Origin of the sequence: Bifidobacterium favimelis (assembly GCF_037963085.1) — a bacterium.
Lineage (GTDB): Bacteria > Actinomycetota > Actinomycetes > Actinomycetales > Bifidobacteriaceae > Bombiscardovia > Bombiscardovia favimelis.
The window spans coordinates 68,286-183,628 of record NZ_JBANDZ010000002.1 but is presented as its reverse complement, the minus strand read 5'-3'; the positions used below and the strand labels follow the sequence as shown (position 1 = coordinate 183,628).

Annotated in this window: 79 protein-coding genes and 1 tRNA gene (1 of these 80 only partly in view); 27 read left to right on the top strand and 53 right to left on the bottom strand. The window is 63.9% G+C overall.

Translation table 11 applies throughout. From position 1 onward, the window contains the following. The 3 genes from V6584_RS07075 to V6584_RS07065 all read left to right on the top strand — a co-directional run. Positions 1–1,312, top strand: the end of a protein-coding gene (locus V6584_RS07075) for a Spy0128 family protein (protein ID WP_340469850.1). The gene continues 3,971 nt to the left of window position 1, outside the view; 1,312 of the gene's 5,283 nt are visible here — the last part of the coding sequence; its start codon lies beyond the left edge, outside the window; its stop codon occupies positions 1,310–1,312. A gap of 137 nt (positions 1,313–1,449) precedes the next feature. Next, on the top strand, positions 1,450–2,190 hold the full coding sequence (locus tag V6584_RS07070) for a glucose 1-dehydrogenase (protein WP_340469851.1): 741 nt from the start codon (positions 1,450–1,452) through the stop codon (positions 2,188–2,190). A gap of 333 nt (positions 2,191–2,523) precedes the next feature. Further along, the gene (locus tag V6584_RS07065; protein WP_340469852.1) at positions 2,524–2,940 is read left to right on the top strand and encodes a glycerophosphodiester phosphodiesterase; all 417 of its coding nucleotides are present in this window, start codon (positions 2,524–2,526) and stop codon (positions 2,938–2,940) included. Positions 2,941–3,043: 103 nt separating this feature from the next. Here the strand turns inward: V6584_RS07065 and V6584_RS07060 are convergent, their stop codons facing one another. After that, positions 3,044–6,619, bottom strand: coding sequence for an SNF2-related protein (locus V6584_RS07060; protein ID WP_340469854.1), 3,576 nt, complete (start codon positions 6,617–6,619; stop codon positions 3,044–3,046). 504 nt (positions 6,620–7,123) lie between these two features. Between V6584_RS07060 and V6584_RS07055 the strand changes: the two genes are divergently transcribed. The 3 genes from V6584_RS07055 (at position 7,124) to V6584_RS07045 (ending at position 10,948) form a co-directional block, all read left to right on the top strand. After that, positions 7,124–8,560 carry a DHA2 family efflux MFS transporter permease subunit gene (locus V6584_RS07055; protein WP_340469855.1) on the top strand — a complete coding sequence of 479 codons (1,437 nt, stop codon included), beginning with the start codon at positions 7,124–7,126 and terminating at the stop codon, positions 8,558–8,560. 280 nt (positions 8,561–8,840) lie between these two features. Then, positions 8,841–10,097 (top strand): FtsX-like permease family protein, encoded by a 1,257-nt coding sequence (locus V6584_RS07050; RefSeq protein WP_340469856.1) that lies wholly within the window; start codon positions 8,841–8,843, stop codon positions 10,095–10,097. Continuing rightward, on the top strand, positions 10,094–10,948 hold the full coding sequence (locus V6584_RS07045) for an ATP-binding cassette domain-containing protein (protein WP_340469857.1): 855 nt from the start codon (positions 10,094–10,096) through the stop codon (positions 10,946–10,948). The genes V6584_RS07050 and V6584_RS07045 overlap by 4 nt, the downstream gene beginning before the upstream one ends. Here the strand turns inward: V6584_RS07045 and V6584_RS07040 are convergent. Further along, complete coding sequence (locus tag V6584_RS07040) at positions 10,941–11,474, bottom strand: NADPH-dependent FMN reductase (RefSeq protein WP_340469858.1); 534 nt, start codon at positions 11,472–11,474, stop codon at positions 10,941–10,943. The two genes, V6584_RS07045 and V6584_RS07040, sit on opposite strands and share 8 nt — an antisense overlap. Before the next feature lie 178 nt (positions 11,475–11,652). Here V6584_RS07040 and V6584_RS07035 point away from each other — a divergent pair, with 178 nt between their 5' ends. Next, positions 11,653–12,597, top strand: coding sequence for a hypothetical protein (locus tag V6584_RS07035; RefSeq protein ID WP_340486335.1), 945 nt, complete (start codon positions 11,653–11,655; stop codon positions 12,595–12,597). Between the two features lie 10 nt (positions 12,598–12,607). Here V6584_RS07035 and V6584_RS07030 read toward each other — a convergent pair whose 3' ends face one another. Further along, positions 12,608–13,315 (bottom strand): HD domain-containing protein, encoded by a 708-nt coding sequence (locus V6584_RS07030; protein ID WP_340469861.1) that lies wholly within the window; start codon positions 13,313–13,315, stop codon positions 12,608–12,610. Positions 13,316–13,421: 106 nt separating this feature from the next. Here V6584_RS07030 and zwf point away from each other — a divergent pair, with 106 nt between their 5' ends. The 6 genes from zwf to gnd all read left to right on the top strand — a co-directional run bounded on the left by zwf (position 13,422) and on the right by gnd (position 20,343). Further along, a complete protein-coding gene (gene zwf, locus V6584_RS07025) occupies positions 13,422–14,996 on the top strand; it encodes a glucose-6-phosphate dehydrogenase (protein ID WP_340469862.1) in 1,575 nt (524 codons plus the stop codon). After that, a complete protein-coding gene (locus V6584_RS07020; RefSeq protein ID WP_340469863.1) occupies positions 14,993–16,060 on the top strand; it encodes a glucose-6-phosphate dehydrogenase assembly protein OpcA in 1,068 nt (355 codons plus the stop codon). Before zwf ends, V6584_RS07020 begins: the two co-directional genes overlap by 4 nt. Before the next feature lie 133 nt (positions 16,061–16,193). After that, on the top strand, positions 16,194–17,009 hold the full coding sequence (pgl, locus tag V6584_RS07015) for a 6-phosphogluconolactonase (RefSeq protein WP_340469864.1): 816 nt from the start codon (positions 16,194–16,196) through the stop codon (positions 17,007–17,009). A 224-nt stretch (positions 17,010–17,233) separates the two neighbouring features. Further along, the gene (locus V6584_RS07010) at positions 17,234–18,697 is read left to right on the top strand and encodes a GntP family permease (RefSeq protein ID WP_340469866.1); all 1,464 of its coding nucleotides are present in this window, start codon (positions 17,234–17,236) and stop codon (positions 18,695–18,697) included. A 28-nt stretch (positions 18,698–18,725) separates the two neighbouring features. Further along, positions 18,726–19,385: a gluconokinase gene (locus V6584_RS07005; RefSeq protein WP_340469867.1), complete on the top strand. Its 660-nt coding sequence runs from the start codon at positions 18,726–18,728 to the stop codon at positions 19,383–19,385. A 46-nt stretch (positions 19,386–19,431) separates the two neighbouring features. After that, positions 19,432–20,343 (top strand): phosphogluconate dehydrogenase (NAD(+)-dependent, decarboxylating), encoded by a 912-nt coding sequence (gnd, locus tag V6584_RS07000; protein ID WP_340469868.1) that lies wholly within the window; start codon positions 19,432–19,434, stop codon positions 20,341–20,343. A gap of 130 nt (positions 20,344–20,473) precedes the next feature. Here the strand turns inward: gnd and gndA are convergent, their stop codons facing one another. From gndA to V6584_RS06985, 3 genes are all read right to left on the bottom strand, one after another. Beyond that, the gene (gene gndA, locus V6584_RS06995; protein WP_340469869.1) at positions 20,474–21,943 is read right to left on the bottom strand and encodes an NADP-dependent phosphogluconate dehydrogenase; all 1,470 of its coding nucleotides are present in this window, start codon (positions 21,941–21,943) and stop codon (positions 20,474–20,476) included. 182 nt (positions 21,944–22,125) lie between these two features. After that, entirely contained in the window at positions 22,126–24,312 is a 2,187-nt protein-coding gene (locus V6584_RS06990; RefSeq protein ID WP_340470001.1) for a KUP/HAK/KT family potassium transporter, read from the bottom strand. Positions 24,313–24,831: 519 nt separating this feature from the next. Beyond that, positions 24,832–25,788, bottom strand: a complete 957-nt coding sequence (locus V6584_RS06985; RefSeq protein ID WP_340469870.1) for a TatD family hydrolase — start codon at positions 25,786–25,788, stop codon at positions 24,832–24,834. A 174-nt stretch (positions 25,789–25,962) separates the two neighbouring features. Here V6584_RS06985 and V6584_RS06980 point away from each other — a divergent pair, with 174 nt between their 5' ends. After that, positions 25,963–27,057 carry an alpha-arabinofuranosidase gene (locus V6584_RS06980; RefSeq protein ID WP_340469871.1) on the top strand — a complete coding sequence of 365 codons (1,095 nt, stop codon included), beginning with the start codon at positions 25,963–25,965 and terminating at the stop codon, positions 27,055–27,057. A 56-nt stretch (positions 27,058–27,113) separates the two neighbouring features. Here V6584_RS06980 and V6584_RS06975 read toward each other — a convergent pair whose 3' ends face one another. From V6584_RS06975 to V6584_RS06950, 6 genes are all read right to left on the bottom strand, one after another. Then, positions 27,114–27,830 (bottom strand): YesL family protein, encoded by a 717-nt coding sequence (locus tag V6584_RS06975; RefSeq protein WP_340469872.1) that lies wholly within the window; start codon positions 27,828–27,830, stop codon positions 27,114–27,116. Further along, positions 27,827–28,747 (bottom strand): family 43 glycosylhydrolase, encoded by a 921-nt coding sequence (locus tag V6584_RS06970; protein WP_340469873.1) that lies wholly within the window; start codon positions 28,745–28,747, stop codon positions 27,827–27,829. The genes V6584_RS06975 and V6584_RS06970 overlap by 4 nt, the downstream gene beginning before the upstream one ends. 278 nt (positions 28,748–29,025) lie before the next feature. Then, a complete protein-coding gene (locus V6584_RS06965; RefSeq protein WP_340469874.1) occupies positions 29,026–29,178 on the bottom strand; it encodes a hypothetical protein in 153 nt (50 codons plus the stop codon). Between the two features lie 207 nt (positions 29,179–29,385). After that, the gene (locus tag V6584_RS06960; protein ID WP_340469875.1) at positions 29,386–30,348 is read right to left on the bottom strand and encodes a carbohydrate ABC transporter permease; all 963 of its coding nucleotides are present in this window, start codon (positions 30,346–30,348) and stop codon (positions 29,386–29,388) included. 24 nt (positions 30,349–30,372) lie between these two features. Next, on the bottom strand, positions 30,373–31,305 hold the full coding sequence (locus V6584_RS06955; RefSeq protein WP_340470002.1) for an ABC transporter permease: 933 nt from the start codon (positions 31,303–31,305) through the stop codon (positions 30,373–30,375). A gap of 179 nt (positions 31,306–31,484) precedes the next feature. Beyond that, positions 31,485–32,966 carry a type 2 periplasmic-binding domain-containing protein gene (locus V6584_RS06950; protein WP_340469876.1) on the bottom strand — a complete coding sequence of 494 codons (1,482 nt, stop codon included), beginning with the start codon at positions 32,964–32,966 and terminating at the stop codon, positions 31,485–31,487. Between the two features lie 515 nt (positions 32,967–33,481). Here V6584_RS06950 and V6584_RS06945 point away from each other — a divergent pair. Then, positions 33,482–34,543, top strand: a complete 1,062-nt coding sequence (locus V6584_RS06945) for a LacI family DNA-binding transcriptional regulator (protein ID WP_340469879.1) — start codon at positions 33,482–33,484, stop codon at positions 34,541–34,543. Here the strand turns inward: V6584_RS06945 and V6584_RS06940 are convergent. The 9 genes from V6584_RS06940 to V6584_RS06900 all read right to left on the bottom strand — a co-directional run bounded on the left by V6584_RS06940 (position 34,536) and on the right by V6584_RS06900 (position 49,257). Next, positions 34,536–35,261, bottom strand: a complete 726-nt coding sequence (locus V6584_RS06940; RefSeq protein WP_340469880.1) for a hypothetical protein — start codon at positions 35,259–35,261, stop codon at positions 34,536–34,538. The two genes, V6584_RS06945 and V6584_RS06940, sit on opposite strands and share 8 nt — an antisense overlap. Before the next feature lie 101 nt (positions 35,262–35,362). Continuing rightward, the gene (locus V6584_RS06935; protein WP_340469881.1) at positions 35,363–37,435 is read right to left on the bottom strand and encodes a glycoside hydrolase family 31 protein; all 2,073 of its coding nucleotides are present in this window, start codon (positions 37,433–37,435) and stop codon (positions 35,363–35,365) included. 285 nt (positions 37,436–37,720) lie between these two features. After that, positions 37,721–38,629: a carbohydrate ABC transporter permease gene (locus V6584_RS06930; protein ID WP_340469882.1), complete on the bottom strand. Its 909-nt coding sequence runs from the start codon at positions 38,627–38,629 to the stop codon at positions 37,721–37,723. Further along, on the bottom strand, positions 38,626–39,576 hold the full coding sequence (locus V6584_RS06925; protein WP_340469883.1) for a carbohydrate ABC transporter permease: 951 nt from the start codon (positions 39,574–39,576) through the stop codon (positions 38,626–38,628). The genes V6584_RS06930 and V6584_RS06925 overlap by 4 nt, the downstream gene beginning before the upstream one ends. 115 nt (positions 39,577–39,691) lie before the next feature. Next, entirely contained in the window at positions 39,692–41,011 is a 1,320-nt protein-coding gene (locus tag V6584_RS06920; RefSeq protein WP_340469884.1) for an ABC transporter substrate-binding protein, read from the bottom strand. A 348-nt stretch (positions 41,012–41,359) separates the two neighbouring features. Beyond that, positions 41,360–42,352 carry a glycoside hydrolase family 43 protein gene (locus tag V6584_RS06915; protein WP_340469885.1) on the bottom strand — a complete coding sequence of 331 codons (993 nt, stop codon included), beginning with the start codon at positions 42,350–42,352 and terminating at the stop codon, positions 41,360–41,362. 117 nt (positions 42,353–42,469) lie between these two features. After that, on the bottom strand, positions 42,470–45,712 hold the full coding sequence (locus V6584_RS06910; protein WP_340469886.1) for a family 43 glycosylhydrolase: 3,243 nt from the start codon (positions 45,710–45,712) through the stop codon (positions 42,470–42,472). Between the two features lie 228 nt (positions 45,713–45,940). Then, on the bottom strand, positions 45,941–47,023 hold the full coding sequence (locus V6584_RS06905; protein WP_340469887.1) for a LacI family DNA-binding transcriptional regulator: 1,083 nt from the start codon (positions 47,021–47,023) through the stop codon (positions 45,941–45,943). Continuing rightward, a complete protein-coding gene (locus V6584_RS06900; RefSeq protein WP_340469889.1) occupies positions 47,020–49,257 on the bottom strand; it encodes a family 43 glycosylhydrolase in 2,238 nt (745 codons plus the stop codon). Before V6584_RS06900 ends, V6584_RS06905 begins: the two co-directional genes overlap by 4 nt. A 293-nt stretch (positions 49,258–49,550) precedes the next feature. Between V6584_RS06900 and V6584_RS06895 the strand changes: the two genes are divergently transcribed. Together V6584_RS06895 and V6584_RS06890 are read left to right on the top strand one after the other, a co-directional pair. Continuing rightward, positions 49,551–51,122 (top strand): glycoside hydrolase family 43 protein, encoded by a 1,572-nt coding sequence (locus V6584_RS06895; protein WP_404802637.1) that lies wholly within the window; start codon positions 49,551–49,553, stop codon positions 51,120–51,122. Positions 51,123–51,170: 48 nt separating this feature from the next. Next, positions 51,171–52,781, top strand: a complete 1,611-nt coding sequence (locus tag V6584_RS06890; RefSeq protein ID WP_340469890.1) for a glycoside hydrolase family 43 protein — start codon at positions 51,171–51,173, stop codon at positions 52,779–52,781. 29 nt (positions 52,782–52,810) lie between these two features. Here V6584_RS06890 and V6584_RS06885 read toward each other — a convergent pair whose 3' ends face one another. The 4 genes from V6584_RS06885 to V6584_RS06870 form a co-directional block, all read right to left on the bottom strand. Continuing rightward, the gene (locus tag V6584_RS06885; RefSeq protein ID WP_340470004.1) at positions 52,811–54,169 is read right to left on the bottom strand and encodes a glycoside hydrolase family 27 protein; all 1,359 of its coding nucleotides are present in this window, start codon (positions 54,167–54,169) and stop codon (positions 52,811–52,813) included. A gap of 95 nt (positions 54,170–54,264) precedes the next feature. Continuing rightward, positions 54,265–55,353 (bottom strand): glycoside hydrolase family 43 protein, encoded by a 1,089-nt coding sequence (locus V6584_RS06880; RefSeq protein ID WP_340469891.1) that lies wholly within the window; start codon positions 55,351–55,353, stop codon positions 54,265–54,267. 171 nt (positions 55,354–55,524) lie between these two features. Further along, positions 55,525–57,411: an ABC transporter ATP-binding protein gene (locus V6584_RS06875; RefSeq protein WP_340486331.1), complete on the bottom strand. Its 1,887-nt coding sequence runs from the start codon at positions 57,409–57,411 to the stop codon at positions 55,525–55,527. 91 nt (positions 57,412–57,502) lie between these two features. Then, positions 57,503–59,341, bottom strand: a complete 1,839-nt coding sequence (locus V6584_RS06870) for an ABC transporter ATP-binding protein (RefSeq protein ID WP_340469893.1) — start codon at positions 59,339–59,341, stop codon at positions 57,503–57,505. Positions 59,342–59,678: 337 nt separating this feature from the next. Between V6584_RS06870 and V6584_RS06865 the strand changes: the two genes are divergently transcribed. Next, positions 59,679–60,692 carry a LacI family DNA-binding transcriptional regulator gene (locus V6584_RS06865; protein WP_340469894.1) on the top strand — a complete coding sequence of 338 codons (1,014 nt, stop codon included), beginning with the start codon at positions 59,679–59,681 and terminating at the stop codon, positions 60,690–60,692. Positions 60,693–60,711: 19 nt separating this feature from the next. On the opposite strand, the gene V6584_RS06860 is transcribed toward V6584_RS06865, so the two are convergent. The 5 genes from V6584_RS06860 to metG form a co-directional block, all read right to left on the bottom strand. Further along, positions 60,712–63,756 carry an HAD-IA family hydrolase gene (locus V6584_RS06860; RefSeq protein WP_340469896.1) on the bottom strand — a complete coding sequence of 1,015 codons (3,045 nt, stop codon included), beginning with the start codon at positions 63,754–63,756 and terminating at the stop codon, positions 60,712–60,714. Between the two features lie 65 nt (positions 63,757–63,821). Further along, positions 63,822–64,715, bottom strand: a complete 894-nt coding sequence (locus V6584_RS06855) for a carbohydrate ABC transporter permease (RefSeq protein ID WP_340469897.1) — start codon at positions 64,713–64,715, stop codon at positions 63,822–63,824. Next, positions 64,712–65,698 (bottom strand): carbohydrate ABC transporter permease, encoded by a 987-nt coding sequence (locus V6584_RS06850; protein WP_340469898.1) that lies wholly within the window; start codon positions 65,696–65,698, stop codon positions 64,712–64,714. The genes V6584_RS06855 and V6584_RS06850 overlap by 4 nt, the downstream gene beginning before the upstream one ends. A 146-nt stretch (positions 65,699–65,844) precedes the next feature. Next, positions 65,845–67,227, bottom strand: a complete 1,383-nt coding sequence (locus tag V6584_RS06845) for an ABC transporter substrate-binding protein (protein WP_340486328.1) — start codon at positions 67,225–67,227, stop codon at positions 65,845–65,847. Between the two features lie 683 nt (positions 67,228–67,910). After that, entirely contained in the window at positions 67,911–69,839 is a 1,929-nt protein-coding gene (gene metG / locus V6584_RS06840; protein ID WP_340469900.1) for a methionine--tRNA ligase, read from the bottom strand. Positions 69,840–70,119: 280 nt separating this feature from the next. Between metG and V6584_RS06835 the strand changes: the two genes are divergently transcribed. Continuing rightward, positions 70,120–70,773 (top strand): hypothetical protein, encoded by a 654-nt coding sequence (locus V6584_RS06835; RefSeq protein ID WP_340486325.1) that lies wholly within the window; start codon positions 70,120–70,122, stop codon positions 70,771–70,773. Positions 70,774–70,928: 155 nt separating this feature from the next. Next, entirely contained in the window at positions 70,929–71,330 is a 402-nt protein-coding gene (locus V6584_RS06830) for a variant leucine-rich repeat-containing protein (protein ID WP_340486322.1), read from the top strand. A gap of 81 nt (positions 71,331–71,411) precedes the next feature. Here V6584_RS06830 and V6584_RS06825 read toward each other — a convergent pair whose 3' ends face one another. The 5 genes from V6584_RS06825 to rsmI all read right to left on the bottom strand — a co-directional run bounded on the left by V6584_RS06825 (position 71,412) and on the right by rsmI (position 77,177). Continuing rightward, on the bottom strand, positions 71,412–73,034 hold the full coding sequence (locus tag V6584_RS06825) for a type 2 periplasmic-binding domain-containing protein (protein ID WP_340469904.1): 1,623 nt from the start codon (positions 73,032–73,034) through the stop codon (positions 71,412–71,414). A gap of 96 nt (positions 73,035–73,130) precedes the next feature. Continuing rightward, entirely contained in the window at positions 73,131–73,802 is a 672-nt protein-coding gene (locus V6584_RS06820; protein WP_340469906.1) for a YesL family protein, read from the bottom strand. Positions 73,803–73,893: 91 nt separating this feature from the next. Continuing rightward, positions 73,894–74,814, bottom strand: coding sequence for a carbohydrate ABC transporter permease (locus V6584_RS06815; protein ID WP_340470006.1), 921 nt, complete (start codon positions 74,812–74,814; stop codon positions 73,894–73,896). A 36-nt stretch (positions 74,815–74,850) separates the two neighbouring features. Further along, positions 74,851–75,708, bottom strand: coding sequence for an ABC transporter permease (locus V6584_RS06810; protein WP_404802638.1), 858 nt, complete (start codon positions 75,706–75,708; stop codon positions 74,851–74,853). A gap of 407 nt (positions 75,709–76,115) precedes the next feature. After that, the gene (gene rsmI / locus V6584_RS06805; RefSeq protein ID WP_340469908.1) at positions 76,116–77,177 is read right to left on the bottom strand and encodes a 16S rRNA (cytidine(1402)-2'-O)-methyltransferase; all 1,062 of its coding nucleotides are present in this window, start codon (positions 77,175–77,177) and stop codon (positions 76,116–76,118) included. A 191-nt stretch (positions 77,178–77,368) separates the two neighbouring features. On the opposite strand from rsmI, the gene V6584_RS06800 reads away from it, so the two are divergent. Continuing rightward, a complete protein-coding gene (locus tag V6584_RS06800) occupies positions 77,369–78,985 on the top strand; it encodes a dolichyl-phosphate-mannose--protein mannosyltransferase (RefSeq protein ID WP_340469909.1) in 1,617 nt (538 codons plus the stop codon). A gap of 78 nt (positions 78,986–79,063) precedes the next feature. Here the strand turns inward: V6584_RS06800 and V6584_RS06795 are convergent, their stop codons facing one another. Further along, entirely contained in the window at positions 79,064–80,503 is a 1,440-nt protein-coding gene (locus tag V6584_RS06795) for a glycoside hydrolase family 1 protein (RefSeq protein WP_340469911.1), read from the bottom strand. 115 nt (positions 80,504–80,618) lie between these two features. Beyond that, a complete protein-coding gene (locus V6584_RS06790; RefSeq protein ID WP_340469912.1) occupies positions 80,619–81,521 on the bottom strand; it encodes a TetR/AcrR family transcriptional regulator in 903 nt (300 codons plus the stop codon). A gap of 416 nt (positions 81,522–81,937) precedes the next feature. On the opposite strand from V6584_RS06790, the gene V6584_RS06785 reads away from it, so the two are divergent. Both V6584_RS06785 and V6584_RS06780 read left to right on the top strand, forming a co-directional pair. Continuing rightward, complete coding sequence (locus tag V6584_RS06785) at positions 81,938–84,439, top strand: glycoside hydrolase family 94 protein (RefSeq protein WP_340469914.1); 2,502 nt, start codon at positions 81,938–81,940, stop codon at positions 84,437–84,439. Positions 84,440–84,615: 176 nt separating this feature from the next. Continuing rightward, positions 84,616–85,455: an alpha/beta hydrolase gene (locus V6584_RS06780; RefSeq protein ID WP_340469915.1), complete on the top strand. Its 840-nt coding sequence runs from the start codon at positions 84,616–84,618 to the stop codon at positions 85,453–85,455. 143 nt (positions 85,456–85,598) lie between these two features. Here V6584_RS06780 and V6584_RS06775 read toward each other — a convergent pair whose 3' ends face one another. The 12 genes from V6584_RS06775 to V6584_RS06720 form a co-directional block, all read right to left on the bottom strand. After that, positions 85,599–87,308, bottom strand: coding sequence for an extracellular solute-binding protein (locus tag V6584_RS06775; protein WP_404802641.1), 1,710 nt, complete (start codon positions 87,306–87,308; stop codon positions 85,599–85,601). 271 nt (positions 87,309–87,579) lie between these two features. Beyond that, complete coding sequence (locus tag V6584_RS06770; RefSeq protein WP_340469917.1) at positions 87,580–88,623, bottom strand: LacI family DNA-binding transcriptional regulator; 1,044 nt, start codon at positions 88,621–88,623, stop codon at positions 87,580–87,582. 39 nt (positions 88,624–88,662) lie between these two features. Then, positions 88,663–90,732, bottom strand: coding sequence for a beta-galactosidase (locus tag V6584_RS06765; RefSeq protein ID WP_340469919.1), 2,070 nt, complete (start codon positions 90,730–90,732; stop codon positions 88,663–88,665). 90 nt (positions 90,733–90,822) lie between these two features. After that, the gene (locus V6584_RS06760) at positions 90,823–92,325 is read right to left on the bottom strand and encodes a glycoside hydrolase family 43 protein (protein WP_340469920.1); all 1,503 of its coding nucleotides are present in this window, start codon (positions 92,323–92,325) and stop codon (positions 90,823–90,825) included. Next, on the bottom strand, positions 92,322–93,419 hold the full coding sequence (locus V6584_RS06755) for a glycoside hydrolase family 5 protein (RefSeq protein ID WP_340469921.1): 1,098 nt from the start codon (positions 93,417–93,419) through the stop codon (positions 92,322–92,324). The genes V6584_RS06760 and V6584_RS06755 overlap by 4 nt, the downstream gene beginning before the upstream one ends. A 173-nt stretch (positions 93,420–93,592) precedes the next feature. Then, positions 93,593–95,620 carry an alpha-xylosidase gene (gene yicI, locus V6584_RS06750; RefSeq protein WP_340469923.1) on the bottom strand — a complete coding sequence of 676 codons (2,028 nt, stop codon included), beginning with the start codon at positions 95,618–95,620 and terminating at the stop codon, positions 93,593–93,595. A gap of 122 nt (positions 95,621–95,742) precedes the next feature. After that, a complete protein-coding gene (locus V6584_RS06745; RefSeq protein ID WP_340469924.1) occupies positions 95,743–97,266 on the bottom strand; it encodes an alpha-L-fucosidase in 1,524 nt (507 codons plus the stop codon). Continuing rightward, positions 97,256–97,930, bottom strand: coding sequence for an SGNH/GDSL hydrolase family protein (locus tag V6584_RS06740; RefSeq protein ID WP_340469925.1), 675 nt, complete (start codon positions 97,928–97,930; stop codon positions 97,256–97,258). The genes V6584_RS06745 and V6584_RS06740 overlap by 11 nt, the downstream gene beginning before the upstream one ends. Positions 97,931–98,150: 220 nt before the next feature. After that, on the bottom strand, positions 98,151–99,902 hold the full coding sequence (locus tag V6584_RS06735; protein WP_340469927.1) for a type 2 periplasmic-binding domain-containing protein: 1,752 nt from the start codon (positions 99,900–99,902) through the stop codon (positions 98,151–98,153). A gap of 142 nt (positions 99,903–100,044) precedes the next feature. Continuing rightward, positions 100,045–101,799: a type 2 periplasmic-binding domain-containing protein gene (locus tag V6584_RS06730; protein ID WP_340469929.1), complete on the bottom strand. Its 1,755-nt coding sequence runs from the start codon at positions 101,797–101,799 to the stop codon at positions 100,045–100,047. 392 nt (positions 101,800–102,191) lie between these two features. Beyond that, complete coding sequence (locus V6584_RS06725; RefSeq protein WP_340469930.1) at positions 102,192–103,133, bottom strand: carbohydrate ABC transporter permease; 942 nt, start codon at positions 103,131–103,133, stop codon at positions 102,192–102,194. 22 nt (positions 103,134–103,155) lie between these two features. Then, positions 103,156–104,178: an ABC transporter permease gene (locus V6584_RS06720; protein WP_340469932.1), complete on the bottom strand. Its 1,023-nt coding sequence runs from the start codon at positions 104,176–104,178 to the stop codon at positions 103,156–103,158. A 257-nt stretch (positions 104,179–104,435) separates the two neighbouring features. Here V6584_RS06720 and V6584_RS06715 point away from each other — a divergent pair, with 257 nt between their 5' ends. Then, on the top strand, positions 104,436–105,086 hold the full coding sequence (locus V6584_RS06715) for a YesL family protein (protein WP_340469933.1): 651 nt from the start codon (positions 104,436–104,438) through the stop codon (positions 105,084–105,086). Positions 105,087–105,234: 148 nt separating this feature from the next. On the opposite strand, the gene V6584_RS06710 is transcribed toward V6584_RS06715, so the two are convergent. The 4 genes from V6584_RS06710 to V6584_RS06695 form a co-directional block, all read right to left on the bottom strand. Next, positions 105,235–106,986 carry an ABC transporter substrate-binding protein gene (locus tag V6584_RS06710; RefSeq protein ID WP_340469934.1) on the bottom strand — a complete coding sequence of 584 codons (1,752 nt, stop codon included), beginning with the start codon at positions 106,984–106,986 and terminating at the stop codon, positions 105,235–105,237. 419 nt (positions 106,987–107,405) lie between these two features. Continuing rightward, entirely contained in the window at positions 107,406–109,178 is a 1,773-nt protein-coding gene (locus V6584_RS06705; RefSeq protein ID WP_340469935.1) for an ABC transporter substrate-binding protein, read from the bottom strand. Positions 109,179–109,391: 213 nt separating this feature from the next. Continuing rightward, entirely contained in the window at positions 109,392–110,342 is a 951-nt protein-coding gene (locus tag V6584_RS06700; RefSeq protein WP_340469936.1) for a carbohydrate ABC transporter permease, read from the bottom strand. Positions 110,343–110,370: 28 nt separating this feature from the next. Next, positions 110,371–111,105 carry an ABC transporter permease subunit gene (locus V6584_RS06695; RefSeq protein WP_340486319.1) on the bottom strand — a complete coding sequence of 245 codons (735 nt, stop codon included), beginning with the start codon at positions 111,103–111,105 and terminating at the stop codon, positions 110,371–110,373. A gap of 738 nt (positions 111,106–111,843) precedes the next feature. Between V6584_RS06695 and V6584_RS06690 the strand changes: the two genes are divergently transcribed. The 3 genes from V6584_RS06690 (at position 111,844) to V6584_RS06680 (ending at position 115,265) form a co-directional block, all read left to right on the top strand. Beyond that, entirely contained in the window at positions 111,844–112,569 is a 726-nt protein-coding gene (locus tag V6584_RS06690; RefSeq protein ID WP_340469938.1) for a VTT domain-containing protein, read from the top strand. Positions 112,570–112,804: 235 nt separating this feature from the next. After that, positions 112,805–112,877: transfer RNA gene (locus V6584_RS06685), tRNA-Ala, on the top strand. Positions 112,878–113,210: 333 nt separating this feature from the next. Beyond that, positions 113,211–115,265, top strand: a complete 2,055-nt coding sequence (locus tag V6584_RS06680; protein ID WP_340486316.1) for a cellulase family glycosylhydrolase — start codon at positions 113,211–113,213, stop codon at positions 115,263–115,265. The last annotated feature ends 78 nt before the right edge of the window (positions 115,266–115,343 follow it).

The window sequence follows — 115,343 nt, the reverse complement described above, 5'->3', positions numbered from 1 at the left end:
TTCGGACAGCCATGCAATCACAGGGGACGGGGCGCTCAAGGCGGCCTACATCGACCTCTCCTTCCCGCCGGCCGACGAGTTGTCGACACCCAAGTACATTGACGCGGGCGAAGACAACGGGTTGAAGGGCGAACTGCCCGTCACGGCCCCCGAGCCCCTCCACGCGACCACGCGGCTGGCCGGCCGCCCATGGGCCGACTGGGACTCATTCGACCTGGTGACCGAACCGATGGGGAGGGCGCCGGCCTCCGCATTCCCCGGCAGGGTGGCCTTCACGCAGCCGGCAGGCGGAAGCGATCGGGACATGGACATCCCGATTGATACCGCGGATCTCGGCAAGCCGGGCACATACGAATACACCGTGAGCCAGGAGAGGGGTTCCGCACCCGGAGTGACTTATGATGACAGCCGATACCTGGTGACCCTGACGGTAAAGGACGATTTCAGCCGCCTGGCCAGGATCGTCACGACAAGGGTCGCCCCCGTGACCCGGCGGGATGCAGGCCGCATCCTCTTCACGGATGTCTACACGGCCGAACCGGCCTCTGCCACCATCAAGGCCCATGTGACCCTCACAGGAGGGAATCTGGAAGAGGGCGAATTCCACTTCGAGCTCGTGGACGACGCCCCTGGCGGGAGGGTCCTTGCAACAGCCGCCAACGATGCGCAGGGAGGCATCTCCTTCCCCCTGACCTTCAGCCAGGTAGGGACCCATTCCTACATGGTCAGGCAGGTTGTCGGCTCTGATGGCGACATCACCTACGACAGGAGCGTCCACAGGACCCGGATCGCCGTGGTTGACCAGCCTGCCAAAGGTGCCTTGCAATCCGCGGTCTACACGGGCGGGAAGGGGATGGAATTCGTCAACGTCCACAAGTCTGCTGGTTCCGCCGGCGACGGCACCGACCAGCCAGGCCAACCCGACAACCCCAATAACCCAGAGAACCCAGAGAACCCCGATAAACCCGTCCAGCCCGACCAACCCGACCAACCCGACCAACCCGACCAACCCAACCAACCCAACCAACCCGGCGACTCGGCTGCCCAGGAGCATTCCGGTGGGAATGGCACGCCTGTGATTCCGACGGACCCTGTCAGCCCGCGACCCACTGACCGGAACGACCGCCAAGGGGGCAGGGCCGGCAGGCGGGCAAGGGGAGAGGAATCACAGGCCACAGGAAGGCCTGTTTGGGTTCACGACCTGGCCGCGACCGGCGCATCCTGTGCTCTCATCCTCTTCGCCTCCGCCATGTTGCTTCTGACCTCCTGTGTCCTCCTGTCTGGCAGGCGGACCTTGGCCGGCCGGAAGTGACCGGGAAGGCGGCCGACCCCCCGGTCGTCTGACCTGCGACCTCGGAAGTCCTGTCTGATGAAATTTGGCTTTCCGAAGAGGCCCCGGTTATGATGGCATTGTTCAATTGGTGAACATTAAGACGAAGGAGTTGCGAAATGAGCGGTCGTCTCGACGGCAAGGTCGCCATCATCACCGGAGGAACCGGAGGCATAGGTCTGGGCATAGCCAGGTGCTATGTGCGCGAGGGCGCCACGGTGGTCCTGACCGACATCAAAGAGAGTCAGGAATCCAAGGATTTCCTGGCGGAGCATGAGGGCAGGTCCTGCTTCATGAAGCACGATGTGACCGATGAAGAGCAGTGGATCCAGGTCATCGACCACGTCACCGAAAAGTACGGCCACCTGGACATCGTGGTGAACAACGCGGGCATCGGCGACAAGGGCGTGCCCATGGACGAGGAGAAGTACGAGGACTGGAAGCGGATCATCGACATCAACCTCAACGGGACCTTCCTGGGCACCAAGCACGGTCTGCGCGCCATGAAGGGCAAGGGGGGTTCGATCATCAACATCTCCTCCATCGAGGGTTTCGTCGGCCTGAGCAAGGCGGGTGCTTACAACGCCAGCAAGGGCGGGACCAGGCTCCTGACCAAGTCCGCGGCCCTTGACAGCGCCAAGAACGGGTACAAGGTCAGGGTCAACTCCGTCCATCCCGGATTCATCAAGACCCCGATGATCAGCCAGTCGCTCGAGGACATGATGAGCAAGCTGACCCCCCTGGGCCACATCGGGGAGCCTGAAGACATAGGCCAGATCTGCGTCTACCTGGGTTCGGACGAGTCCAAGTTCGCCATGGGATCCGAGTTCGTCGTGGATGGAGGTTTCATAGCCCAGTGAGGCAGGACCGGCGGCCATGGTCCCACGGCCTGCCCGCCGACCCACCTGTGTGAGAGGGGCCGCCGGAGCTTCAAGCCCGACGGCCCCTCGTCCGTATTGCCGCCCGCCGGCGAAGGGGCGGGACATGGATTTTTCCGGAAAGTCCCGGGTGCATATGTGGGCATGGGCCACTCTTTCTTGCTAACGTTGGAATCGAGTTCCAGACAGGTCGGCCGCGGACCGTCAACGCCCGGAGGACCTGCCACCGCCCGCCGCGGTGCTTCCCGGCCACGGCCGCCCTGCAACCGTCAGAGGTCGCATAACGAAGATGTCAGATATCAAAGAAGGTCTGCCATGACAGAAGAGAACACAATCACAGTCGATCCGTCCATGTTTTCCAAGGACGCCGCCGCCAAGACCGCCAGGGCCAACGAGGAGGCCAAGCGCTTCGGGATCAGCGACGACGACCTCAAACAGGTCGAGGACTACAAGAGCCAGCTGAGCTACCACCAGGCCTGGGATCTTCCATTCCTGGGTTATGTGGATGAGGACGGCTACGGCTACGCCTATGTGCCCGATCATGCCGTGGCCCCGGACGGGTGGGACGCCCACCAGGCCTTCCTGGACCTGCCGGACAAGGTTCAGACCGCCTTCGCCATCCGCATGCTTTTCACCCACCGCGATGTGGACCGCCATGGGGCGGAGATGTTCCTCCACCACGGCAGGGGGATCAACGTCCGCTTCGAAACCCCCACCTCCACCAGCTACTGAGGGTTGCGGTCGGCGCAGGGAGGCCGTCCGGGTCGACCGGCGGCCTCCCTGCCGTTCGGGGGCCTGCCCGGGCACGTGAAGCCGCCGCCCCCTCACTCCCCCTTCACCCCAGGAGGTTGAGAAGGTCCTGTCTGCTCAGCCGGCTGATCGGGTTGCTCCCGGTGACGGCCGCAGAGTCCACGAAACGGGAGGCCAGGTCCGTCTTGGCCTTCTGCAGGTTGAGTATGCGTTCCTCGATGGTGTCCTTGGCCACGATCTGATAGACATTGACGTCCTGAGTCTGCCCTATCCGGTGGGCCCTGTCGTTGGCCTGCTCCTGGGCGGCGGCGTTCCACCAGGGGTCAGCATGGACCACCACGCAGGCCCCCGTCAGGTTCAGGCCCGTGTTGCCGGCCTTGAGGGAGATCAGGAAGACGGGCGTGTCGTCGGAGTTGAACCTGTCGACCAGCTCCAGGCGGCGCTTCTTGGAGGTCGCCCCCGTGATCATGTCATAGGCCACCCCCTGCCCCCTGAGCTGGTCTGCGATGAGGTCGAGGAAGCTGGTGAACTGGGAGAAGATGAGCATCTTGCGGCCGGCATCCCGACAGGATTCAACCAGGTCGCCGATGGCCTCCAACTTGGCCGAGACCTGCGGACCATGGCCCTTGGCACCGGCCAGGGCCTCCTGGCCCTCATAGACCAGACGGGGGTCGCAGCAGACCTGGCGGAGCCTGGTCAGTTGGGCCAACACCTGGATCCTGTCGGTTTCAAAGTCCACGTCCCTCTGCCTGTTCAGGCTTCCGCGAAGCCTCTGCTCCAGGGCGGCATAAAGTCTGCGCTGCTCCCCCTCCAAGGGAACGGTGAGGACGTTCTCTATCTTCTCCGGAAGGTCTTTGAGAACCTGTGACTTGAGCCTGCGCAGGATGAAGGGGCCGACCAGGGCCTGCAGACGGGCCTGGGCGGATTCATCCCCGCTGAGTATGGGCATTTCGAACCGGTCGCGGAAGTGGGCGTAGGAGCCCAGCAGGCCGGGCATGAGGAAGTCGAAGATGCTCCACAACTCGGCCAGGCGGTTCTCGATGGGGGTCCCCGTCAGGGCGAAGCGGTGCCGGGCCTGGACCTTGCGAACGGCCTGAGCGGCCTTGGTCGCGTGGTTCTTGATGTACTGGGCCTCGTCAAGGACCATGCAGAAGGTGGTCAGCCCCGCATAGTCGTCCACGTCGCGTCGCAGGAGGTCGTATGAGGTGATGAGGAGGTCGTAATCACCGGCATGCTCCAGGAGGGACCGACGGTCGGCCTTGCGCCCCGCCACCAGGCCCACCCGGAGATCCGGGGCGAACCTCCCGCTCTCCGCGGCCCAGTTGTAGACAAGGGACGCCGGGCAGACGATGAGGTCGGGGCCGACCCGCCTGGCCTCCTCCTGCCTGGACAGGAGGAAGGAGAGCATCTGGACGGTCTTCCCCAGGCCCATCTCATCGGCCAGGATTCCTCCGAAACCTTGGTCGCAGGCCGAACTGAGCCAGCGGAAGCCCTCCACCTGGTAGGGGCGGAGGGTGGCTGTCAGGCCGGACGGCACCTGATAGGCGGCCGGGTCCACGGACTTCAGACCGTCCAGGTAAGTGAGGAAACCCTCGTCCTTGTCGGCATCGTCCACCTGGGCATCCAGGTAGTAGGCGGCGTAGGGGGGCACGGCGGTCCCCCCGCCGACCAGGTCGGCGGGCTTGATCGACAGGTCGGCGGCCAGGTCGTCCATCCGGCCCGTATCCAGCGAGGCCAGGTCCACAAAGGCCCCGGAAGAGAGCCTGTGGAAACGCTTGCGCTTCCGGTATTCAGCCAGAAGGGCGGGCACCTCGGCCGGGTCTATCTCATCGGCGATCGGCGATATCTCCACCAGACCGGACTTGACCGACAGCCCCAACCTGACCTTGGTGTGGGAGACCACAGTCAGCCCGTCGAAGGCCGGGGTGGAAAAGACCTCCCCCAGCCCCCTCAGGACAGGCAGGCCCTCCGTCAGCAGGGTGTATATGGCCTTGTCATCGGACTCGGGGATTCTGGCCGGTCCCCCCTGAGGACCGGGGAAGTAGTGGCGGACGGCCTGGAGGGCCAGACGCTCGGTGTCACCGTCACGCAGGGGAACCGTGTCCGGATCGGCAGGGTCGAACAGGTGGTAACGGACCTGGCCGTACCTGGCCTGGAGGTCGCAGACGACTCCGTCCGCATCCCGGTCCAGGTAGATCTCCACCTGGCAGGGCAGGCGTCTCAACTCGCGCAGGCCCTCGGGGAGGTCGGCGGGGATTCCCCGGGTTGGGGCGGAACCGCCCTCCTGCCCATAGGCGGGGGCCAGGACGGGAAGCACGGTGCGGGCGAAGAGGTCCTCATCCCTGGCATCGAGAAAGAGGTCACCCTCCTGCCCATCCCTGCACAGGGTCTCGATGAGTTCCCGGTTGGCGGTGAAAGCCTTCGAGCAGCGATGAATCACCGGCTGTGACTGTCCGGCCGGCCCCGGGACGATGGGGCGGACGACCGCATAGGACGAGGCCTGACCCTGTATGAAGCATTCGACATCGGACCCATGGGTGATCAGATAGCCGTGCGACCCGCCGGGCTGGTCCTCCGCCTCTACCTTCAGCCCCAGATCGGGGTCCTCCCCCACCACCCTGGCCGCCATGGTCTGAATGAAGTACCTCTCCGGCGGCGTATAGTCCAGGGTCAGGTCCGAGTCGACGAAGAGGTCCAGGATCTGCGTGACCTCGTCGTCCGACAGGACCATGCCGCCGTTGGTCGGCCGGCCCCGGTAGGCCCTGGTCAGCTGGCCGTCCTGGGTGAGGCTGTCGCGGATGGCCTGGGCCCGTTCCAAGACGGACAGGAGGCCCTGGCCCCTGGCGTCGAAAGTGTCGAGGGAGTGGACGAAGGCCAGGCGGCGGCCGTAGGAGACGAATTCCGTGCTCTGGACAGCCCTCAACAGGGCCCTGACATCCTTTACCGCATAGGATATTCCCTTTGCGGGGACGGTGACGTGGAGGCGGACCAGCCAGTCCTTCCCCCTGCTTTCGATCGCAGGCCTCAGGGTGACGCTCCCTATCGGCAGGTGACGGTCCGAGGCCAGGGGGGACCCGGCCTGTGGGGATCCTGACCGGCTGTCGACCTCCTTGAGGAGGTTCAGTTGGCGGTCGCGGAACCGCCTCTGCCTGGCCGTGTCCTCATGGAGCATATAGGCCTGGAGGAGGCGGGAGGTCCTGCGGGGATGCCCGGCCCTGAGGGACCTCTCCCCCGCCTGGGAGAAATCTTCAAAGTGCTCGTTGTAATCCATGATCAGGGCGATCACGTGTTTGCAGATCGCCCCCCGCCTGCCAAAGGCGGTGCAGGTGCAGGAGGAGGCCACCAGGTCGGACAGGTCCTGGTCCACCCTGGCGCTCACCTGGTAGTCGTCCGTCAGGTCGTATGTGGAACTGACCCGGGCCGAAAGGGTGAGGACGGGACCCTCCTCCCTGGCCTTCAGGGCATACAGGCGGTGGGAATCTATCAGCTCGTGGGCGCGGAAGTAGGCCCGCCCTCCCAGACTGCGCAGGCGGCCATCAGGCACCACCGAGAGGCTGCCATAGGCGGAGACCCCATCCAGATCATCGTCTTCATCGTCATGGAAGCTATAGTCTTCCGACCTGCCTGACCTGGCTCCGTAGACCGATGAATGCCAATCCAAACCTGATACCTTCCTCCTCAGACCCGGCAGGCGGCAATCGGGCGGGACCGGCGCCCGCCCCTGGGACGCCGGGCCTCCTGGACGGACCGCCAGTTCGGAAATCATCCGGTGGGTCCATGGTCTTGGGGGTCCCTGCCATGCCGGGCAACGCATTAGAGCTTACCAAGTTCAGGGCTCGGCATGTTGCCCTGTTCGCTGAAGACGGCGCGATCCCAGGCCATCCGCACGGGGCCGGCCCGGAAGCCCGGAGAGGCGGAGACGACCCCCGGCCTGACCGCCTCCGCCGCCGCAGGCCGGGGGCCCGGCGTGTCGCACTCCCGGCCCGGACCTGGACGAGGGCGGAAGATGCCCGTTTTTCCAAGGAAGGGCAAGGATTCGCCCCCCTGCCCAGGTGGCAGGGAGGAAGTGCTGCATGCAAGACCCCTGCCGGCCTGTCCGACTTACGAGGATGACGACAAACACCTACTATGTCACTCTGTTTGCCTTCGAGAGGAGAATCGGATTTTGGAACAGACAGCCTCAAACGCTGCCCAGGGAAGAGCGAGAATCAAGATAGAACATCCGTGGCCCGCCATAGCGGCCCTGATGATCGGGGCCTTCGTGGGGATGCTGAGTGAGACCTCGCTCAACATAGCCCTGCCCAACCTGATGGAGAGCTTCGGCATCACCAATGCCACGGTCCAGTGGCTGGTCACCGGGTACATGCTGGTCATCGGCATAGTGCTGCCCTTTTCCAGCCTCATATCCAAGTGGTTCACAACCAGGCAGACCGTCATCTTCGGCCTTCTTGCCTTCCTGGTCGGATCGGTCATGTCGGCCCTGGCCCCCGGTTTCGGGGTCCTCCTGGCCGGCCGCCTGGTGCAGGGCATCGGGACCGGCCTGGTCCTCCCCCTCATGTTCACCGTGGCCATGCTCATCTTCCCTCCTGCCAAGCTGGGCACGGTGATGGGGATGTGCGCCCTGGTCATCATGTTCGCGCCTGCCATAGGGCCCACCCTGACCGGCCTCATCCTGGGCAGCCTCACCTGGCACTGGATCTTCTGGCTCTTCGTCCCCTTCCTGGTCGTCGCCCTGGTCTTCGCCCTCCTCTTCCTCAAGAACGTGGGCACCATCACCCGTCAGAAGCCCGACCTGCCCTCCATCCTTGAATCCATCATCGGTTTCGGCGGCCTGGTGGCCGGCGTCAGCCTGGCCGGCAAGTATGGCTGGGTCTCACCCGTCACCCTGGTCATCCTGGCGGTCGCCCTGGTGGCCCTGGTCCTCTATGTCCGCCGTCAGCTGGGTCTGGAGCACCCGGTGCTCAACCTGCGCATCTTCTCCATCCCGGCCTTCCGTTCGGGGGCCAGCCTGGTCATGCTGGACTTCGCTGTCATCCTCTCCTCCATGTACCTCCTGCCCCAATTCCTCCAGAGGGGGCTCCTCATTCCGGTCGCGATGACGGGCGTTCTCATGCTGCCCGGAGGGGCCATCAACGCCCTGGTCTCGGCCTTCGCAGGCCGCCTCTATGACGGGTTCGGAGCCCGGATCCCCGTGCGCACAGGATTCGTCATCGCCCTGATCGGCGCCGTCATGCTCCTGTTTGCAGGCCCCGCCAGCCCTGCCGCCTATGTGGTGGCCGCCCATATCATCCTGATGATCGGCTGCCCCCTGGCCATGTCACCGGCACAGACCTACGCCCTAAACTCCCTGAGCGGGGCCCAGTCCGGCGACGGCAGCACCATCATCAACACCATGCAGCAGATCGTCGGCGCCGTGGCCACCGCCGTGGCCACCAGTCTCCTGGCCATCGGCGAGACCAGGGCCGGAAAGGTCGACAAGGCGGCCGCCTTCACCAACGGCACCCACTACGGCATATGGTTCACCATCGTCCTGATCGTCATCGCCCTCCTGATTTCGCTCAGGGTGCGCAGGTTCTCCCACGCGGACGACCAGAAGGCCTGACGGTCCCGACCCTGCCGCCAAGGGTCTTGCGGCCCGCTCCGGCAGCCACCGATGCCCCTTGACCCGCCCGCTGTGGGTGGGCCAAGGGGCATCGTCCCATTTCCAGACGGCTCACAGACACCTTCCATATATGGTTGAGCGAACTTGGTATCATCGTCACTAGACCGGCAAATGGTTGTCGGCCCGGTACCGGGCAGGGCCTGCTGTGCCGGTGCCGCCACCCGGCGGGCACCCGCCGGATTCGGCCGTCGCCGGCGATGGAACATCAGGAAAGGGTGACATGTTCGTTCTCAAGAACGCGTGGGCAGCCATCGGGCGGCATCCATGGCGCAACGTCCTGCTCGTCGTTACCTGCATCGCGGCTTCGGCCCTGTCGGTGTCGGGGGCGACGGTGATCAAGGCCGACCAGGATTCGAAGACGACCGGGTACGAGGTCCAGCCGGCGGATGCCATCATCACCCCCAAGAAGGGGAGCGGGGCCAAACCTCAGACCTGGAAGCAGTACAACATCTACGCCCAGGTGGCACAGAGCTCCGGCATGCAGTACAGCGCCTACTTCTACGAGACCTCGAATGTGAAGACCAAAGGCCTGCATCCCGCCTCGGACGAGTCAGGCTCCGGGAACGGGGTCTTCTCCCTGGTCGGCGTGGCCAACCGGGAGGCCGAGAACAAAGGCCCCCATGGGTCCGTGAAGGTGGTCAAGGGCAAGGATCTGGACTTCACCTCCTCGAACCCGAACATGATCAGCATGGCACTCATCTCCGAAAGCACCGCCCAGGCCAACAAGACCAAGGTGGGCGACTCCTTCAAGATCGTGGACCCCAAAGACCCCAAGAAGACGACCGAGCTCAAGGTGGCCGGCATATACAAGGACCAGGCCTCGGACGCCAAGGCCGCGGATGCCGTCTACGTGAACTACCAGATCTTCTCATCCGGCGGATTCGACACGGCCAGCGAACCGGGGGCCGCCGGACACGAACTCCATGTGGCCTTCAAGCTGCAGTCGCCCGCCATCTACCGCGAGTTCGTCAAGATGCTCCACAACTCCGGCCTGGAGGCCGACAAGTATGATGTGACCTCACCCTCCCTGGAGGCCTATGCCAGGAAGATGGAACCCCTCCACCAGGCCGCAGGCCGGGTCAAGACCGGGCTGACTGTCATCTGGGTGGTCGCAGGCCTGACCCTGGCCCTCCTTCTGGCCTTGACCCTGTCCAACCGGGCCAATGAAATCGGCATGGGGGTCACAGTGGGTGTCCACAAGGCCCGGATGGGCTGGCAGTTCTCCATGGAGACCCTGATGGTGACCCTTCCCGGCCTGCTTGTCGGACTGGGTCTGGGCGCAGGCCTGACCAAGCCCGTCATGCGGGCCATTGGCGCCCTGAAGGCTTCGGCCCAGGTGCCGGGCTGGGACCTGATCGGCCGGGTGGGCCTGTATGGCCTGGCGGTCTGCGCCGTCATCGCCCTCCTCGCCGCCATCCGGGTGTTCGCCTTCAGAACCTCGCAGCTTTACGCAAACGACCTTGAGGAGACCGCATGAGCGATGATGAAGAAGAGCGGGATATGACAGTCGACGCCGCCGGGGAGGCCGATGCCGGCCAGCCGGAGGCAGGGGATGCCGAAGCTGACGAGCCTGGCTTCAACGTGGTCATCGACCAGGAGATCACCGAAGAGGACGACATGGAGGTGGCAGACCTGGCCGTCTCCGGTGACGACGAGGAGGTGCTGGTCCCCGGCGGCTACCCCGTCCTCTCCCTCAAGCACGTGAGCGCGTCCAGGAAGGCCCACGGGCATGAGGAGGAGGTCCTGAGCGATCTGGATCTCGACTTCCAGCTGCGCAGGCTCTACTCGGTCGTGACCGCCACCGCCGCCCAGCGCGCCGCCCTTATGGCCATCATGACGGGTCTGAAAGCCCCTTCCGCCGGCACCGTCTTCTTCCGGGGGACAGACATCAGGCAGATAGAGGCCTCCGACTACCGGGGCCACCAGATCGGCGCCGTCTTCGGCCGGGACGCCCTGCGCGAAGACCTGAGCCCCCTGGATAACCTGGTGTACACGATGGATGCCTGTGGGAGGACCTTCCTGGGTCCCAAGCCCAACCTGGCCAGAAACCTCCTGGAAGAGGTCGGCTTCCCGGACAGGCTGGTGGAGACCAGGGTGGCCGACCTTGATGCCTTCGACCGTGAACTGGCCAGCGTGGCCAGGGCGGTGTGCTGCGAGTGCGATGTCCTGATCACCGACGAACCCACCGGCAGGGTGGAGCCCGGCGAATGGGACACCCTCCTTGAGACCCTGAGAAAGGTCTCAAGGAAAAGGGACTGCGCCGTCATCGTGCTCACCTCAGAAAACGGGGATGACGGGTCCTACGACGAGCGGTTCATCGTCAACTGATCATGTGGTCGACCATGGCCTTGGTGAAACCGCGGACGAAGTCCCGGGAGCCTGGCGCCAGATTCCCGTCGGGATCGAAGCCCGTGCGGGTGTCGAAGTACATCTCGGGCTGTCCCATCACCTTGATGTCAAGGAAGAGGAGGACGTTGCGCAGCGCCTGCTGGGCCTGGGTCGTCCCCAGGGCGCCCGGGGTGGCGCCGGCTATGGCGGCCGGCTTGCCCGCGAAGGAGTTCTTCCCCCATGGGCGGGAGCACCAGTCGATGGCGTTCTTGATGACCGCCGTGTAGCTGCGGTTGTTCTCGGGGGTGACGAAGAGCACCCCGTCGGCCCTCTCCACGAGCTCCTTGTCCCTGGTGACCTCGTCCGGGAAGTCCTCCTCCAGGTCCTGGTTGTACAGGGGGAGGTCCATGTTCGCGTACACGAACTCAGTCCCCTCCGGGGCCAGGGCCTCCATGCTCCGCGCAAGACGCCTGTTGATGGAGTCCTTCCTGAGCGAACCTACGAATACCGCGATTGTCGTCGTCATGTCTTTTCCTCCAAAGGTCGATGGGATGAAAGCCCCGTACGGACGGCACTGCAAGTCGCAACTTTCGGCGTTGGCCTCGCTGCACCTTCCCGTACCATAACCCCTCACGGGGGTGAAACCTGTTTTCAGCAGTCAGGGAAGAGGGGTTGACCCGGGGAATCCGGCTACAATGAAGGCCATGAAAATCGGCGGCGGGAGGGAGCGGGTCTGCCATGTCATCTCCCACCAGGGCTGGATCGCCGACACCATGTCCAGCGCCCTGGATGGGAGTCGGGACTGGAGGATCGTCAGGCATGACGGCCTGTCCCCTGTGGAAGGCATCGGCCCTGACGAGGCGGTCTGGACCAGCCCTGGGCAGCTCATAGCCCAGAATGCCTGGTTGGAATCCCTGGGGCGCCCGCCCATACGCCTGGCGGCCCCCTCCCCCTCCTGGCCCCTGTGCCTGGACCGGAACCTGCTGGGTCGCAGGGTCATCCTGGCCGAAGCCGGCCGAATACGCTCCTGGAAGGCCCTTCCGCCTGGCCTGGGCACCCTCCCCTGGTCCCAGGTGAGCCAGGGGAGGGTGACTGGATTCCGTGCGGCACGGCGGTCACTTGAGACCCTCAAGGCCGACCTGCGCGCCGCGCCGGATGATGCCCTCATCCAGGTGGAGGGGCATCTCACCGCCATCCGGGAGGAATGGCGGGTGACCGTGGTCGGGGGCCGGGCCGTGAACTCCAGCGGCTATTGCCTGCACGCCGGGGAAACCGATCGGACGATCGTCACCGTCTTCGACGGGGCGCGGTTCGACCCGGCCCTCCGCCCCCTGGCCCAAGCGGCGGCCGTCGAAGCGGCGGCCAAGGCCGACCTGGATGCCGTCTGCATCGACCTGGTCTTCTGTGGAGGACCCGGGATGGCGGGCCACGAGAAGGCCGGACCCTTCGTGCTGGAGGTCGATCCCGTCTGGTGCTCGGCCCCCTACGACTTCGGCAGGGCCGGCATGGAGGCCTTCCTACAGGCCGTCCTGGCATGCAGGAAACCCGACCTCCTCGCAAGGGGGACCTACCACCCGGAATCCTGGATGCTCGAAAGCTTCGGCAGACGGTACCGGTCCTGGTGGGGGCCGCGTCCCGTCCGCCCATGAAGGGGAGGGGTCAGACCACCTGCATGGAGTACCGGCCGGCCAGGCCGCCCAACTCAGGCACCCCGTAACGTTCGACCAGGACCTTCCACCGATCCAGGTTGGCCTGTCCGTAACGGGCGTTGCGCTTGGCGGCCGTGGCCTCGGACACGAAGATGGGGGGGGTGTGCTTGCTGTGGAACTTGTCCGCATACATGACGACCTCCTGCTCCTGGTTGACGGGGATGTAGTCGTCCGGAGGAAGTGGGAGACCCTCCTTCTCCACCTGGGCCCGGGTGAGTCCCACACCTGTGTGGTTACGGGCGAACTGGGCCACGGACTCGTCCACCCCCTCGTCAAGGAGGAGGCGGTAGCCCAGGATTCCGTGCTCGATGTAGCGCTCCCCCTGGAAGGTCACTGTGGATCCGTCGGATCCGTCGTCCTTGAGAATCAGGTAGGTCCCCATGTCGTGCAGGAGGGCTCCCACCACCGTCAGGTCCTCATCCAGAAGATGGTCCGGGACCGTTCCCGTCGGCTGCCCCTTGTCCTCCGCCCCGGCCAGAAGCTCCTCCTGGGCCACCGTCTGCCCCTGGGCCTGACGGTAGCGGGCGTTGGCCCTGCGGACCGTGTCGCGGGCGATGATGGAGATGATGACGCAGTGCGTGTGAATCAGGTCATAAGCGGCCTTGGAGGGGGCATACTTGCGGTGGAGGGCCTCGGCCTGTTCTATGTTCGGAATCATAGCGCCATTGTAGGCCGCGTGTGACCTGTATGACGGTTGCGGGGAAATGGGTGACGGGCAGGGGCCGGGCAATTAGAATTCTAGAGAAGGTATTGTGAGGAGCAGCATGCAGACATCAGCACTTTCGCGGCCCGCCGGCGACCCCGAACCCCGGACGGCCCCGTGGAGCAACCCCCTGGTCGATTCCAGGGACCTGAGAATGCCACGGATCGCGGGTCCGAGCTCCCTGGTCATCTTCGGGGTGACCGGGGACCTAGCCAGGAAGAAACTCCTGCCGGCCGTCTATGACCTGGCCAACAGGGGCCTCCTGTCGGCCGGGTTCGGCCTGATCGGTTTCGGCAGACGCGACTGGGACGACAGGACCTTCGCCTCCTTTGCCGAGGAGAACGTCCGCGCCTACAGCAGGACCCCGTTCAACGAATCCACATGGCGCCAACTCAGCCAGGGGATGCGGTTCGTCAAAGGGAGCTTCGACGAGGCCGGGGCCTTCCGCAACCTCTCGGCAACCGTTTCGGAACTGGACAGGGTCAGGGGCACCAGGGGGAACCACGCCTTCTATATGTCGGTGCCGCCCAAATCCTTCCCCGTGGTGGCCCGGCAACTGGCCGAGTCCGGCCTGGCCCGGTCCACCCGGGGGGCCTGGCGGAGGGTGATCATCGAAAAGCCCTTCGGCCATGACCTGAAGAGCGCCATCGCCCTGGACAGGGTGGTCTCCGAGGTCTTCGAGCCTGACTCCGTCTTCCGGATAGACCACTATCTAGGCAAGGAGACCGTGCAGAACATACTGGCCCTGCGATTCGCCAACATGATGTTCGAACCGGTCTGGAACTCCAATTACGTGTCCCATGTGCAGATCACCATGGCCGAGGACATCGGCATCGGCGGCAGGGCCGGCTACTACGACGGGATCGGGGCCGCCCGTGACGTGATCCAGAACCACCTCCTCCAGCTGATGGCCCTGACCGCCATGGAGGAACCGGTCTCGTTCTCGGCCTCCGACCTGACCGCCGAGAAGGCCAAGATCCTCTCAGCCGTCAGGCTTCCCCGTGACCTGGCCGCCCACACCGCCAGGGGGCAGTACACTGCCGGCTGGCAGGGCTCCCAGAAGGTGGTCGGCTACCTGGAGGAGGACGGGATAGACCCCTCCTCCCGCACCGAGACCTACGCGGCCGTCAGGCTGGATGTGGACACGCGGCGCTGGGCCGGCGTCCCCTTCTACCTGCGCACTGGCAAGCGGCTGGGCAAGAGGGTCAGTGAGATAGCCATCGTCTTCAAACGGGCGCCTCATCTGCCATTCGAGGAAACCGCCACCCGGGAGCTGGGAGCCAACGCCGTGGTCATCCGGGTCCAGCCGGATGAGGGGGTCACCCTCCGTTTCGGCGCCAAGACGCCGGGCTCGGCCATGGAGGTGAGGGACGTGAACATGGACTTCTCATACGGACGCTCCTTCACCGAAGCCTCCCCCGAAGCATATGAACGCCTGATCCTGGATGTCCTTCTGGGCGACCCACCCCTCTTCCCGACCACGGAAGAGGTCAACCTCTCCTGGAAGATCCTGGATCCGATCGAAGAGTTCTGGAGCACACAGGGCCAGCCCCAGCCTTACAGGGCGGGCACCTGGGGGCCGCAGGAGGCCGACCTCATGCTGGCCCGAGACGGACACCACTGGAGGATGCCATGATTGTGACCATGCCGGACACGACCACGTCGGCCCTGGCCGACGAGATCGACGAATTGCACGTGGAACGCGGAGAAGCCGCCACGGGCCGGGTGCTCACCCTGGTCATCATCACCAGGTCGGCCCACCTGGAAGGGGCCCTTGAAACGGTCAACACCGCTTGCAGGGAACACCCCTGCCGGGTCATAGCCATCGTCACCGACCAGGGGGACTACCCCGGGCCGGGTGAGGACGAGGACGGAAACAGGGCAGGCGGGCAGGACGGCGGGCCCGGAAGGCCCGGGCAGCCTGATGGCGGACACGGCCGGGAGGATGCACCCGGGGACGGATGCTCCTGCTCCAAGCGTACGGAACATGCCGGCAGCCACACCCTGGATGCGGAGATCCGGTCGGGTTCGGATGCCGGGGCCGGCGAAATCGTGGTCCTCAGACCCGTGCCCGACCTCCTGCGCCATTCGGATGCCCTGGTCATCCCCCTCCTGGTGCCCGACGCCCCCCTGGTGGCCTGGTGGCCGGCCGATATCCCCGAAGATGTTTCGGCAGACCGGGTGGGGACCATGGCGGTCAGCAGGATCACGGACGTCATGCACGCCGAGGACCCGCAGGCCGCCTTCGACAGGGTTCTGGCCCACCCCTCCCCCCAGGACGTGGACCTCTCCTGGACCAGGACCACGGTCTGGCGTTCCATGCTCGCCTCCATGCTGGACCAGCCCCCCCACCTGCCCATCAGGTCGGTGAGGGTGACCGGGCAGGCCCACTACCTCCCCCTGGAGCTCCTGGCCTCCTGGCTGGCCATGAAACTGGGTGTCCCCGTTCAGGTGGAACGCAAAGAGGGGGCCCAGGCCATCACCGGCGTCTTCTTCGAGCGGGAGGACGGGACTCTGGGCATGGAACGGGAGCGTGGGGACCAGGCCGTCATCAGCCAACCGGGCCAGGCCGACCAGGGGGTCTCCCTCCCCCTGCGCACCGATGTGGACTGCATGAATGAAGAGCTGGGCCGATTGGATCCGGACGAGGTCTACGGGGAGGTCATCACCAGAGGGTGGCCCCTGGTGGACCATGATTGAACCCGGACCAGCCTGGCCGGCCGGGACGGTCCCCGTCGACCATGGCCGATGCCGGGCATAATAGTGTGAAAGGGCGCAGGACCGGCCACAGCCGGCACCGTGCCTGCAGGAATCTACATCGGAGGATCCACATATGACAGAACAAGGGTTGGCGGGTCGTCTCGTCACCACATACGCGACCACGGAACTGCTCAACCAGGCCACGGCGGCCCGGATCCTCATCGAGCTGGGGGATGTGCTTGCCAGCAGGCCCCGTGCGGACCTGGCCCTCACCGGCGGACGTGACGCCTGCGACCTCTACGCCGATGTGGCCGCCCACCCCCTCGCCGGGAGCGTGGACTGGAGCCGGGTCCACCTCTGGTGGAGTGATGAACGGTTCGTGGAGCCCTCGGACCCCGAACGCAACGCCAAGCAGGCCCGCGACATCTGGTTCGGCCAGCTGATCTCGGATGGCCTCATGCCCGAATCCAACATACATGAGATGCCGGTGGACTCCAGGACCAACGAAGAGGCCGAGGCGGCCGACGACGATGAGAATGACGCCAGGCTGGCCGAGGCGGCCCGGGCTTATGACCGCGAGCTGGTGGGCGAGCTGGGCCAAGACCCCCGTTTCGACCTGGCCATCTTCGGGGTGGGGCCGGACGGCCACTTCGCCTCCCTCTTCCCGGACCGTCAAGAGGTCCTCATCGACGACCCGGCCAACCGGGTGGTCGGGGTCAGCCACTCCCCCAAGATGCCCCCCCTGCGCGTCAGCCTGACCGTTCCGGTGATCAGGCGGTCGCGGAAGGTCTGGATGTTCACCTCTACCCCATCCAAGGCCCATGCGGTGGCCCAGGCCCTCAGCCGGACCGATGACCCCCATGTGCCCAGCTCCTTCGCCCGGGGAACCCAGGAGACCCGTTGGCTCCTCGATGCCCAGGCAGCTGCGGAACTGGAAGGACGGGCCTGACCCACCGGTCCTGGTGGCCGCAGGGGCCGCAGGAGTCACAGGGGCCGCAAGGGACCGATTCGATACCGTTCCCGCCTGTCGGCACGTCGTTGCACACTCCGTCCAGCCGCATCGGGTAGGGTTGGCCTGAGTCACCGAGGGCCGGCAGGTCGGGGCCGCAGGCTCGGGGCCGACGATGCGGAAGGGCATCAAGGACCTTCGAAATCCTCAGAGAAGAGGCAGTCATGGCACCGTTCACCTCACCTGCAGGCGGAGGCGTCCTTCAGACACTGGCCGCCCGGGGCCAGACACCTGCACCCGCCCCGGAACTCGATGCCGTCCGTCTCGGCGTCAGCCTGCTGCTCAGCCTGGTGGTCCTGATCCTCCTGGTCACCGTGGCCAAACTCCACCCCTTCATCGCCCTCCTGACCGCCTCCCTGGTGGTGGGCATCGGCTCCGGTTACGGCCCCATGCACACCCTGACCGCTTTCACCGGCGAGTTCGGCAAGACGATGGGCAGCGTGGGCATCCTCATAGGACTGGGGGCCATGGTCGGGCAGGTCCTGGTGGACACAGGGGCCACCGACCGTGTGGTAGACACCCTGGTAGCCAGGTCTTCGGCCGCCTCCATACCCTGGATCATGGCCCTGGTCGGGGCCCTTATCGGGCTGCCCATGTTCTTCGAGGTCGGTCTGGTCATCCTGGTCCCCGTCATGATCCTGATAGCCCGCAGGACCGGTCTCCCCCTCATGCGGGTGGCCATCCCCGCCCTGGCCGGCCTGTCCGTCATGCACGCCTGCGTCCCTCCCCACCCAGGCCCTCTGGCGGCCCTCAGCCAGTTCAAATCCGGGGGCAGCGTAGGCCTGACCATGCTCTTCGGCATCCCCGTGGCCCTGGTCGCCCTGGTCCTGGTCGGCCCCGCCTTCTCACGCATCGCCTCCCGCTGGGTGCCGGTCCAGGCCCCGGTTGATTTCATGGCCAAGAATGAGAAAGCCCGGGTCGAGGAGACCAGGCTACCCTCCTTCGCCCTCTCGCTGTGTTGCATCCTCCTGCCGGCCGCCCTCATGCTGCTCACGTCGGTCTTCGAGATCGCCCTTCCCGGTTTCAAGGACTCCAAGGAGGGGTTCGCCCAGGTGATCGACTTCATAGGCAGCCCCGTCATGGCCCTGGCCTTGGCCCTGGTCTTCTCCATGCTCTCCCTGAAGGCCGCCTCGGGCATCTCCTGGAAGACCGTCAACGCCTCCCTGGCATCCTCCCTGCCACCAGTGGCGGGCGTCCTCCTCATAGTCGGTGCCGGCGGCGGTTTCAAGGGGGTTCTGGTCGGGACCGGCATCGGCAGGATCATCGGCACCTTCGTCGAATCCTCCCACATCTCGATTTTCCTCCTGGGCTGGCTCATAGCCGTCTTCGTCCGCGTGGCCACAGGGTCGGCCACCGTCTCCATCCTGACGACGGCGGGCATCCTCAGCAAGGCCATGGCCATGATGCAGGCCTCCCCTGCCGCCGTGACCCTCCTGGTCCTGGCCATAGGGGCGGGCTCCATCTTCCTCTCCCATGTCAATGACGCCGGCTTCTGGCTGATCAAGGAGTACTTCGGCCTGTCCGTGGGGGAGACCTTCAAGACCTGGTCGGTCCTGGAGTGCCTTCTCTCGGTCGTCGTCCTGGCCCTGGTCCTGGGCCTGGGCCTCTTCATCCCCCTGACCGCATGAGGGCAGGCACACTCGAGAAAGGTTGAACATGGCAGACATGACAGCGACAGACAGGAGCCCTCTGGACCCCGACGCCCGCAGCATCGAACCCCACCCGGAACCCCCGATACCCTCGGCGGTGGAAAATGACGTGCCCAGGGGCTACCTGAGGGGCAAGACCCCGATCCTGGTCATCATGGGGGTCTCCGGATGCGGGAAGTCCACGATGAACGCCAACCTCAGCCAGAAGCTGGGGTGGGATGCGGCGGAGGCCGACGACTTCCACCCCAAGGCCAACATCGAGAAGATGGCACACGGAATCCCCCTGACCGACGAGGACCGCTGGCCCTGGCTGGACAGGATCCACGCCTGGATAGAAGACCACATACGGCGGGGTGTCCCCGGAACGATCACCTGCTCGGCCCTCAAGCGCTCCTACCGGGAGCGAATCTGGATGCCGGGGGTGGTGTTCATCCACCTGAGCGGGGACTATGACTCCATCATGGAACGCCTTTCAAAGCGCAAGGGGCACTTCATGAAGCCCCAGATGCTCAAGTCCCAGTTCGACACCCTTGAACCCCTGGGCGAGGATGAGATCCACGTGACCATTGACGTGGGGCTGCGCATGGCCCCTGACGTCGAAACGCAGGAGGTCATCGACGCCCTGGGACTCCAGGATCAGGTCGCGGCCCACGCCGCACATGCATGAACCGACAGGGCCGGGCCCCTCCGGGCACGGCCGCCCGCCGCAGGCCATGCGGCAAACGTCAAGAAAAGGATGTGGAACCATGAAGATCGGAATGATCGGCCTGGGCCGAATGGGCAAGAACATGGCTGACCGCCTGCGCGCCGGGGGCCATCAGGTGGTGGGATATGACATATCCCCGAATTCGGGCAGGGATGTGGACAGTCTCCAGGCCCTGGTCGGGGCCCTCGAGGCACCCAGGGCCATCTGGGTCATGGTCCCGGCCGGTGGCCCGACCGATTCCACCCTGGACCAGCTGGGAGACCTGCTTGACCGGGGGGACCTGGTTGTGGACGGGGGCAACACCCGCTACACACAGGACCAGGGCCATGCCAAGGCCCTGGCAGCCAGGGGAATCGGCCTGGTCGACGTGGGCACCTCCAACGGCATCTGGGGCAGGCAGGACGGCTACGCCCTGATGGTGGGCGGTTCGGACGAGGACGTCGAGCGCATCCGCCCCATCCTGGAGACACTCAAACCGGCCGGGGACTCCGGTCTGGTCCACGCCGGGGGTACCGGGGCCGGCCACTACGCAAAGATGGTCCACAACGGCATCGAATACGGGATGATGCAGGCCTTGGCCGAGGGTTACGCCGTGCTGGAGGCCAGTGACCTGATCGAAAACCCGGACGAGGTGATCGACTCCTGGAGGAAGGGGTCAGTCATCCAGTCCTGGCTCCTTGACCTCCTGGCCCAGTCCCTCCGGCAGGACCCCCACCTGGCCCACGTGGCCGGGCGGGCCGAGGAGACAGGCGAGACCAAGTGGATGATCGCCGACGCATTGGAGCTGGGCGTACCCACGCCGGCCATCACGACCGCCCTCTACGCCCGTCAGTCCTCACAGATACAGGACCCGATGACCATGAAGGTGGTGGCCGCCCTCCGTGAGGCCTTCGGCGGCCACCCGGTCCAGTCCGAGTAGGACCCCGCCGAAGGGCCTGTCCGCTTTGCCGACCAGGCTACGGGAATGCAGGGAGGGGGCCTGCGGGAATGATGTCCCGCAGGTCCCCTCCGTCAGTCACCTGCCCTGATCGTCATCCGTCCGGCAGGCCTCAATCGCCCTGCCTGATTTCGCTGCCGTCACCTGCCCAGAGGGTATGGAAGGCACCGGATTCATCGACCCGCCCGTAAGTGTGGGCGCCGAAGAGGTCGCGCTGCCCCTGAATCAGGGCGGCCGGCAGACGCCTGGAGCGCAGGCCGTCATAGTAGGAGAGGGAACTGGCGAAGACGGGGATGGGGATGCCGGCGCCGGTCGCCGCTGTGACAACCCTCCGCCAGGAGTCCTGGGCCTCCTCGATGGCCTGTTTGAAGAAGGGGTCGAAGAGGAGGGAACCGAACTCCCCGCCGGATGCATAGGCATCCGAAATCCTGTTGAGGAACTTGGCCCTGATGATGCATCCGCCCCTCCAGATACGGGCGATGGCACCCAGATCCAGGTTCCAGCCGTACTCCCTGGCCCCCTCTTCCATCTCGTTGAACCCCTGGGCGTAGGCGACGATCTTGGAGGCGTAGAGAGCCTTGCGGATGTCTTCGATGAAGGCCTTGCAGCGGTCCGGATCGGAGGCCAGATCCCCCAGGCCCCCCTCCTGGACGGGACCGGCAAGGCCCTCGCGGGCGGCCTCCTCACGCAGGTCCGCCGAGGCAGACAGGCCACGGGAGAAGACGGCCTCGCCGATGCCGGTGACGGGGACGGCCAGGTCCAGGGCGGTCTGGACCGTCCATGTGCCCGTGCCCTTCATCCCTGCCTGGTCCTTGACGATGTCGATGAAGGGCCTGCCGGTCCTCGCATCCACGTGGTGGAGCACCTGGGCGGTGATCTGCACCAGGTAGGAGTTGAGGTCCCCCTCGTTCCATTCCTCGAAGACGTCGGCGATCCTGCCGGGCTCCAGACCCAACCCCCGCCGCATCAGGTCATAGGACTCGGCGATGACCTGCATGTCCGCGTATTCGATGCCGTTGTGGACCATCTTGACGAAGTGGCCGGCCCCATCTGTGCCGATGTGGGTGACGCAGGGCTCCCCCTCGGCCCGGGCGGCGATGGATTCGAGGATCGGGCCCAGGGTCTCCCAGGACTCATCGGTCCCTCCGGGCATCATGGAGGGACCCAGGAGGGCCCCCTCCTCGCCGCCTGAGACCCCGCAGCCCACGAAGTGCAGGCCCCTGGCCCGGATGGCCTTCTCGCGGCGGATCGTATCCTTGAAGTAGGAGTTGCCGGCGTCGACGATGATGTCGCCCGCCTCCATCAGGTCGGCCAGGTCGTTGATCATCTGGTCGGTGGGGTCGCCCGCCTTGACCATGATGATGGCCGTGCGGGGCCTGGTAAGGGAGGCCACGAATTCCTGGAGGGTGTGGGCGGGGACGAAACGCCCCTCCGACCCGTGCTCGTTCATCAGGGTCTCGGTGCGGGAGTAATGGCGGTTGAAGACCGCCACCGTGTTGCCATGCCGTGCCAGGTTCCTGGACAGGCTGGCCCCCATGGCGGCCAGACCCACGACGCCTATATTGGCTTCTGCTTGTGTCATCACATACCTTTCGACCGGCCGCGTGGACGGGCTTGTCATACGGCCCAACACCTCCATTTTATGGCCGTATCCTGATATACCCGGCTTCGACGGGGCCGCAAGCGGCCAGGGCAGAGGCGACGGGGGTGCAAACGCCCGGGCGGGGAGGCGGGGGCCGGACCAGACCGGCCCCTCCACCGTCCTCAGGCCGTCGGATGCTTGGCCTTGGCCCACTTGGACTTCGGCAGGGCAACCCGGGTCAACCTGGGCACGGACCTGGTCGAGACGAAGAGGGGCTGGACCTCGACAATCGGATTGTACGGGGCCAGGCCGAACCACTTGATCGGGGACCCGGCCAGGTGGCGTATGGCGTACTTGACCTTGAGGGACATGGCGCCACGGGAGTCGATCTTGGACTCGGGCATCAGGGCCTTGTGGATCAGGACGTAGGTGATGGTCCCGATCTGGGGGTCTTCGTCCACCTTGGGATAGGTGGACGACTGCTTGGGCAGCTCCCCGCTGTCTATCAGCTCGTGCATGACCTGGTGGAGGTAGGTGGCCACGTTCTGGTCGACCTTGAAGCCCAACTTCATCCGCACGCGGAAGAGGTAGTTGGTCCCGAAGTTCTCCACCGAGTACTCACGGGTGTAAGGGGCGTCGGTGGTCTGGACGGAGACCGCCCACCAGGCCCTGGCCCGCTTTGGATGGTCGGCGAAGATGGAGAAGAAGATGTCCGTGTCCAGACGCCTCATCTCCGCGTCGGAGGTCAGGTAGACCAGGTTGTCGGCGAAGTAGGGGATGCGGAAGTCGTTGTGGAGCATGTCCAGGGCGGGCAGGCACTCCTTGGCCGTCATGTGCCGGCGCTGCGAGCGCTCCACCTTGGTGCCCACATCCCAGGTGTACATGATGTAGAGTATGGCCGCCGTCAGGAGCATGGTGAACCAGCCGCCGTGCATGAACTTGGTCATGGAGGCCAGGAAGAAGAGGGTCTGTATGGCCAGGAAGACCACGGCGAAGATGATGGCCCTCACCCGCTTGTGGTCGTGCCAGATGTATGCGGCCAGGAGGATGGTGGTCGTGATCATGGTGATGGTCAGCGCCAGACCGTATGCGGCCGATATATGCTCGGAATCCTTGAAGATGGCCAGGACGGTCAGGGTGGCCACGCACAGGACCCAGTTGACGGTGGGTATGTAGAGCTGCCCACGGGTCCTGGCCGGGTAGCGCACCTGGAGGTGGGGCATCCAGTTCAAGCCCGTGGCCTCGGAGACCATGGTGAAGGCCCCGGTGATCAGTGCCTGGGAGGCGATCACGCCGGCGGTCACCGAAAGGATGACGGCCACGTAACGCACCGTGGTGGGCATCATCTGGAAGAAGGGGTTCATGTCGGTGGCCGACTTCAGGGAGGGGTTGCCGCTGTTCCGCAGGAGCCAGGCCCCCTGGCCGAAGTAGTTGAAGACCAGGGCCACGTTGATGAAGGGCCAGGTGGCGTAGATGTTCCCCCTGCCCACATGGCCCATGTCGGAGTAAAGGGCCTCGGCGCCCGTCGTCGACAGGAAGACGGTCCCCATGATGGCCAGGCCCACTGGGTTGTGCGGGCTGAAGAGGAATTCCAGACCGTAGAGCGGGTTCAGGGCGGCGAAGACGGACCAGTCGTTGCCGAGGCAGTAGATCCCGATCAGGGCCAGGAAGGCGAACCAGACCATGACCACGCTGCCGAAGACCCTGCCGATCCTCTCCGTCCCCCTGGACTGGACGGCGAAGAGGACGAGGATGATGACGAAGGTGATGACCATGGTCAGATTCCCGTTGGCCTTGAAGACGGGCTCCAGGACGGGTATGGTCTTCAGGCCTTCCACGGCCGAGGAGATGGAGACGGCAGGGGTCAGGACCGAGTCGGCCAGGAAGGCCGCCCCGCCCAGCATGGCCGGGATGGCCAGCCACTTGCCGTACCGTCGCACCAGGGTGTAGAGGGCGAAGATGCCTCCCTCACCCTTGTTGTCGATCCTCATGGCCACCAGGACGTACTTGACGGTCGTGATCAGGGTGATGGACCAGAAGACCAGGGAGAGCATCCCCAGCACAGCCGGGCGGTCCACGTTCTGGATGCCCCCCTGCCCGGCCACGAAGGCCTGCATGGTGTAGAGGGGCGAGGTGCCGATGTCGCCATAGACCACGCCCATGGCCACCACGCACATGGCCAGGCTGACCCGGTCCGGCGAGGCCTGGATCCGCCTCCACCACCGTCCCAGCGGCCCCCGGGCGGGGACCGTCTTGCGTTCGGCCCGCTTTTCGGCCTCCTTGCGGACCCGTTTGAGTTCGGCCTGTTCCTCGGGGGTCCGCGCCTTGAACGAGGTCCTGGGCGCCTTGGTTATGCTCTCCCCCGGCATTATGGAAGCCTTCCGCCTCCCGGCATCCTTGGAGGTCTTGCCCCTTGCGTGTCCATCAGGGGTCGTGGTCCTGGGGTTGGCGGCCGCCCGGCGGGGCTGCCCGGCCTGCCGCGCCGCCGCCTCGGAGCGGGTCCCCTCCGGCCCGGCACCGGCGTTCACATCACGGGCAGGCCCGCCCTGCGCACTGCCGCGGTCGGTCGTACGGGATAAGTGGGCGGCCTGGTCGCCACCATTACCCTCGATGTCATCCTCAGCTGACAACCCATTGTGTTCACCAGCCATACAGCCCTCCAACGGCCAAAGCCACGAATTCTCTCCGCGCCCCCTGAAAGGGACACACGCGACGACTACCGTAGCACCTTTTGGGTCCCCTCGTCCTCACTGCCACGACGGGATTCCGGGCGCGGCCGGCCGCGGACATCGGTCCCGGCCCCATACGGCTCCACGATATCATTCACTTCAGGCCCCCTCGCGGACCGGTAAGCCCTGGGGAAACGAGGGTCTCTGCCCCCCCCCCGGTCAGATTCCGTAAACCCGCTCGGTGGTCCTCCTGGTGGCCCGCGCCACCTCCTGGATGGGGATGTCAAGGGCGTCGGCCATGGCTCTCAGGGTGTAGGGAATCATATAGGGGGCGTTGGTCCTGCCCCGGTAGGGCATGGGGGTGAGGTAGGGCGCGTCGGTCTCGACCATGATGTGGTCCAGCCCCACGATGGCCAGGGAGCGGCGAATCTGTTCGTTCCCCTTGTAGGAGACGGTCCCCGAAAGGCTCAGATACCAACCCTGTTCGGCCACGACCCGTGCCATGGCCTCGTCGCCCGAATAGGAATGGAAGACGGTGAACTCAGGTGCCCCATCGGCCAGGAGGGTCTCGACGACCTCTGCATGGGCGTCCCGGTCATGGATCTGCATGGGCAGGCCCAGCTCCTTGGCCAGGCGGATGTGGTCACGGAAGGCCTGGCGCTGCAGGCCGGCGGAGGCGGCCCCCGTCCTGAACAGGTCCATCCCCGTCTCCCCTATGGCCACCACCTGGTCCGGGAAGGACCTGGCCAGCCTGTCCACCTCGGCCAGGGCGTCTTCGAAGGGGATGTCGTGCCAGGGCCGGTAGTCGAGCGGGAGGCCGTCAGGTCCGGGCGAACCCCTGTGACCGTGCAGGACGGCTTCGTTGGGATGGATGGCCAAGGCCGCATGGACCACGCCGGGATGTTCCAGGGCCAGGTCCACGGCCCTGCGCAGATTGGGCAGTTCACAGCCCACATCGATGGCCCCGGTCACACCGACCGCCCGGGCATCCTCCAACTGCCTGTCCACGTCACGGACCGGGACCGGATCCTGCCCACGGTCCCTGGCCTGTCTGTCCATCTCGGCGGCGAAGGGGACCACCGAGGCCATGTGGGTGTGGTCGTCGACCACCTCCGTCCCTTCGGGCAGGGGCTCCGGAGACGGGGCCCAGCTGCGGTTGCGATGATGCCTGCTCATGCCCACCAGTGTAAAAAGACACCGGTAAAAACGGGATGGCTGCGAGGCCCGGCCCTGAGTCTAGACTTTCCTCAGGGGGTATCAGGCGTGACGGGCGGCCACCAGGCGATAGGGCCCGGCCCGTGCGCGGCCTCGGCTCCCGCATGCGGCACACCCCATCCAGAAAGGCTGACCATGGCCAAGAACATTGCCCTGAATAACCCCTGCGGCCGGACACAGGCCTATCTTTTCGTCCACTTCACCGGTGACGAGGAGTCGGAGACCGACGAGCAGATCTACTTCGCCGTCAGCCGGGACGGCCTGCACTGGCAGGACATCAGGAGACGGGGTGATCCGGTCCTCACCTGGTCGCAGGGGGAGGGGGGCGTCCGCGACCCCTACATCGTCCGCGGGCCGGACGACGCCTTCCACATCCTGGCCACGGACCTGTCGATCTACCACCGGGGAGGATGGCAGGAGGGGATGGCCACCGTGAACGGGTCAACCGGCCTGGTCATATGGGACTCGGACGACCTGATCCATTGGGGGCGGCCCCGCCTGGTCGACGTGGCCCGGGACATACCCGGAGCCGGGATGGCCTGGGCCCCCGAGGCCTGTTGGGATGACGAAGCCCGCCAGTGGATCGTGTTCTGGGCCACGCGGGCACAGAATGCCGACGGCGGCGAAGCAGGGGAAGCCCCGGTCGCCAGGGTGAGGGGATTGGCCAACGAGCTGGGCGACAGGACCAACATGTACTACGCAACCAGCCCTGACCTGGTGACCTTCTCCGCCCCGGTCAAGTGGATCGACCAGTCCTCCGGGGTGATTGACGCGACCATGGTCAAGGCTCCGGACGGCTGGTGGTATCGGGCCTGCAAGGAGGACCAGATCACTTTGGAACGCACCCGCAACCCTTACGCCCCGTCCTGGGAGGTCAGAAGGACCGACGACGACCAGGCCTGGTCATACCTGTCCAGCCTGACCGACCTGTTCGGGAACGGCCGCTACTCTTCGAGATACCTTGAAGGGCCCGAACTCTTCATATACAACGAGGACGACCGTCTGAGCCCCGACGGACGGGACATGCCCTTCGGCCTCATGTGCGATCAATTCGGCGAAGCCCGTGGGTATCTTTCCTTCCGCTCGTCCGACCTCTCCTCCCGTTGCGAGGGGGACTGGGCCCTGGCCGACTACATCGACTTCGGAGGGATGAAGAAGCGCCACGGGGCCATACTGGCCATCACCGACGAAGAATACAAACGGGTCCGGCAACTCCTGACCCGGCAGTGAGCAATCCGGGCAGGCCGGGGACGGACCTCCCGAAAGACGCAGGTCGTGACGGCAGGTCACCGGCCGTCACGGCCAGGTCCCTGTTCGGATTTCCGCCCCCTGCGGGCCCGTCCCCCGCCCAGGGCCCTGTCTGGCTCCAGGTCGTGCACATCCATGCCCGGCAGCCTGCCCCATGAGTAAACGGCCGCCATATCCGCGAACAGGGGGACCGCCAGGCCGAAGGCCACCATGAGACCGGGCCAGGTGTAGTAGGCCCAGACCGTGATCATGAAGAGGGCCAGGATCATCAGGGAACACCAGGGACGGACGATGACCATGACCAGGGAGTTCTTGACCACCCAGAAAGGCCCCTCATCGAAGTTGGATCTCACCGCCCAGCTCAGGAAGACGAAGAGGCCGTATACCAGGTTGATCACAAGCAGAAGGCCGCTGACGGCCACGCCTAGATGCCCCATGTCGTTGGTCATGGTCAGCCAGTATTCCCAGACCAGGAGGCCCCAGAGCAGGAACTGCGGCCATCCGAAGAGGTTGGCTCCCGCGAGCTCATCCTTCCAAGCCCGATGAAAGGTGGTCCAGGTTCTTTTGACGGTCCATGACCGGTCGCCGATGTCGAGCAGCCAGGTGCGGAAGGTGGAGCAGGCGGCCGCCACCGAGGGGAAGAAACCGGCCAGGACGAGCCCCAGGAGGGTGTGGGCGAGAAAGGCCACATGGACGACGAAGACCATGAGGATGATTCTGCACACGAACTCGTAACCGACCGCAAACCGCTTCATCGCTGCCTTTCCCCGGCATCCCACCGTCGACGCCAGAGGAGACGGGCCCTGTCCCCCTCCAGCACCAGGGGGAGGGCGACCAGGGGGGAGTCACCCAAGGCGTCCGGTCTCCAACGATCTCCAATATACAGGTAGACGGAGGCATCGTTCCACCCGCCGCCCAGGGGGACGATGGCGTCGCACTGGGATCCATAGGTCCCGGAACCGAGTGGCGCCAAGGGCTTCCACGGGCTCCAGGGTCCGTGTAGGTCCCTTGCCGTGGAATACATGTTGTCGTTGCACTCCCACCCGGTAAGGTGGGAACCGAACCAGTAGTAGGTGTCTCCCCTCCTGACCAGGATCGGGGATTCATAACCGTACCGGTAGTCCCGGCCCTTGAGGCAGACCACATCCTCCACCAGGCTCAGGTAATCCTCGGAGAGGCGGTAGATGTGCGTCCCCCTCTCACGGTCCTCTGAAAGGATGTAGCCGGTCCCGTCCCTGTCCTGGAATGCATAGATGTCCCTGCTGGGATTGGTGCCGAACCGCATGGTCTGCAAGGGGACGAAGGGGCCCGTGGGTACGGGTGAGACGGCTGTGCCCAGATGAGCGTATGAATAATCCCCGGACCCCTCCACATGGATGTACATGACGTAAAGCCCGGTGGCCGGACACCTGAGGACCCTTGGCCGTTCAATCACCCTGTCCGGTCCCGTCATCTCCCCGGGCCGGCCTACAGGAAGGGCCATTCCCAGATCCTCCCAGTCAACGAAGTCTGAAGTGGCGTAGAGAGCCACCCCCTGGAAGGTGGGACCCTGACGCTTGACCTCTCCGTAGGCCAGCCACCTGTCTCCATCGTGCAGGAGACCGACGGCGTGGAGCTGTGCGGCGGAACCATCCCGCCCTCTGACCAAGCGGACACTATCGATCATCGGCATGGGGCCACCTTCCTGCGGCTGGACCGCACTCATATTCCCCTATCCGGCGATGTCCCGCCGGAAGGAAGTCGGACCCGGCCGAGGGGTCGACCAGGCCGTCCAAATCGGCACGGTGCCGCCCCAGACGAATTCCTGATGCATCAATACGGACCTCGTGGATCAGGCCCCGCGGCCACATCCTGCGGCCCAGGGCATCCCTCCTGGTCATATTGGCGCACATGAGCAGGAGGGTCCTGCCTTCCAAGTCTTCAAATACCATGGCATGACCAGCATCCCGATCATCCAGGACCCCCCTTCTGCTCCCATGGTCCTTCCACCTCTCCGGTGGGACTGACCGCCTGGGTCAGGGCATAGGAACCCATCCGGTATGAGGTCCACAGGCAGATCAGGGACCCGTCCGGGGCGTGAACCAGGAAGGGACCGTCAGCCACATACCCTTTTCCGGATGCCCCCTGAGACCAGGCGCTACACGCGCGTATGCAGAGAAGTCCCCCATCCATCCGCCGGCAGGCGCATCACCGTCTTTTCGGTGCCAGGATGCCTGGCTGGCATACCACAGACGGACCGGGCGGCCTGCAGGACGCGAGATGTCCCCCGGTCCAGTCTCACGGCTTCCATGCGGTCGACGGACCGGCCCTTCATCCCTTGACGGCCCCGATCATGACCCCCTTGTTGAAGTACTTCTGCAGGAAGGGGTAGATGACCAGGAGGGGAAGGGTGGAGACGATGATGACCCCGTACTTGATCTGGTCGGCAAGCTGCTGCTGCTGCAGGACGTTCTGTCCACCGTTCCCGGTGCCCATCTGGTTGGTCTGATTGGCCAGGAGTATGGACTGAAGCACATTCTGCAAGGGTTCCTTGGCTTCATCTCGAATGTAAATCAGGCCGGTGAAGTAGTCGTTCCAATGTCCCACGAAATAGTAGAGGCCGATCACTGCGATGATGGCCGAGCTCAGTGGAATGACGATTCTCATGAAGTAGCCGAAATAGTCCAGACCGTCGATCCTGGCCGCGTCATGGAGGTCCTCGGGTATGGAGGTCTCGAAGAAAGAGCGGGCGATGATCAGGTTCCACACGCTTAGGGCACCGGGAAGGATGAAGACCCACCTGTCGTTCAGGAGCCCCAGTTGTTTGTACAGGAGGTAGTTGGGAATCAGACCGCCGGCGAAGTACATGGTGAAGGTGAACAGGAAGAGGAGGACCCTTCGGGGTTTGAACTCCACACGGGAGAGTGCAAAGGCGGCGGGCATGGTGACCACCAGGTTGAGGATCGTGCCCACCACCGCGTACAGGACCGTGTTCTCATAACCGGTCCAGACCCTGGCGTCCTGGAAGACCCTCTGGTAACCCGCCAGGGTGAAGCCCACGGGCCACAGGTTCACCTTCCCGGAGGAGACGGCAGCCTGGTTGGACAGCGAAGCCACGACGATGAACCAGAGGGGATAGATGACCACCAGGAGGAGGACCACCAGAAGGAGGGCGATGACCAGGTCCACGGCCAGGTCGCCGGCGCTCCTGTGCTGGCGGGTGTGCCTGTTCCATGGGATGCGGGAGCCCCTGGTCTTGGATGCCGGGGCGGCGGGGACGGCTGTCTTGTTCATGATCGTGATCCTTGTCCTTCCCATTCAGAAGATGCTGGTGTCGGTGACCCGTTTGGATATCCAGTTGGCGGCCACCAGGAAGGCGAAGTTGATGACCGTGTTGAACAGGCCGATAGCCGTCCCGTAACTGAACTGGAAGGATTGGATGCCGATTTTGAAGGTGTAGGTCGATATGACCTCGGACCCGGGAAGGTTCATGGCGTTCTGCATGAGCCATACCTTTTCGAAGCCGACCGAAAGCACCGAACCCATGTTCATGATCAGGAGGACCACACAGGTGGGCATGATGGTGGGCAGGTCCACATAGCGGATCAGCTGGAGGCGGCCCGCACCGTCCATCTTGGCCGCCTCATAGAGGCTCAGATCGACCGAGCTCAATGCGGCAAGGTAGATGATGGCGTTCCACCCGCAGTGCTGCCAGACCTCGCTGATCCAGTAGATCGGGGCAACCGCATCCGGGTTGTCCAGGACGTTGGTCTTCCCGAGGAAGCGGCCGATGAGCCCCGTTCCCGGCGTCAGGAAGATGTTCAACATGGCCACGATCACCACGGTGGAGATGAAGTGGGGCATGTAAGTGATCGTCTGGGCGAACCCCTTGACCTTCTGCGATCCGATCTGGTTGATCAAGAGGGCCAGGATGATGGGGGCGATGAAGCCCAGCACCAGGGTCCCCAGGCTGATCTTGAAGGTGTTGAGCATGGTCGACCCAAAGAGGGGGGATTCGAAGAACTGCCTGAAGTACTGGAAGCCCACCCACTTGCCCCCGGTCAGCCCCTTGGCCGGGACGAAGTCCCGGAAGGCCAGCTGGATGCCGTACATGGGCACGTATGCGAACACGAAGGTGAAGGCCAGGGCGGGCAGGGCCATGAGCCACAGCTGCCAGTAGCGTCTGAAATGCCAAGCCAACCTGACATGCAGGGGCCAGGCCTTCCTGACCGCGTCATTGTCGGGCACCACCCGGTTCCGCTCCGTCGGAACGGCTCCGAGGGGGGCCGCCGACCGGAGGGGGCTCACAGGTGGGTCCTGCACTCCCCCGACACCCACAGGGGTTCTGTCCTCACGCACATCCGTCTCCTTGCAAGTAGGGACCGGCCGACCGGGGCGACCGCCCCAGCCGGCCCATGACCGATGTCTTGTTACTTGACGGCCTTGGAATAGGCCTTCTGCCAGATCTCCGTGTTCTGGTCGATCTTGTACTTCTTGAGATTGGACTGGAAGTCCTGCCAGGCTCCGTCGTCCTGGACTCCCCCCTTGGCCAACCAGTTGGAGACCACCGGGACGGCGTAGTTGAACAGGGCCGTGTTGTTGTTGGCAACGGTGTTCTGGTCGGCCTCGCTGATGCGCACGTAGATGGGCATCATGTCCTTCTCGTGGTCATAGTTCTTGTACTGCTTTTCATAGGCCTTGTCCACGGCGGCCACGTGGTCCATGCCACGGTCCCCCTGGACGGTCACATCGTCGGGGATCCAGCCGGCAAGTCTGTCCTCGAATGCCGGCACCTTGGCGGAATCCTGGGCCTGGTGGAACTTGTCGGTCACCCTGTAGGAGTGCTCCCCCGTCTTCTCCACGTACTTGTCGGTGAAGGACCCATAGAGCTGCTGGATGGAGTATTTCTCCGAGTAGAGGAGGTTGATGACCTTGAGGGCGGCATCCTTGTTTGTTGCGTTGGCTGACATGGCCATGTGGTAGTCCTCGAACCTGTTGGCCTCCCTGGACCCGTCCCAGACGGTCTTGTCGGCAGGCACGCCGTCGGCCGACGGCACCGGAATGCTTTCATACTGCTCGGCCAGGGGGGATCCGTAGGAGCCGAAGGCCGACTCGTCCCAGCCGAATACCATGCCCACCTGCGCGATTTTCCCGTCGGACTGGTTGCGGGCGTTGTACTTGTCGTCCTTGGCGGTGACCCAGTCCGAAGGGGCCCACCCCTTCTCCACCATCTCCCGGTAGAAGGCTATGACCTTGCGGAACTCATCGGTCTGCATCCAGTTGCCGACCTTGCCGTCTTTGAGGTAAATCCCCTGTTGGGAGGGACCCGAATTGAAATGCGTGACAATGCCGGTGGCGTTCATCATCAGGAAGGGGCTCCACCAGTCGCCGATTTTGCCGGTACCCAGTTCGCGCGGGTTGAAGGCGATTTCATCGGCCTTCCCGTTGCCATTGGGATCGCGGGTCTTGAAGGCCTCCATGACCTTGCGCATCTCATCCCAGGTGGTGGGTGCCTTGAGCCCCAGCTTTTCAAGCCAGGTCTTGTTGATCATCAGATGCTGGCCGGAAGCCAGGAAACCCTTGGTCCGGCTGGAGGGCAGGACTCTGACCTTGCCATCGACCGAAACGAATTTTTTGGCTGTGGGCTGCTCCTGGAAGAACTTGCTGACGTTAGGCAGCTTGTCCATGTCCTGGCCCAACTCCTCGAAGGCCGATGAATTGCGGACAGCGTCGTCCGGATTGAAGGCCCTGATGTTGAGGTCGTCTATCTCGCCGGCGGCCAGGGAGGCGTTCTTCTGCTGACCCCAGGCATCGTCGCTGACCTCGTGCCACTGGATGGCACAGCCGCAGTCCTTGGCCAACTCCTTGGCCCAGGTCATATCGGCTATCTTGGTTTGGTTGGAATTCTTCACCACCAGTATCTTGACGATCGGACGGCCCTGATCATCGGTGGAGGATCCCCCCCCCCGCAACCCGCGAGCGCACCCATAGTGGCCAAGGCGGCCACCAGAGCCGCCACCTTCACGCGTGTGACTTTGGTTGTCATCATCCGTTCCCTCCTGGGTCCTGGCCCCCTCGGGCCACCCCGGCAGACGGAGCGGGTCGATCACGGCCCAGGCTGCTCTGCCTTGTTCGCATACTTCCTTGCATACTTCACGGTGTGATACCTGCTGCCATTCCCCATGAATCGCAACGATTCGATTATCTGACTCAAAGTCTCGTCTTGTCAAATCAGCATGTCATGATTCTTGTGGGAATATCAGCACAGAGTTGTTGAATATATCCGCTGCAACGATTCGATATTCCGTCCACGTATCCAGGCAGTCTGTACGCTGAGGAGGGGGTCGTCGGCGCCCCCTGCCCGGTGTGGGAAACCGCAGGATCGGACGCTCGAGCCGGACACTGACCTTTGAAGGAGTCTGATTTCATGGTGACGCTGAGAGAGGTGGCCCAGGCCGCCGGCGTATCCCCCTCTACCGCCTCCGCCGCCCTGCGGGGGATGGACATCGTCAAACCGCAGACACGGAAGAAGGTGACCCAGGCGGCTGAACGCCTGCACTACCGGGCCAACCTGCCGGCCAGGGCCTTGAGGTCAGGGCGCTCGGGGATTTTCACCCTCATCGTGCCGGATTTGGAGAACGCCTTCTATGCCCGCCTGGCCAACTCCCTGGCCACCGAGCTGGACAACCGTGACCTGAGGCTGATCATTCAGGTCAGTCAGTTCAATAAGGACAAGGAACTCAGCCAAGTCAGCGAGCTGACCTCCTCCATGTGCGACGGTCTTTTCATCTGTTCCACACACAACAGCGGCAGGGAGATAGGCCGGGTCAGCCATGGCCTGCCCGTCCTCCTCTTCGACGATATGAGCACCCAGGAGAACACCTGCTTCGATTCCATCGAGACCCCAAGCAGGGAAGGAATCGGAGCGGCCATACGCCACCTCTACGACTGCGGCAGGCGCAGGATCGGCATCGTCGGGGGATTTCCGCCCTCCAACCGGACCCCGCCCACCCTGGGGGTCACCCTCAGAGAGAACCGATACAAGCAGGCACTGGCTACCTTGGACCAGCTGGGGCTGGACTCGGGACAGGCCCTTGTCCCCTCGGACTGGACCACTCGGGAGGGCAGATTAACGGCCCACCATCTGGTGGAAGACGGCTTGGGCTTCGATGCCCTGTGCTGCATGAACGATTCTCTGGCCCTGGGGATATTGAGGGGGCTGGCCGAATGCGGCATACAGGTGCCTGGCCAGGTGGCGGTAACCGGTTTCGACGGCATCGCCCCGGGGGGCTACATCACACCGACCCTGACCACAGTCGCCGTCGACTTCACCAGCATGGCCGTAATGGCGGTCTCTATGATGGAGGATCAATTGGGCGGGCGGGGGAGGCAGAGCAGACCCATGCCCCGCCGGATCATCGTGGGTTACCGCTTGCTCAAGAGGGAGTCGACGGTGGGAAGGTCCGCCGCCGGCCCCGACATCATCTGAAGTCCAGATAATCGATGAATTGCCCGACATAGGCTTTGGAATCTGCCACGTTGCTCAATCCGAGTATGGCATCGGAAGGCAGGCCGGGCCTGCCGGACCAGACGGCTGACCTGGACAGGTCCAAGCCCACGGCCCGGTGCAGGTCTTTGGTGGGCCGCCCCTGGTCGTCCGTCAGGATTCCCTTGTCGGCCAACGCCTTCAGTCTGTCTGCCTTGACCCCCTGATCGGCCTTGGCCACATACCCCCGCTTGCACAGGGTCGGGTAGAGGGAGCGCCGGGCCACGACCATGTTGATCTCCCCGGCCGTCACCTGGGCCAGGGCCTTGACCGAGTCGTCATAGCCGTTGTCGTTGAGAGTCAGGGTGGCCCCGATGTCGACCAGTCGGGCGTCGTCCAGTTTCCTGTCCTTGACGAAGCCCTCTTTGATTTCGTCCAGCTGACCGGCACTGGCGCTCATGTTGAAGGCCTGGACGGACAGGACCGGGTCCGGGGGCTTGTTCAGACGGGTGACCACCAGGCTGATCACGACCGCCAGGAGGATGACGATGGCCGCCACCCCGGGCAGGAAGTGCTGGGCGAAATAGGGCCATCTCTTCCCCTCCGGGAGTTGACGGAAGGTGGTCCATTTGGATTGCTTGGCGTATGTATTGGTCTGCGCCAGGGAATCAAGGGCCTCTTCCTGATCTTGGTTGAGGCCATACCGTTCGCCCTGTTCCACACCCCGTCCTTTCATCGACCACGGGCGGTCCCGGAGGATGCCCGGGGGAGGGCGCGGAATCCCATGCCCTCCCCTCTGACTCCAGTCAGTCTAGACCCTGCTCAGATCATCCCGGCCAGCCCGTGGTCCCTGCCGTTCCTGGCGAAGAGGGGGATCACGTCCACCGGGCAGTCGGCCTCGACCCGGCTGCCTCCCGGATGGACCCTGCCCGTGTGAAGGTCCGTCCAGTTGACATCGGCGTCGCCAGGCAGGTAGACCGACCTGGTCTCAAGCCCGGCCGCGGTGACGGGGGCGACCAGGAGGTCGGGGCCGAACATGTACTCATCGCTGATGTCGGTGGCCTCCCGGTCCTGGGGGAACTCGTAGAAGAGACCCCGGACCAGTGGGTCCCCGGACTCATGAGCCTCCTGGAAGAGCTGGCGCAGGTAGGGACGCATGGCCTCACGCACCGCTATGTACTTGCGGAAGACCCCCTCCACCTGTTCGCCATAGGTCCATGGCTCGTTGGGCGCGCCAGAGGGCAGACGCCAACTGCCATCCTTGGCCTGGATGGACTCCCTGGTCGACCCGTCCGCCTGCTTGCGGGCCCGGTCCCCATGGTTGCGCATGACCGGTGAGAAGCAGGAGAAGGCGCACCAACGCATGAGGAGTTCCTTGAAGGCCGGGGAATCGACATCCCCGTCATGGAACCCGCCCATGTCGGTCGTGAACCAGGGGATTCCGGCCATGCCCATATGGATTGCACAGGTGATCTGGTGGCGGAAGTCATCGAAGGTGGACCCCACGTCCCCCGACCAGACAAGGGAGGCGTAACGTTGGGACCCGACCCAGGCGCAACGGGTGAGGTTGACGATGTCGCCCTCGCGCCCCTCGGCCACCTGGCCCTCGTAGAAGCCCTTGTTGTAGGCCACGGGATAGATGTTCCCGATGACCTCGTTGGGCCCCTCGTAGTAACGGTAGTCGGCGAAATCGTAGGTGCCGTATTCCGGTTCGGCCTCGTCCAGCCAGAAGGCGTCCACCCCCAGGTCCGTGTAGTGCTTCTTGCATTGCTCCCAGACGAAACGACGGGCCTCGGGGTTGGTGGCGTCATAGAACTGGTTGGGTTCCACGAACATCATGCCCAGGTCGATCCCGTGCTCCGCGTTCACCAGTAGGTTGTTGGCATGCATGGCCGGGTAGTTCTCGGACTTGAGGGACACCTGCGGCCACACTGAGACCATGACCTTGATGCCCATGGAATGCAGTTCGTCGCACATGGCCTTGGGGTCCGGCCAGAACTCGTCTTCGAAGCGGTAGTCCCCCATGTGGGGCCAGTGGAAGAAGTCGATGACGATCACGTCCAGCGGGATGCCCCGACGGCGGAACTCATGGGCCACATCCAACACCTGCTGCTGGTTCCAGTACCGCAGCTTGCACTGCCAGAAGCCCAACCCCCACTCCGGCATGACCGGGGCGTGACCGGTTGCATCGGCATACCGGTGCATGATCGCCGCCGGACTCTTGCCGGCGGTGACCCAGTAATCGATCTGGGGGGTGGACTGTGCCTGCCACTGGGTGCGGTTCCTGGCGAAGGAGACGGATCCGATGGCGGGGTTGTTCCACAGGAAGCCGTAACCTACGCTGGAGACGACGAAGGGGATGGAGGCCTGTGAGTTGCGGTGGGCCAGTTCGAAGGTGCACCCCTTGAGGTTCATATAGTCCTGCTGATACTCCCCCATCCCGTAGAGGCGCTCGTCCTCCGGGGAGACGAAGGAGGCGGTGGCCGACATGGCCCCGCCGCCCACGGGGTGGTATTCGCGGGCCTTCAAGGCCAGGGATCCCCCTGTGGGAAGCTCCTCCAGGAGGACCCTGCCCCCGGCATCGGAGAAGCTCAGGGAGCAGTGGCTCTCCATCCCGCCGGCCCCCGCGTTGTACCACTCCTGCAGGGTGAGGGTGACGGTGATTCCACCGTTGGTCAGAACGGCCCGGGAGCCGTCCTCGTTCACCTTGGTCTCCGCCCTCCCCTTGGAGGGGATCCGGTCCAGGGGCAGCAGCCCCCACCCGTTGTCCGTCAGCCTGTGGTTCCGGCTGGCCCGGACACGGACGCTGTCGTCCCCCCAGGCTTCGACCCTGAGGTCCTCGCCGCACCCCTTCCAACTGATGGCATTGTCTTCGATCACGAATTGAGATAGCACGGATCGCCCACCTTCCCGGGGAGTCCTTCCTCCCCCGCTGTGCAGGGACTTGGACCGCCCCTGAGGGAACAACCGGGTCCATCCCCGTCGCCGTAGCCCTGCCCCGCCTGATATTGTACGATCATTTGAAATACTAGCAGGAGACTCCCCGCGCAACCCGCCGGCACCTGCCCATGCCGCATGATGAAAAGGGGCCGGCGGGACGAATCCCGCCGGCCCCTTCCTGAGGGCAACCAGTGAATGGAGCCTGCCAGGCCCCACACCCCTGTCGCCCCTTGGACTGACTTACTTGATGCCCGTCATGGCTATTCCCTGGACGAAGCTCTTCTGGATGAAGAAGAAGATGATCAGCAGGGGGAGGGCAGAGATCAGGGCGCCCGCCATGACCACCCCGTATGGGGTCACCGAGGAGCCATGGCCGGTCAGCATGGCCAGCCCGGCCGTGATGGTCCTGGTCTCCGGGCGGCTGGTCATGATCAGGGGCCACAGGAGGTCGTTCCAGTTGCCCATGAAGTTGAACATGGTCACCACCAGGACCGAGGACTTGGCGTTGGGCAGGATGATCTGCAGGAAGATGCGGAACTCGCCCGCCCCGTCGATCCGGGCGGCGTTATCCAGGTCCTTCGGCAGGGAGATGAAGAACTGCCTCAGGAGGAAGATGCCTCCCACATCGGCCATACGGGGGATGATGATGCCCCAGTAGGTGTTCACCAGGCCCATGCTGGCCAGGAGCTTGTAGACCGGGATCAGAAGGGCCATGCCGGGGATCATCATCGTGGCGATGAGGATGCCCAGGAGCAGCCCCCTGCCCTTGAAGTCGATCCTGGACAGGCCGTAGGCGGCCAGGGAATCGAAGAAGACCGAGAAGACCGTCACGGCCCCGGCGAAGATCACCGTGTTGAGCAACTGCTTGCCGATGGGCATCCTCTGGAAGAGGGAGGTGTAGTTGTCGAAGGTGAACGACTCGGGGATGACCTTGGGCGGCCAGGTCTGGGTCAGCTTGTTGGGGGTGAAGGAGGTGATCAGGACGATCAGGAGGGGGAAGATGATGATGATGGTCATCGCGATCAGCAGGATGTAGGTGAGGATCCTGGCGATCATATGCCTGGTGCGGGCCCTCCTCAGCATCTTCTGGTGCTCCTGGTCCTCCCTGGACGGTCTGCCTGTCATTGCGGCGGAAGTCGCGCTGCTCATCCGATTTCCTCCTTCTCATGCTTGTTGTTCCATACCAGCTGGATGACGCCGATGATCAGCGTCATGATCAGCAGGACGTAGGACAGTGCCGAGGCATATCCCATCTTGCCGTTGCCGAAGGCCTCCGTGTAGATGCGGTAGACGATGGTCTCGGTCGCCCGGTCCGGGCCGCCGGAAGTCAGGATGAAGACCTGGTCGAAGACCTGGAAGGAACCTATCAGGCCGAATATGACCACGTAGTTGAAGGTGGGCAGGAGGCCCGGCAGGGTGATGTGGACGAAGCGCTGCCAGGCGTTGGCCCCGTCAAGGGAGGCCGCCTCGTAGAGGTCGGGGTTGATGCCCTGCAGGCCGGCCAGGAAGATGACCATGAAGTAGCCGAAGTTCTTCCAGACCGTGATCAGGATGATCGTGGCCAGTGCCGTCGACTTGCTGCCCAGGAGGTCCATGTGCTGCACACCGAAGAACTTCTTGGCCCAGTAGGGAATGAGACCCAGGGAGGGCGACAGGAGGAAGCTCCAGGCGATCGAAGCCACGGTCAGCGAGATGATGTAGGGCATGAAGAGGCAGGTGCGGAAGAATCCGACCCCCTTGATGTCCTTGCGGTTCAGCAGCATGGCGAATGCCAGGGCCACTATGACGACAAGCGGGGCATAGACCACCGCATAGACGACGGTGTTGCGGAAATCAGTCCAGAAGTCTGCGTTGGTGAAGAGCTCGACGTAGTTGTGCAGGCCGACGAAATGCCCCTTGCGGTTGATCCGGTCGGTCGTCAGCGATGTGAATAGGGTCTTCACCGTCGGGTAGAAGACGAAGATCGACAGGACGATCAGGGCGGGGGCCACGAAGCCCAGGCCTATTCGTATGTTGCGCCGTGACAGGGTCTTCTTGTTTTCCTTGATCTCCTGACCGGGGCCCTGCGCGGCGGGAATCTCAGTGGTAGCGGACATAAGTACTCCAAAGTGCCCCCGGAATGTCACCCGGGTGGCGGTTCAGCCGCGGACGGGCCGTGTCAGGGGAACAGTACGCCCGACACGGCCCTCCACGACGGATGTGGACGTCGGATCAGTCCTCGGCCTTGTACTCGTCCAGGTACTTCTGGATCTTGTCGGAAGCCTTGGAGAGGGAGGCGGCGATGTCATCGTCCGTGCGGGCGGTGTTCTGCGTCACCGAGTCGAGCGTGGCGGAGATATCCGCGAAACCGCCCTTGAGGCCGGCGATGCCGATGTAGGACTTGTCGGTGTTCTCCGCCACCTTGGCGATCAGGGGGCGCTTGGCAAGCTCTTCGGCGGTCACGGTCTTGTTGTTCGGCGGGTAGGCGGAACCCAAGGACCACATGACCTGGTTGTCATGGTTGTTGTAGTACTTGAAGAAGGCGTAGATGCCCTTCTTCTTGGCCTCGTCCTTGACCTGGGAGGTGACCCACCAGTACAGGCCGGTGGAACCGGTGTTGGAACCCTTCTTGCCGTCTGGGTAGGTGTAGGAACCGCTGCCCGAGGGGACGGGGAAGAGGTCGTGCTTGATGCCCTTGTCGGTCGCGGCCTGATCCTCCCAGGGGCCGACGATGACCATGGCGGACTGGCCGGACTCGAAGGACTCACGTGCGGCGGTGTCATCCATGCCGCTCTTGGAGTACCCGCCCTTGTAGAAGGCGCGCATCTTCTCCAGGAAGGCCTTGTTCTCCGGGGAGTTGATGGAGACCTTGCCGTCCGTGGTGTACAGGCCGGTGCCGTTGCCCTTCATGAAGGCTGCCCAACCCATGTCGGACAGGGCCATGCCATACTGGGAGCCGTCCTTCTTGGTCAGCTTCTTGGCCACCTCGAGCATCTCATCCCAGGTCTTGGGGTAGTCCTTCTCGGTCAGGCCGGCGGCCTTCCACATGTCGGTGTTGTACCAGACGGTGGTGGGGGCGTAGCCCATGGGGACCGCGCACTTCTCGTCCTTGCCGTCGATCTTGAACTGAATCTGCTTGACCACGTTGGGCAGGTAGTTGTCGGTCTCGTTGCTCTTGTCTTCATAGAAGTCCGAAACGCACTGGAAGGTGCCGTCGATGGACCAACCCTGGCCGTTGTCGGCGCCGGTGGTGACGAAATCGGGGCCATCGCCGGAGGTGACCTTGGTGACCATGGTCTCGCCGATGGTGCTCCAGGGCTGCAGCTGTGCATCGATGTGATACTGCTTCTGGGACTTGTTGAAGTTATCGACGATTTTCTTCAGTGTCTTGCCGTCGGCCTCGGAGAACCCGTGCCACATGACGATGTTGGTCACACCGTCCTTGCCCTTGGCTTCTCCGCCCTTGCTGCCTGAGCCGCAGCCGGACAGACCTACAGTGCCCAGTGTGGCCAGAGCCACAGCAGCTACTGCCGCTTTCCTGATTGCCTTCATCTTCATTCCTTTCAACATGAAAAGCCGTTACAAGGTCCTTTCGGAAGCCGGGGACCACAATGGCCCTTTCTTCGCGATCAAACCCAACAGCTGCCTAATCATGCTTCCTCACACGTGAACGGTGCCCACGTCCTTGTAAACTAACGTGTTTCCAACGTTGCAAACGATATAATAGCAATTTCTCTAACGATGTACAAGTTGAGCTCGTGTCCAGCTGCCTGACAGGCGGGAAGGGTCCCCTCCCGCCTTACCGCAGGGGTCGGATCCCCGATTCCCGGGGCCCGGCACCGGCCGGCATGGTCCCGGGAACAGGATGCCGGCCCGCCCCGCAGCCAGACGGTCCCGGCCTCAGTGGCTCCCGTCAGGGGGCAGGATGTCCCTGGTCTGGGGGGTCCACCGGTCATCCGGCAGGGGAACGCCGAAGTCCGGCCCGTCGTCGGTCCACCTGACCAGGCCCACGCGGGCATGGCGGTTGGGGTCGAAGAGGGGGTCGCCCTCTATGTGGGTGTAGTTTCGGGCGTGGTAGATCATCAGGTCCTGACTGCCGTCCTCACTGACCGTGAACGAATTATGGCCGGGACCGTACTGATGGTTGGCCTCATCCGTTTTGAAGACCGGGTGGTCGCTCTTGGTCCAAGAGGCGGGATCCAGGAGGTCCCCGTCCTCCCGGGCGGTCAGCATCCCCACTGCATAGGGCACTCCGGTGCCGGAGGCCGAGTAGGTCAGGTAGACCATGCCCTCGTGCCGCAGGACGGCCGGCCCCTCGTTCACCTTGAAATCGACGCACTCCCAGTCATACTCGGGCTTGGAGAGCATGACCGGCTCGGTCGACAGGGTCCAGGGGTTGCTCATGGCCGCTATGTAGAGGTTGGAGTTCCCCTCGATCGCAGGGTCCTTCTGCGCCCAGATCAGGTATTGGACCCCCTTGATCACCTCGGTGGTGGCATCCAGCGAGAAGGAGTCGACCGGGGTTTCGACCCTCCCCTTCTCCACCCAGTTGTCGCTCATCGGGTCTTCGTCCTTGTTCTCCAGGACGAACATCCGGTGGGTGGGCAGGTCGGCGGACCCGAAGTCCTCCTCCGCGGCGGCGAAGTAGATGTACCAGGCATCGCCTATGCGATGGAGCTCGGGGGCCCAGATGTATCTGCTCATGGGGCCGGACTCGTGCTTGTGCCAGATTTCTTTCTCCGGGGCGGCCTGAAGGTCGTCTATCCGGTCCGCCCGGCGCAGGACGATGCGGTCGTAGGCCGGATAGGACCCGGTGAAATAGTATGCGCCCTGGTGCTTGATGACCCAGGGGTCGGCCCGCTGCAGGACGACCGGATTATGGTATTCACTCATTATGCATTCCTCACGGGAAAGAAACGAACTCGCTGTTTTACATCGTTAATATATAACGTTGCATATTGCAGCTCACCCGGTTTCCCACTATCTGTCGTTTTTCTTTGCAGAACCGGCTTAATCGAACCTTGACCTGCCTCGGACCAGGGCCCAGGACCCCAGACAGAGGGCGACCAGGCAGGCCGCCAGGGCCGGGATGACGGTTGAACCCGTCCTCGCCAACCCCTGCGGATCCTCAGCCCTTGCCGGACCCCCAAGGTGGGCGGGCCGGTGGGCCGGACGGCGGGCCGGGGAGGGACCACGGTCGGTGGCATGGTGCTCCCCTCCCGGGACATCCCCAGGCACCGTCCCGGTCGGCAGGGTCGGCGGATTGCCGGCGCCCTCGCCCTGCGGGTCTTGGCAGGAGACGATCGAGGCCTTGAAGGGGACCGGGCGCGAACCCCAAATGGCCACGGCTCCGGCCCCCTTGGAGACGTCTTCACCAGCCTGCGGGAAAACGTCTCCGCCGACCCCGCTGAAGAAGACGACCGGACGGCCGGCCTCGTCGGTCTGGCTGCCCACCGTGGCCCGGTAGAGGCCATGCAGGCGGACACCCGGGTCCGAGGAGGTCACATTGATGGTCAGGGCCGACCCCTGCAACACCCATGTCCCCTTGGCCTGGCCGGCCAGACGGCCGCCGGGTCGCAGGCTGACGGTCCGGGAGACGTAGATGGCGTCGCTGGCCAGACCGGAACCCGCATATGAGCGGGTGGGGTCGTGTACCACCACGCTGTAGTCGCCCGGGATCCTGTCGGCCGTCACGGCGCCGACCCCGTCCGAGTACTCGAAGGGGGCCATGACCAACCAGCCGTCAGGGGAGGTCACCATCTCATTGACCCTGACCTGGTGCTCTTCCAAGTTGCCACTGGTACGCACGAAGCGGGTGTGGTAGACGTTGAAGACCCTCCCCCCATCGACCAGGAGGGCGTTGCCCCCCTGGGAGGTCTGGACGCTCTCCTGACCAGGCTGGATGTATGACCCGGTGATCCTCAGACCGCGGTTGACCACCTTGTCGTCGATTATCTTCCTCCCGTAGACGGCAGGCTTGCCGTTCTGATCCAGGTAGGGGCCGGTGATGGAGCGGGAGCGGAACTCCCTCATCTGGTAGCCGCCGGTCTGGGACAGGCCTCCGTAGGAAAGCATCAGGTACCACCAGTCGCCCCGGTGCACCAGGGCCGACCCCTCACCGGAGTTGCCGAAACCTCCGGCCAGTTTGTGCCCGTAGTAGGCATCAGAGACGTTGGGCTTGGTCTCGTAGGTGGTCCGGTAATCACGCAGGCCGGTGGCGGGGTCCAACTTGACCAGCCAGATGCCGCCGAACCATGAGCCGAAGCTCATCCACAGGCCGCCCTGGCCGTCATAGCGCACACAGGCGTCTATCATGTTGACCCCCGTGTCCTCCAGGCTCTCGTAGCGGGTGAGGTCGGCACCCCGCCCCAGCACCCTGGGCACATCGGTCAGGTCCACGTTTGAGGGCTGGAATCCCGAATAGATGACCGGGCCGACCAGGGTCCAGTCCCCCTCTATGTCATCGGCCGTCAGGAGGACCATGACGGACTTCTGGTAGGGGAAGCCTCCCCCGTTCAGGCTCAGGTACATGCACCACTTGCGCATGGTGGGGTTCCAGATCACATCAGGCGCCCACATGTTCCCGGTCACATCGGGGTTGGACTCCTGCTTGGGCCATGCATTCCAGACCGGGGCCAGGATCCGCTTGTAGTCGGTGCTCAGGTTGTTGGTGAAGGGTTCCCAGTGTTTCAGATCCGTGCTGCGGGCCCAGGCCCGGTGGGATCCGAACAGGTAGTACTTCCCGTTGGCCTTGACCACGCCCGGATCATGGACGGAGACCCTGCTGTGGGTGGTGTCGGCCCCGGCCGACTCGGGCTTGACTGTGACCTTGACGACCTTTTCAATCCTGTCCGTGGAACCGGCCGGACTGATGACGGCGGTCAGGGAGACAGTCCTGCCGCCCCCGCAGGTGGGCCTCGTCACCCGGGCGGGCACCTGCTGCGAACCTGAGATGCGGGCACCCACCTTCACCAGGGCCGGGTCAGAGGATGTCCAGGTCATGGAGCCCTCCAGCCTGTACTGCGGCAGGGAGACCGTGGCTGGCAGGAGGAAATCGCCGCGGATGTCCCCCGCGTCCTCTATCGCGACGGCATCGGCAAGGAGCCTGTTCTTCGCATCCCGGTCCAGATGACGGGGGACAAGGATCTCGAAGTCGCGGGTCACATCCTTCGAAGGTTCCTGCACTCCTTCGACCGGCGTCAGCTTGGCCGTCAGTGTGACCGCCACGTCACTCCCCCTCCGGTTCACATGGACCCGGCCAGTGGCCTGGTCCACCTTCAGCGCAGCAGGGTACGAGGAGGTCCACGTGACGACGGCGGCCCCGGTGGAAGTGGGCAGGGTGAAGTCGTCGACGGCGCTGGCCGGGACGGTCAGAGAGCCCGCCTGGTTGTCCAACAGGTCGCTCACCCCTTCGGAGGGGAGGGTGGCCGCTATCTGCCCGGGGGTGAGCGCCCCCTCATAGACGGTGAAGGATTTCACGGCCCCGTGGAAAATGGCATCGCCCAGGCCGGGGTACCTCGAGAACCCTATGACGTCATGGGTGTGGTCCCCGAAGGCGGCAGGGTTGGTGGAGGCCTTGGAGGAACCGACCGGAATGCCGTTGATATAGAGGCGGACCATGTCGTCGCGCCCGTCCACGGTCGCCGTCAGGGTTTCGAATCGCTCCGTCGACAGATTCCTGGATGCGGAGAAGAAGGTCTCGCCATCCCCGTTGCCCTTGGAGGTTATCGAGGTGTACAGGGAGGTGTGGGTGGAGGTGGCCCAGGAACCCTTGCCCGTCTGCCCCGTGCCCCCCAGGGACCACAGGTAGGTCCAGGGGCCCGACCCGTTGAAGGGGTCGTTGCGCACCAATATGGAGACCGTCGCGCTGGCGCGCCCCTTGAGTATGTCGTCAGGAAGCTTCACGTAGTAGGAGCCGTCAAAGGCCAGGGACCCATCGGTCTTGACCGCCCGTGCGGGGCTTCCGCCCTCGGTCAGAAGGCGGGCCTGTCCGAAGGGGGATCCGGCGGCCGAATCAGCCACCGCCGAAGCGCCGGCGGGCATGGCGGCGAAGTCGTAATCGACCAGGGGACGGGGCAGGCTCTGGGCCGAGTGTGCGGGATTGCCATCACCCTCGAGTGACGAACGGTCATCGGCCCGGGCCCCCGAGACCGACAGACCCCCTGCCAGAGTCATCCCCGCGACTGCGGAGAGAACGGCACAGAAGCGGATGAACCGCCTCCTGCCTGAAGAAGAAGCATCGACCATGACCATGCACAACCTTTCTCCCAGGGACGGCGCCTCCGTGCACCATCCTCCGACGGGCGCCCATCGCCCGCCCCTTCCGCCCCGGTCGGGGACGTCTGGCATGACAACATGTTACAACGTTATAAAAAATAGGGCCAGATTCCCTCCATCCGCGTGTGGAGGTCCGGCGGCGGCCGGGGGGAGAAGCCTCCCCCGGCCCGGAAAGGGGCCGAAGCGGCTATTCGGAAGTATGGGTCAGATGGACTGCTCGTCGCCCTGCACGGAACGGGTGGACTTACGCACGACCAGGGAGGAGGAGACCTTCCGGAAGACATGCTCTCCAGGTGCCGTGTTCAGGGGGCGGTCCCCGTTGATCCTGTCCTTGAGGACCCTGACGGAGAGGCGGGCCACGGCCTTCAGGCCCGGCGAGATGGATGTCAGGGAGGGGGAAAGGTACTGGGAATCCTCGGAGTTGTCGAAACCGATGACCGATATGTCATCGGGCACCGACATGCCGTGCATCTGGATGGAATGGAGGACCCCGGCGGCCAGCATGTCGTTCAGGGCCACCACCCCATCGGGGACGACGCCGGCATCGAGCAGGGAATTCATCGCGTTGACCCCGTCGATCCTGTGCCACATGCGGGAGGGGGCCACCAGCTTGGGGTCGAAATCCAGCCCGGCCTCCTCCAGGCCCTGCCGGTACCCGTCCAGACGGAGGGCGGCGGAACCCAGTTTCTCACCGGGATGGGTGCCTATGACCGCTATGCGACGGCAGCCGGTGCTGATCAGGTAGGCCGTGGCGTGCTTGGCCCCCTCCACGTTCTCGGTGGCCACATGGTCGAACCTGTCGCTGAAGATCCTCTCCCCCAGGACCACCAGAGGGTAGTCGACCTCAAGCTGCTCGACATCGTCCATGCCCAACTCCAACGGGCTGTAAATCAGACCGTCGATCATGGAGTGCTGGGACCCATGGAGGGCCTCCAGCTCCCCTTCGCGCGAGTAGAGGGTGGGTTCGACCAGGACCCTCATGCCCAGTTTCTTGCTCTCCTCGATCACCAGGGAGGAGAGCTGGGCGAAGTAGGGCATGGCCAGATCCGGTATGGCCAGGGAGATGATCCCCGTGTAGCCCAGTCTCAGGTTCCTGGCCGGCACGTTGACCTGATAACCCAGCTCATTGATGGCCTTGTTGACCTTCTCCCTGGTGGAGCTGGAGACGAATTCGTAGTCGTTGACCACGTTCGATACCGTCTTGACCGACACCCCCGCCGCCTTGGCGACGTCTTTCATCGTGGGCATGACGCCCCGGGCCGACCCGGCCGAAGTGGCTGAACTCATAAGACGTTGACCTCCAAGGTGACGAAAGCACGGGTGGGGTCGAGCTCCTCATCCGCCTGCATATCCAATACGGGCATCCCCTCAGCTGACCAGTGGACGCGCCGCACCTGGCTGTCCCGGCCCAGATAGCGTTCACTGTCATGCTCTGCATTGTGGAACACATACAACATGTTTCCGTCCTCGTCTTCAGACCACATGCCGTGACCCGTTCCCAGCTGCCACTCGCCATTGTATAGCCCCGACTTCTGCAAGGGGTAATCCAATTTGGACCAGACCGCGGGATTCGTCAGATCCTCGCCCTGGCCCGCCGGAGCGGTCACCAGGCCCGTCGTGTAGTCGATGCCCACCAGGGAACCCGAATAGATCAGATAGATCCGCCCCCCGTGGACCACGGCGTTTGGCCCCTCGGCGATCATGTTGTCCCAGGCGAACTCCGGCACCACGATCTGGCGGGGGCTCCCGGTCAGCCTGTCCGGCCTGTCAGGGTCGAAGGTGGCGATCCAGATGGAACCCACCTGCTGCCAGGCGTAGTACCAGGTGCCTGAATCCTGGAAGACGGTCATGTCCAGGCTGATTCTTTGGACCGGGTTCAAGGGCCCGCCGTCGGCCCTCAGAATCGGGGACGGGGCCGTCCAGTTGCCGGGTTGACGGGGGTCCAGGTCCTCCCCCCCTGCATCCTGGCGCAGTTGCATGATGTGGCAGCTGCCGGTCCACATATCCGGCAGGCCCGCCCGGTCGTTGGGCGTCCCGTCGGGGTTGGTGGCCTCCCCGTCGAAACAGGGCATGAAGAGTATCGAGAGACGGCCGCCGATCACATGGATTTCCGGGGCCCAGAAGCAGCCGGTCATGGCCCTCCCCTCGCTGTTGAGGTCTCCCCGGCGCAGGAGGTCTATCTCGCGCTCCCTCCCTCCGGCCTCATCGCTCAGTTGGCTTATGGTGTCGGCCACCCGCAGGGGCATGTGGGTGCGGCCTGCGCGGGGGTCCACACAGTTGCCGTCCGCGTCCTCGGTGGCGATGAACATGAAGAGGGGCGACCCCTTCCAGGTCCAGCGGAAGATGGAGGGGTCGGCCCTTTGACGGGCGAAGGGGACCGGATAGACGGTCTGGCGCACCCGCCCCCTGACCAATCTGCGGCCCGGGTGGTACGTCCCGTCGGCCAGGCAGGCCGTCAAAGCCTCCACCTGGGCCTGGTCCCAGTCCACCGCCCTCGAGGCCCGCGACCCGTCGTTGTATGACAGGACGGCCCGGGTGGAACGGATGGCCTCACCGGCATGGACGGCCGCCGCCCGCCGGTCGTCAGGGGAGCTGCCTCCTGCGGGCAGGGTGAGCGGTCCCACCTCTACGCCGGTGTTGTAGATCCGGCCGAACCGCTCCATCAGGGCCCTTGCCTGGGCCCCGTCGATCCCGACGACGTTTCCGGCCTGGGCCCCCTCAATCCCGCAGCCGGCCCAGGCAGTCTCCCGGTCGATCCCCGCCAGGGGGTCGCCCTGTGAGAGGGGGTCGGACAGGTCGTCGAGGCGGGTCATCCCGGTGACCCTCCCTGCCCTTGAAAGGTCGTCCATACGGGCGGTGCAGAGGTGACCCCCGTCGTCCTCCCAGTAAAGCCGGCAGGCCATCCCCTCCCCTTCCGCTACCGCCCTGGGGCGGTGGACCCCGCCTGCCCCCTGGATGTGGACCTGGGGCAGGCGGTGGTAGTCGATCAGGTCAGGCGAGAGGGCCAGGAGGAAGGAGTCGGCCTCGGACCCGTCCGGACGGCCCCCCCTGGCCGTGCGGGTGGCCAGGATGGCGAAGGTGCCGTCATGCAGACGCAGGAGGAAGGGGTCGATCAGGCTTTTGAGCACCAGGTCCTCACCCGGCATGACGGCCTGATGACCCACGGCCGGGCTGACCGGTGAAGCTTCCTGGCCGTCGGGGTTGTCATGGGCGGCCAGGCCCTGGTTGCGGTCCCGGCCCTGGAGCGCCCTGGGCTCAGGTTGGAGGTCGGCCCCGGCCCTGCAGGCCCCGCGAGCCTCTGCCGGCACCCCCTCGACGGGGACGGCGGCGGCGAAGAAGATTCCGTATCCTGCATTGAGGGGTTCCCAGTCTCCTGAGGCGGCGGAACGGATGGCCAGGTGCATGCTGAGGGCCACGTCCTCGTTGTTGGCCTCCTCGCGGCTGGTGGGCTTGCGGGTGTAACAGAAGAGGGAGGCCGATTCGGACCCTTCACCTTCGCCTGATCTTGAATCGACGCTCATGGCAGACCTCCATCCGCTCGGCACTGGTGACGGCGGCCGGTCGGCCCTCCCGAGGAGCCTGATGCATCCTTGTCAGCTTGTCAACGCCCTCACCGACGTATAGTATTTCTAACGATATAAACTATACATGGAGACCGGCCGAACAGCACACATTTCACATGGAGAAACGGCTGTGAGGGGCCGGCCCTACCAGGCCGGCCCCAGATGGACGGAGGAGTGCCGTCGGCCGAGATTCACAACGTTGTAACCTTCACAGCTGACCATGGCCCAGGGGGCCGGAAAGAGAGGACGTCTTGTCACAGGCAATCAGGCGAAGAGAGGCGCTCAAAGGGCTGACGGCCTTGGCCGCCGGACTGGTGATGCTGCTTACGGGGTCCCTGGCCGCCTGCGGGCAGGGCGGGGGCGGGTCCGCGCAGACCCATCAGGAACCCAAACGGGTCTCCGTCCACGACCCGTCCGTGGTCAGATCCGGCAAGGACTATTATGTGTTCGGCTCCCACAGGGCCTATGCCAAGAGCACCGATCTGGTCAACTGGACCCCCTTCACCAACAACCTCAGCCGGGACTATGAGAAGATCTTCGCCGACATCTGGAAGGACTGGCCCAAGCAGTCGTCCAACCCCGATGTCAAAGGGAACATGTGGGCCCCTGACGTCTACTACAACAAGACAATGAAGAAGTGGTGCATGTACCTGAGCCTGAACGGGGCCGAGCACCGGTCGGTCATCGTCCTGCTCACCGCCGACAGGGTGGACGGGGACTGGACCTATGTGGGCCCGGTCATCTATTCGGGCTTCACCAGGGCCAACTACATGAGCACCGACATCCCCAAGGTCCTGGGCGACGACCCCGGGCTGGACCGCTACCAGTCATACACGGACACCGGCATCAACGCCATCGACGCCTGTGTCAAGGACGACGGCCAGGGAGGCCTCTGGATGAGCTTCGGCTCCTGGTTCGGCGGGGTCTGGATGATCCGCCTGGACCCCGCCACCGGCCTGCGTGATTACCGGACCACCTATGAGACCAAGCCCAACGTCTCCGACGCTTACTACGGCCACAAGATCGCCGGCGGCTTCGGCAACTCGGGCGAGGGGTCGGCCCTCCTGCACACCAACGGACACTGGTACCTCTTCCTCTCCTACGGCAAGCTGGTGCAGACCGGGGGCTACCAGATGCGCATGTTCCGTGCCGACAAGATAACAGGCCCCTACCTGGACCAGGCCGGCAACCCGGCCATCTCCACCAGCACGGCCGCCGACAACTGGACCGACAAGACCGGCATCCGTCTGATGGCCTCCTATCAGTGGAGCGGCGACAGGAAGGGCGACATCGAGGTCTCCCAGGGTGGCAACACCGCCCTCCATGACGAGGACGGGACCGACTACGTGGTCTATCACACCAGGTTCTCCGACCGGAAGGAAGAGCATCAGATCAGGGTCCGCCAGCTCATCCCCACCTCGGACGGCTGGCTGGTCGCAGCCCCTTACGAGTATCTGGGGACCAAGGCAGGCGGTGCGTACACCGCCAAGGACGAGGCCGGGGCATACGAGCTGATCACCCACGACCCGACCACCTTCTTCAAGGGGCCCCGCAAGGTCACCGACCAGCACAGCACCAACTACCGGGGGGTCAACAAGGCCGTCGACATCGAGCTCAAGGCCGACGGGACCGTCGACGGCGGGCGGAAGGGAACCTGGAAGGCCGGGCGGGATGGCCAGGTGACCATCACGCTGGAGGGGGGCGACTACCCCGCCACCTACCAGGGGGTCTTCGCCCGGCTCCCCCGCGACAAGGACGGCAGGAAGGTCATGACCTTCAGCGCCCTGGGCGGCAACGTCTGCATCTGGGGTTCGAAGGCCTGAATCCTGCCCGTGGGGATCCGGGGCAGGGAAGGAATGCAAGGAGGGACCATGTCCGCAAACCAAGACCGCGATGTCAGGGCCCGCCAGCCGGGAAGACCGTCCACCCCGGCCCCCTTGCCGGGCAGGCCCCGCCACGCGGAGATCCACGACCCCGCCATCGCACGCGAGGGCGGGCGGTATTACATATTCGGCACCCACCGCCGGTTCGCCTCCAGCCCCGACCTGGTGGACTGGGACCGGCTCGAATGCAACATCACCAGGGATTACGAGGCCATCTTCGACCGTGTCTGGCGGGCCTGGCCCAAGCAGGCCGAGGGGGAGGACGTGGCCGGCAACATGTGGGCGCCGGATGTCATCTGGAACCCGGTCATGGGCCGGTGGTGCATGTACATGAGCGTGAACGGGGCCGCATACAGGTCCTGCATCGTCCTCCTGACGGCCGAACACCTGGATGGGGACTGGACCCTGGTGGGGCCTGTGGTCTATTCGGGCTTCGCCCCCGACACCGTCGAGGCCACGGACGTGCCCCGCGTGCTGGGGACCGGGGCCGACCTGGACCGGTACCGCTCCCTGAAGGACACCCGCATCAATGCGATCGACGCAGGGGTGGCCTTCGACGGTGAGGGCCGCCTGTGGATGAACTTCGGCTCCTGGTTCGGTGGGGTCTGGCTCCTGGAGCTGGACCCGGCAACCGGCCTGCGCCGCTACGGGACCTCCTACCCCACGATCCGGGACAGGTCCGATGCCTATTACGGCTGCAAACTGGCCGGCGGGAGGTGGGTCTCCGGCGAGGGTTCCTACCTAGTCCACCGGGGTGGCTGGTGGTACCTCTTCCTCTCTTACGGAAGACTGGACCGGACCGGCGGTTATCAGGTCCGCCTCTTCCGTTCCCCCTCCATCACCGGCCCCTATCTGGACCAGGCCGGGCAGGACGCAGTGGCCGACGGCAGCGAAGAGGGCGGCGAGGAGGGGCACAACTGGACCGGCCCCAAGGGAATACGTCTCATGTCCACCTGCCGGTGGGCCCCGGGCCCGCATGAGGACGCCGACATCGAGGTGGCCCAGGGGCATAATTCGGTCCTGTGCGACGATGATGGCAGCCTCTTCATCGTCTTCCACACCAGGTTCATCGGCAGGGGGGAGGACGAAATCGAGACCAGGATCCACCAGCTCCTTCCCACGGATGATGGCTGGCTGACGGTGGCCCCCTTCGAATACCGGGGGGTCCGTGCTCATCCGGGCAGGGAGGACCTGGCCCCCACGGACCTGGTGGGGGGCTGGCAGGTGGTGACTCACCGCCAGGAGACCTTCTTCGACGGTCGCAGGGGCGACACCTCCGGGGACTACCTGGGCGTCAACCACCCGGCCATGGTCAATCTGGCCGCCGACGGGACCCTGACCTGGCATCCAGCCCCCCAGACGGCCCCTGCCTCGCCCTCCGCCGGCACCCCCGCCGCCGGCTCGCAGGAGGGCGACGCCGCCCGGGGAACCTGGTCCTACGATCCGGACAGGGGGACGATCCGTCTTGCCCTGCCCTCGGTGACCTACAGGGGGGTCGCCACCCGCCTGCCGGATGAGGCCGGAGGGGATATGAGGGTCTGTCTGAGCGCCATCGGCGGGAACCTGTCCATCTGGGGCGCCAGGGCAGAGACCGCCTGAGAGGGGTAGGGCGTAAAGCAGTCAGAGGGTCAGCGGGGGTCCAGTGCCACCCAGACGACCCCGTGGGCCGGGACGGTGGCGACCAGTTCCCGGTCCTCCCCCGCACCTTCCATGCCAAGGTCGGAGGGGGCCGACTCACGGCCCTCCCACAGGTCGGTCAGTTCCCAATCGACAGAGGCCCGTCCGATGCCGACCAGGCTCTTGAGAGGCACACTGACCTTATGGGCCTGCTCACCGGTCCAGAAGAGGGCGGCATAAACCCCCTCCGGATGGTCGGACCCGGTCCCGTCGGCCCAATCCGCGGCATCGGCCCGCCACACGATCTGGTCGCCCTGGTAGGTCTCGTCATCAGCCCAGTCCGCATTGACCCGCTCACGGACGATTTCGGCATTGCTGCACGATCCGGCGGTCACCTGGACCAGGGCCGGATTACCCAGGAGATCCAGGGTCAGGGCCTCGCTGGTGGGCAGGTCCCCTCCCACCATCAGCGGGGAGCGGCCCATGGCCCAGAGGGTGAGTAGGGTGCGTTGCTCATCGGCGGACAGGAGGCACTGGCGGTCCTCCCCCCGTTCCGCCCTCAGGCCTATGTGGCCCAGGGGGAGCATGTCGGCATCGGCCCAGTGACCGGTCTCCTGGAAGGGGGCCCAACGGGCCAGGCGGACGAACTGCTGGTACACATCCGTCCAGCGGTCCCACAGGTCGTCTGAAATCCGCCAGAGTTGGGCATTCTTACGCAGGAAGTCCACGTGGGTGGTGGGCAGCCATCCACCCGGCGACAGGGAGAGGGTGATCTCGCAGCCGTGGGTCCGCTCGGCCCTGTCGATGGCGTTGTGGTAGGCGGCTATCTCGTCGGCGTGGAAGGGGGTCTGCATGTCGTCCACCTTCAGGTAGTCCACCCCCCATTGGGCGAACTGATCAACCTGGGCGTCATACCAGGCCTGTGCGCCCGGGGCTGACTGGTCCAGACCGTAGTTGTCGGGGTTCCACACGCAGACGTGATCCCTGTCAGCCACCTGGGAGGCCGTGAAGGGGGTGCCGAAGACGGGCAGGTCACGCTCCACGGCCAGGCGGGGTATCCCCCTCATCACGTGGATGCCGAAGTTGAGGCCGAGGTCATGGATTTTGTCGGCCAGGGGCTTGAATCCCAGGCCATCCTTGGCCGAGGGGAAGCGGACCGGGTCGGGCAGCTGCCTGCCGTACCCGTCAAGGACCAGGGGGGCGTTCTCGTTGTAGCCATGGGCCCGGGCGGTCGGGTCATACCAGGCTATGTCGACCACGACCGTGTCCCAGCCGGCCTGCAGGAGGGTGTCGTGCATCACCTGGGCGTTGGCCAGGACCTCCTCCTCGGTGACGGTGGTCCCATACGAATCCCAGCTGTTCCAACCCATTGGGGGTCTCAGTGCCTTGCTCATCCGCGCTCCTTTGCTGACGACTTCCCTTGTTCCGTCTTACTTCCGTATCCTATTGCCGGCCGCGTCCCGCCTCACCGGTCCACCAGGGGTTCCAGCCGGTCGTACTCGGTCCTCGTCAGGGAGATGACCCCTCCATGCTTGGTGTGGGGGGCCAGGCTGAAGTCCGAAGCCTGGGGGTATCCGAAACCGGTGTCCGGGTCATCGCTGACCATGGGCCGGTACCCGATGGAGGGGATCACATCCACCAGCAGGTAGAAGCGGTCCCGGCTATGGTTCGCGTAGAGGGCCGGCCCCTCCACCCCCGACGGGTTCCCGTCGGGCACATAACGGGCCCCTATCCCCTCCTGGATGGTCTCCCACCTGGCTTGGGGAAGCCACCAACGGGGGTCGTCCGTTGCATCCAGCCAGATCCCCCTGCCGAAGGTGTTGTCCTTGGTGGCCCGGTAGGTGCGCAGGCCACCGTCCGGCAGGGGCCGCTGAAGCATGGTGGTGTCGATGCTGTCCCCGCCCGTGTCGATCAGAATCCCCCCGTAGCGGAAATGTTCCTGGGTGAAGTCGGTCGTGACCCCCCACAGGACCCTGTCGTGGACGGATGGGTCCGCATGGTCCAGGTCCCCGTCCGCAAAGAGCTTGGAGGACCAGTAGAGCACAAAGGCCCCTTGACCCGGGCCGTCAAGATCCGGCACCCATAGGCACTCGGGGGCCCAGGCCATGCCCATCTGGGCTCGGGTGCCGTCCTGCCTGACCGAGACATCCAGACGGGTGGGACCCGACCAGTCCACCAGGTCATCGGACTGCCAGACCATGAGGTCGGTGCTCCCGTGGTGGGACCAGTACCCCCACCCCGTCCCCTGCGAACTGTCCCCGCCGAAGACGCGGAGGTCTGTAGCAAGGACATAGACCCTGCCCGTGTCGGGATTGCGCACGATATAGGGGTCCCTCACCCCCGTGGTTCCCAGGGTCGAGGTCAGGCGGGGCCTGCCCGAGTAAAGGGGGGTCCAACGCATGGGGTCGTCCCCCTGGGAGAGGTCGAAGTAGATCCGTTCCGCGTATCCGTCCGGGTCCTCTATGAAGTGGACCATCAGATAGCCGTACGGGTCGTCCTCCCCTCGGCCGCCGGCGGGGGCGACCCTTCCATCCGTTGAAATCCGACTGGTCACATGCACTCCTTTGTCCTTGTCGTCTACGGGCAGGCCGGTCGTTCGTGCCTGCCGGACGGGCCTTGAGCTGGAACCCGAATCCAGTTTACAACGATGTATATCAGTCTGCGCCAAATCGCTCACTCGGCCCCTTCCGGGGACGGGGGGACAGGCCCCTCCCCGGAAGCCGCCTCAGCCCTCTTCCCCGTTGGCCGTCTTGATCATGGCGTACTGGGATTCATGCAGACGGTAATATGCCCCCTTCTTGGCCAGGAGCTCCTCATGGGTGCCATGCTCGATGATCTGCCCGTGGTCGATGTAGAAGATCTGGTCCGAATGCTCGATGGTCGAAAGCCGGTGGGCGATGACGAATGAGGTCCGCCCCTTGAGCAGGTGGGCCAGGCCGGCCTGAAGGGCCTCCTCGGTCCTGGTGTCGATGCTGCTGGTGGCCTCGTCCAGTATCAGGATGCGCGGGTCGGCCAGGAGGACCCTCGAGAAGGCTATCAGCTGACGCTGGCCGGCAGAGAGGGTGGACCCCCTCTCCTCCACCTTGGTGTCATAGCCCTGGGGCAGCTCCATGATGAACTCGTGGGCATGGACGGCCTTTGCCGCCTCGACGATCTCCTCGTCGGTGGCGTCCAGGCGGCCGTACCGGATGTTCTCGCGGACATTGCCGGTGAAGATGAAGGTGTCCTGCAACATGACCCCCATCTGCCGGCGCAGGGAGGAAAGGGTCACGTCCCGCACGTCGTACCCGTCCACGCAGACGCTGCCCTCGCTCACGTCGTAGAAACGTGAGAGGAGGTTGACGATCGTGGTCTTGCCCGCCCCGGTAGGCCCGACCAGTGCCACGGTGCTGCCGGCCGGGACATGGAAGTCCACCAGGTTCAGGATGTTGCGCCCGTCGGGTTCGTACTTGAAGACGACGTCGTTGAAATCGACCCTCCCCTTGATGGGGGGCAGCTCGACGGCACCGGGCTTGTCCTCGATCTCCGGGCGGACGTCCAGGGTCTCGAAGATGCGTTCCAGGTAGGCCGAGCAGGTGATCAGCTGGTTGTAGAAGTTGCCGATGTTGATGATCGGGTTCCAGAAATTGTTGGCATACCCCACGAAGGCGATCAGCATGCCGGTGGTCACCTGGACGCCCCCCATCCCGGTGATCCCCAGATAGTAGATGAGGGCGATGGTGATGGTCGAGATGTTCTGGACGCCGGGCCACATCAGATATTGGATGTGGACGGCCTTCATCCAGTACTTCCTGACCTGGCCCTGCTGTTCCTGGAAGGTCTGGAACTGCTCCCGCTCCCGCACGAAGGTCTGGGTGGTCTTCACGCCGGCGATGGACTCGTGGATGTAGGCGTTCAGGTTGCTCTGCTTGTTGGACAACCTCTGGTAGGCCCGGCGCTGGAAGTGCTGCAGGAAGAGCACATAGACCACCAGGAGGGGCATGAGGACCAGGGACCAGAGGGTCAGTCTCCAGTCTATGAGGAACATGACGATCAGGGTGAGCAGGAAGGTGAAGATATCGGCTATGACGTTGATCAGTCCGGAACTCAGGGTGTCGGACAGGGTGTTCACATAGTTGACGACCCTGATCAGGATCTTTCCATGGGGGCGTGAGTCGAAATAGGAGAAGGGAAGGGTCTGTATATGGGTGAAGAGGTCGCGCCTCATGTCCTTGAGCATGAGCTGACCCACCCGGGTTATGGCCACGGTCCTGTACCGCAGGAGGAGTTCATACACGACGATGGCCACCAGGAAGACGCCGCCCAGGGTGAAGAGCTTGACCGGGTCCTTGGAGGGGATGACGGTGTCGATCATGGTCTTGGTCAGGTAGGGTATGGCCACGGCTATGGCGCTCATCGACAGGACCGCCGCAAGGATGACGGCCCCCTGCTTCAGGTAGGGCTTGAGGTAGACCCCGATGCGCTTGATGTCGGAGAAATTGATCTGCTCTTCGAGGTCCTCGTCCTCCCTGAACGTGTTCCTGCGGCTCCTGCGGGGCCTGCCGTCCCGAACCTGCGCGGATTCACCGGTCGCCTTGCGGCCCCACCGCTTCCCACCTGTCTGCTTCGTCATCATCCCACCTTGGAAAAGTCTTCGACTGCCATCAATGATTCACCGGCCCGGCGGGGCGACACCCTGCGACCAGCGGTCCGCCCCGCCGGGCTCAGAACCCAGCCGACTGGCCCGACTGGAGCCCCAGCTGTTTGCGGTAGATCTCGTAGTAGCGTCCATGGGCGTGGACCAGGTTGTCGTGCGAGCCCCTCTCCACGATCCGCCCCCTGTCCAGGACCAGGATCAGGTCCGAGTCCTTGATGGAGGAGATCCTGTGGGCTATGGTCACCATCGTCCTGGTCCCCTCCATCTCCTGCAGGTGGCGTTGGATGGTGGCCTCGGTCTCCATGTCCACGGCCGACGTGGTGTCGTCCATGATCAGGATGGCCGGGTCGTCGGCCAGCGCCCGGGCCAGGCTCAGCCTCTGCTTCTGCCCGCCGGACAGGCCCACGCCCCTCTCCCCCACGACCGTGTCGTAGCCCTCGGGCATCCGGTTGATGAAGGAATCGGCCCCGGCCATCGAGGCCATGGTCCTCACATATTGCTCGTCGTTGCGCTCCGCCCCGAATGCGATGTTCCCGCCTATGGTGTCGGAGAAGAGGAAGGTGTCCTGCGCCACGATGTTGACCTGTCTGCGCAGGACGTCCAGGGGCCACTCCCTGGCGTCTATCCCGTCGATGAGGACATGGCCCACGGTGGGGTCGTAGAAGCGGGCTATGAGGCTTACAAGGGTGGACTTGCCTGACCCGGTCTCCCCAAGGATGCCCAGCTTGGTGCCGGCCGGCACATGGAAGTCGATGTCCTTGAGGATGGGGGTCTCCGGGTCGTCCGGGAAGGCGAAACTCACGTGCTCGAAGCGGACGTCCCCGCGGATCCTCTCGGGGTCCGTCGTGTCCTCCCCGTTGACCTTGGCCCTGACCGTGGCCGCCTGGACCACGTTGGCCTGGGCGTCGGGCTTCTCGACTATCTTCGGCTTGGCCGTCAGAAGGCGGCGGATCTTGACGCAGGAAGCATTGAAACGCTCGAAGTCGTTGATCAGCCAGCCTGACTGGCGGACCGGGCCGTCGATCATCCACAGGAAGCTGTTGAAGGAGACCAGGGCACCCAGGCTCATGGATTGCCGGATGACCAGCCACCCGCCCAGGATCAGGGTGATCAGCTGGAGCATGTAGGAGCAGCCGTCCAGCCAGGGCATGTAGGTGCGGCTGTTGTAGGCGGAGCGCATGTTGCGTTCCATGTAATCGTCGTTGTGCGCGTCGAACTTCTCGGTCTCGTAGGGTTCACGGACGAAGGCCTTGACCACCCGGTTGCCCTCTATGTTCTCCTCGACCATGGAGTTGAGCGAGGCCAGGGAATTTCGAATGGCGTAGAAGAGGGGGTGCGCATGGCGGGAGAGCTGCCAGGTGAAGTAGAAGAGGAAGGGGGTCACGGCGAGGAGGGCCAGCGCCAGACGCCACTCGATGGTGAACATGACGCAGATCGACCCCACGAAGAGGCAGACCGCGTCGAGGGCGTTGTAGGAGACCCATGAGACGAAGTGGCGGATGGCATCCGTGTCGGAGGTCATCCTGCTCATGATGTCGCCGTTGCGGGTGTGGTTGAAGTAGCTGAAGTCCATGTCGTGGAGCTTCTCATACTCGTCACTGACCAGACGGTATATGGTGTTCTGCCCGAACCGCTCCATGAGCATCTGATAGCCGTAACGGCAGACGCTGCGGGCCAGGGTCACCAGGATCATGTCGAGGCAGAGGGTGGGCAGGCGGTCCCTGTGACCCTGGCCTATGACCTGGTCCACGATCAGACCCGCCAGGATAGGCATGAGCATGACCAGGACCTTATCCGCCGCAAAGAGGACCAATGCAACGGCCACCCTGCCTGCATCGGGCCTGCAATAAGGCAGAATCCATCGGAAGTTGCTCTTCTGCTGATTCTTGTTGGAATCGACGTACATCGGAGGATGCCCTCACGTTCCCTGTTGATCTTCCCTGGTCTCTTCTCAATCGCTGTGACCGCCAAGTAGGACGGCGTCGGGACCGCGGATGGATTGACCGGCACCCCGTCGTCCACATCGTGGTATCCACCTGCAGCCGTTTACCAAAACCCCTGAGACTGCATGAACCCGCGTTGGATTCGTCAAGCGTTGCCTATTTTATTGGAGCCCCGACCAGATGCAACCTGGAAAATCCGGGCGTGTCTAGGTACCGGTCCCCTCCGGCAGGATCCGGCGCCCCGGGATGTTCCGCGGAAATCGGCGGTCCCTTGTGACCTCACGCTGGCATAATGGCGGTATGACCGTAAGAATCGAAGACGTGGCCCGCTTGTCCGGCGTCTCGACGGCCACGGTCTCGCGGGCCCTGCGGGGGCTGCCCGGGGTGGGCGGCCGGACGCGTGAACTTGTCTTCCAGGCCGCCAAGGCCCTGGGCTACACCCCCTCCCCCACGGCATCCTCCCTGGCCAGCGGGAGGACCCACTCCATCGGACTGATACAGCCGGACATGTCACGGTGGTTCTTCAGCACGGTGCTGGAATGCGCCGAACAGACCTTCCGCCGGGCCGGCTACGACGCCCTGGTCTACTCCCTGCCCGATTACCTGGGGCCGGACCGCCAGCGGTTCAAGGCCCGCGACCTGGTCGGGAAGGTGGATGCCGTCCTGGTCCTCTCCCTCTTCTTCGACAGGCAGGAGGAGGCGGAACTGCACTCCCTGGGGGTGCCGGCCGTCTTCGTCTCCGTCCGCCAGGAGGGCTACAGCCACGTGGGGATCGACGATGAGCAGGCGGCGGCACAGGCCTGCCGCCACCTGATAACCCTGGGCCACAAGACCATAGGGCACCTGTCAGGCCAGACCAACGACCTCTGCCCCTTCGCACCCACCCAGCGGCGGCGTGACGGCTGGAAGCAGACCCTGCAGCGCTTCAACCTGGAGTGCTCCGACAGCCTGGACGAGGCCGTGACCATCATGACGGCCTCGAACGGCTACCTGGCCACCAACCGCCTCCTGGACCGGAGGCCCGATGTCACCGCCATCCTGGCCTCCTCGGACGAGATGGCCATGGGGGCCGTCCAAGCCATCCGCGAACGCGGGCTGACGGTCGGCGGCGACGTCTCGGTCATCGGAATCGACGGACACGACCTGGGCCGCCCCTTCGGACTGACCACCGTGGCCCAGCCGGTGCGCAAGCAGGGGGTGGCTGCCGCGGAGGTGGCTCTGAAGGCCGTGGAGGGGGATCTGGCCCAGAAGACCGTCATCTTCCCCACCAGCCTGATAGAACGGACCACCGTGGGGCCGCCGCCCGCCAGGTGAACCGGGTGCGGCCGCGTCCTCAGACCTGGTGGGGGTGGCCGTTGACGTTGAGGACGATGGAGGGACCGGACAGGCGGCTGAGGTCCACCCCGGCCGGTGTCACCTTCACCCTGATCGTGGTCCCTCTGACCAGGAGGCTGTAGGTCAGGGACTTCCATCCCTCGGGCAGGCGGGGGGCGATGTCTATGGCCGTGCCACCCGTGTCCCTCACGCCGCCGAAACCGCAGACCAGGGTGGACCACACCCCTCCTGCGGCGGCCAGATGGATGCCGTCCTCGGTGTTGGCATGGAGGTTGCACACGTCCGCGAAGAGGGACTTCCTGAAGTAGTCCATGGCCAGGTCCCTCCTGCCCACCTCGGCGGCGACGATCGACTGCGAGGCGGCCGCGAGGGTTGAGTCCCCGGTGGTCAACGGGTCATAGTAATCGAAGTCTGCCAGCTTCTGTTCGGGGGTGAACCAGGAGCTGAGCAGGTAGAGGGCCAGGACCACGTCCGTCTGCTTGAGGACCTTGTGACCGTATATGGCCAGGGGGTGGTAGTAGAGGAGGAGGGGACGGGCCGGACAGTGCTCGAAGTCCCACTTCGGCCGGTTCATGAACTGGGCGTCCTGGGCGTGGACACCCTCCTCATTGGCGTAGGGCATGAACATGGCTTCGGCGATTCCCTTCCAGGTCTTCAGCTCCTCCTCTCCGAAGCCCAGGCGTTGGCGGGCCTGGTCCAGGGCACTGCCTGTCCCGTCGGCCTGCCCCAGCCGCTGGACCGCCTGGATGACGGCCATGAGGTTGAATCGGGCCATCTGGTTGGTGTACAGATTGTCGTCCACCATGGCCGTGTACTCGTCCGGACCGGTCACACTGTGGATGTGGAAGCGGCCGTCCGACTGATAGCTGCCAAGCGAGGCCCACATGCGCGCCGTCTCGACCAGGATGTCGATGCCCTCCCGGGCCAGGTAGTCTTCGTCCCCGCTGACCAGGACGTACTGCATGAGGGCGTAGGCTATGTCGGCATCGATGTGGTACTGGGCGGTGCCGGTGGGAAAGTAGGCCGAACCCTCCTCCCCGTTGATGGTCCGCCAGGGGAAGAGGGCCCCGTCCAGATTCATGATGGCCGCCCGCCTGCGCGCCGCCGGCAGCATCTCATGGCGGTAGTGGAGGATGTCCCTGGCCCGGTCGGGGTCAGTGTACGTGAGGAAGGGAAGGATGTAGATCTCCGTGTCCCAGAAGTAGTGGCCGTCGTAGCCCGACCCGCTCAGACCCTTGGCCCCCACCCCGTTGGTGACCTGGGCCGTTGCCTGGGCCAGCTGGAAGATCTCCCACCGGCTCACCTGCTGGATGCGGCCGTCGTCCCCGGCCTCCACCTGCACGTCCCCCCTGCGCCAGAAGTCGTCCAACCAGGAACGCTGCCCTCCCTCGAGGCCTTCGGCCCCTTTATGGCAGGCCCTGTCCAGGTCCTCCAGGCAGGCCAGGGACAGGCTCCTGGCATCCGATCCCTCCAGGGTGCGGACCACCAGTCCGCGATCGACCCCGACGGGGAGGATGGAGGCACTCCGGTAGGCGGCATAACGGCGGACCACGGCCTTGCCCCCCGCCGGAACGTGGAGGTGCCAGAGGTCCTCGGGCAGGCAGGAGGGGTCCGCGGGGTCACCGCCTTCAAGGAACTGGCGGACGGCCAGCACGGAAGTCATCTGGGAGTTGTTGCAGCGGTACACATGGCAGCCCGCCTCCTCCTGGTCCCCCGCCCCGGCGTCCAGGACCTCATGGATGCCACAGCCATCCACGACGTTGGACTTGCGCGGGTCATCCGAGACCTGCCTGCGGGGGGCATTGGCATTGATCCTGGCATCCACATCAACGGTGACCGTCCTGTCGGGCGATTCCACGGTCAGGGTGTAGAGGGCCAGGTGGGCATCGAAAAGGCAGACCATCCGTTCCACGGTCACCACCAGGGCTGACCCGTCGTCGGTCTGGTACCGCCGCGTGCAGGAGGATACCCCCCGGCGGAAGTCGACCCTCTGGCTGGTGGACACCGGACGGTCAAGGTGGTGGCCCTCCAGACCCAGCGAAAAGTCGGAGGCATCGGGGACCCCCTGTATCACCTGGCCGACGCGGGCGAACCCGTAGGCGGTTTCGGGGTGTTTGATGGTGAATGTGTCGTGGAAACCGCTCATGAAGGTCCCACTGCCCAGGTCGCGGGAGGGGTCTCCTGTCCCCCTGACGCCGATGTTCCCGTTCGACACCGAAAAGAGAGTGGCGCTGTCGGAGTCCGGCTCCTTGTTTTCGACGAGGGCCCATGGGTCCACGGGGTACGTGGCCGGGTTCAGGTCGGTGGACCGGTCAAGGTCCGTGCGGGCGGAGCCGTCCTGGATCATCTCGATCAGCTGGCCGACGACCTGGTCCGCGCCGGAGTCCAGGAGGGCCTGCCGGCCGGCCCCCCGATCCACGCCTACGACCAGGCCGAAACCGCCCGCCCGGCCGGCCGCGACTCCGGACAGGGCATCCTCCACCACGACTGCCTCCTCGGGACGGACCCCCAGGAGGTGGGCGGCGAAGGCGTATGTGTCAGGGGCAGGCTTGCCCTTCAACCCCTCACGGGCTCTGACGTTGCCGTCCACGATGATGTCGAAGAAATTCCTGATCCCGGCCGCGCTGAGCACGGTGTTGGCGTTGCGGGAGCTGGACACCACGGCCAGGCGCTTGCCCGTCCCCATCAGGTGGCGCAGCACATCCACCGTATCGGGGTAGGGTTCGATCCCCTCCTCCGCCAGCAGCCGCTCGAAGACCGCATTCTTCCGATTGCCCAGCCCACAGACGCTGCGGACCGTGGGCTCGTCGGACGGGTCGCCCCAGGGTAGCTTCACCCCCCTGCTGGTCAGGACCGAGGCCACCCCGTCATAACGGGGCTTGCCATCGACATAGTCGAAATAATCCTGCTCTCCGTATGGCTTGACATCCGGTGGAAGGACCTGGTCGAACAGTTCCTTCCATGCCGTCTTGTGAAGTCTGACCGTGGGGACGAGGACCCCGTCAAGGTCGAAGAGGACGGCGAGACTCTGGGCGATTTTCATGGTTGCGTATCCTACTCACTTGTTGTTGTGCCTCCGGGGGTCCGTCCGGTCCCCGGACACTTCCGTCAGCCCTTCACAGCTCCGGCCAGCATGCCCCGTACGAAGTACCGCTGGAGGAAGATGAACACTGCCACGGGGACGACCATGGCTATGAAGGCGCCGGGTGCCAGGAGGTACCAGGCCGACCCGCGTGAACCGACCATGTCGGACAGGCGGGAGGTCAGGGGGGCCGTGGCCGGTGTGTTGCCGGCGAAGGCCAATGCCACAAGGAGGTCGTTCCAGACCCAGAGGAACTGGAAGATGGCGAAGGAGGCGATGGCCGGAACCATGAGGGGCAGGACAACCCTCAGGAAAATCTGGACATGGCTGGCCCCGTCGACCTTGGCCGCCTCGATCAGCTCCCTGGGTATGTCAAGCATGAAGTTGTGCAAAAGGAAGATGGCCAGCGGGAGGCCGAACATGGTGTGCGACAGCCACAGGACCCAGAAGGTGTTGTTCAGGCCCCACTTCACATACTGGGAGAGGAGGGGGATCATGGTCACCTGGATGGGGACCACCTGGAGGGCGAAGATGGCCACGAAAAGGATGTTCTTGCCGGGGAATTCACACCAGGCGAAGGCATAGGCCGCCAGGAGGGCCAGGGTGATGGGTATGAGGACGCCCGGGATGGTGATCACGAAGGAGTTGACGAAGTAGGCCCCCAGGTTGTAGCCCCCGCCGAGCACCGACTTGTAATTGCCCAGGCCGAAGTCCTTCCAATGGGAGGGGCTGAGACTGGTCCACCAGCCGGAGGTGGAGATGGCCATCCTGTTGTCCCGGAAGCTCGTGACCAGAAGGCCGACGGTGGGGACTGTCCACAGGACGGCGATGATGATCGATATGGCCGAGCTCCAAGGGGATGACAGCTTGTTCTTGGTGCGGATCAGGGCCTTTTCATGACGGGTCAGTTTCCTGCTCATCTCACATCCTGCGACTTTCTCATCTGATGGACGTTGAACACGATCAGGGGGATGACCACGATGAACATGATCACAGCCAGGGCGGCCCCCAGCCCCGTGTTCTGATACTGGAAGGACTGGGTGTAGAACTCGTTGGCGATCACCGAGGTCCCGTAGTTGCCGGCCGTCATGGTCCTGACCACGTCGAAGGCCTTGAGTCCGGCCATGGCCACTGTGGTCAGGACGACCACGATGGAGGGCCTGATCATGGGGACGGTGACGTAGAAGAACTGCTGGCGGGCATTGACCCCGTCCAGGCGGGCAGCCTCGGTCAGGTCGTCGGGGATGGCCTTGATGGCCGCCGACAGGACAGTCATGGCATACCCGGCCTCGATCCATATCATGACGAAGATCAGGAGGAAGGTGTTCAGGGGGGAGGTCATCAACCACTGGGGGGCGGAGGTGGCCTTGCTGCCGAAGAGGTGGGCAACACCCATGTAGATCGCGGACAGGAGGCCCACCCTCTGGTCATAGACGAACTTCCAGATGATGGAGGCTCCGACCATGGATATGGCCATGGGCAGGAAGATCAGCGACTTGGCCAGCTTCTCATAGCGGGTCCGGTCCACCAGGACGGCGTAAAGGAGACCGATGGCGGTGGCGCACAGGGGTACCAGGACCGTCCACAGGATCGTGTTGATCAGGACCTGGACGAATTGGGGTTCGGAGAAGATCTTGACGTAGTTGGCGAACCCGACCGCATTGGTCCCGTCGCGCCCGTAGAAGGAGTCGCGGAAGGTGACGATGGTGGGGTAGAGCAGGCCGAAGCAGACCAGGGCCACCGAGGGCAGGAGGAACATGACGGCCACCCCCCATGAGGGCATCCGCTTGGGCAGGTTGGTCAGGAAGAGGATCAACGCCATGATGCCGACGAAAAGGAGGATCGCCAGAAGCATGGCCAGGAGTTTGGACAGGTTGCTGTCCGGATGCAGGATGAAATCCATGGTTGCAAGGAGCCTTTCCCAGGCCGCGCCCCTCCCCCGGCAGGAGCCGGTGGGACGGGCGCACGTCCGGTGCCGCCCACCTGGGGCGGCACCGGGCCTGAATGTGACTTATGAGGACTGAGGCGGGCCGTCAGACGGCCACGCGCTCACTTGACGTCGCTGGGCCAGGACTCCTCGACGGCATCGAGCACCTGCTGCTCGGTCTTGTTCTGGGCGAAGTAGGCGATCATCTGCTTCCAGAAGGAACCGGTCCCCACTTCGGCGGGCATCATGTCGGATGCATCGAAGCGGAAGGTGGTCCCCTTAGCGGTCAGCGACTCATAGGCCAGCTTGTCGATGGGCTTGAGGTTCTTCTCATCCAGTCCGGTATTGGCCGTGATCCAGCCTGTCATCGCCTTGGCACGGGCGTTGGCGTACTCGGGCGAGGAGAGGAACTCTTCGAACTTCTGCACCTCGGGCCTGTCGGCGAAGGCGATGGCGAAGTCGCCGCCGCCGATCATGTCCTTGTGGTCGGCGTCCTTGCTGGGCATGGGGAAGGCCCAGACATCACCGTCCTGGGAGATCTTGATGTCAGGATTGGCGGTCTGGTAGTTGCTCTGGTAGAAGAGGGCCATGTGCATGAGGTAACCCTTGCCGTCCACCAGGGGGGTCCCGGCGTCCTGCCAGGCGGTCGAAGCGATCGACTGGACGTCGCCGAAGCCGCCGTTCACGTAGGCCGGGTTCTTCACGATCTTGCCGATCTCCTTGAAGGCCGACAGGATCTTGGGGTCGTTGAACGGGATCTTGTGACTGACCCAGTTGTTGTAGGTTTCGGCATCGGTGAAGCGCAGGACGGCATCCTCCAGCCAGTCGGTGCCGGGCCAGCCGGAGTCGGCCCCGCCTTCCAGGCCGACGGACCAGGGCTTGACCGAGGCATCGCCCTTGTTGTCATCGGCGATCTTCTTGGTGAGCTCCATCATCTCGTCCCAGGTGGTGGGGACCTTGTAGCCCTTCTCCTTGAAGAGCTTCGGTGAGTACCAGATGAAGGACTTGGCGTTGGCGTCCACGGGGATGGAGACCAGCTTGCCGTCCAGGGTGGAGTAATCCTGCCAGTCCTTGGAATAGTACTTCTTCACGTTTTCGGCGGCCGGGGCAGGAACGTCCTTGACCTTGCCGGTGGCGACCATGTTCTTGATCATCCCCAGCTGGGGCATGATGGCCACGTCCGGGGCCGAACCGGCCTTGACGCGGACCGGCAGCTGCGCGGCCATGTCGCGCGTGCCCTCGTGGTCCACCTTGGCTCCGGTGCAGTCGGCGAACTCGTTGAAGGCCTTGACTGTGGCTTCACCCTCCTGGTCGATCCAGGGGGTGTAGGTGGTGATCTTCTTGCCGCTCAGATCACCATACTTCTTGTAGGGGGCACAACTGGCTGAATCGCTCTTCTTGGAGGCCTGGCCGGAGCCGCCTCCCGATCCGCAGCCGGCCATGCCGAACAGGGTGGCTGAGCTGACCACCAGGGCCAGCCCTTTCATAATCGTTGTCTTTCTCATACTTCTCCCACTACGTCGTGTTAATGACCGCACGGCGGCAGACCCTGTCAACAGGACCCGCCATCCGAAGAACGGTCCCCTTCCGCGTCTTCGCACATTGTCTCCGACCGGGCTCGCGAACCCTGCCGGACGCATCCATGCGCACCACCCATTGTAAACGCAGACGGCTTTCATTGCAAGCGCTTACTACGCTCTGCCGGTTGGGATACAGCCGCACCCCCCCTGATGCGTGGAACGGCGCGGAAGTCGAATGCCGACCGCAGGAAAGGCGCAAGGGCACCATCGGGATGCACAGGGTTCCGCGCCGGATTGCGGACATGTGGAAGGCGGAGGCGGGGAGGTCGAGGAGGTCGAGGAAGGAGCCGGGTGACCGGGAAGGGCCCGGGACGCCCCAGGGAAAGAGAAAGCCCGACGTTGTGAAAACCGTCGGGCTCAGAGAAGAAGGGATTCCATTATGAGGCTCGGGGAAGGGCCCCGCCGGTCCTTGCTCCGACCGGCAATGTTCATATAACCAGAGCTTTCTGAGTATAAGAATGCGGAAAGCTCAAAATCTCCTGAAAATTCTGGAAGGCCGCCCATGCACCGGGCCGGTGCCAGGGCCTGCCCCGCCCGGCAAGACGAGGACAGGCCTCCCGCAGGGCCGTTTCCTTGCGGCCGGCGGCCGGAGACGGTCCCGGCTGTGTTCAGCCCTGCCTGCCGCCTTCGTGGCCGCCGTCAGCCTGGCCATCGTCTTTCCGACCCGCGCCTTCCCTGGCCTTCAACTTGGCCTGCTCCTCCTCGAATCGCGCCTTCTCCCTGGCCTTGCGCTCGTCCAGCCGGGCCTGGAACCGGTCCAGCTCCTCCTGGACGGCCTCCTTGGGGATCTTGGCGAAGATAGGTGTTGGCTTGGCAATCGGGGTCCCATCCTTGATGGGCTCGCTCCTCCAGGGATGAACGTTGACGCCCAGCCGGTAGGTGCCGGTGATGATCGGATACGAGAATCCGGGCTTGTCCAGGTCCTCGACCTCCTCCAGGTGGGGCAGGGGGGAGAAGGTCCCCTCCCCGCCCATGGTCTCATAGACCTTCTGGGCCGAGTGGGGCAGGAAGGGGGCCAGGAGGGTGTTGGCGTCGCAGACAGCCTGTGCTGCCGTGTGGAGGACAGTGGCCAGGCGGTCCTGGTCCTCCTTGATCTTCCACGGCTCCTGGGCCGAGATGTACTTGTTGATGTCGCCGACCAGACCCATGGCCTCGCCCAGGGCGGCCTTCTGCCGCTGGTGCTCGATCAGGGAGCCGACGGTGTCGAAGGCGGCCCTGGATTCCTCCAGGAGGGCGCGGTCCTCCGCCGTCAGCCAGTCCTCCTCGATCCGGGGGATCCGGCCGAAGTCCTTGTTGAGCAGGTTGGCCACACGGTTCACCAGGTTCCCCCAGGAGGCGGCCAGCTCCTCGTTGTTGTGACGGACGAATTCCGACCAGGTGAAGTCGGAGTCGGAGCTCTCCGGGCCGGCCACCGAGATGTAATAGCGGACGGCATCCACCTGGTAACGTTCGAGGATGTCGCGCACATAGATGACGATGCCGCGCGAGGAGCTGAACTTCCTGCCCTCCATGGTCATGAATTCGCTGGCCACGACCTGTTCAGGCAGGTTCAGCCGGCCATACTCGCCCGGCCTGCCCCCCTTGGACCCCTCACCGTCGTAGGCCAGAAGCTCCGAAGGCCAGATCTGGGAGTGGAAGGTGATGTTGTCCTTCCCCATGAAGTAGTAGCCCAGGGCCTCCGGATCATTCCACCACCGGCGCCAGGCCTCCGGATCGCCCTGGCGGCGGGCCCACTCGATGGAGGCCGACAGGTAGCCGATCACGGCATCGAACCAGACGTAGAGCTTCTTGTTGGGGTTGTCCACCCACCCGTCCACGGGGACGGGGATGCCCCAGTCGATGTCACGGGTGATGGCCCTTGGCTTGACCTCCTTGAAGAGACCCAGGGAGAAGTTGAGTACGTTGCTGCGCCAACCCTGCCGGCTCTCCAGCCACTTCAGGTTGGCCTCGGCCAGTGCCGGGAGGTCCAGGAAGAAGTGCTCGGACTCCTCGAAACGGGGGGTCTCCCCATTGATCTTGGAGACGGGGTTGATCAGCTCGTCCGGATCCAGCTCGTTGCCGCAGTTGTCGCACTGGTCGCCCCGAGCGCCGTCGGCGCCGCAGATGGGGCAGGTCCCCTCGATGTAACGGTCGGGGAGGGTACGGCCAGTGGAGGGGGATATGGCCACCTTCTGGGTGCCCTGATAGATGTAGCCGTTGGACAGGCACTGTTTGAAGAGCTCCTGGACCACATGCTCATGGTTGCCCGTGGTGGTGCGGGTGAAGAGGTCATAGCTCAGACCCAGGTTGCACAGGTCCTCTGCGATGATCCTGTTGTATCTGTCGGCTATCTCCTGGGGGCCGACCCCTTCGGCGTCAGCCTCCACCAGGATGGGGGTGCCGTGCTCGTCGGTGCCGGAGACCATGAGGACATCGTTGCCCTTCATCCGCTGATAACGCGCATAGACGTCGGAGGGGACGCCGAACCCTGCCACATGGCCTATGTGACGGGGCCCATTGGCGTAGGGCCAGGCTACGGAAACGAGAATATTGCTCATGCCTGTTAGATTATCGGCCTCGGCCTACAAGGGCCTTTGAGACAAGAGGCGGCGGCGCGCAACCCCAAGGGCCTCCGCCGGGCACCGTTCCCGCTCCGCCTTCGTCCGCATACACCCCCGCGCACCGCCGCATCTCACATGCGCCCATACCGGGGAAGGCCCTGTGCACAGGCGGTACGGATATCCACCGTCCCCATCCGGGAGGGGTCGGCAGGTCCACTTGTCCACTGATTGCACGGAAGCCTCCTGCCGCACCCGGCCCCCTCCATACAGTCGAGGCATGGTTGAAGAGGTGAAATTGCATGAGGGAGGACCCTCCCCCGGTGCCCCGCCGGGCAGGGGTCCGCTCCAGGCGGAAGCGATGACCGGAAAGGACGGGTGTCGTCCCCATGGCCTCATACGGGCCGGCGACCTGCCGGGCCCCATGAGCATGAGGCTCCTGGTCTCCGCCCACGTCCTGGCCATGCTGGACCCGACCTGCGCCTACCTGGTGGAAGATGCCGCCGGAATCTTCGGCAGGGCCGGCATCGTGGAACCGCTCATCCCTTACGGCGCCGCCGCCTGCTGCCGGCTGGCCCTGTGGATCTGGACAGGCGGGAACTTCCCGGACGAGCTGGACATCGTATCCAACTCCCACTTCCGCGCACCCGTCCATGGAAGGATCATCCAGGTGCACAACCGGCGCCTGCCCACGGACCACCTGATGAAACTGGGCCGTCTCTGGGCGACCTCACCCATGTGGACGGCGTGTGAAATCGCCTGTCTGGACCAGGCCATCTGCAACGGGGAGGACAGGATGGCCTGCCTGCACGAACTCATGGAACGTTACCAGGTCAGTCCCTTGGACTGTCTGGACCTCCTGCAGAAGAACCCCAGGTGGCCCGGGCACGCAGTCGGGGTCGGAACCCTGTCGGGGCTCAAGGGCCTGTTATGATCCGGCCGGCATCGCCCTGGCCGGTAGGGGGACGTCCCTGCGGAGGTCCCGCCGGCCCCATACGGAGACACCCGGCCCACGGCGCAAGCGGGCAGCCCGCCGGGGAGAAGGCTACAGCCCGGTGGACGGCCCGCCTGTTCCGCAGATCAGACCGGATGCGGCAGGAGGACCAGGTCCGGCGGCTGGCCGGTGTGCGGGCGGTCGCCGGAGGCGGGGAAGGGACCGGGCAGATGCCCGGCGAAAGGGGTATCATCCGTCGCCCTCCAGGACAGGACGTCGGCCGGGAGGGTTCCCGGGCGAGGAGGGGAGGCGGCGGGTCTCACGACCGTGGGGACCCTCCCCCGCCCCCCTTCGAGCCAGGCCCCCTGACGGCCATCGACCCGGGCACGGACCCGGCCGACCTATGGGGGATGGCCCGGGACCACCCCGAACTCAGACGGTGGCTGGTCGCCAACCCGGCGGCCTCACCCGCCCTCCTGGAGACCATCTCGCAGATGGGCGGGCCGGGGGTGCGCCGGGCCTTGGAGGTCCTCCTGGAGGCCCTTGAGGACCCGTGAACCTCCAGTGCGCCAGGCTGCACCCCCATTACAGGGGCTGTCGAAGGCGCGGCCCGCCGCCGCAATGCCGGAGGCCGGCCCTCAGCCCTTGGAGTAGTACTGGTCGTAGGCCTTCTGCACCAGCTTGATGTTCTGATCCAGATTGGCCTTCTTCAGCGTCTCCACATAGCCGTCCCAATCCTGGTCCACACCGCCCTTGGTCACCCAGTGGGCGAACTTGGTCATGGCCGTGTTCATCAGGGTCGTGTTGTTGTTCTGCATGGTGGTCTGGTCCTCGGAGGAGTACTTGAGGGCGGCAGGCAGGACGTCCAGCTTGGGATCAACGTGCGAAAGGGCAGGTTCCAGCGGCTTCTCCTGCCCCTTTACCTCCTGGAGGTCGGCCGGCAGCTCGATCTTCAGGTCGGGGCGGATCCAGTAGGGTGAGTCATCGGCCAGGGTCTCGGTCCACTTCCAGGTGGAGGGGTCCTTGGTGGAGTCGGCCGGTGGCAGGACCTTGTAAGCTTTCGCACCGGTCTTCTGGACATCCGTGCCAAGGTCCCCCCAGAGCATCTGCATGGACATGTCCTGCCCATAGAAGGCGTTGGCCACCTTGATGGCGGTCTCCTTGTTCTTGCTCTTGGCGGAGACGACCAGGGCGAACTCGCTGTAGTCCAACCGGTCGCCCTGGGTGTCGTAGACCAGCTCATCCGGGTTCTGGTCGGCCTTGGCCTTCAGCTGCGGCATGGCCACGTACTGGCCCGCCAGCTTGTCCCCGAACCTGTCCGAGGCCGTCCAGCCCCAGGTGAAGCCGATCTTGGCCTTGTCACCCTGCCCGCGGGCCGTGGACTGTGACTTGGAATAGTCATGGGTGAAGGCGTCCTTGGCAATCAGCCCCTCCCCCCAGAGCCTGTTGAGGAACTGGATCAGATCCTTGTAGCGGTCATCCGTCAGGAAGGACTTGACCTTGCCCTTGTCGACGTAGTAGCCCTGGCCGCCGCCGCCTGAGGTCACGATTCCCAGACCCCCCAGGAGGATGGTGGGCTGGTAGTCGCCGAACCCGCCCGTTCCGGGCGACTGGAAGTCGAAGGGAATCTCGTCCGCCTGGCCGTCCCCATTGGGGTCCTTGGACTTGAAGGCCTTGAGCACCTCCTCCAATTCATCCCAGGTGGTCGGCATCTTCAGGCCCAACTTGTCGAGCCACTGCTTGTTGATGAACATGTGGCTGACCGCCTTGGGCCAGATGCCCTTCTTGACGGCCGGCAGGATGTAGATCTTCCCGTCCGGCATGGTGACCACCTGCTTGGCGGTGGGGTCCGTGTCGAACATCTTCTTGACGTTGGGCATCTTGTCCAGATCCTGGCTCAGGTCCTCGAAGAGGGAGCTGTAGGTGGCCATGTCGGCCAGGTTGACCCCCTTGAGGATGAGGTCGGGCACATCACCGGCCGCCAGCATGGCCTGCTTCTTCTGATCCCAGTCGGAACTGGCCTCCTGCCAGTGGATCTCGCAGCCGCACTCCTTCTCCAGCTGCTTGGGCCACTTCATCTTGGATATCTTCTTGGTCAAGGGGTGCTTGGCCACGGCTATGGTGATGATCGGCTTGCCCTGTGCGTTGGTGGTGGGCTCCTTGGACCCGCCGCAACCGGCCAGCATCATCGACATGGCCACCGTCACGGCCCCAACGGCCGCCAGACGACTCCTCAACTTGTTCTTTCCGAACGAACTCATGATTCGCTTCTCCTGTTCGACAATGAACTTCTCTGCTTGCCGCCGGGCCGACGCACCGATTGCGCAGGGCCGACGACGATCATAAGGACGGGTCTGTCACACTCCTTTCACTTCGCTTTCGCCCTGCGCCCCCGGGCGCATGTGGACGGAAAAACCATCAAGCCTGCCGTAGAGCCAGACCACCGAACACGACAGGAGGCAGAGCAGGGCCGGCCCGAAGACCACGGCCAGCCCCGGCCAGGACCAGCAGGCGAAGGCCAGAAAGGCCAAGCCCACCGCCAGGACGATGCTCATCCAGGGACGGGCCAGGACCATCTGCACCGATTTGAGCAGTGTCCAACCCACCCCCTGGTCGAAGTGGGCGAACAGGACCCAGGACAGGGCCGTGGCCAGGCCGATGAAGATCATGAGGCAAAAGAGGACGCCCGATACGAAAACCCCGATGCGGCCAGTCCTGTGGAAATTGACCACCCAGTAGTCCCACAGGAGCAGGGCCCAGGCGGCGGCCTGGATCCAGCCGAAGACGTTGGCGCCCTTCAGCTCCCTCCGCCACAGGCGGTGGAAGGTCCTCCAGGTCTGGGCGACCCCCCACTCCCGGTCCTCGTCGGTCAGCCACTTCCGGAAGACCCCACAGGCCGCGGCCAAGGATGGGAAGAAGCCGACGATGACGAGACCGAGGAGGGTGTGGGCCAGGAAGGCCAGGTTGGTGATGAAGGTCACCAGGACCAGACGGGCCGCCTGCTCATAACCCACGGCGAATCTGCGCATGCCGCCCCCTTCCCGGGTCCCGCCCGTCTCTGTCCGTCTTGTCGCATCTGCCTGCCGGATCTGCCCCGCCGGCGGCCTGAACCTGGTCCGGTCAGCCCTTGATCGCGCCGATCATGACCCCCTTGTTGAAGTACTTCTGGATGAAGGGATAGATGACCAGGAGGGGGAGGGTGGAGACGATGATGACCCCGTACTTGATCTGGTCGGCGAATTCCTGCCCGTACCCGGCGCCGGCCGTGGAACCGGAACCCCCTTGGAAGGCCTGGTTGGACAGGAGTATGTCGCGCAGGACGATCTGGAGGGGCTGTTTGTCATAGGTGCGGATGTAGACCAGGCCCGTGAAGAAGTCGTTCCAGTGCTGGACCAGGTAGTACAGGCCGATGACGGCGATGATGGCCGAGCTCAGCGGGATGACGATCTGGGTGAAGTAGCGGAAGTAACCCACCCCGTCTATCTGGGCGGCATCGTGGAGGTCCTCGGGTATGGAACTCTCGAAGAAGGACCTGGCGATGATCAGGTTGTATACGTTCAGCGCCTGGGGGATGACGAAGACGGCCCAGGAGTCCAGGAGGCCCAGCTGCTTGTACAGGAGGTAGGCGGGGATCAGTCCGCCGTTGACGAACATGGTGATGGTGAAGAAGAGCATGATCAGGCGGCGCCACTTGAACTCCGGCCGGGAGAGGGCGAAGGCCGCCGGCATGGTGACCAGGAGGTTGAGGGCGGTGCCGACCACCGTGTAAATCAAGGTGTTCTTGTATCCCGTCCAGATTCTGTCGTCACCGAGTATCTGCTGGAATCCATACCCCGACACCCCTTTGGGGATCCAGGTGACCCGGCCGGTGTTGACCAGGGTCTGATCGGAAACCGAGGCGATGATGATGAACCAGATCGGGTAGAGTATGGAGGCCACCACCAGAATCAGGAGGAGGACGATGACCAGGTCGGCGGTCCAGTCGCCCAGGGTCTTGCCGCCGACCAGCCGCCTGACCCGGTGCGTCCCGGGAAGCGTCATGTCTTGATGTTCTTTCATTGTGCCTTCCTTCCCGCCTCAGAAGATGCCCGTGTGGGACACCCTCCTGGAGATCTGATTGGCGATGACCAGGAAGACGAAGTTGATGAGCATGTTGAACAGGCCGATGGCCGTGGAGTATGAGAACTGGTTCTGCAGGATGCCGATCTTGTAGGTGTAGGTCGATATGACCTCGGAGGCCGGCAGGTTCAGGGTGTTCTGCATGAGGAAGACCTTTTCGAAGCCGACGTTGATGACCCCTCCCATGTTCAGGATCAGGAGGACCCCGGCTGTGGGCATGATGGCCGGTATGTCGATGTAACGGATCAGCTGGAAACGGCCTGCCCCGTCCATCTTGGCGGCCTCATAGAGGGCCACGTCCACCGAGCTCAGGGCGGCCAGGTAGATGATGGAGTTCCACCCCATGTGCTGCCAGACCTCGCTGATCCAGTAGATCGGGGTGAAGGTGTTGGGATCCCCCATGAAGTTGGCGTTGTTGATGTGCAGGAAGGAGAGGAAGCGGGTGAGCAGGCCCGTGGAGGGGGTCAGGAAGAGGTTGATCATGGCCACTATCACCACGGTCGATATGAAGTGCGGCATGTAGGTGATGGTCTGGACGAAGCTCTTGACCTTGGTGGAGTGGATCTGGTTGATCAGGAGGGCCAGGATGATGGGGGCGATGAAGCCCATGACCAGGGTCCACAGGCTGATCCTGATTGTGTTCACCATCAATGGTTTGAACATGGGCGAGGAAAAGAACTGCCTGAAATATTGGAAGCCCACCCAGTCGCCGCCGGTCAGACCCTTTGTGAAATCATACTTCCTGAATGCCAACTGAATGCCATACATGGGGCCGTAATTGAAAACGGCCACGAAAAGGATGGCTGGAAGCACCATGACCCATAAGGGCCAACAGCGCTTCAGGGAAGATCTATACCCCCCCCCCGCGAAGGAAGGCCCTTATGGGCCCTGGCAGGTTTGGAGGGGGCGAGTCGTGCGGTTTCGCCGGAAGTCGCTACCCGGGGGTCGACTTCGACATCGGTTCCGTTCATGCTCAGCCCTTCTATGACTAGTGACTGTTTCCTCCGGCTCAACCCTTGAACCCGTCGGAAACCATGGGCCATGACTGCTTCGTCCATGTCAGGGCCAGTTTATCCAACGTTATAATTTCTGTCAATTCAACCTTGAACCGACTCCGTCTGCACCCACCGGGGCAGGCCGGACCTCAATGACTTAGCGCCCGGTCCGGGCGGACCGGGCGCTAAGTCCGGAACCACCGGACGGGGGGACAGGCTGGCGGGGGATCAATCCAAACCCAGAGCCGCCGAATACACCTGCTTCCTGTTTGGCAGGGAACCATCCGGCAGGGGGTGCTCCTTGACGACCTCGGCGATCGCATCCTTGAGCCTGACCCCTTCCGCCTTTGACCTCTGCCGGGACAGGACGGCCAGCTGACGGTAAGTCGGTATGGACGAACCGGGCAGAGAGCCGTCGCCTTCCGCTCCTGCAGGGCCAGCGTCCCCGCCTTCCTCCTGCCCCTTGCGGATGACAGAGTCGAGAAGGGCCGGGTCGGCCCCGGCCACCACAAGGACCATCTCACCCCTGGGCGGGTCCTCCTGGAAGGAAGCCAGGATGGACCCGACGGTCCCCCTGCGGACCTGCTCATGGTCCTTGGTCAGCTCCCGGCACAGTGCCATGGCCCTGTCCGGGCCGAACTCGTCAAGAAGATCCTGCATGGCCCCATCTATGCGGTGGGGGGTCTCGTAGAAGATCATGGTCCTGGGCTCGAAACGCAGGGAACGCAGGTGCTGCCTCCTTTCCGAACCCTTGCGGGGGAGGAAGCCCTCATAGCAGAAACGGTCGGTCGGGAGGCCCGAGAGGGCCAGGGCGTCGAGTGCGGCACTCGGACCGGGGGCGCATGTGACGGGCAGACCCCGTTCGATGGCCCTTCGGACGATGGCCAGACCCGGGTCGTTGATGGTTGGCATCCCTGCGTCGGATACCACCAGGACGCAGGCCCCCGCCTCCACCTGGTCCAGGAGGGGATCCGCTTTCCCCCTCTCGTTGTGGTCGTGGTAGGCCACCACCCTGCCCCCCACCCTGACACCCAGACGGTTGGCCAGGTCGTAAAGCCTGCGGGTGTCCTCGGCGGCCACGATGTCCGCATGCTCGAGGAGGGAGATCAATCGGGCGGAGGCATCCCCCACGTTCCCTATCGGGGTGGCCGCCAGCACCACCGTTCCACGTGAAACAAAAGACTGTCCTCCGTCAGGGCCTTCACTGCTTTGAGACCTGGCGTCCGGGGTCGTCAAGGACTGCGCGGACGTCGCCTGGCCGTTTTCGCTGTGTTCGTCATCCTTCGTCATGCCTCCAGTATGGCCTACCCTGGGAGATGATGGCAGTCTCATACAGATATGGCAGGCGGGCGGACCCGGCAGACCGGAAATCAAACGGAAAGCAAGGGACCGGGCACGGTCAGGCGGATCGGGGCCGGCACCGGCCGGGTTCCAGACCGTCCGGACCCGCACATGGAAAGACCCGACCAGGGGCCGGCGGCATGGCGGCCAGGGTGGCCGCCTGGTGGTCAAGCCTGACATGCCGTACACAGGGCTGGCTGGCCTGCCTGGCAATCACCCTCTTCGCCGCCGTCCTCCGCCTGGTCAGGCTGGGCAGCCCGGGGACCCTGATCTTTGATGAGACCTACTACGTCAAAGATGCCTGGACCATGCTCATGACCGGGGAGGCCCGGGACTGGCCCAAGACCGTGGGGCCTGACCAGGTGCCCGTCAACAGCATCTTCGCCCAGGGGGATACGTCCCACTGGCTCCCCTCGGCCGAGTATGTGGTCCATCCCCCCCTTGGCAAGTGGTGCATAGCCCTTGGCCTGAAATTCTTCGGCGGGGCCGGCAACCCCTTTGCCTGGAGGATCGCCACGGCCCTGGCAGGATCCCTTGCCGTCCTCCTCCTGTGCCGGGTGGCCCTCAGGCTCTTCCGCAATCTTCCCATCGCCCTGATGGCCGGCCTGCTCATGTCCATCGACGGCCTGGGCCTGGTCATGAGCCGGACCGGCCTCCTGGACAACTTCATCATGGTCTTCGCCCTCGCTGCCTTCCTCTGCCTGCTGGGACACAGGGACTGGGCAAGGGGCAGGCTGCGGGAGGCTGCCTCTTCCGACGCCCGCCAACCCGGCCACCGATACCGACTGGTCGCCCATCACCCGGGCGGACCGGGGAGGGGGTCCGAGGTGCTCTCCTCCTCATCAGGCCCCTTCATCGCCTGGTCCTGGTGGAGGACCGGGGCCGCCCTTCTCTTGGGGATGGCCACCGGGACCAAGTGGTCCGGGGCCTACCTCTTCGCCGTATTCGCAGTCATATCGGTCCTTTGGGATGCCTGGGAACGTCACCAGGCCGGATACTCCCACTGGCTGGGAGCCGGCATCGTCAAGGACGGACTGCCGGCGGCCCTCCTCATGGTCCCCCTTTGGGCAGCCACTTATCTTGCCTCCTGGACAGGGTGGTTCATCCACCCGGACTCCTACATGCACCAGTGGGCCTCGACCCACCCGGGCCAGGGGGTCGTCTGGCTGCCCGATGGCCTGCGATCCTTTGTCGAGTACCACCGGCAGATGTGGCGGTTCCACACCACCCTCCACTCCCCCCACCCCTACATGGCCAACCCGTTGACCTGGCCCCTCCAGGTGCGTCCGACCAGCTTCTACTGGGAGAAGCTGCCCGGCCATCCAGGTCTGTGCTCCCTTGCACCGGCCTCGCAGTGCGTGGCCTCCGTCACCTCTCTGGGGAACCCCTTGATCTGGTGGTTGGGGACCGTCTGCCTGGTCCTATCCGTCCTGGTGGCGCTGATGAATCACGGGGACTGGAAGGTCTGGGCCGTCCTTGCCGGCTTCCTGGGTGGGTGGCTCCCATGGACCTTCTACCTGAACAGGACCACCTTCACCTTCTATGCGGTGGTCATCCTCCCCTGGATGGTGTTGGCCATCTGTTACATGGCCGACTGGCTCAGGCGGAACACCAGCCGGACCTCCTACCGATGCTGGTGCACCGCCACGCTGGGCCTCATCAGCCTTGTTTCCCTCTTCTTCCTGCCCATCTGGACGGCCCTCCCGGTCCCCTACGAATTCTGGCGGATCCACATGTGGCTGCCCAGCTGGATCTAAAGAGGCTTCAGGGGATTCCGACAGGGCCGGTGGGAGTGGAGATCCCACCGGCCCTGTCATGATTTATCCGGGCAGGCCCTAAATCGCGTTGGCCTTCACTATCTGGGCGTAACGCCTGCCGGAGTCCTTCCAGATGCGCTCCTGGGTGTCGTAGTCCACCCTGATGATTCCGAACCGCTTGGTGTATCCGAGGGCCCACTCGAAGTTATCCAGGAGGGACCAGGCGAAGTATCCGGTCACATGGGCCCCGGCTTCGATGGCCTTGGCCACGGCCTGCACGTGCTTTTCCAAGTAGGCCACACGCTTGGGGTCGTGGACGACCAGTCCGCCGGGTACGGACGGATCCCGGCTGACCTGGTCGTCCCAGGCGGACCCGTTTTCCGTGACCATGAGCTCGATGTCGGGGAAACGACGACCCAACTCCACCAGCACATCGGTCAGCCCCTGGGGTTCCTGGTTCCAACCCATCCCAGTCAGCTCCCCTTGGGGGGCCAGGCCTTCCACGCCCTCCTGGGCGGGCATGGCATTGGCGTGGCGGTCGGCCAGCTCCCCCTCCGGACCGACCGAGGCGTTGGCGGTCCCGTCTCCGACCCGCCTGGCCTTCACGTAGGTGGTGGCGTAGTAGTTCAGTCCCAGGGCGTCAATCGGCTGGTGGATGATCTCCAGATCGCCATCCCTCACGAAGCGCCAGTCGGTCTCCCCGTCCGCAGCCTGCTCGACCCCGTCCGGGTAGACCCCCTCCAGCATGGGGGCCAGCCAGACCTCATTGGCGAAGAGGTCGGCCCTCTCCTTGGCGCCCAGGTCCTCCGGGCTGTCTGTCGCCGCCCGTGTCACCTGGAGGTTGAGGGTGACTGACATGCGGGCGCCCTGCCCCACCTGGGCCCTGATGGCCTGGCAGGCCAGACCGTGGGCCAGGTTCAGATGGTGGACGGCGGCCAGTGCCTGGTCGTAGTCCTTGATGCCGGGGGCATGGGCCCCGTTCCCGTACCCCAGATAGGCCGTGCACCAGGGTTCGTTCAGGGTTGTCCAAGTGTCAACCCGGTCGCCGAAGGAGGAGGCAAGGGTGGAGGCATAGTCCCCGAAGCGGAGGGCCGTGTCACGGCTGGGCCATCCGCCGGCGTCCTGGAGGTACTGGGGGAGATCCCAATGGTAGAGGGTGACGACGGGCTTGATCCTATTGTCGCGCAGCATGTCGAGGATCCTCAGGTAGTGGTCCAGCCCGGCCTGGTTGACCGGGCCTCCTGAGGTGGGGAAGATGCGGGACCAGGCCACGGACAGCCGGTAGGCGCCGACCCCCAGCTCCTTCATGAGGGCGATGTCCTCCGGGTAGCGGTGGTACTCATCGCAGGCCACGTCTCCGTTGGACCCGTCCACCACTGCCCCTGGCCGGGCGCAGTAAGTGTCCCAGATGGAATCCGTCCTGCCGTCCTCATGCGCCGCCCCCTCGACCTGGAAGGCGGCCGTGGCCGTCCCCCAGGTGAAGTCGGACGGGAAGGTGAACTTGCTCTGTCGGTCCATGCCTTTCCTCTCTTTCGTGCTTGTATTCCTTACCGGCTGTCATTGCTGGTTGTCATTGCTGGCGACGGCCGTGGCCACAGCTCCCCTCACCGGCGACGCCCACCACCCGGACCCCTCAGCGAGGGCGGCCATCGATCCTGGTGGCATCGTCAGCTGCCGCTGCCACCACAGCCTTCCCACCAGCCCCTGCCGCCGGTTCCGCCACCTGGTCCCGCCCCGTGATCAGGCCATAGGAGGCCAGACACTCCTCGGAGTCGGAATCTATCTCGCTGGGGTCCATGAACCCCTTCCACTTCTCCGAGGGGAAGAGTTCGTCGGAGAAGGCGAACCACTCGGCCACCAGGTCAGCGGACCCATCGGCCAGCCAACGATATTGCAGGCCGTCCATGGCCGACATGCACAGCATCCACAGGTGATGGAAGCGGGCCAGGTCGTACCCCCTGGGCAGGCACCAGTTCAGGGACTTGATGGTCTGCCAGAACTTCTGGTGACGGCCTATGAAGTACCGGTGGGCCGGGTGGGAGGGGCTGAGGGCCTCCCCGTTCAGGATGGAGAAGAGCTTGACCATCTCCGGCCTGCGGGCGTTGAAGATGACGTTGTTGGCGCAGAACCGGGGGAAGAAAAGTAGGCTGTGGCCATCCCGGTCATTGCCTGTGCAGGTCTTGTATATGAACTCGTCCGCCTCAGGTGAGTCGTAGGCCTTCTCCATGACCATGCTGAACAGGTCGTTCTTGGAATCGATGTAGTGGTAGAGGGCGGCCTCGGTGATCCCCACCTGGTCGGCCACATCCTGCATGGACATCCCCCAGAAGCCCTTGGCCGCTATGACCTTGACGGCCGCTTTTACTATCTGGTCCCTGCGCTCGTCGGCGGTCATCCGCTTGCGACGGGTGAAATCCTTGCCCGCGAAAACCTGTCGTGCACGCGGGTTCTCAGAGAAGGTCGAACCTACGGTCTGGCCGGCCCCGGCGGTCCCCTTGCCTGTGCGGTACTGGTTCCAGTCCTCTACGCCGGTCATGAGACCCCCTCTTGCGACGCACGGTAGTGAGGGCCTTTCGGCCCAGGCCATCGCCGCCCCTGCCCTGCGAATCTCCACCGTGGCTGTTGCCGGCCCGCCGACCTGCCCGACCCGGTAGGACCCGGCCCCTGCGATGCCGCTCGATTCCACTCATTATAGGAAATCCGCACACGCTTATCTATAGGATTATTAATTAATGCTATCATCTTAGTCAAACGATAATACAAACGCGGGTCGTTTGCCGTCGCAGTTCTTCCCGGTGCAGGGGACATGCTCCGGTGGCTGCTCCGATCAGGCTCCGCCGCCTTCGTCGAAGGCAGCACCTCCCAGGGCAGGCGGGAGGGGCTCCAGGCGGCCCGTCCTCCCGGCCCTGCCTGAACAGGGCCCGCCGAGGAAGCATCGATGAGAGGGAAAACATGCAATACGGTCACTTTGACGACACGGCCAGGGAATATGTCATCGACACCCCCGCCACCCCGTTGCCCTGGATCAACTACCTGGGCAATCAGGACTTCTTCTCTCTCATCTCGAACACAGGAGGCGGCTACTCCTTCTACAAGGACGCCAAACTCCAGAGGATCACGCGATACCGCTACAACGGGGTGCCTTCCGACAACGGGAGCCGGAACTACTACCTGAGCCTGATGGACCCCGACCACCCTGCAGCCGCCCCCCTGGCCACCTGGTCGCCCACCTTCCTCCCGGCCAGGACCCCCCTGGACCATTACCGGTGCCGGCAGGGCACCGGATACACCATCTTCGAGTCCTCCTGCAGGGGCATCGACACGGTCATGACCGCATTTGTCCCCGTGGATGCCGATGCGGAGATCAACCGGCTGAAAATCAGGAACACCACCGATTCACCCGTCCTCCTGGACGTGACCGGTTGCGTGGAGTGGTGCCTGTGGAACGCGGTTGATGATGCCAGCAACTTCCAGCGCAACCTGTCCACGGGCGAAGTCGAGGTGGAGGAGGCGGAGAAAGCCACCATCCTCTACCACAAGACCGAGTACAAGGAGCGCCGCAACCACTACGCCTTCTTCGGGGTCAACAGGCCCACCATCGGGTTCGACACCAGCAGGGACGAGTTCCTGGGCAGGTTCAACGGGTGGGACACCCCGCAGGTCATCACCGAGGGCAGGGCCCGCGACTCCGTGGCCCATGGCTGGTCCCCTATTGCGGCCAACCGCGTCAGGCTGGAGCTGGCCCCCGGCCAGGAGGAGAGCCTGGTCTTCGTCCTGGGTTACGTCCAGCTGCCCAAGGCCGACAAGTGGGAGGATCCCGATGACCCCTCCAAGGTGGGCATCATCAACAAAAAGCCGGCGCATGCCCTCTTCGGGCGCTTCGTCGACGACGCCGAGGTGGACCAGGCCTTCCGGGAGCTGAAGGACTACTGGGCCGGCCTCCTGGGCCGGTTCACCCTGGACAGCGGCGATCCCCGCCTGGACCGGATGGTCAACATCTGGCACCAGTACCAGTGCATGGTCACCTTCAACCTCTCCAGGTCGGCCTCCTACTTCGAGTCGGGCACGGGCAGGGGCATGGGCTTCCGCGACTCCAACCAGGACCTCCTCGGCTTCGTCCACCTGATTCCCGGCCGGGCCCGCGAGCGCATCATCGACATAGCCTCCACCCAACTGGAGGACGGTTCCGCATGGCACCAGTACCAGCCCCTGACCAAGAAGGGCAACGCCGACATAGGCGGCGGCTTCAACGACGACCCCCTGTGGCTGGTGGCCGGGACCTACGCCTACCTGGCGGAGACCGGTGACCGGTCCATACTCGACCAGCCGGTCCCCTTCAACAACGTGGAGGGGACCGAAGTCCCCCTCCTGGAGCATCTGCGACGGTCCGTCAACTTCACCATGACCCACCTGGGCCCCCATGACCTCCCCCTGATCGGGAGGGCCGACTGGAACGACTGCCTGGACCTCAACTGCTTCTCAGACACCCCGGGCGAAAGCTTCCAGACCATCGAGAACAACGACACGGGGGTGGCCGAATCGATCTTCATCGGGGGGATGTTCGTCCTCTATGCCGGCCAATACGCCGACATACTCGACCGCTGCGGCACAGCCTGCGGGATGGACGAGAGCGCCGTGGCCCAGGAGGTAGCTTCGGTCCGGCAGGCCATCGACCGGATGACCCAGGCAGTGGAGGGGGCCGGCTGGGACGGCCGGTGGTTCCTGCGGGCCTACGATGCCTACTCCCGGCCGGTCGGCTCCCACAGCGACACCGAGGGGCAGATCTACATAGAACCCCAGGGGATGTGCGTCATGGCCGGCATCGGCCTGGAGGACGGCAAGGCCCGCCAGGCCTTGGACTCGGTCAAAGAGCGGCTGACGACCTCCTGGGGCACGGCCATCCTGGCCCCCGCCTACTCCACTTACCGAATCGAACTGGGTGAAATCTCCTCCTACCCCAGGGGATACAAGGAGAACGGGGGGATTTTCTGCCACATCAACCCGTGGATCTCCATAGCCAACGCCATGACCGGCGACGACGAGGAGGCCTTCGCCGTCTACCGGCGCACCTGCCCGGCCTACCTGGAAGACAGGTCCGACATCCGCAAGGTGGAACCATACGTCTACTGCCAGATGGTTGCCGGGCCCGAATCCCCCACACCTGGGGAGGGCAAGAACTCCTGGCTGACCGGCACGGCCGCCTGGTCCTTCGTGGACGTATCACAGTACCTGCTGGGCATCAGGCCCACGCTTGACGGACTGGCCATCGAACCCCACCTACCCGCCCAGTTCACCGATCTGACCGTCACCAGGGCCTGGAGGGGGGTCACCTACCGGATCTCCATGAAGCGGACCGGGCGGCGTTCGGTCAGCCTGGGAGAACGGGAGATGGAGGGCGGGGTGGTCCCCGCCCAGACCGGCAGCGACCAGGTGGACGTGAACGTGACCTTCTGAGGGTACGGGAGGCGGCCCGTCGCCTACAATGAATCGCAGCCGGAACCAGGGAAGGAAGCAGGCGGATCCCGGACGGGGAGGGCCGGACGGGCCGGCACCCCGGCACAGGTCATCCCTGCATACACGGACGGAAACCGCTGGCGGACGGCCACAACAATCGAGGAGGATGGAAGCAAATGCAGTATTTCGAGCAGGAGATAGAGGGAATCGACGGCAGCCACGCCAAGTTCGTCGGCTACAGCCTGGACAACAGTGAGGAGGTCCTGCCGGACAGGGTCCGCCCGGCCGTCCTCATCATCCCCGGCGGCGGCTATGAGATGACATCGGACAGGGAGGCAGAGCCCATAGCCGTCCAATTCCTGGCGGCCGGCTGCCAGGCCTTCATCCTGCGATACTCCTGCTGGCCCTCCATCTACCCGACCGCCCTGATCGAGGCAGCCGAGGCCATGAAGCGGATACGGGAGCACGCGGACCAGTGGCACGTGGATCCCAAGGCCATCAGCATCATGGGCTTCTCGGCCGGCGGCCACCTGGCGGCCAACCTGGCCACAACGGCCGGGGACGGGGACATCAAGGCCCACGGTTACGACCCCGATGCGGTCCGTCCCAACGGCCTCATGCTGGGCTACCCGGTCATCACCTCCGGACCGCTCTCCCACCGTGGCAGCATCGACCATCTCCTGGGTGACAGGAAGGACGACCCGGCCGCCCTCGAGGAGGTCTCCATCGAAAAGCACATCGATTCCAAGACCCCGCCCGTCTTCGTCTGGCACACGATGGAAGACGGCCTGGTACCCCCGGAAAACACCCTGATGCTGGTCCAGGCATGCAAGCAGGCCGGGGTCGGCGTGGAGGCCCACCTCTTCCCCACCGGCGGCCACGGCCTGGGCCTGGGCAACGAGGAGACCGCCTGGCAGGGGACCAACGGAATCGAACCCTGCGTGCAGGTCTGGCCCCGCCTGGCCGCCGCCTGGATCAAGCGGACCTTCGGCGGGAAGGAAGAACAGGCCGCCTGAGTTCCACCCCGCCGCCGGGGCGGACTGCCGGAGCCGCCCATGAAAAGCGGCCTCCTGGCAGGGGCTGATACCCATATGGATGCCCGCCCCTGCTCCGAAGCCACCGTCGTCGTCCCCTCTTGCCAAGGCCACTTACGAGGCGCTCACTTTCGGTCTGCGTACTGCTTTTCAATGGCCTTGCGCGCCTTGAAGAGGCTCTTGGTATTATCCATATCCACCTGATAGACCTTCTGGAAACCCAGTCCTTCCACGTTCTTGACCATGGTGGACCATACCGAGTCGAATCCATCGTCATCCTTGGCGAAGACGGCCTGCCAGCAAGCGTTGACCACGGCGGTCTTGACCTGCCCACGGGTTGTGGAAATGACGGAGGACTCCTTGGGGGTGGAGTAACTGGCCCCCGGAATCACTGCCAGCTTGCCGGACTTTGCCAGGTACTCCATCGTGGTCCGGGCGCCGCCCATATGCGCCTGCCAGTCCCGGTCCAAGGCCGTGGTCCGCTTGTCCAGCTCGGAATCCCACATCTGATAGTTGTAGGGGACCTTGGTGGAGGGGTCGGTCCCCTTGTTGAGGACCGTGTTGACGTTGAGCTGGGAGGCTCCGTCAGAATAGCCACCGCCTCCGTACTCCCCAGGAACATTCACCTTCTCGCCTGCGAGGGCCTTGACGCCGAAATCGGTCAGAACGGGTCTGCCCCCTTCAACCTTCCATGTCAGCCCCTTGAGACCGGCCGCCCCGTTGGTCTGCGAGCCTGAAGCCTGAATCCCTTCAGGCGAGTAGAGCCAGTCTATGAACCTGACAAGACGGGCCTTGTTCTTCGCCTTGCCCCCCACCCCGATGAAGGTGGATGTCCCGTTGGGTTGAGCCCCCTTGGAGGCGATCTTCATGTCGTCTATGGACAGCATCATGAAGCCCTTCCCCTCCTTCCTGTGGGTCTCGGTGTTGTAGGCCGCCTGCCCCAACCAGGGCCAGAAGGAGAAGAGGATCTTGCCCTGCTGATACTTGGAGAACATGGTGTCGTAGTTCTGTGTGGTGGAGTCCGGATCGACCAGGCCCATCCTCTGGGCCTTGTTGAAGAATTTCAGGGCCCTGACGTACACCCCGTCCGGCGAGATGAGGGACTGGGCGTCAGAACCGTCGGCATTACTCATCACATATCCCGTCCCCTCGGCATATCCGTAGAAAGCGGGCAACTGGAAGCCGTTCTGCATGGCCTGGTCGTCCCAGTCCTTGAAGAGGCTGAGCGCGTATACGTCGCTGCGGCCGGTATCCTGACGCGCCCTGTCCTGCATCTTCTTCAGAACGGGCAGGAGATCCTCGAGAGTGGAGACACGGGGGTATCCGACCTCCTTGTAATAGTCCCAGCGGACGAAGGGTCCGAAAGTGGGCTCCACCCCCTCGCTGGGCTCTGTCGGTGAAAGGTCAGACACGGAGATGGGAATCCCCCAGATCCCATCCTTGCGGCCCACGTCACCCTTGAGCTGGTCGATGGCCCCCTGATAGGCCTTGAGGTGCGTGGCCCCCTTCATGTATGGGGTCAAATCTGCAACCAGGCCGGCCTTGACAACCTTCCGGGCCTGACCGTCGTTGGATCCGATTACCACCAGATCACCTAGATTCCCGGCGGCCGAACGGGTGTCGAAGAGGGTGTTGCCCCCGCCAGCTACGTTCGGAGCCACGATGTTGAGAGTGATGTTGAACTTGTCCTTGACCAGCTTGGCGAACCAGCCCTTCTGCCTGCCCTGGTAGTTGGCCAGCTGGTCGAATACCTCTACCGTCATCGGTGAACCGTCATCGGCCTCCTCGGCCTTCCGGCCACCGCCCGATCCGCAGGCCCCCAGGGTAAGTGACATGGACAAGGCGGAAAGAACGGCCACCGGCCTGATCCACACCGCCAGCTTCCTTGCCTTCTGTGCGTGCATATCTACCTCGCTTTCGTCCCGGGCCCGCAACCCGTGAGGGCCCTGAAGCGCTCTCGCGGCAACGGCGCCCGTCGGGGCCAGTCCCACTGCCGTGTGGGAGTCCCGAAGGATGCGGGCGGACCCGGCACGCCTTATGACCTGGCACCGTCACCCTGCTTGAACGTATCGCCCAGCCTAGCGGGGGTGGATTCTGCCGGAAGAATCATTTCGATGGATTTCGACAGACACCCGCCCGATGGGGTCGTCTGACGGATCCCCTATCCAGGTAGGTGACGGGGATGAGCTCCTTGGTCCCCCTGCCGGGCCTGGACCTCTTTCCCTCCGCCATTTCGACAAGGATGTCGACGGCCCGGGCACAGGCCGCATAGGGCCGCAGGGGAATTTCATCCAAGGGCGGGTCCAGCACGGCCCCCTTCCCGAAAGAACCCAGCTGGATGACCGACATCCCAGCCCCGACCGGTCGGCCAGCCGCAGCCAGGGCGCGTTCCAGATTGAACATATCCATGGGGCCAACCTGGCCGAGGACAGCGGAAATCCCAGGGTCGGCGGCCAAGGCGCGGCCTACCAGACGGCCCATGGGACCGGCCCCCTCGCCGGAGAGGTATTCCTCGGTTACCGCCATACGGGCCAGGGCGGCCGATGAGCGCACCGAAGCCCTGGTACGCACCAGGAAATTGACCCCCTCCTCGTAGGCGGCAGGGTTCGCCCCGAGGAAGAGGACATGGGTGTGGCCTGCCCCGGCCAAGTGCCGGATAGCCAGACGTCCCATCTGCTCAAAGTCCAGGTCCACTGCGTAGATTCCGTCCAGACGATCCGGGCAGCCGATCGAGACCATTGGGACACGGGAGCCGACGGCCGCACGAATACGGGGGTCATCCACGGTCACATCCATCAGGAGGACCCCATCGACCTGGCCTGAGTCCGACAGCCCCACCAGCTCCTCGGCGGTCCCCTGGCCCATGAGGACCATGAGGTCGTACCCACGCAGGTGGGAGCGCCTGGCAACTCCGAAGAAGAAGGGGGACCAGTCTCCGTAGGCGGTCCCTTCATCCATGGGTGAGCTCAGGGCGATGACACCGGTCCGGGCCTGCCGACCGCCCGATCTGGGGATGTAGCCCAGGTCGCGGGCGGCCTGCATGACCCTGGTTCTGGTCCGGGCGCTGACCGACCGCTTCCCGCTCATCACATAAGAGACGGTGCTGATGGACACGCCGGCACGGGCGGCCACCTCCTTGATGCCAGCCATCACACAGGCCCTGCTGACGCTTGTCCCCGACTGGCCCGGTCAGGCCAGCCGGACCACGGCCACACCATAGGGTTCCATGGACAGCGGGCCGTTCATGGTCCCCCCGGTCAGGAGGTCCTCTCCCCCCTTCAGGATGGGGAGGTCGACGGACCGGGTGGAGGGTGCCGAATTGATCACGAAGGCGTATCTGGTGCCGTCGTCCGCCTGGCGGATGGACAGGCTTACGTCCTGTGGGGTGTCGAAGGTCTCCACGTCCAGATCGTCCAGGATGGGGTCCATGAAGGCCTCCATGCCGGACTCGTCCAGGGGGGTGCCGACGAAGTATGCCCTCCCCCGCCCGAACCGGTTGACGGTCAGGGCCGTGCTGCCCGCATAGAAACCCTCTCCCCCGTATGAAGCCAGACTCTCGGCCCCCTCGCAGCGGATCAGGCTGGCCACGATCTGTCCGGCCGGCCGGGACCCGTCATCCCTGCCGGACAGCCCCTGACCGGATCCGCCTGTCAGCCCTTCCACCGGTATGGTCTCGTCTGGAGCCAGGGCGTCGATCTCTTCCACCCAGACCCCTGTCAGTTTTCTCAGGGCCCCCGGGTACCCTCCCGGGACGACAAGGTCGTTTTCGTCGTGGATGCCCGCCATGTAGCCGGTGATGAAGGTCCCCCCATCGGCCACGTAGGATTCCAGACGTTCCGCCACACCGGGAAGGACTGAGATCAGGGCCGGTGCCAGCACCAGGTCGTAAGCCTTGAGGGTCTCGGCGGAAGCCGTGCTGGGTATGAAGTCCACGGCCACGTTGCGCCGGAAGAGGGGGCGGTAGAAGCGATGGACCTCCTGGGGGTAGGAGAAGCCCGCGGTGGGACCCACGCAACCTTCCAGGGACCAGTAGCTCTGCCAGTCGAACATGATGGCCACCCTGGACACCACCCTGCTGCCCATCAGGCGGGGACCCACCCGGTCCAACTCGGCCCCCAGGGCGGCGGTTTCCCTGAAGACCCGTGATTCCTCGCTCCCGCTGTGGTCGATGACGGCCCCATGGAAGCGCTCGCAGCCCCCCAAGGACTGTTTCATCTGGAAGAACTGGACCGTGTCCGCCCCATGGGCCACGGCCTGCCAGCTGAGCTTGCGGACCTCACCTGGCCGCTTGACCTTGCAGAAGGGGAACCAGTTCTGCTGGTTGGGGGTCTGCTCCATGAGCATGAAGGGGCGGCCGCCGCCCACCCCACGCATGAGGTCGTGCGACATGGCGGTGAAGCTGGCGGGTGTGTCCATGCCCGGGTAGTTGTCCCAGCTGACCAGGTCCATCTGCTTGGCCCACTCGAAGTAGTCCAGGTCCTTGAAGGTCCCCATGAGGTTGGTGGTGATCGGAGTGATCCCGTCATGGAGACGGATGGCGTCGCGTTCGTTGGTGAAGCAGGACAGCTGAGCCTGCTCCTGGAAGCGCCTGTAGTCCATCTGCAGGCCCGAGAGCACGCACTTGTTCTCTCCTATCCCATCCCCGTAAGCCACCGGGGGGACCACATCCTCCCAGTCATGGATGGTATGGCTCCAGAAGTTGGCACACCAGGCCCTGTTGAGGGAGTCCACCGTACCGTACTTCCTGCGCAGCCAGGTACGGAAGGCTGCGGCGCAGCTCTGGCAGTAACACAGGCCGCCGCCACCGCCGTATTCGTTGCCCACGTGCCATGCCACCAGGCCGGGAGTTCCTGCGTAGCGGCTGGCCAGGCGTCCGGCGAGCGCACCGGAAGCCCTGCGGAAGTAGTCCGAGGTGGGGCAGAAGTTGTGACGGCCCCCGAAGACGTGCCGCCTTCCCTCCTGGTCGGTCCGGATCACCTCAGGGTGGTTCCGGACCATCCATGCGGGCAGGGCGGCGGTACCCGTCGCCATGACGATGTTGAAGTGATGCCTGACCAGTAGGGCCACGATCCGGTCCAGGACGGAGAAGTCGTACCTGTCCTCGCCCGGCTGGAGGAGGGCCCAGGAGAAGACGTTGATGGTGGCCTCGTTGATATGGGCGTCCTCCAACATCTCGACGTCATGCTCCCAGGTGTCCTCCGGCCACTGCTCCGGGTTCCAATCACCTCCGAAAAGGAAGCTGCTGAATGCGGGTTTCATGCTCCATCTCCTTCCGCCCGCCTGCCGGGCCCCCTGCGGGGCCTGCGGCGGCCGGCACCTCTTGTCGTACGAATGAATGTCTGCGGGGGGTCAGGCCCGATAGGCCACCCGGTCAAAGGTGACCAGGCCGGCCCCATGGGCATAGACCCCAAGGAGGATCCCCGTGAAGCCGCCTGCGTTGGTGAAACTGAGGACCTTGCCCGGGGCCCGGCCCAGGTCGTGGTCCCCATCAGGCCCCGAGGCGTGGAAGGCATAACCCGACTCATCGCCCCTCAGGCCCAGGTGTACCGGGCCACCGGCCGACAGGTCGGCTGCCCCCACCAGGCTGACAAGCCCGGCGTTGTGAACCCGGGCCTCCACCCGTACGCGGCCCCCCTCGGCCGGGCTCAGGCCCAGGTCCATATAGTGGTCGGCGTTTGCATAGACGGCCAGGCCGGCCTTCCCTTCCTCCAGCTGGGCCGGGTGGGGCAGGGTGGCCTCGAAGGTGCAGCGGAAGTCGGTCTGCCGGGTCCCGATCAGGGGGGCGCCCTGGTCCAGGCCGAAGTCGTGGCCGGCGGCCTCCACCCGGATGGTCGCCAGGGCCGGGTCTGCGGACCTGGTCACCGTGAATCTGCCCGCCCTGTCGATGGAGGGGGTGATCCAGGCCACCTGGTCCTCCAGGGCCCTTCCCTCCCCAAGGAGGGGGGTGTCGTAGGACTGGTCGGCCAGGGTCGGCCAACCCTCCTTCCAGTCGAACCAGACCGCATAGGACTCACGCCCCAGCCAGCCCTGTGCCGGGTAATCCCCGTTGTTGCGAGTCCCGTGGAAGACCATGAGGGTGCGGTCGTCGTCGAATCCGGCGCAGTCGCAGTGGCCGATGGCCTGAAGGGTCAGATGGGTGCTCCGGTTGGTGATCAGCGGGTTGCCCGGACACATCTCATAGGGGCCTGTGGGCCAGGCCGACCGGGCCATGTTCTCCATGTGGCCGGCCTCGGTGCCCCCCTCCGCCCACATCAGGTAGTAAAGGCCGTCCCTCTTGTACATATGGGGGCCTTCGGGGTTGGCTCCCGTGATCCCCCCGCAGATTCTCTCCCGACCGGAAAGGACGGTGCCTGTGGCCACATCCAACCGGGCCAGGTATATGCCCGGGGTCTCCCTGCGGCCGTCCGCGTCGACCTGGTCGCTCTCGTTGCCACAGATGTAGACGGTGCCGTCGTCGTCGAAGAGAAGGGTGGGATCGATGCCTGGCCACCCCTTGACCCAGACCGGATCGGACCAGCCCTGATGGGGGTCCGGGGTGGTCAGGATCATCGTCCCCGCGTTGACATTGGTGACGATCAGATAGTAAAGGCCGTCATGCCAGCGCAGAGTCGGCGCGTACAGGCCCTGGCTGTTGCCCATGGTCTCGTAGATGAACTGAGAGGGCCGGTCCATGGCATCCCCGATCTGGGTCCAGTGCTCCCCGTCCGGGCTTTCGAAGACGGGCAGACCGGGGAAGTACTCGAAGGAGCTGTTGACCAGAAGATAGGTCCCCGACGGGGTCCGGCAGATGGTGGGGTCGGGGTGGAAGCCGGAGGCGATCCGCCTGGCTGGTTTGCAGTTGAACAGGGTCATCCCTCATCCCCCTCTTGCCGGCACTCCGCCCCGGCCTGGGCGAAGAGGGCGGCCATGTCTGGATCGAAAAAGCGGCCGGTCGCCCGGTCGAGGAAGCACATCTCCTTGGTGGAGGTGTCCCAGAGGACCGGGCAGGACCCGTTCTCCCGGCAGCAACGGAGAACGGTCGAGAGCCACTTGAGATTGCTTTCATGGTCCTTGCCGTCCACGGCCTCGGTCAACAGGCCGTACTCACCTATGATCACCGGAACGCCCGCATCGATGAAACGACGCCGCTGGGTGGCGAAATCGGCTTCGACCGCCTTCACGTCCGCCTCATCGCCCCACACCTGGCGTGGCTTGCACCAGGTGGTGTCATGCGTGGCCAGGACGAAATCGGACGGGGAGTAATAGTGTATGGAAACGATCAGGCGGTCCGGAAGGCTGTCATGCGGAAGTCGGTAGCGGGGGTCACAGGTCATGGCCGTGTCTGTGTTGTACCCGGGGATCAGCAGGAAGCGGTCGGCATTGGACGAACCGCTGGCTCTGACCGTGTCGACGAAGATCTGGTTGAGTCTCTCCAGGAGGATGTAGGCCCGGTCCCTGTCGATCCCGTCAAAACCGATTTCGTTGCCCCCCTCCAGGATCAGGTCCTGGCCGTAGTCCTTGAAGGTGTCCGCAATCTCCCTCCAGAGGCCGGCGAACCTGCGGCAGACACCGTCCGGGTCCTGGTCGGCCTTGCGGATCCAGGGGAGGTCCCCCTCGCCCCCGTCGTGATGGACGTTGACGATGACCTTGAGCCCGGCCTCCAGGCTCCAGTCGACGGCCCGGCGGACGGCGTTCATCCAGATGGAATCCACATGGCCGTCACCGTCGATCCATTCCACCCAGGTGACGGGGATGCGGATGGTGTCGAAACCGGCCTGCTTGACCAGCCGGGCGCACCGGGGGGTGAAGGGTCGGTTCTGCCAGAGACCCTCCTGGTCCTCCGGCGTCCAGATCCGCCCCGCCTTCAAGGCACGGTCGTGCTCCCCCTGCAAGGGGAAGGCGTCGAATGTGTTGCCCAGGTTCCAACCCAGGCCCAACTGTCTGACGAATTCAAGGGCGGTCGTCATGAACCATCCGCTTCTTTCTGCCGATGAGGCTTGTCCGCTTGCATCTTCATCCAAAATACGGGCCCCTCCCGCAACCTGCCGGTCCAGGCGGGGTCCTCCCCGACATCAGGATGCCGGGCCCAGGAGGCCGGGCACCGGACGGCGCCCGGCCTCCATGGCCGTGCCACGTGGGGTCACACGTGGAGGGGATCGGTGCCGGGCCTGACCAGGACCGGCAGGGTGTGGTAGTCGTAGGTCTCCTGATACCAGCGGCCAGGCTCGTAGGCCTTCCCGGTCAGCATGTTGGACCAAGGCCGGCCACTGCCCTCGTCGGGCACGTAGAAGCGGGCCTCCCCGTCCTCACGGAAGACAGGGGCCACCAGGATGTCGTCGCCCAGCATGTACTGGGTGTCTATGTCCTCGCAGGCCGGGTCGCCGGGAAACTCCAGGACCATGGCCCTCATCATGGGGATGCCGGTCTCATGGGTCTCATGCGACATCTTGACCAGATAGGGGACCAGACGCTGCTTCAGCTTGGTGAATTCCCTCGCCACCTCGACCGCCTCGTCACCATAGAGCCAGGGGACCTTGTACTCGGTCGAGCCGTGGTAGCGGGAGTGGGAGGAGAGGAGGCCGAACTGGGTCCAGCGCTTGTAAAGGTCGGGAGTGGGCTTGTCTTCGAAGCCGGCGATGTCATGGCTCCAGTATCCGAACCCGCTCATGCCGAAGGACAGGCCGGCCCTCAGGCTCTCCGCCATCGAGGGGTAGTTGGAGGAGCAGTCCCCTCCCCAATGGACCGGATAGCACTGCCCGCCCACCGTGGCGGAACGGGCGAAGAGGATGGCCTGGTCGGCGCCTTTGACCTCGACAAGGAGGTCGTACACGGCCTTGTTGTACAGGAGGGTGTAGTAGTTGTGCATCTTGACCGGGTCGGAACCGTCGTGGTACACCACTCCCTCAGTGGGGATGCGCTCGCCGAAGTCGGTCTTGAAGCAGTCCACGCCCTGGTCGAGCAGGTGCCTGAGCTTGCCCTGGTACCAGGCGGTGGCCTCGGGGTTGGTGAAGTCGACGATGGCCATGCCGGCCTGCCACTTGTCCCACTGCCAGACCTGGCCGTCGGTCCGCTTGATGAAGTAGCCCTTCTCGGCCCCCTCCTCGAAGAGTTTGGATTTCTGCGCGATGTAGGGATTGATCCAGGCGCAGACCTTGAGGCCCTTCTTGTGCAGGCGGGCCAGCATCCCCTCGGGATCGGGGAAGGCCGGACGCTTCCATTCGAAATTGCACCACTCCAGGTCGTCCATCCAGCGGCAGTCGAAGTGGAAGACGGACAGGGGTATGTCCCTCTCGGCCATCCCGTCAACGAACTCGTTGACCGTCTTCTCGTCGTATTCGGTGGTGAAGGAGGTCGACAGCCACAGGCCGAAGCTCCAGTCCGGCACCAGGGGGGGCTTGCCGGTCAGGTCGGTGTAGGTGTTGAGGACCCCCTTGAGGTCCTCCCCCCCGATCACCGAGTAGGTCAGCTCCTGGCCGGGCACGGAAAACTGGACCTTGGAGACCCTGTCGGAACCGATTTCGAACTCCACCTTGTCGGTCGAGTCCACGAAGACCCCGTACCCCCGGTTGCTCATGTAGAAGGGGACGTTCTTGTAGGCCTGGGCCGTGCCGGTCCCGCCGTCCTGGTTCCAGATCGTCACGGTCTGGCCGTTCTTCACGAAGTTGGTGAACCGCTCCCCCAGGCCGTAGATCTTCTCGCCCACGCCCATGTCGAGTGATTCGACGATGTGGGGCCTGCCGCCGTCATCTGTGACCAGGGCCTTCCCCCTCCATGCCGACCTGGTCAGGGGGCGGCCATCGTATTCGTATTCGAAGTCGATGGAGTCTCCCTTGGCGATTTTCAGGGCCAGCTTCCCGCTGGTGAAGGTCCAACCACCGTCATCCTGCCTGATTTCGACCTGGGGATCGGTCCTGTTGAGGGCGAAACGTGGATCGTGGCTATGATCCTGACGGTAATTGATGATCCTCGTGGTGATGATGTCGGGGCGGGGGCTGGTCACCTCTATGGTGAGCAGGCCGCCGTCCAGGGTCATGCCGGGATTCCGTATCACCTGGAAGGGGGCGTAGAGGGTCAGCTTCTTGTCCTCGATGTCGGCGCTGTAGATATTGGCCGCGTATTTGACTTCATAGCCATCACGGACCAGCCATTCGCCATTGAGAAACTTCATCTTTCACTCCTTGTGTTCGCTTTTCCTGCCGAATGCCTGTTCCGTTCCCCCTCCGGGGCCTTCCAAACACCCGTTCAACCGCCGGCCGGGCCGCATCCAGGCCTGGCCGGCAAGGCACTTGCTTATTCCACTTCGATTTTGATGCCCAGGGGCAGGCCGGTGCCTGTGGATCCGACCCCTTCCTTCAGGCCGTCGACTTCCAGACCCCGGTCGGTGCACCGGTAGGGCACCGGCCCGACACCCAGCTCTTCCACCCCGCTGATGACACCATGGAAGGCCGACCCCTCATGGCCTTGGGGGGCGAAGGCCGTGAGCAGGGCGTGCCCCTTGGGGTCGGGGACCAGCTGGAAGGCATAGACCGACCCGGAGGCCGAGGTGTACCGGAAGTCCTGAGAAGTGAATGCCGATGCCTCCTGGTCCGAGAACCCGCCGTCCGCTGTGGTGGTCGGCCCCTCCTGCGCCACATGCCATGGCCTTGAGCCGTATATGCCCTCGCCGTTGACATCCATCCAGGCCCCTATGGATTCCAACATGCGGCGTTCCTCGGGATCGATGGTCCCATCGGCCCTGGGACCGACGTTGAGCATGAGGTTCCCGTTCTTGCTCACCGCATCCAGGAGGGCGGCCAGGATCTCAGGGACGCTCTTGTGATCCAGGGAGGTGGTGTTGCACCAGGAATTCCTGGCCACGGCCGTATCCGTCTGCCAGACGAAGGGCTTGGGCTGGGAGAACCCGCCGCGTTCCACGTCGACTATGCCGGCCCCCCAGGCCATCCCGTCGTTCTTGTAGCAGATCGCCGCCGGGCTTCCCCATTCGTCGGCCCGGTCATAGTAATAGGCGGCGAGACGCTTGATATAGGGTTTGAAGGCCTCGTGCTGGATCCACCAGTCGAAGTAGAGGAGTTCTGGGCGGTATGCGTCGATGAGCTCGCACACCCTGAGCAGCCAGTCCTCAAGGTACTCGTCGGTGGGATAGGGCTTGCTGAAGATATCCTGGTTGTCCGGTTCCGGCATGGCTGGCCAGTAGAAGTCTCCCCTGTGCATGGGTTCGCGCACATCACTGTCGAACTCACGCCCGTGCCCCATGAACCACCAGTGCTCGGCCCTGTGGTTGGAGAGGGCGAAATGCAGGCCGTGCTCCAAAGTGGCACGCCTCAGTTCACCGATCAGATCCCGGTGCGGCCCCATGTCGAAAGCGTTCCAGGTTGAGAGTTCGCTGCGGTACATCTGGAACCCGTCATGGTGCTCGGCCACCGGCATGTAGTAACGGGCGCCCGCCCTGCGGAAGAGGTCCAGCCACTCGTCCGGGTCGAAGCGCTCGGCCTTGAACATGGGGATGAAGTCCTTGTATCCGAACTCCTTCTGCGGCCCGTAGGTCTCCACATGGTGCTCGAACTCCGGGTACCCCTGGATGTACATGTTGCGGGAGTACCACTCATTGCGGTAGGCGGGGATGCTGTACAACCCCCAATGGGTGAAGATGCCGAATTTGGCGTCGGCGAACCAGGACGGAGGCTCCATCCGGCTCAACGAGGCCCAATCGGCCTTGAACTTCCCCCCGTCTATGGTCGCATCGATCCTGGAGAGGTCACCCGCCCCCTTCACTTCTTCGCGCAGCGGACGGCCGGTCTTTTCATCATTGAACATCGAATGTGGTCCTTTCCCATTCGAAACCTGTGCACTGCAGCCAGGTCCTCGCAACCAGCATGTGACCCTCGATGCCGGGATGGCAACGGTCCATGCTCAGTATGTAGCTGCTCTGCCTTTCCAGGAAATGGTCCATGGCGGACTGGACATCGACGTAGACGGCCCCGTGCCGATCGGCTACCCGCCTGGCTGCGGCGGCATACCTGTCGACCATGGCCCTCATGGGGTCCTGCCTGTTGGGTTCCATCATGAAGGGGCTCATGACGATCAGGCCCCTGACATGCGGGGCCGTGCGCTCCATCAGGTCATCGTAGGTACGTTCGAATTCGTCAAGGGAGACCAGGTCTGCCTGCCGGAAGGTCCCGTCGAAATGACGCCACACGTCATTGATGCCGATCATGACGGAAACATAATCGGGGTTCATGGCCAGCACGTCCCTGTCCCAGCGGGCCTCCATGAGCTTGATGTCGTCGCCGCTGACCCCCTCGTTCATGACCATGAGTTCCCTGTCCGGGTAGACCGCCGTCAGCAGGGCATGGATCAGGTTCACATAGCCGTCCCCGAAGGAGCCCCACCCGGCCGGGATGGCCTTGTAATCACGGTTCACATCGGTCACGGAATCCCCGCAGAAGACGATCCTGGAATTCTTCTCAAATGGGAGCATGGAACGCTCACACCTCTTTTTCTTGTCTGCCTTGTCTTGCCGGCCCCTCGGGACCGTCTTCACGTTTGCCGCCGGGGGCCGGGCCCGCATGGCCCGCCGGCATGGGAAGGGGAGCGTGACGGAGGGCGGCTGACCGCCCACCCGGCAACGCTCCCCACCGGTACCTGCCTGGTGGTGGGGCCGGGGTCCGGGACCCCACACCCCACCACCCGGTGCGGAATCAGTCGCTGGCCGAATCCTCACGGCTGGCGAACTGCTTCTTGATGTTGACACGGGCCGTGTTCTGGTCCTTGGCGTTCTTCATGTCCACATCGAGGACCTGCTTGAAGCCCAGACCGTCGACCTTGGAGCGCATCTCGTCCATGAGGGAGTTGAACTCGCCGTCGTCCTTGGCAAAGACGGCCTTCCAGGAGGTGTTGACGATTTCGGTCTTCACCTGACCACGCAGGGTGGATATCTGGGAGTTCTCGTCGGGCTGGATGAAGCTGGAACCGGGGGCGATCATGAGCTTGCCGGCCTTCTCCAGGTACTGCATGGAGGTCTTGGCCCCATCCATATGGGCCGACCAGTCCTTGTCGAGTGCGGAGTTGCTGAACTGGTCGATGGTGGACTTCCACATGCTGGAGTCATAGGGCTCCTTGGTGGCGGGATCGATGTCGGTGGCCAGCTCGGTCGTGAAGTTCAGGGCGGGCACGCCGTCGGAGTAGGAACCGCCGCCGAACTGTGCGGGGACCTTGGAGGACTTGTCGCTCTGCAGCTTCTTGCCGAAGTCGGTCAGCTCGGGCTTTCCGTCCTTGATGTCGTAGTTCATCCCCTTGACGTTGCTGGCCATGGCGTAGACGCCCTCGGGCGAGTAGAGCCAGTCGATGAAGTTCACCAGACGCTGCTTGTTCTTGGCCTTGGAACCCAGGGCGATGATGGAGGAGCCGCCGTTGGGGGTGGCGCCATAGGAGAAGATCTTCATGTCGCCCATGGGGGCCAGCATGTAGCCCTTGCCCTGGGCCTTGTGCTCAGTGTTGTTGAAGGCCGCAGGCCCCAGGTAGCTCCAGAAGGAGAAGAGGATCTTGCCCTGCTGGTACTTGGCGGACATGGTGTCGTAGTTCTGGGTGGAGGACTCGGGGTCGACCAGGCCCATCTGATTGGCCTTGTTGAAGAACTGCAGGGCCTTCTCGTACATGCCGCCCTTCTGGGTGATCGACTGGAAGTCGGACCCGTCGGCCTTGGCGAGGACGAAGCCCATCTCGTCATAGCCGAAGTAGGTGGTGGGCTGCTTGGCGTTGTTCATCATGTTGCCGTCCCAGTCCTTGAACAGGGAGAAGGCGTAGACGTTCTTGTCGCCGGTTTCGGCACGGGCCTTGTCCTGCATCTGCTTGAGCACCTGCAGGAAGTCATCCAGGTTGTTGAACTTGGGGTAGCCGATCTCCCGGTAGTAGTCCCAGCGGATGTAGGGGCCGAAAACGGGCTCGTTGCCCTCGGAGGGCTCGGTCGGGCTCTTGGTCGAGACGCTCTGCGGAACCCCCCAGACGCCGCTGCTCTGGCCGGACAGCTTGTTGAGGGCATCGGTGGCGGTCTTGTACTTCTTGATGTTCTTGGCATCCTTCATATAGGGTGTCATGTCCTCGATCAGGTGGGCCTTGATCAGCTTGGTCAGCCTGCCGTTGCCTGCGCCGGTGATGATGATGTCACCCAGGTTGCCAGAGGCCGAACGGGTGTCGAAGAGGGTGCTGCCGCCACCTGCCACATTGGGCGAGATCATGTTCAACTTGAGGTTGAACTTGTCCTTGACCATCTTGGCGAACCAGCCCTTCTGGACCCCCTGGTAGTTGGCAAGGTCGTCATAGACGTCAACCTTCATCAGGGAGCCGTCGTCCTTCTCGTCGGCGGTCTTTTCACCGCCCCCGCCACATCCGGCCAGGGCCAACGAGGCGGCCAGCAATGTCGCCGTCACTACTGCGAATTTGCTTTTCTTCATGGTTTCCTTTTATTGCCTTTCTCTGTCTTCATCTGCGTTTCAGACTCCCCCTGTACGCCCGGACCGGTCTCCCGGCCGGGCGTACAGGGGCGGTCAAGTCATCTCTTGCTCCCGGGCAGCTTCATCAGGGCCACCCGGACGCTCACTTCTTGTCCTCGAACTGCTTCTTGATGTCGACACGGGCCGTGTTCTGGTCCTTGGCATCCTTCATGTCCACATCAAGGACATCCTTGTAGCCCATGCCGTCAACCTTGGAGCGCATTTCGTCAAGGATGGTGTTGAACTCATTGTCGTCCTTGGCAAAGGAAGCCTTCCAGGAGGCGTTGACGATCTCCGTCTTCACCTGGCCACGCAGGGTCTTGATCTGAGAGCTCTCGTCGGGGGTCACATAGCTGGAACCGGGGGCCACCATGATCTTGTCGTTCTTCTTCAGATACTCCATGGTGGTCTTGGCCCCGCCCATGTGGGCCGACCAATCGGTGCTCAGGGGATCGGTGTTCTTGGCCAGCTGGGAGGGCCACATGCTGGCGTTGTAGGGGTAGCCGGTGGAGGGGTCCTTGTCCTGGACGATCACCGTCGGGTAATTGAGGGCGGAGACCCCGTCCTTGTAGGTGCCGCCACCCCAATCGGCGGGCACGTTTGCGCCGTTGCCGAAGAGGACCTTCTCACCGAAGTCGGTCAGGACCGGCTTGCCGTCCTTGACGGTCCAGTTCAGGTCCTTGGGCCCGGCGGAACCACCGGTCTGGGCGCCGGAGGCGTAGACGCCCTCGGGCGAGTAGAGCCAGTCGATGAAGTTCACCAGACGCTGCTTGTTCTTGGCCTTGGAACCCAGGGCGATGAAGGTGCTGCCCCCGTCGGGGGTGGCGCCGTAGGAGAAGATCTTCATGTCCTCGAGGGGGGCGATCATGAATCCCTTGCCCTGGGCCTTGTGATCCGTGGTGTTGTAGGCGGCCTGTCCCAGCCATGGCCAGAAGGAGAAGAGAATCTTGCCCTGCTGGTACTTGGCATACATGGTGTCGTAGTTCTGGGTGGTGGATTCGGGGTCGACCAAGCCGGCCTGGGCCGCCTTGTTGAAGAATTTCAGGGCCTTCTCGTACATGCCGCCCTTCTGGGTGATCGACTGGTAGTCGGATCCGTCGGCCTTGGCGAGGACGAAGCCCATCTCGTCATAGCCGTAATAGCAGGTGGGCTGCTTGGCGTTGTTCATCATGTTGCCGTCCCAGTCCTTGAACAGGGACATGGCGTAGACGTTCTTGTCGCCGGTATCGGCACGGGCCTTGTCCTGCATCTGCTTGAGCACATTGACCAGGTCATCCATGTCGGAGATCTTGGGGTAGCCGACCTCTTTGTATATGTCCCAGCGCACATATGGTCCAAAAGTGGGCTCCAGACCCTCGGAGGGCTCGGTGGGCGCCAGGGTGGTGACCGAGCCGGGCAGGCCCCAGACCCCGCTCGTCTGCCCGGCGACCTTGTTGAGGGCGTCGGTGGCGGACTTGTACTTCTTGATGTTCTTGGCGTCCTTCATGTAGGGCGACATGTCAGCGATCAGGTGGGCCTTGACCAGCTTGGCGGCCTGCCCGGAGCCGGACCCGGTGATGATGATGTCACCCAGGTTGCCGGAGGCCGAACGGGTGTCGAAGAGGGTGTTGCCCCCGCCAGCCACGTTGGGGGCCACGATGTTCAACTTGAGGTTGAACTTGTCCTTGACCATCTTGGCGAACCAGCCCTTCTGGATCCCCTGATAGTTGGCCAGCCCATCGAAGACGTCAACCTGCATGAGCGAGCCGTCGTCCTTCTCGGTGGCCGACGAATCGCCGCCCTTGCCGCCACAGCCGGCCAGGGCCATGGAGATTGTCAGGACGGTGGCAGCCACCGCCGTCAGTTTCTTCGTTTGCATCGTTTCCCCTTTCGAGACGCCTTCAGGCTCCCTGTCCCTCCCTGCCACCTTCGGCAGGTCACCGGCGACGGATCACCTGGCGGCGTTGTCTGACTTACGTTTGCATATTCGGGATTCATACGGATGTCTGCCGGGCCGACGCAACCCATCCCTGTCGATGCGCCCTGCCCGCCGGCCCCTGCCCGCCGGTCTCGGACCGGGTACCGGGCTGCCGCCGCCTACGACTTCGATGGCGGTGACGGTCCGCCCTGCGGCAGACCACCTTCGGACCGGTGGGGCCACCGCCGGTCTTGCGTTTCTCATCGATTGTCCTCCTTGATGAATCGACAGGAAGGCTTCCTTCCGTCGCGGCGGACCAGGCCGACGCGACGGAAGTCCGCACCTCCTCTGGGTTAGCCCTTGACGGCGCCGAGCATCATGCCCTTGACGAAGTAGCGCTGGAAGAGGGGGTAAATGAACAGGATGGGCAGGACCACGATGACAGAGACGGTCATCCTGATCGAGGAGGGGGTCTGCTGGGTGGCCAGGGCCGCCATGTTCAGGGCCCCGCCCGCGCTGGCCTTGACCGCGCTGGCCAGGGAGCTGGCCTGGTTGATGTATTGGTAGAGCAGGTACTGCAGGGAGTAGAGCTTGGAATCGGTCATGTAAATCAAGGTGTCCTGGAAGGAGTTCCACTGGCCCACGGCCGAGAAGATGGCCACGGTCGCCAGGATGGGCGTGCACATGGGCAGGACGATCCTGAAGAAGACCGTGAGCGTTCCGGCACCGTCCACCTCGGCAGCCTCCTGGAGGGACTTGGGGATGGACTCGATGAAGGTCTTCACCAGGATGATGTTGAAGGGCTGCACGATGGCCGGCAGGATGTAGACCCAGAAGTTGTTGGTCAATCCCAGGTTCTTCATCGTGATGAACATGGGGATCAGACCGGCGTTGAAGTACATGGTGACGATGATGAAGCGGTACCAGAGCTTGCGGTGCCACATGTTCTCCTGGGTGAAGAGGAAGCCCAGGAAGGCGCTGGCCAGAACGGTCAGAGCAGCTCCGATCACGGTGCGCCCCAGGGAGACCAGCGCGGCCGTCCCCAGGCCCTCCAGCTTGAAGACCTCCACATAGTTGCTCCAGTGGATGCCCTTGGGCCAGATGGTGATCTTCCCGGCGGCGCTCAGGGTGTTGTCGGAGATGCTGTTGATGATCAGATAGTAGAAGGGGTAGACGCAGATGAAGGCGAAGAGGATGAAGAAGATGATGTTGAACACATTGAACACCTTCTCGCCCTTGGTCCTCTGCAGGAGGGGAGAAATGCCCTTCGACCCGATTGTCATGCTGTCGCTCATGATTGTTTCCTTCCCCTCACGCTCAGACGATCGACTCGCCACGGGTGCGCTTGGACACCCAGTTGACCAGGAACAGGAGGACCACGCTGACCAGGCTCTTCAACATGCTGATGGCGGTGGCCAATGACAGGCTGTTGTTCCCCATGCCGATGTTGTAGACATAGAGGTCCAGCACCTGGATGTGCTTGAGGTTGAAGGCGTTCTGGAAGACGTAGTACTGGTCCATCCCGTTGTTCAGGAAGTTGGACACGCTCAGCATCAGCATGACCAGGTAGGTGGGCATCAGCTGGGGGATGGTGACGTGGATGATCTGCTGGAAGCGGTTGGCCCCATCGACCTGTGCCGCCTCATAGAGCTCCGGGTCGATCCCGGATATGCCGGCCAGGTAGAGGATGGACCCCCAGCCCAGTCCCTTCCACAGGCTCCACAGGAGCATCTTGATGTAGGTCCCGCTGTCCGAATCCAGGAAGTGGATGGGCTGGGAAATCAGGTGGAGGTTCTGCAGAAGCCCGTTGACCATGCCCGTGGAGGAGAACATGGCGAAGGCCAAAGCGTAGACCAGGACCCAGCTGATGAAGTTGGGCAGGGTGGTCAGGGTCTGGATGACGTTCTTGAAGTGCTTGTTGCGGATCTCATTGAGCCCGATGGCGAAGAGCAGGGGGAAGAAGGAGGTGAGGATGCCCAGGCCGCTCATGACGAAGGTGTTGACCAGGACCTGGCCCACGGTGTGGAGCTGGGCGGGGTTCTGGACCATCATCTTGAACCACTGGAAGCCCACGAACTCGCTCTCCGAAAGGGGGATCGGGGGCTGGTAGTCATAGAAGGCGTAAACCCAGCCGAGAAGGGGATAGTAACTGAACAGGACCACGAGTATCAGGAAGGGGACCGTGAAGAGGAAGAGGTTGATGCTGTGCCTTTTCTTCCCGTTGATTTCCTTGTGATGTTTGGTCTGCCCTCGTCGGGTACCGTTCAACGGAATGTCGCCGGTTGACATCCTGCCCTCCTGTCTTCTCCAATAAGCCTGCTTCTTTGCTTTGCCGACCATCCCGCCGTTCTTCCTTCCACCTCATCGGCGCTCCGTGAATCGCAGTAGGCTTATTTATATGTTTGTAAATAGATTAGTACACCCGTTTGACTTAGCTGTCAAGCCGCCTTCTCCCGCCTTGCATGTCACCGTCTGTCAGCCAGCCCGAACCGCCGTCCGCTTGGTGCCGGAAGGGCAGGAACACCCTGCGCACCTGTAGCTGGCTTCGGGGAGGGGGGTGTGGGAGCATTGAACCAAGTGGATAGGAAAGGCCGCATATGCATTTCAATCTCGAGAGCCCCTTCTGGCAGTTCGTGAACACCCTGCTGAGGTTCACCGCCCTCAACCTGCTCTTCGTGGTCACCTGCATACCCCTGCTGACCATAGGACCGGCACGGACCGCGCTCTACGGCACGATCTTCGCCTACGACGATCACGATGACATCGCCCTGTGCCGACAGTATCTGAAAAGACTCGTCAAGGAGTTCAGGCAGTCGATCATCGCCTTCCTCATCCACGTGGCCCTGGCCGCCGTCGTGATCTACTCCCTGTCCTTCTGGCTGAACATGAAGGGCGACGCAACCTATCTGGCCCTGATCATCCTCGTCATCGGGGCGGTCCTCCTGGTCGTCTCATTCGAATTCCTGTACCCCATCCAATCCAGATACTCCAACACCGTCTGGGGGTTCTTCAAACTCTCCCTGGGCGTTCCCATGGGGATACCGATCTACGCCCTCTGCCTGATCGCCATCGACGTGGTCTTCGCCTTCCTCATTTATTACGTGCCCTTCCTGCGTATCCTCGCCCTGCTTTTCGGCTTCTCCTGGCTGGCCTATGCCAAATCGCTGATCTTCCTCAGGGGATTCGACCGCTTTGAACGCGGGCAGAAGGGCGAGACGAAGACCACATACACCAATGGTTCCCTGTGAAGGCGGGCGCCCCACCTGCGGGAATCCGGATTTCCTGCGAACGCAATGATGCGCGTCGGCCCTGAAGGCCGGCGCGCATCACCGGAACCGGTGCCGGCCTCAGCCGGTCACCCCGCCTGCCCCGTACAAGGCGGGGAGGCTTCTGGAATCACTTGGTCCTGTCCGCATACTCCTTGACGATGTCCTGACGGGCCTTCGTCTGGGCCTTGGCGTTGGCCATGTCGATCTTCTCGAGCTGTTCGTAGCCCAGGCCCTGCACGTTGGTCCGCATGGTCTTCAGGATTGCGTTGAATTCGTTGTCATCCTTGGCGTAGACAGCCTTCCACGACTGGGAGACGAGCTCGGTCTTCACCTGGCCACGAACCGCGGTTATCTGCGAATCCTCCTCCGGGGCGATGTAGCCTGCACCGGGGGCCACGAGCACCTGATGCTTCTTCTCCAGATATTCCAGAGCCGTCTTGGCGCCGGCCATGTGTGCACCCCAATCGTCACGCAGGGCGTTGGGCTTGGCCAGTTCTGTCTTCCACAGGGCGGAGTTGTATGTCTCCTTGGTGTTCGGATCGATGTCGTTCTGGTTGACGCCCTGGAAGTGCATCATCGAGATTCCCTTGTTGTAGTCGCCGCCTCCGAACTCGGCGGGGACCTTGAGGCCGTCGGCTTCATTCATGGCCTTGAGGCCGAAATCGGTCATCTTGTTGCCTTCAGGGGTCTTGGTCCAGCACATCTTCTCAGGGCAGACGGGCCCTCCGGCGTTCTGGGCCGTCGCATAGACGCCCTCGGGCGAGTAGAGCCAGTCAAGGAAGTTGACCAGCCTCTGCTTGTTCTTGGCCTTGGCGCCGATGGCCAGGATGGTATCGGCCCCGTTGGGGGCGAAGCCGTCCGAGTAGACGTCCATATCCTGCAGGGGGGCCAGCATGAAGCCGATCCCCTTGGCCTTGTTGGCGGTCGAGTTGATGCGCGGCTGGCCCAGCCAGCTCCATATGTCGAGCAGCATCTTGCCCTGGCTGGTCTTGGCGGTGATGTTGTCCCAGGTCTGGGTGGAGGAATCAGGATCGATCAGTCCCATCCTCTCGGCCTTGTTCAGGAAGCGCAGCATCTTCTCGTAGATGCCCCCCTCCTGGATGGGCGTCTGGTCGTCGGACCCATCGGCCTTGGTCAATACGGTGTTCATCGTGTTGTAGCCGTACCAGGCCGCCATATCCATGGGGAACTTCATCATGGGGCCGTCCCAGTCCTTGAACATGCTCAGGGCATAGATGTCCTTCTGGCCCGTATCTGCGCGGGCCTTGTCCTGCATGAGCTTGAGCACGTTCAGGAAATCGTCCAGATTCTTGATTTCCGGATAACCAACCTCCCTGTAATAATCCCAGCGGATATGCGGGGAGTTGCCCGGCTCGTCACCCGCGTTCGATTCGGTTGGGGAACGCATGGAGACATTGCTGGGGATGCCCCAGATGCCCTTCTTCCCCGCCACCTTGGAGACCCGGTCCAGAGCACCCTGATACTGCTTGAAGTGCTTTGCGTTCTTCGCATACGGGGTGAGGTCCGCGAGGAGGTTGGACTTGACCAGCTTCTGCAGGCGGCCGTTGCCCGGATGGGTGAGGATGACGTCACCCAGGTTCCCCGCAGCGGACCTGGTCTCGAAGAGGGTCTCGGCGTTCCCGGTGACCCCGGGCGCGATGACCTTGAGTTTGATGTTGAACTTGTCCTTGATGATCTTGGCGAACCACCCCGTCTGCATGCCTTGGGCTGTCGCGTCCTGCGAGAACATCTCCACGACCATCTCGGAGTTGTCGTCGGGACCCTCGCTCTCGTTGCCGCCACCGCCGCAACCTGCCAGGGCCATGGCGGCCGATAGGGTCACGGCCACCGCAGTGGCCGCTTTCTTTTTGAGGGACATATCGGTATTCCTTCCTTACTTTCCTGCCGCCGTCCGAAGACGGCATCATGAAACTCATGCGGCCGCGCTTTCGAGGCTCCCTCCTCGAGCCGATCACAGCCATGGGTCCGGCCCTGACAGGCGCGGATGAATCACGCAGGCGAAAGGGATCCATCTGACACCCCATGGGTTGTCTCCGTCTCCCCGTGACCTGCGGCGGCAAGTCCCCGCCTCCTCCGGGTCTCGAGGCCGCACTGCTTTTTACATGGTCGGACGGCCAGAAGCCTTGCCCCATGGGGGGCAGGTCCTTTGGCCGTCCGATGGCAGGGACCGGCGAGGCCGGCCGGGGCTGCGCCTTGCGGCGCGCTCACCACCGGCCGGACAGCCGGCCCCAAGTCAACATCGCGACCATCCGGTCCTCGCGGGCCGGAAACTGTCCGTCATTGCTTGTGCTGCTTGTTGAATTCGACGACGATGTCCTGGCGGGCCTTCGTCTGGGCCTTGGCGTTGGCCATGTCGATCTTCTCGACCTGCTCATAGCCCAGACCCTTCAGGTTGTCCCGCATGGTCTGCATGATCGAGTCGAATTCGGCATCGCTCTTCGCGAAGACCGCCTTCCAGGATTGCGACACGATTTCGGACTTGATCTGGCCACGCAGGGTCTTGATCGCGGAGTCCTCCTGGGGGGCGATGAAACCGGCCCCGTTGGCGACCACGATCTCATCGTGCTTTTCAAGCCACTCCAGGGCGGTCTTCGCCCCGTCCATATGGGCGCTCCAATCGTCGCGCAGGGCGTCCGGCTTGGCCAGTTCGGATTTCCACAGCTCGGGGTTGTAGGTCTCATGGGTGGTCGGGTCCAGATCGTTCTTGTGGACACCGGTGAAGTGCATCATAGAAACACCCTTGCCATACTGGCCTCCTCCGAACTCCTTGGGGACGGGCCGCGAATCGTCGGGATCGCCAACCCCCTGCAGGCCGAAAAGCACACGGACGCCGAAATCGGTCATCTTGTTGCCGTCCTTGGTGCGCACCCAGCACATCTTCTCCGGGCAGGCCTGTCCCATGGCACCGGTGGCCGTCGCGTACACGCCTTCGGGGGAATACAGCCAGTCGATGAAGTCAACCAACCGTTGCTTGTTCTTCGCCTTGGCCCCGAGGGCTATGACCGGGTCGTGCCCCTTGGGGAGGAAACCGTCGGCGTACACCTTCAACCCGGGGACGGGGGCCAGCATGAAGCCGATCCCCTTGGCCTTGTTCCCGACCGTGTTCATCGCAGGCTGGCCCAGCCAGCACCAGATGTCGGCCAGGACCTTGCTCTGGTGCACCTTGGTGGCCAGGTTGTCCCAGGTCTGGGTGGAGGAATCCGGATCCACCAGACCCATCTGGTCTGCCTTGTTCAGGAAGCGCAGCATCTTCACGTAGATGCCGTCCTTCTGGGTCACCGGTTGGTCATCGGTTCCATCCGCCTTCGACATCACCGTGTTCATGGGGTTGTATCCGTACCAGGAAGCCATGTCCATGGGGTATTTCATCAGCTCCTGGTCCCAGTCCTTGAACAGGCTGAGCGCGTAGATGTCCCTCTTGCCCGTCTCCTCACGGGCCTTGTCCTGCATGAGCTTGAGCACCTTCAGGAAATCATCCAGGTTGTTCATCTTGGGGTATCCGACCTTGCGGTAATAATCCCAACGGATGTGCGGGGCGGTGCCTGGTTCGTCGCCCGCCGAGGGCTTGGCCGGGGACTGGGTGGCCACGTCCGACGGGGCGCCCCACACGCCCTCCTTGCCGGCCACCTTTGAGACACGGTCAAGCGCCCCCTTGAATTTCTGGAGGTTCTTCTCCTTCTTCAGGTAGGGTGTCATGTCGGCCACCAGATTGGCCTTCACAAGTTTCTCCAGGCGGCCGTTATCCGTGTTCGTCACAATCAGGTCGCCAAGTTGTCCGGTCGCGGAACGGGTCTCGAAAATGGTCTCGGCATTGCCTGACTGGGCGGGGGCGATCACCTTCATCTTCATGTTGAACTTGTCCTTGATGAGCTTGGCGAACCAACCCTTCTGCTCGCCTTGCGCGTTGGCGGTCATGGAGAACACCTCCACGTTCAGCAGGCCGTTGTCATCGGCCTCCTTGTCGTCACCGCTGCCGCCGCAACCCGCCAGGACCATGGCGGATGACAGCGCCAAGGCTATCGCCGTTGATGCCTTTCTTTTGAGGGACATCGCCCCTCCTTCCTTTGCTTCCGCCATCGCCGTGACGGCGGACATTGCCATCTACGGCTTCCTTCCGCGCATGCTTCGGGATGCCGGTGTTGCAGGGGGACATCCGGGGAAGAAAAGCTGCGGCCCGGATCCGGGGATGCCCCCACAATCAGCTGCGCATCACCGCCTCTTCCGCGTTGGTGCCAGTGTCGGTATCGGTTTCCCCTTCGTGGTTCAGCCCTTGACGGCGCCGAGCATCATGCCCTTGACGAAGTAGCGCTGGAAGAAGGGGTAGACGAAGAGGATGGGCAGGACCACGATGACGGCGACGGTCATCCTGATCGATGTGGGCGTCTGCTGCGTGGCCATGGCGGCCACATTCACCGCGCTGCTGGTCCCGTTCGCCTTCACCGACGAGGCCAGAGCGGCGGCCTGGTTGATGTAGAGGTAGAGGACGTACTGCAGGGAGTAGAGCTTTTCGTCGGACATGTACAAGAGGGTGTCCTGGAAGGAGTTCCACTGGCCCACGGCCGAGAAGATGGCCACGGTCGCCAGGATGGGCGTGCACATGGGCAGGATGATCTTCCTGAAGACGGTCAGGGTACCGGCACCGTCCACCTCGGCAGCCTCTTCCAGGGAACTTGGTATGGACTCGATGAAGGTCTTCACCAGGATGATGTTGAAGGGCTGCACGATGGCCGGCAGGATGTAGACCCAGAAGTTGTTGGTCAATCCCAGGTTCTTCATCGTGATGAAGCCGGGGATCAGACCGGCGTTGAAGTACATGGTTATGACGACGAAACGGTACCAGAACGAACGCCGCCACATCTTCTTCTGGGTGAACATGAAGCCCAGATATGCACTGGCGAGGACCGTGCAGACCGTGCCGATGACCGTCCTGCCGAGGGAGACCATGGCCGCGTCACCGAGCCCCTCCAGGCCGAACACGGCCTTGTAGTTCTCCAGGTGGAACCCGTGAGGCCACCAGTTGACCTCGCCGGCGGCACTGGCGTCGTTGTCGGAGATGCTGTTGATGATCAGGTAGTAGAAGGGGTAGGTGCAGAGGAAGGCGAAGAGGGTGAAGAAGAGGATGTTGAATACGTTATAGACCCTCTCCCCCTTAGACCTGCGGATCATATGGGACCGATCGACGATCCCGGCGGTCATGCTTATGGCTTTGCTCATGGTTTCGGCTCTCTTTCCATCCGGGATCTCAGATGATCGATTCTCCGCGCACACGCTTCGAAAGCGCATTGACGCTCAACAGGAGCGCGACGCTCACCAGGGATTTGAGCATCGAGATGGCCGTCGCCAGCGACAGGCTGTTCTGCCCCATGCCCACGTTGTAGACGTAGAGGTCCAGCACCTGGATGTGCTTGAGGTTGAAGGCGTTCTGGAAGACGAAGTACTGGTCCATCCCGTTGTTCAGGAAGTTGGACACGCTCAGCAGGAGGAGGACGAAATAGGTGGGCATCAGCTGGGGGATGGTGACGTGAATGATCTGCTGGAAGCGGTTGGCGCCATCTACCTCGGCCGCCTCATAGAGTTCCTGGTCGATGCCGGCTATGCCGGCCAGGTACATGATCGAGCCCCAGCCCAGGCCCTTCCACAGGCCCCAGGCCATCATCTTCAGCCAGGTGTATGAATCCGAATCCAGGAACTTGATTGGTGCCGAGATCAGGTGCATGTTCTGCAGCGTCTCGTTGACCATGCCGGAGGAGGAGAACATGGCGAAAGCCACGGCGTAGACCAGGACCCAGCTGATGAAGTTGGGCAGGGTGGTCAGGGTCTGAACGATGTTCTTGAACCAGCGGGCGTGGATTTCATTCAACGCGATCGCGAAGAAAAGGGGGAGGACCGAGGTCAGGATCCCCAGGCCGCTGATGGCGAAGGTGTTGATCAACACCTGCCACACCGCTCGCAACTGGGCGGGGTTCTGGACCATCATCCGGAACCACTGAAGGCCTACGAATTTGCTTTCGGAAAGCGGAATGGGCGGCTGGTAATCAAAGAAGGCGTATATCCAGCCAAAGAGGGGGAGATAACTGAAGAGGACGACGAATACAAGAAGGGGAACAATCAGGAGCCAAAGATTGAAACTATGAATCTTGGGAGAATTTACCCCCCCCCCCGCGAAACGCTTCCTCTTCTTCGGACCGACCCCGGAGACAACACCGTCGAGCGTCACGCCGGACGCAGAAGACACGTCCTTCCGCTGCCCGACAGCGCCAATGTCTTTATCTAGAACCTGCACCCTTCCTCCTTCGGTCAGCAACTTCGCTTCTTGGACTGCAGTAGATGGTCACGAGGGATACAGCTGCGTATTCCCACTTCGGATTCCCCACAACCTCGTAAAAAGGATATTAAACTAACAATTCGCCCTTTGTCAAATAGCCAGGCCGTGGCATACCGGCAAAATCAAAACGGAAAAGCAGCATACACACCCCCTCACGCCCTGCGCCACAGGCGGGTGCTCCCGCACGGCGGCCGGGACCCTGCCGGCAGGGAGGGCGGAGACATGTCGGGAGCCTTGACAGAGCCCTTGACGCATCCGCCCCCGGTCAACCCCCACACCCGGGGTTGTGTCTTCCTCGCAAGGGTCTGGAGGCGGCCAGGTGCTCGCAGGCCCTTCTTGCTACAGTGTGAAAGGGTTTGCGTTTCGACATGACAGGACGGTCTTTGGCACATGGGATTCATACACTGGCTCATCAATCTCCTCAAGGACCCCCGGAGCGCCATCGCCGGGTGGATCGCCATGGGTCTGGTGCCCACCTACGCCTTCATCTTCCTGATCATCTTCATCGAGACGGGCGTGGTCTTCATGCCCTTCCTGCCCGGAGACTCCCTCCTCTTCGCGGCCGGCGTCTTCGCCCATGACCCCAAGAGCGGGATGGCACTGGACATCCTCCTGCCCGTGGTCTGGTTGGCCCCCATCATCGGCGATCAAAGCAACTATTTCATAGGTCACTTCTTCGGCCGGGCCATCATCCGGTCGGGCAAGGTGAAGGCCCTGACCCCCGAGCGTCTGGCCAAGACGGAGGGGATGATCGACAGGTGGGGGCCGCTGGCCGTCTTCCTGGGCCGCTTCTTCCCCTTCATCAGGACCTTCATGCCCTTCATTTCGGGAATATCGGGCATGAAGTGGAGCAGGTTCACCCCCTTCAGCGTCCTGGGGGGCCTGGTCTGGTCCACCCTCTTCACCCTTCTGGGTTACTTCTTCGGCGGCATCCCGGCCGTCCAGGAGCACTTCGAGCTGGTCATCGTGCTGATCCTGGTCATTTCCGTCCTGCCCACGGTCATCGGCCTGATCAGGGCCCGGTTCGGCCGGGGGAAGAAGGACGCAGCGGAGAAGACCGTCGAAGGCGAGGAAGAGCTCGAGGAAATCGGGCAGGGCGGAGAGGTCATCGACTGAACTGTTCGGCCGGACCGGCTATCGGCAACCTTTGAGCCGCGGCGGCCATGGCAGGTGTTCACACCTTCCCACCCGGCCGCAAAGCCGACGGAAGAGGCCGGCATCGCACCTCACCAGCCGGCATCGCACCTCCCCGGCCCGCCGAAACCCCTCTCCCCACGGTCATCCGAATTGCGTTTGTGCCCGCCCTGCGATACAGTACTATCTGTTGTCCGGCCACGGTCGGGCAATGGCCGGGGCTGTAGCTCAGTTGGTAGAGCGCTTCGTTCGCATCGAAGAGGTCGGGGTTTCGACTACCCTCAGCTCCACTCAGATGTTTCTTTTCCCATCGGCATCGCCTCCATGCATCCATGACTTGGCCGGGCATGCAGCATTCCGATTCCTCCTGCGGACGCCTGGCATCTGACGTAAAGGCCCGGCCGGACGGGCGGCGAAATGGGTGCCCGCATCTTACCGCTTTTACTTAAATGATTGAACTACAATGTGTGTTGGGGGGACATCAGCCGTGGATGCCAGAACCCCGCAAGCCGCACGCCGTCAATCATGAGACGCAGGCGGCAGAGCATCACAACAAGGGCATCGCCTGAGGCGGCGTCACACAAGAAGAGCCGCACAGGACATGAAGGGGGGTCGAATCGGCAATGAAGCTATTCGGAATCTTGGGTAAGGCGACAGGCAAAGGCGTCAGCCACACCTGGAGGAGCACCTCAGCCGGAGAGGCGAGGGCTGAAAGAGGCCAAGAAGGGTGGCAGGTCCGGGAAACGGACGAACCGCAGGCCATCGAAAGGCACAAGGCGGGGATCAAGCAGGGGCAGGGGCCAGGCAGAGCGGGACGCAGGTGGATCCCGGCCCCCGCCGTCGCCATCACAGCCCTGTCCCTCATTGGTCTGGCGCTGGCACCCACGGCGGGCGCGGCCGCACAGGCACAGGCCGGACCTCAGGAGGCCAAGACCTGGTCGGCTGCCAGGACGGCAGCCACCTCTGCAATCAATCCGTCAAACGCGGGACTGACGCCATCACTCCAGTTCGCCAGGAACATGGGACGGGGGTGGAACCTGGGCAATTCCTTCGATGCGGTGGACACCAACTGGTCCTCGCCTGACCGGGGCGAGCAGGCCTGGGGGAATCCTGAGGTGACCCCCGACCTTCTCAAGGCCGTCAAGGCAAAGGGCTACACCAGCATCCGCATCCCCATGACCGTCTACCGGCGTTACCGGGACCTGGGATCGACCAACAAGGACGGCTACCGCTTCCTGATCGACCAGGCCTGGCTCAACCGTTACCGCCAGGTGGTCGATCAGGCGAAGGGCCTTGGCATGCACGTCCTGGTCAACATCCACCACGACTCCTGGATCTGGCTCAAGCAGTGGAACGGCCAGACAGGGGCCAAGGAGGAGGTCATGTTCTCGGACTTCTGGAAGCAGCTGGCCCGGACCTTCGCCGATGAGCCGGACAGTGTGGCCTTCGAGACCATCAACGAGCCCCAGTTCAACACCTGGGACTACCCATCCGGCCAGGAGAAACTGGACAGGCTGAACACCGAAGCCCGGACAATCATCCGCTCCGTGCCCGGCAATGAGCACCGTATGATCGTCATGCCCACACCCTCCACCACCCCGTCGGACGAGTACACCAGGCACCTGGCCGCCCTGATCAAGGGCTTCAAGGATCCCTATGTGGCGGCCACGGTCCATTACTACAGCGAGTGGCTCTACAGCGCCAACCTGGGAATCACCGGCTTCGACGAGCGGATCGGCACCGACAACCAGGGCCGGCCCACCACGGCCAGGACCTCGGCCGCCGCCACCTTCAAGACCATCCAGGAGAACCTGACCAGTCAGGGCATCGGCACCGTGATCGGCGAATACGGCCTCCTGGGCTATGACACCGGCAACGACGTGCTCCAAGAGGGCGAGGAGGTCAAGTACTACGAGTACATGAACCAGCTGGCCCGCCAGGGAGGGGTCGGCCTCATGCTCTGGGACAACGGCTCCATGATTTCCCGCCAGGCACCCTACGGCTGGAAGAACGCCCGGATCGGTTCGGAGCTCCAGGCGGCCATGAATGCCTCTTCTTCCTACGCCACAGGTGCCGACACCATATACCTTGATTCCAAGGCCCAGTCCGGCCTGGCCATCCCGCTGACCCTTAACGGGAACACCTTCGTTGGAATCGCGGGACTTTCATCCGGTTCTGACTACGTCTACGACCCCTCTTCCCAGACAGTGAACCTGACCCCCGCCTACTTGAACAGGATTCAGTCGGTCCCTGACGCACCCCGATACGGGCAACTGGCCGACCTGACCCTCAGGTTCAGTGCCGGAGCCGACTGGCATGAGTATGTCGTGCGCAACGGCCAGGCTTCCTCTTCATCGGCCTGGGGCAAGCGGAACGGCATCACCATCCCCATGGACTACGCCGGGAACGCCGTACGCCGGGTCTCCGCCAGACAGGGCGGAAGATCCGTCGGGCCCAACTCTTCCTGGTGGTCATATCTGCAGGCCGGTTCGGCCTTCTCATGTGACAGGAGTGCCGGGACCTTCACTCTGACCGGGAATTTCTTCGGCGATCCGACGGTCTCAGATGGGACCGTCGATGTGACCGTGGACTTCTTCAACGGACCTTCGATCGTCATCCCGTTGACCTTGTCATCCGGATCGGTGCAGGCTGCCGTTTCCTATCCGATTGGCTGGTGACGGCGCCATGAGCCCGTCCTCCCCCGGAAAAGGGAGCGGGCAGGAGGACAGGCAACAGGACGATGCCTCTTCCCGCCA

What these genes read in the sequence shown, in the direction of transcription:
- V6584_RS07070 (WP_340469851.1), top strand. Translation starts at nt 1,450, where the DNA reads ATGAGCGGTCGTCTCGACGGCAAGGTCGCCATCATCACCGGAGGAACC.
- V6584_RS07065 (WP_340469852.1), top strand. Translation starts at nt 2,524, where the DNA reads ATGACAGAAGAGAACACAATCACAGTCGATCCGTCCATGTTTTCCAAG.
- V6584_RS07050 (WP_340469856.1), top strand. Translation starts at nt 8,841, where the DNA reads ATGTTCGTTCTCAAGAACGCGTGGGCAGCCATCGGGCGGCATCCATGG.
- V6584_RS07045 (WP_340469857.1), top strand. Translation starts at nt 10,094, where the DNA reads ATGAGCGATGATGAAGAAGAGCGGGATATGACAGTCGACGCCGCCGGG.
- V6584_RS07040 (WP_340469858.1), bottom strand. Translation starts at nt 11,474, where the DNA reads ATGACGACGACAATCGCGGTATTCGTAGGTTCGCTCAGGAAGGACTCC.
- V6584_RS07035 (WP_340486335.1), top strand. Translation starts at nt 11,653, where the DNA reads ATGAAAATCGGCGGCGGGAGGGAGCGGGTCTGCCATGTCATCTCCCAC.
- V6584_RS07030 (WP_340469861.1), bottom strand. Translation starts at nt 13,315, where the DNA reads ATGATTCCGAACATAGAACAGGCCGAGGCCCTCCACCGCAAGTATGCC.
- zwf (WP_340469862.1), top strand. Translation starts at nt 13,422, where the DNA reads ATGCAGACATCAGCACTTTCGCGGCCCGCCGGCGACCCCGAACCCCGG.
- V6584_RS07020 (WP_340469863.1), top strand. Translation starts at nt 14,993, where the DNA reads ATGATTGTGACCATGCCGGACACGACCACGTCGGCCCTGGCCGACGAG.
- pgl (WP_340469864.1), top strand. Translation starts at nt 16,194, where the DNA reads ATGACAGAACAAGGGTTGGCGGGTCGTCTCGTCACCACATACGCGACC.
- V6584_RS07010 (WP_340469866.1), top strand. Translation starts at nt 17,234, where the DNA reads ATGGCACCGTTCACCTCACCTGCAGGCGGAGGCGTCCTTCAGACACTG.
- V6584_RS07005 (WP_340469867.1), top strand. Translation starts at nt 18,726, where the DNA reads ATGGCAGACATGACAGCGACAGACAGGAGCCCTCTGGACCCCGACGCC.
- gnd (WP_340469868.1), top strand. Translation starts at nt 19,432, where the DNA reads ATGCGGCAAACGTCAAGAAAAGGATGTGGAACCATGAAGATCGGAATG.
- gndA (WP_340469869.1), bottom strand. Translation starts at nt 21,943, where the DNA reads ATGACACAAGCAGAAGCCAATATAGGCGTCGTGGGTCTGGCCGCCATG.
- V6584_RS06990 (WP_340470001.1), bottom strand. Translation starts at nt 24,312, where the DNA reads ATGCCGGGGGAGAGCATAACCAAGGCGCCCAGGACCTCGTTCAAGGCG.
- V6584_RS06985 (WP_340469870.1), bottom strand. Translation starts at nt 25,788, where the DNA reads ATGAGCAGGCATCATCGCAACCGCAGCTGGGCCCCGTCTCCGGAGCCC.
- V6584_RS06980 (WP_340469871.1), top strand. Translation starts at nt 25,963, where the DNA reads ATGGCCAAGAACATTGCCCTGAATAACCCCTGCGGCCGGACACAGGCC.
- V6584_RS06975 (WP_340469872.1), bottom strand. Translation starts at nt 27,830, where the DNA reads ATGAAGCGGTTTGCGGTCGGTTACGAGTTCGTGTGCAGAATCATCCTC.
- V6584_RS06970 (WP_340469873.1), bottom strand. Translation starts at nt 28,747, where the DNA reads ATGCCGATGATCGATAGTGTCCGCTTGGTCAGAGGGCGGGATGGTTCC.
- V6584_RS06960 (WP_340469875.1), bottom strand. Translation starts at nt 30,348, where the DNA reads ATGAACAAGACAGCCGTCCCCGCCGCCCCGGCATCCAAGACCAGGGGC.
- V6584_RS06945 (WP_340469879.1), top strand. Translation starts at nt 33,482, where the DNA reads ATGGTGACGCTGAGAGAGGTGGCCCAGGCCGCCGGCGTATCCCCCTCT.
- V6584_RS06930 (WP_340469882.1), bottom strand. Translation starts at nt 38,629, where the DNA reads ATGAGCAGCGCGACTTCCGCCGCAATGACAGGCAGACCGTCCAGGGAG.
- V6584_RS06925 (WP_340469883.1), bottom strand. Translation starts at nt 39,576, where the DNA reads ATGTCCGCTACCACTGAGATTCCCGCCGCGCAGGGCCCCGGTCAGGAG.
- V6584_RS06920 (WP_340469884.1), bottom strand. Translation starts at nt 41,011, where the DNA reads ATGAAGGCAATCAGGAAAGCGGCAGTAGCTGCTGTGGCTCTGGCCACA.
- V6584_RS06915 (WP_340469885.1), bottom strand. Translation starts at nt 42,352, where the DNA reads ATGAGTGAATACCATAATCCGGTCGTCCTGCAGCGGGCCGACCCCTGG.
- V6584_RS06910 (WP_340469886.1), bottom strand. Translation starts at nt 45,712, where the DNA reads ATGGTCATGGTCGATGCTTCTTCTTCAGGCAGGAGGCGGTTCATCCGC.
- V6584_RS06905 (WP_340469887.1), bottom strand. Translation starts at nt 47,023, where the DNA reads ATGAGTTCAGCCACTTCGGCCGGGTCGGCCCGGGGCGTCATGCCCACG.
- V6584_RS06900 (WP_340469889.1), bottom strand. Translation starts at nt 49,257, where the DNA reads ATGAGCGTCGATTCAAGATCAGGCGAAGGTGAAGGGTCCGAATCGGCC.
- V6584_RS06890 (WP_340469890.1), top strand. Translation starts at nt 51,171, where the DNA reads ATGTCCGCAAACCAAGACCGCGATGTCAGGGCCCGCCAGCCGGGAAGA.
- V6584_RS06885 (WP_340470004.1), bottom strand. Translation starts at nt 54,169, where the DNA reads ATGGGTTGGAACAGCTGGGATTCGTATGGGACCACCGTCACCGAGGAG.
- V6584_RS06875 (WP_340486331.1), bottom strand. Translation starts at nt 57,411, where the DNA reads ATGACGAAGCAGACAGGTGGGAAGCGGTGGGGCCGCAAGGCGACCGGT.
- V6584_RS06870 (WP_340469893.1), bottom strand. Translation starts at nt 59,341, where the DNA reads ATGTACGTCGATTCCAACAAGAATCAGCAGAAGAGCAACTTCCGATGG.
- V6584_RS06865 (WP_340469894.1), top strand. Translation starts at nt 59,679, where the DNA reads ATGACCGTAAGAATCGAAGACGTGGCCCGCTTGTCCGGCGTCTCGACG.
- V6584_RS06860 (WP_340469896.1), bottom strand. Translation starts at nt 63,756, where the DNA reads ATGAAAATCGCCCAGAGTCTCGCCGTCCTCTTCGACCTTGACGGGGTC.
- V6584_RS06855 (WP_340469897.1), bottom strand. Translation starts at nt 64,715, where the DNA reads ATGAGCAGGAAACTGACCCGTCATGAAAAGGCCCTGATCCGCACCAAG.
- V6584_RS06850 (WP_340469898.1), bottom strand. Translation starts at nt 65,698, where the DNA reads ATGGATTTCATCCTGCATCCGGACAGCAACCTGTCCAAACTCCTGGCC.
- V6584_RS06845 (WP_340486328.1), bottom strand. Translation starts at nt 67,227, where the DNA reads ATGAGAAAGACAACGATTATGAAAGGGCTGGCCCTGGTGGTCAGCTCA.
- metG (WP_340469900.1), bottom strand. Translation starts at nt 69,839, where the DNA reads ATGAGCAATATTCTCGTTTCCGTAGCCTGGCCCTACGCCAATGGGCCC.
- V6584_RS06835 (WP_340486325.1), top strand. Translation starts at nt 70,120, where the DNA reads ATGGTTGAAGAGGTGAAATTGCATGAGGGAGGACCCTCCCCCGGTGCC.
- V6584_RS06830 (WP_340486322.1), top strand. Translation starts at nt 70,929, where the DNA reads ATGCGGCAGGAGGACCAGGTCCGGCGGCTGGCCGGTGTGCGGGCGGTC.
- V6584_RS06825 (WP_340469904.1), bottom strand. Translation starts at nt 73,034, where the DNA reads ATGAGTTCGTTCGGAAAGAACAAGTTGAGGAGTCGTCTGGCGGCCGTT.
- V6584_RS06820 (WP_340469906.1), bottom strand. Translation starts at nt 73,802, where the DNA reads ATGCGCAGATTCGCCGTGGGTTATGAGCAGGCGGCCCGTCTGGTCCTG.
- V6584_RS06815 (WP_340470006.1), bottom strand. Translation starts at nt 74,814, where the DNA reads ATGACGCTTCCCGGGACGCACCGGGTCAGGCGGCTGGTCGGCGGCAAG.
- V6584_RS06810 (WP_404802638.1), bottom strand. Translation starts at nt 75,708, where the DNA reads ATGGTGCTTCCAGCCATCCTTTTCGTGGCCGTTTTCAATTACGGCCCC.
- rsmI (WP_340469908.1), bottom strand. Translation starts at nt 77,177, where the DNA reads ATGACGAAGGATGACGAACACAGCGAAAACGGCCAGGCGACGTCCGCG.
- V6584_RS06800 (WP_340469909.1), top strand. Translation starts at nt 77,369, where the DNA reads ATGGCGGCCAGGGTGGCCGCCTGGTGGTCAAGCCTGACATGCCGTACA.
- V6584_RS06795 (WP_340469911.1), bottom strand. Translation starts at nt 80,503, where the DNA reads ATGGACCGACAGAGCAAGTTCACCTTCCCGTCCGACTTCACCTGGGGG.
- V6584_RS06790 (WP_340469912.1), bottom strand. Translation starts at nt 81,521, where the DNA reads ATGACCGGCGTAGAGGACTGGAACCAGTACCGCACAGGCAAGGGGACC.
- V6584_RS06785 (WP_340469914.1), top strand. Translation starts at nt 81,938, where the DNA reads ATGCAATACGGTCACTTTGACGACACGGCCAGGGAATATGTCATCGAC.
- V6584_RS06780 (WP_340469915.1), top strand. Translation starts at nt 84,616, where the DNA reads ATGCAGTATTTCGAGCAGGAGATAGAGGGAATCGACGGCAGCCACGCC.
- V6584_RS06775 (WP_404802641.1), bottom strand. Translation starts at nt 87,308, where the DNA reads ATGTCACTTACCCTGGGGGCCTGCGGATCGGGCGGTGGCCGGAAGGCC.
- V6584_RS06770 (WP_340469917.1), bottom strand. Translation starts at nt 88,623, where the DNA reads ATGGCTGGCATCAAGGAGGTGGCCGCCCGTGCCGGCGTGTCCATCAGC.
- V6584_RS06765 (WP_340469919.1), bottom strand. Translation starts at nt 90,732, where the DNA reads ATGAAACCCGCATTCAGCAGCTTCCTTTTCGGAGGTGATTGGAACCCG.
- V6584_RS06760 (WP_340469920.1), bottom strand. Translation starts at nt 92,325, where the DNA reads ATGACCCTGTTCAACTGCAAACCAGCCAGGCGGATCGCCTCCGGCTTC.
- V6584_RS06755 (WP_340469921.1), bottom strand. Translation starts at nt 93,419, where the DNA reads ATGACGACCGCCCTTGAATTCGTCAGACAGTTGGGCCTGGGTTGGAAC.
- yicI (WP_340469923.1), bottom strand. Translation starts at nt 95,620, where the DNA reads ATGAAGTTTCTCAATGGCGAATGGCTGGTCCGTGATGGCTATGAAGTC.
- V6584_RS06745 (WP_340469924.1), bottom strand. Translation starts at nt 97,266, where the DNA reads ATGTTCAATGATGAAAAGACCGGCCGTCCGCTGCGCGAAGAAGTGAAG.
- V6584_RS06740 (WP_340469925.1), bottom strand. Translation starts at nt 97,930, where the DNA reads ATGCTCCCATTTGAGAAGAATTCCAGGATCGTCTTCTGCGGGGATTCC.
- V6584_RS06735 (WP_340469927.1), bottom strand. Translation starts at nt 99,902, where the DNA reads ATGAAGAAAAGCAAATTCGCAGTAGTGACGGCGACATTGCTGGCCGCC.
- V6584_RS06730 (WP_340469929.1), bottom strand. Translation starts at nt 101,799, where the DNA reads ATGCAAACGAAGAAACTGACGGCGGTGGCTGCCACCGTCCTGACAATC.
- V6584_RS06725 (WP_340469930.1), bottom strand. Translation starts at nt 103,133, where the DNA reads ATGAGCGACAGCATGACAATCGGGTCGAAGGGCATTTCTCCCCTCCTG.
- V6584_RS06720 (WP_340469932.1), bottom strand. Translation starts at nt 104,178, where the DNA reads ATGGTCGGCAAAGCAAAGAAGCAGGCTTATTGGAGAAGACAGGAGGGC.
- V6584_RS06715 (WP_340469933.1), top strand. Translation starts at nt 104,436, where the DNA reads ATGCATTTCAATCTCGAGAGCCCCTTCTGGCAGTTCGTGAACACCCTG.
- V6584_RS06710 (WP_340469934.1), bottom strand. Translation starts at nt 106,986, where the DNA reads ATGTCCCTCAAAAAGAAAGCGGCCACTGCGGTGGCCGTGACCCTATCG.
- V6584_RS06705 (WP_340469935.1), bottom strand. Translation starts at nt 109,178, where the DNA reads ATGTCCCTCAAAAGAAAGGCATCAACGGCGATAGCCTTGGCGCTGTCA.
- V6584_RS06700 (WP_340469936.1), bottom strand. Translation starts at nt 110,342, where the DNA reads ATGAGCAAAGCCATAAGCATGACCGCCGGGATCGTCGATCGGTCCCAT.
- V6584_RS06695 (WP_340486319.1), bottom strand. Translation starts at nt 111,105, where the DNA reads ATGATGGTCCAGAACCCCGCCCAGTTGCGAGCGGTGTGGCAGGTGTTG.
- V6584_RS06690 (WP_340469938.1), top strand. Translation starts at nt 111,844, where the DNA reads ATGGGATTCATACACTGGCTCATCAATCTCCTCAAGGACCCCCGGAGC.
- V6584_RS06680 (WP_340486316.1), top strand. Translation starts at nt 113,211, where the DNA reads ATGAAGCTATTCGGAATCTTGGGTAAGGCGACAGGCAAAGGCGTCAGC.